Below are 113,448 nucleotides of genomic sequence, written 5' to 3'. Positions count from 1 at the left end.
AAGATGATGTGCGTGCATCCGGCAAAGATGGGCGACTATCCAGACGCGAAACGGGCGCATACGGACTTCTTTACCCTGTGGTTTCTGGGGACACGAATGTCTTGGATGGCGTTGGAGCCGGTCACAGGCCGGACGCACCAGTTGCGGGCGCATATGGCCGAGCTGGGGCATCCGATTCTGGGTGACGGGAAATACGGCGGCGGGGCGCAGGAGAATCAGGGTGATGGCTGGGGCGCGGGTTCCGGCGGCGACATCAGCCGCAAACTGCATCTGCATGCGCGGAGCCTGTCGGTGGAGCATCCGATCACAAAGAAGATGATGACCTTTACCGCGCCCTTGCCGGAACACATGGCCAAGACGTGGAAGACGCTGGACTGGAAGGAAAACGACGTGCCTGCCGATCCTTTCATCCATCGGAAGGATTGAGCGATGGCGGCAGGTTGGACGGCCAAGCGTTTCTGGAAGGAAACCGGGGTTGCGGTTGTTGATGACGGTTATGCTGTGGTGCTGGACGGACGGGGGGTAAAGACCCCGGCTAAGCGGGCACTGGTGCTACCGACAGGCGCGCTTGCGCAAGCAGTGGCCGAAGAATGGGAGGCGCAGCAGGGCCAGATCCGGCCCGATACGATGCCGCTGACCCGCACCGCCAATTCGGCGCTGGATAAGGTGGCCCCGCAATTCGCCGAGGTCGCGAATCTGCTGGCGGCCTATGGCGGGCATGATCTGCTGTGCTATCGGGCGACCGGCCCTGCCGCGCTGGCCGCACGGCAGGCAGAGTTGTGGAATCCGATGCTGGAATGGGCTGCGGCGCAGTTCGCCGCGCCATTGCTGGTAACGCAGGGCGTCGTGCCGGTGGATCAGCCCCCGGCCAGCGTGCAGGCCTTGGCCGATCAGGTGCATCGGCTGAATGCCTTTGAACTGGCGGCCTTTCACGATCTGGTGGCGATCACCGGATCGCTGGTTCTGGCCTTGGCCTTTACCCACGACCGGCTGACGCTGGAGCAGCTTTGGGCTATCGCACGTGTGGATGAGGATTGGCAGGCCACGCAGTGGGGACAGGACGACGAAGCCGTCGAGGTGGCTCGGTTGAAGCAAAGCGCTTTGGAAAGTGCGGGGCGATTCTGGGCATTGTGTCGGTCACAATCGGCCTGAATTTTCGCCACTTTGCTGCGAAATGCGCACTAAAATCGTGCAAATCACTGGCATAAAAGAGAAAATTTAATCACTGGCTTTCCCTTGACCTTTGAAACCGCGATGTCAGAAACTGCGTGGACTGAGAGGGTGAACCCCTCCGTCAGTTTTCCGCGCCGACAAGGCGCATCACTTGTCCGTCCGAACCGTGGCGGACACACAGGAAGAGGGTAGCATGAAAAAGACCGTATTGCTGGCAACCGCCGCCGTACTGGCCGCAGGCGTGGCGCAAGCCGGCACGCTGGATGACGTGAAAGCGCGTGGCGAGCTGATCTGCGGGTCGAACACCGGTCTGACCGGCTTTGGCGCACCGGGGGCTGACGGCACTTGGACCGGCTTTGACGTCGATCTGTGCAAAGCCTTGGCTGCGGCCGTTCTGGGCGACGCATCAAAGGTGAAATTCGTGCCGACCACCGGCGAGACCCGTTTCACGGCGCTGGCCTCGGGCGAAGTCGATGTTCTGATCCGCAACTCGACTTGGACCTTCTCGCGCGATACCGAGCTGGCCTTGGATTTCGTGGCGGTGAACTACTATGATGGCCAAGGCTTCATGGTGAAGAAAGATCTGGGCGTTACCTCGGCGAAAGAGCTGAACGGCGCGACGGTCTGCATCCAGACCGGCACCACAACGGAACTGAACTTGGCCGACTTCTTCAAGGCTAACAACATGACCTACACCGCCGTCAACGTGGCTGACGACAGCGAAGGTCAGCGTCAGTATCTGGCCGGGGCTTGCGACACCTACACGACCGACGCTTCGGGGTTGGCCGCTAGCCGCGCGACGATGGCGGATGCGGAAAACCACATCATCCTGCCGGAAATCATCTCGAAAGAACCGCTGGGCCCGGTCGTGCGTCATGGCGACAACCAGTGGGGTGACATCGTCCGCTGGACCTATTTCGCGCTGCTGATCGCCGAAGAAAAAGGTATCACCAAAGCGAACTTTGAAGAAATCGCCGCTTCGACGACCGACCCGGAAGTGAAGCGTCTGGCCGGTCTGGAAGGCGACATGGGCGCCAAGATTGGTTTGGACAATGAATTCGCCAAGCGCGCCGTTCTGGCGGTGGGCAACTATGGCGAAGTGTTCGATGCCAACATCGGCGAAAGCACCCCGATCGGTCTGGCCCGTGGCCTGAACGCGCTGTGGACGCAAGGCGGCCTGCAATACGCCGCACCGTTCCGGTGATCTGAACAACCTCGGGCGGTCTGGCAACGGGCCGCCCGAGGGCTTTTGACCAAGACGGACAAGAATGACCGACCCGGCGGCATGACCGCAGAAAATACGGCATCAAGCCGGACAGGGCGGGCACAGGGGAACAAATATGGCCTATGCCACGGAAACGCCGAAGGAAAACTTTCGGCTGAGTATGCTTATCTATGACACGCGGTTCCGGTCGATGACCATTCAGATCGTCGTGCTGATCTTGTTCGGGCTGGCCCTGTCTTGGCTGGTCAACAACACGATCGATAACCTTGCCGCCAAGGGCAAGACGTTCAACTATAACTTTCTATGGGTGCGGGCCGGGTATGATATTGAACAGACCCTGATCCCCTATACGAATGATTCCAGCCACGGGCGCGCCCTTTTCGTGGGGCTGGCGAACACGCTGCTGGTGGCCTTTGTGGGCTGCATTCTGGCGACCATCGTCGGGGTTCTGGTGGGCGTCCTGCGCCTGTCGAAGAACTGGTTGGTGGCGCGGATCATGACGGTCTATGTGGAAATTTTCCGCAATATTCCGGTGCTTCTCTGGATCCTGTTCATCTATGTGCCGTTGACCGAAATCGGACCGGAGCCGAAGGATTTCAAGGTCACGCAGCCGATGATCGATGCGCTGGCGATTGAGGCCCAGGGGGGCACGTTGCCGCCCGATGCCGTGACAACCCCAGCGGCGTCCAAGGTGCTGTTCGACACGGTGGCGATCACCAAGCGGGGCATGTTCATGCCCAAGCCCCTGCTGGAACGGCCCTTGGGTTCGTTCAGCATCGGCGATTTCACCATCAGCTTTTCGGTTCTGGCCGCGCTGGCGGTTGTGGCCGCATCGATCTGGGTGAATGCGCAACTGCGGCGCAAGGCGCGTGTGGTGCAGGAAACGACGGGCGTGCGACCCACGACCTGGTGGAAGTCTCTGCTGATCCTGTTTGCGCCGCTGGTGCTTTTGCTGATTGCGATGGGCTTCCATCTGGAGGTTCCGGCCTTTCCTGTGACTGAGGCGGGCGTAAGCCAAGGTTTCAACTTCCAGGGCGGTTTCACCATTTCCGCCTCGCTTTTGGCGCTGACGGTGGCTTTGGCGCTGTATACGGGCGCGTTCATTGCCGAAATCGTGCGGGCGGGGATCATGGCGATCAGCAAGGGGCAGTCCGAGGCTTCGTTCGCCTTGGGCCTACGCCCCGGCCGGACGATGAGCCTTGTGGTGCTGCCGCAGGCGCTGCGGGTGATCATCCCGCCGCTGATCAGCCAGTATCTGAACCTTACCAAAAACACCTCTTTGGGCATTGCCGTGTCTTATCTTGACCTGCGCGGCACATTGGGGGGAATCACCCTGAACCAGACGGGGCGCGAGTTGGAATGTATGCTGCTGATGATGCTGATCTATCTGACGATCAGTCTGATCATCTCGGTCGGCATGAACATCTACAACCAATCCGTTCAGTTGAAGGCGCGCTAACATGACCCAGACCTTCATCCGAACCGAAATGCTGCCGCCCGAAGCGCCCCCGGCGCGCGACAGCGGTGCAATCAAATGGCTGCGGGAGAACTTGTTTTCCGGGCCACTGAACACGATCCTGACACTGCTGGGGCTGTTCATCGTTTACTGGGGTCTGTCGGGCCTGCTGCCTTGGATTTTTGGCGGCGTGTGGAACGCCGGTTCCTTGGGCGAATGCCGTGAGATCATTGCCGCCCGCACCGGTGGCGATGGGACCGAGGCCGCCTGCTGGGCGATGGTCCGCGAACGTTGGCACCAGTATTTGTTCGGTTTTTACCCGTCAGACCTGTACTGGCGACCGACACTGGCCTTTGGTCTGCTGTTCGTGGCGCTGGCCCCGGTGCTGTTCAGCCAGTTCCCCCGCAAGATGTTCCTGCTCACATTGGCCTATCCGGCAGTGGCGTATCTGCTGTTGTGGGGTGGCTCGGTCTGGGTTCCGGTGATGTTGATCCTGTTGGTGGGGGCGGTGTTCTTCATTGCGACCCGGATCGGCGGCGGCTGGGGTGTCACCACCTTTGTCGTGTTGCTTCTGCTGTGCTTTGGTAATCCACTGGGGAACATCCTGTGGTTCCTGTTCAGACTGGTCGATGCCCTGCCTTTTGTGGCCGTGCCGGTCGCCTTTGAACAATCGGTTCTGGGTTTCTTGGCCAAGATCTTTCCGCTGTTTAGCCATGTTCACCCTTGGATCCATTCGATCCTGCCCTGGGGCCTGACCCCGGTGAACTCGGATAAGTTTGGCGGGTTCCTTCTGGCCATCGTCATCGGCGTCACCGCGATCAGCTTTTCGCTGCCATTGGGCATCATCCTAGCCCTGGGTCGTCAGTCGGACATGTTCATCGTGAAATCCCTGTCGGTGGGGTTCATCGAGTTCATCCGCGGCGTGCCCTTGATCACCCTTCTGTTCACGGCGTCCCTTCTGCTGCAATACTTCCTGCCGCCGGGAACGAACTTTGACCTGATCCTGCGGGTGATCATCCTTGTCACCTTCTTTGCCGCCGCCTATCTGGCCGAGGTGATCCGGGGCGGTCTTGCCGCCCTGCCCCGTGGGCAGTATGAGGCCGCCGATGCCTTGGGCCTGAACTATTGGCAGGCACAGCGGTTGATCATCATGCCGCAGGCGCTGAAAATCTCGATCCCCGGCATCGTTTCGACCTTCATTGGCCTGTTCAAAGATACGACCCTTGTCAGCTTTGTCGGCCTTTTGGACCCGCTACGCGGCGTCACGATGGCCGTGCGCGCCGACATCAACTGGAAGGGCATCTACTGGGAGCCCTATGTCTTTGTCGGGGCCATCTTCTTTATCCTCTGCTTCAGCATGTCGCGTTACTCCATGTATCTGGAACGCAAGCTGAAGACCGATCATCGCTAAGGAACCTGTCATGAACGAACAAGCCGCACAAAAGATGCAGGTCAGCGACGAGGTCGCGATCCAGATTGCCGCCATGAACAAATGGTATGGCACCTTTCACGTCCTGCGGGACATCAACATGACGGTCCAGCGGGGCGAACGGATCGTGATCTGCGGGCCTTCCGGGTCTGGCAAATCGACGCTGATCCGCTGCATCAACCGGTTGGAGGAACATCAGGCGGGGCAGATTGTCGTCGATGGGACGGAACTGACATCCGACATCAAGAACATTGATAAGGTGCGGTCGGAGGTGGGGATGGTGTTCCAACACTTTAACCTGTTCCCGCATCTGACGATTCTGGAAAACTGCACGCTGGCGCCGATCTGGGTGCGGAAGGTTCCAAAGCGCGAGGCCGAAGAAACGGCGATGCATTTCCTGCGCAAGGTCAAAATCCCGGAACAGGCACATAAATATCCCGGCCAGTTGTCGGGCGGTCAGCAACAGCGGGTGGCGATTGCGCGGTCGCTGTGCATGAAACCGCGGATCATGCTATTCGACGAGCCGACCTCGGCCCTTGATCCGGAAATGATCAAGGAAGTGCTGGATACGATGATCGAACTGGCGCAAGAGGGCATGACGATGCTCTGCGTGACCCACGAAATGGGCTTTGCGCAGGCGGTGGCGAACCGGGTGATCTTTATGGATCAGGGCCAGATCGTGGAACAGAACGAACCGAAAGAGTTCTTCACGAACCCGAAGAGCGAGCGGACAAAACTGTTCCTGAGCCAGATTTTGGGGCATTGAGCCCTCCAAGCCCTGCCCCTCCCCACAAAAGGGAGGGGCGAGCGTATTAGAATTGACCTAGGCCTGCCGAGAGTTGACGAAACGCCACAACCCATTTCCCCCTTGAAATCCCCGCCAAACGGGCGCATAGGGCGGCGCGTGCCCGTGCAAGTCACGGGCCTTATCCGTTTGGGAGACAACATGGCCAAGGAAGACATTCTCGAATTCCCCGGTGTCGTGAAGGAACTCCTGCCGAATGCGACATTCAAGGTTGAACTCGACAATGGCCATGAATTGATCGCTGTGATGGCAGGCAAGATGCGCAAGAACCGCATCCGTGTTCTGGCTGGCGACAAGGTGCAGGTCGAAATGACCCCCTATGATCTGAGCAAGGGCCGGATCAACTATCGCTTTAAATAATGCGGCTGATCCTGGGATCGGCCAGCCCCCGGCGCAAGGAATTGCTGGCGGGCCTTGGGATCGTGCCCGATGCGATCCTTCCACCCGATATTGACGAAACGCCCCACAAGGGCGAATTGCCGCGCCCCTATGCGGCCCGTCTGGCACGGGAGAAGGCGCTGGCGGTGACGGCGGGCGATGATGACATCGTGCTTTGTGCCGATACGACAGTGGCCTTGGGGCGGCGCATCTTGGGCAAGCCCGACAATGCAGGCCAAGCAGCGGAATTTCTGACCATGCTGGGCGGGCGGCGGCATCAGGTTTTCACCGCCATTGCCGTGCGGCGGGGCGCGCAGATCTGGGAGCGGGTCAGTGAAAGTGACGTCAAGATGAAGCGGCTGTCTGATCTGGAACTGAACGCCTATCTGGCGGGCGGCGACTGGCAAGGCAAAGCGGGGGCTTACGGCATCCAAGGGGCGGCTGGAGCCTTTATCCCTTGGATTTCCGGGTCATTTACGGGAATCATGGGTCTGCCCGTGGCCGAAACGGCGGCGCTTTTGGCCGCAGCGGGTTATCCGGTCTGGAGGCAGTCATGAAGGGTCGCGTCGTCGTCTTGGACGAATTTCAGGGGCGGGCTGCGGCGGCTTTGGTCGTGGATGGCGTCTTGATGGATGTGCTGATCGACCCGGAAGGTGATGATCTTTTGCCGGGGGCGATTTGCCGCGCGCTGGCGGATCGGCCGATGAAGGGCATGGGGGGGATGTTTGTAAAGCTCCCCGCAGGCCAGTCGGGGTTTCTGCGCCAGACCGATGGCGTGGCACCGGGGCGGACGCTTCTGGTGCAGGTGACGGGGCCAGCGGAACCGGGCAAGGCGCTGCCGGTGACGACGCGGTTGCTGTTCAAAAGCCGCTTTGCGATTGTGACGCCCGGCGCGCCGGGGCTGAACATCTCGCGCAAGATCCATGACGAAGGCTTGCGTGGGGAACTGGCCGAGATGGCGGCGGCAGGCATGGAAGGCGCGGATGAAACGCTGGGTCTGATCCTGCGGTCGGCCTGTGCCGATGCCGAACCAGAAGCCGTGGCAGAAGACATCGCCGCAATGCGGGGGCTGGCGGAACAGGTGCTGGCCGATGTGACGGGCCAGCCGGAATTGCTGGTCGAAGGGGCCTCGGCCCAAGACGTTGCCTGGCGCGATTGGCTGGACCCTGTGCCGGATGAGGTGATTACGGAGGAGGGCGGGTTTGAAACGCGTGGCGTGCTGGACCTGCTGGGCGAACTGCTGCAACCGCGTGTCGATCTGACGGGCGGGGCGTCGATGTTCATCGAATCAACCCGCGCCTTGGTGGCGATCGACGTGAACACCGGGGCGGATACCAGCCCTGCGACGGGGCTGAAGGCGAACATCGCCTGCGCGCGCGATCTGCCGCGCCAGTTGCGGCTGCGGGGCTTGGGCGGGCAGATAGTCATCGACTTTGCGCCGATCCCGAAGCGGGACCGGGCGGTGCTGGATCAGGTGATCAAGGCGGCGTTCAAGGGCGAGGCGGCGGAAACCCATCTGGTGGGTTGGACGGCCTTGGGCCTGTATGAACTGGTGCGCAAGCGCGACCGCCTGCCGTTGATGGGCGATGCTTGATGGCCTGCCCGATCTGCGACAAGGAAAGCGATCCGAAATACCGCCCCTTCTGTTCGCGGCGCTGTGCGGATGTCGATCTGGGGCGCTGGTTAAAGGGGGGCTATGCGATCCCGGCCGATGAGGATGCGCGACCCTATTCCGAAGAACCGCCGAAACACTGAAAAAGCCTCTGGACAGCCCCCGCGCCCTGCAATAAACCGCCCCCACTGATGGTTTCGCCCTCAGGCCCGGATAGCTCAGTTGGTAGAGCAGCGGATTGAAAATCCGCGTGTCGGCGGTTCAAATCCGTCTCCGGGCACCACTTCAATCCCACAGAATGCTGAAATTTTGGCCTTTCGACTGGGCGTTCGGATTTTTGGGTCTGGTCTAAAGCAAGGCCATAGGTCGCGCCGGGGTGGGCCGGGCCTTTCACGCGTGAAATGAGGGCTATGATGTTGGTAATGTTACAATTTCTTAGAGGCGTTATTGGTTTGTTAAGGAAAACTTGACTGCCGCGTTGGCAGAATTTTCTTGGTTTGGGCTGGATGATGTGACGCAGGCCGGTTGGGCTGGGGTTTGATGGCCGGCTGCTGGTCAATTTGGATTGTCTTTGCGATCTGACTTCAAGGCAACGATGCGTGAGATCACCTGCCTTACATTTGCGGCGTCCATGGCGGTTCGGGCGGCGAAGGGGTGCGGACGGCACTTTCGACCTTGCGCACCAATTCAGAGGCTGGCGCGGCGAACCGGTTGGTCGATTGGGGGGTAGGCGGATGGTTTGGTGCAGGATTTTTTGCGGGGGGTGTTGGCGCAGGAATTGATGTTGAGGCCTTGTGGGGCTTGTGGTGGGGTGTGGGGTCTGCGGTGGGAGCGAAGACGTTGCCGGCGGAGTTGTGGGAGGAGTGAGGGGGGGTGCACCTTATTAAGGTTAAATTAGCGATCAATATGATTGATTTTTTAATTTGCACATTTGTCAAGCGTCATCCCGGGCATATTGGATGATGCGCTGGCACATTTCTGCGCTGGTTGGCCGGTTCGTTTGTGAAGCCAGCCAATCTTCAACGAAATCTCTGGCAATTGCGATTTCCAGAAAGTAGCTAGCCTCCAAATCAACTGCTTCTTTTGGAAGCCCTCCAGTTTGTGGTTCGTTGCAAACCGTAGTTTTCGAAACGGGGGTCCATGGCTGACAAGAGTAGATGGTTGCTTCGACGTCGAATTCCTCAAGTTTTTCTATCACGTCGAGCAAAGTCATTACTTCCCCCATATTGCGAACCCTCCCTTGCCATCCGGATGCAGGACTCGTTGGAACGCACTTCCAGGTGCGTGCTGCTCTCTCGGAACAAGTTGCATTGTACCAGGACTTTCATCATGATGCCAAGTCCATCCAGTTGGAGATTGGCGAGGTGCTAAACCAGTCGGAGTTCTTTCTATGATAACGCCAGCGTCAGCCATAGTGTCAGCAAACTTGGGATCAGACTCCATGTCTTTCAGCAGTTTTTCGTTCGCTTCTTGGAAATGACCCGCGCGTGATGTGCCTGGATAAGAGCTGGCGTCAAGTTTTGTTTCGTAGCCAACACTATAGTAGTTCCCATCCGGGGCAACTTTAGCTACTTTCGTAGCCTCATCTGCGTGAGAGGCAGCTTTTCCAAGCTTCGTTACTTTGGTTACTTTTCCTATCGGGAAAACTGAAGCGACCGCTACACCAACGCCAATTGCTGATCCAGCGTTCCATGCATCAACTCCATCATAATATGCCGAGACTGGGGACGCTTCATATGCAACAGTAACACTGATATTGTATGTTGCATCTCCAACGTTCGACATTTGTTCAGAGTAACTCAGTCCGGAATCCGATGGAGGATTCGTCTCTGGGTCCCAGTCATCCGGGTCAACCGCCGGTCCCTCCTGATTCCCCCCCGGATCCATCTTATTCACCGGATCACCTGCCGAATACCCGTACCGGTTCGTCCCAACCCCCGGTTCCATCACCTCGAACCAATCCGGTTGCAGGAACATCCCCAGCACGGGGTCGTAGTAGCGGGCGTTCAGGTATTGCAGGCCGGCGTCGGCGTCATAGCGCTCGCCGATCCAGCCTTTGCTGTCGTCCGGGTCGGTGCCCGGTACAACGATCTGGCTCTGCTCGCCGTAGGGCTGATAGCTGGCCCCTTCGCTGACAGTACCGCTGGCATCGCTGATGGCGCGGACCGAGCCGAGATAGTCAGTGTGCAGGAAAGACGTCGCCCAAGCGCCATTCTTGCGCACTAGGCGAACCAGCGGATGCGGATAGGCCAACCATTCCTCGGCCACCGTTCCGAAATTTCGCAGTTCCAGCGGCCCGACATAGGCCGTGACCTCGGTCTGCGGGCCGGGGGCGGTGCAGGTTCCGAAAGCCTTTAGCTCGATCTTTTTCAGGCGAACGCCCGAGGCACCATAGACATAGCAGGTGGTCTGGCCGTTAAAGGTGACCGACAGCGGGCGGTTTTCGCCATCATAGGTCATGGCCTTGTTCAAGCCGGCGGTCATGTTGCCATTGGGGTCATAGGTAAAGGCTTGGGTGATCCCGTTGACCTCGACCGACGTTGGGGCATGATCGGGCGCAGCAGGGCCATAGCTGTATGTCTGCGGCAAGCTGCCCGAAAGGGCGGCCCCCTTATAGGTCAGACGCCCGCCCCTGTCGTAGCCAAAGGATTGGGATTGGCCGGGATTGAGGCTGTTCTGCGAGCCGACAAGCCGGCCGACAAAGTCATAGGCATAGGCATAGCGGTCTTGGATTGGGCCGGCCTGACCGGGAACATGGGCCGTGGTTTCCTGCTGCAAAAGGCGGCCGGCGGGACTGCGCAAGTAAGAGGCCGAAAAGGCGGGAAGACCTGTCTTGGCGACCTGGATCGAATCCAGCCAGCCACGGGCGTCGTCCCATTGCAGGATTTCGACCATGCCATTGGCAAAGCGGGTCTCGATCGGGTTGCTGTCTGCATTGTAGGTGATCTGGGGGATAAAGGGGCCATATGCGATGACCCTTCCCGCATTGTCATAGCGATAGTTGCCGAGGCTGTTCGGCGTGTCGCCCATGGCCAGTGGCAAATCGGCGGCCAGTGGGGCGCCCGTTGTGGTGTAGCTGTTGGCAAAGGAATAGGTCTTGTTGCCCTCTAACCAATGCTGTTCGTGCTGGACACCGCCCGAGATCGCATAGGCGCGATCAACCTGGTGGATCAGGCGATCAAGGGATGCGGAGGCGCCTGGGGCAAAGACCTGTTCGCGGGTCAATTGGCCCTTGTTATAGCCGATACCCCCAAAGGCCAGTGTGGTGTCGTAGGCAAAAACCGTCCTTGCCTCGGGCGACAAGATTCCATCGACGTTGCGGCTGACGGTTTTTGTCTGGACGCGACCCAGACGATCATAGGCAAAGACGATGGTATTGCCGGAAGCATCGGTCTGATTGAGGAGATTGCCGTTGAAATCATAGGTCAGGGTCCAAAGGCCAAGGCCTGGGTCGTCCGATAGGGTACGGTTGCCAAAATGGTCATAGGTATAGGCCCAGAGAGCATTGACCGGATCCTTAATGCCCACGAGGCGACCAAGCTTGTCGTAGGAATAGTCGGTGACAAGCGAGGCTGTGCCGCCGTCGATGTCGGCATGAGACTTGCGGGTGGTGAGACCGCGCCCGTCCGTGTAAACCCGCTGCTCGGCGCAAAGCGTTGCGGGCCGGGCATCATAGCAATCGGGCCCTTTGGTAAAGACGGCGGCATAGTAAAAGCTGATGTCAGTGGGGGCGCCATAGCCGCGGCCATAGGTGGTGGTGGTTTTGGCACCGTCGGCGGCGCGGGCTTCGACAAGGCGGCCCAGCGTGTCATAGGTATAGGTCTTGCGGGGGATGGATGCGACCCAGTCGATGGCGCTGAGATAGCCCGAGTCGGCGATAAAGTCAGCACTGTCGAAGGCAAGGCTTTCGTCGCGCAGATTGCCGCGGTTGTCGAACCTTTTGAGATAGACAATCGCTTTTGCCATGCCGCCACCGGTGGCGCTGTGGGCGGTGCGATAGGCCTGACCGAAGCCGTCGAAATATTCCCAAGTGATGGTTGTGGGGGAGTCCAGGCTTTGATCGATGGTTCCGGGAGGAGGGGTTTCCGCCCGCTGGCTGGTTGTTTTGATGTGCTGAAAGGCGACCTGGCCGAGATTCATATATTGTTTCAGAATTTCCCGTCCATTTGGAAGGGATTGACGAATCTCGCGGCAGAAGGCGTCAAAGACCGTGGTCGTGACCAGCCCATTGATATCGGTGACACTGTTGGGGGCCTGGCAGCGTGTGCTCCACGACAGGGTGGTTTCTTGCGAAAGCGCATTGGTCGTCTTGAGGCGGAACAGTTTTTTCGCTGTATCATAGACATGGGTCAACGACACATAATTGCCCTGTATCGCCAGTGCGTCCTGCTGGGCGGTGATATTGCCAGAGGCATCGAATTCGAAACGTTCGACAGGGCGATAGGCGCTGGCGCTACCACTCCAGACATCGCGTCCGGTCATATTCCCAGCAAATCCGCCATTGCCGAAAGCCGGCGGTGGCGCGGATAAGCCATCAAAGAAGAAGCGCTCGGCCGAGAGCCACCATTGGGTCGGGGCCAAAGAATCCGGGTTGTTGCGGTTGTCGTAGGGGATACTGCTTCCATCCAGCACGACACGCTTTTTGGGAAGGTTCATGATATATTTATCAAGTACCGAATTGTAGTCAGTCCAGACCCAGATATCATCGGATTTCGTGACATCAGAGAGGGCTCTGATCCCCGATCCAGATTGCAGGCCAAAATCGATTTCAATGGTGTTTTGCCCAAAAGCGTCCCAGTTAAAACCTTTGCGCGTATAGACAAGGCTGCCCGCGCCAAAACGTGTTCCGGCGACCTCGCCCGATTTCCAAGTTTTAAAAGGCAGGCCTTCGCCGACGGGAGAGCGTTCATAGCTGATCGCCGTTTCGGACATAAGCACACCATTGCCATCCCGCAATTGGGTGGCGATGGGTAGCCCGGCCGTCCAGATTTTCGGCGAATATTCGATCGTCTGGGTGGGGGCTGCATCTTCTCCGGCAACGATTGGCAGCGTCTTGATGATCTTGAGATAGCCCATCGGGCGACTAAAAGTATAATTGTAGCGTGCACCGAAATAGTCGAACCGAGTGACCCGCGCGATATCGGTTTCCAGGCCGAATTCACGCAATACTTTCACAACACGCTGCACACGCGGCAACTGGTTGTCATCGACTCGTTCAGCGATACCATAGGAAATTTCCGTGGTCCGACCAATCGGCTCCTTGACAGACTGCATGGCAAAGGAGGTGCCCGTGCGGTTGAAATAGATGCGTGCGGCCGGGTCGGCACCAGGCACACCCACACCACTGACAACATCAGTTAACCCGTCGCCATCCATGTCACCGGTGCCGATCAAGCTTTCGATGCAGAACTTATTGTCGCGCGCGCCATCGCAGTAATTTCCAAAGCCGGGATCTGTTCGGGTGAACATCGAAAACTTACGCCCGTCAGAAAAATAGATCCTTGCGCTACCGGAAAGGCCATCGACAGGTGGCCCGCTGGTGCCGCCATAATTCGACCCACCGGGCGATCCGGCATGCCAGATGAGGTCAGCCAACCCGTCGCCATTCATATCGGCCAGCTGATCTTTTAACTGCTGAAGCTCATTGTAAGAATCCAGCGCTGGATCATTATAGATCCAGTTGACTGGGTTTTTGAAGCCATAGCCCGTCGAAATGGCCACTTGAACCCAATCAAATTCACCGGCCTTCCGCCGAATGATGACCCCATCCGACATGCCATCCCCATTGACATCGCCGAACAGAACCGAATTGCTCCAGCCATTCTGATCGACAACATTCTGGCAAGGGGCACCATTCCCTTCACGCTGTGCGCAGGGCAGCGGAAAATTGGGCATTGCGTATTTCTTAAAGCGACCGTTTTCCCGCACAAAAATACGGTCGTTGTTGATGATTTCATCAACCCCGTCACCGTTAATGTCTGCGGCCCATTCATTGCCAACAAACGTCCGGCCGTCGCAATATTGGGCAAGATCGCCGTAAATGCCACTGATAACGCTGAGGCCGCTTGTCGTAATGTTATAGAAGGCTTCAGCATAATAGATTTCAAGGCCGGGATCATCCTCGAAGTTCCCGAGCAGCGGCGTGTATCCGCCGCGCAAGTGGCATCCCACATTGGTATTGATGACGAGTTGGGTAGTTTGGGAAGCGCCTTCGAAAGTGAGTGGACTGAACACTACGGCTGGCGGCGAAGGGACTGAGCTCGCGGACGTGGAGACCAAAGTCAGGGCCGATTTTTCGGTCGGAACATAGACGCCGCTGCCTTGGTTTTCCCAATGCGTTACGATACCGAAATTCGTGCGGCGGACAATCTTGGGCCAAGCCGCGCCTGGCGGTCTTGACACCGTCGTTCCAACAAGTGGAAGCGAAGCCCATGGTTCGCGGGCCGCTAATGAGGCAAGATCAATTCCGCTATCTTCGATCTTTGTTTCATAGGCGCCCCGCGGGGCGCTGAAAACAATTTGTCCGTGGACATTGGCGTTCGGGTTGTCAGGAGCATAGACCGAGCTCTCGATTCTGTTAAAAATCGCTTCGTCTTTGCCATCATTGTCAAGGTCGGCGATGGTTCCGCTTGGTGCAAACCGCGCGCCTTCAAACACCTTGCCGTTCGGCCACGCAAATTTCAGCGCGTCGCTGTTGTACTGGAATTTCCAGCCGGGCAGTTCGATTCCATCAAGGTCAGGCTCGGCGGCAGCGGCAATCCGGGTGCCATCGGCATTGAGGCTAAGCTCACTTCCGAATTGGCGAATTTCATCGACCAACAGCCGGTCCATCTCGGGGCTGCGGGTATAGCGCACAGCGTAGCCGCGGATGTTGTTCCCGGTCGTGACACTTGATCCACCATCTTTGACAACGATGTCATAAAGCGAGTAGTATTGCGCCCCCATGGCCGACAAACCGTTGCCCAAGGCATAGGTCGCCAAAGGCGCGTTGCGTTCCACGTAAAGGAAATACACATTGTAATTGCTGGTTGAGGCCACACCATCGGCATTGAATTTGCCGTAGGAGACGCGGGTCAGCCGATGGGCCCAACCATTTGATCGATCAAAGGCATAATAGTAGCGGACCGAATTCGCTTCGTCCTGCGTGTCTTGTACCGTCGTTAGCAGCCAAGTGCGGTTGAACATGATCTGGTAGGCGTCACTGCCCGCCTCGGGAGCCATATCCGAAATTTCGCCCGGCGAAAGATAGGTATAGATTTTCCCGGATGTATCCCGAATGACAAAGCGTCGTGCGCGCAACCCATTGACATCGGTGATCATCGTGCGAATGCGACGATAATCCTCTTTCAAAAGGGTCATGTTTCCGGCGCTATTAGACCCGTCCGGGTTGTTGCCATAGCTGCAACTGGCGTTTTTCCGATCAGCCCGCCGTTCGGACGGATAAGCCCAGCCGTAAGGCCAGTCAAAGCCGCTTTTGGTGCAAGCCAGCAAATCCATACCATCAAGACGGAAGATATCGACATCGGCGTCAAAAGTGGGGGCACCGCCGCCCAGCGAGTTTCGGGTGATCATGGAAAGGCCGGATAGTTGCCATCCGACACCCAAAATAGCATCCGGTGAGCCATTCGAGCGACGGGCCGAATCATACGACAAAGACAGTCGCGGCTCGAGCCCCCGATAGGTCGGAACCTCTATTGGAACATTATACTGAAAGGAGCCGCCATTATCCATATCAAACGGCGGACCGATCTGAACCTCTTTCAGGCCGGTTCCGGTGGACACGGTCGAATCAGGTTCTTCGGCAGCGGCAGACATACCAAGAAATGCCATCGAAATGACGGCAAAAATTGCTTTATAAATCATGTTGTCGGTCTGCCCTGCTGACGGGATTTCGAATTTTGCCGACATTCGAATGTTGCGCTATCCTTGTCAAGGCGCAACGATTTACAGCCTAACGTTGTTGCAGTGCCAAGTTGTAAATTCAGCAATGTGATGGGCATTCTGCGCCGAGGATCTGACGGCGGTTTTCAGATTCTTTCATTATGCCGGGCCGATTTTTTCATCGGCACAGTGATCGCCCATAAAATCCCAGCGGTCAGCGCAGCGGGACGTCATCCCGGCGGAAGGCGTGGCCGGGTATGGCCGCATGAAATGCGCGCCCTGCGTCACAAAATCCATACACGGTCCCGCTATCCGGGCGCCGGGAGGGGTTTTGACAACAACAGGATACCGGCTATGCGACCCTGCCCATCAATATTCCCCTCACTCGGCGTGGTACTTTGCCTCGCCGGGCTTGCGCTGCCGTTGGCTGCACAGGACATCACACTCACGTCGCTGGACGGTTCTGTGCGGTTGACCGGCGAATTGATCTCGGTGTCGGAGGACAATTATGTGCTGCGGGGCGAGTTTGGGGAAGTTCAGGTGCCCACCGCCAAGATGCGCTGCGAAGGTGCCGCTTGCCCACCGATGACTGCGGCGGCCAAGACGCTGGCCATCGCCGGATCAGACACAATCGGCGAAGAGCTGATGCCGCTTTTGCTGTCGGGATTGGCCGAGGCCCAAGGCGCGGCCGCCCGGAAAACCATGCTGGATGAGACGACCGCCGGGTTCAGCATTCTGGCGGACGGCGGTAAGGGTGATGAAATCTATGCCGCAACCGTGCAATTCAAGGGATCCAGCACCGGCTTTGCCGGTTTGTTGGAGGAGACCGCCGAGATCGGTATGTCGTCGCGCCCGGTCAAGCCCGAGGAAGTTGAACTGTTCGCCTTTGCCGATCTGGGCGATCCAACCGATCTGGCGCAGGAACATGCCTTTGCCGTCGATGGCCTGCTGGTGATTGTTCACCCGGATCTGCCGCTGGTGGCCCTGAATTCCGAAGAAATTTCAGGCCTTTTGTCGGGCCGGATTTCGAACTGGAAAGAGCTGGGTGGGCCGGATTTGGCGGTGAAAGTGTTCTCGCGCAGTGAAAAGTCGGGGACGTTTTCGACCGTGACCGATGCCATTCTAAAGCCGCACGGCGAGGTGATGTCGGCGGGGGCCACAATCCTGGATCGGAGCGACGCATTAAGCGCCGCGGTGGCGCAGGAGCCGGGGGCGATTGGCTATGTGGGCTTCGCCTTCAAGGGTGACAGCAAGCCGGTGAAGCTGGTTTCCAGCTGCGATTTGATCAACGACCCCAGCGCCTTTGCCGCAAAAACCGGCGAATACCCCCTGAGCCGCCGGTTGTATCTGTACACGACCAACAAGGAGTTGTCGCGCCCCGCACAAGATTTGCTGGCTTTTGCGACAGCGGCGGCCGCCTATCCTTTTGTCGAGAAGGCGGGCTTTTTGTCCTATTTGCCAGAGCGGCGGGATCAAAACGGCACGGCGGAAACGATCCGCGCCGCCATCAAAGCCAGCACCAGCCGGACCGAAGTGAATGCCTTGCGCGAACTGTTTGTCGATTTGACCGAATGGGACAGGCTTTCAACGACCTTTCGTTTTCGCACCGGCTCGGCCGATTTGGACAATGAATCGCAGCGCGATCTGATCCGCTTGGTGGACTATCTGCGGAGCAGTCCCGAGGGCACCGAAGTGGCCTTTGTCGGCTTTACCGATTCCGAAGGACCGTTCGAGGCGAACCGGGCCTTGGGCGAGAGCCGGGCGCAGACCATCGCCAGTCTGGTGGCCGATGCCTTGCAGGAGACTGGCTTGGCACCTTCGCCCTTTGTGGTCAAAAGCTATGGGGAATTGAACCCGGTGGCCTGCAATGATGACATCGCCGGGCAACGGAACAATCGGCGGGTGGAGGTGTGGATTCACCACTAAGGGGGTGGTCTGAACCGAACGGGGGCCAGAGTCCTGGCCCCCTATCCCAAAAGTGTCGCCTGAGCATCGGCAGAGACCGATCCGCCGTGCTGGGCGGCATATTGGGCGGGCGGGCAGCCAACCCGCCGGGAAAAGGCGGTGCTGAAGGCACTGGCCGAGCCATAGCCGACGCGGGTGGCAATTTCGGCAATACCCAAGCGACCGTGGCGCAAGAGGTCTTTGGCCAAGGTCATGCGCCAGTTCATCAGATAATCCATCGGGGGAAGGCCGACTTCGCGCTGGAAGCGGGTGAAAAAGGCCGAACGGGACAGGCCCGCCGCACGGGCCAGTTCGGCCACCGTCCACCCCCGAGCCGGAGCTGCATGGATTTGGCGCAGAACGCTGGACAGACGGGGATCATGCAGCCCGCGCAGCAAGCCGGGCGACGCTTGGGTTTCGGCGCGTGCACGCAGGGCCTCGATCAACAGCACCTCAAGCAAGCGTTGCAGCACGATGTCGCGGGCGGGGCGTTCAGCGAGGGCCTCATCCGCGACGAGGCCCGCCAGAACGCCCAAGCGATCCGCACCCCGGACGACGACGACATCGGGCAGCAGCGGAACCAAGAGGGCCGCGTCGGGCGAGGCAAAGACGCAATGGCCCAGCAATTGCTGCACCTGAGGCGGCGCGTCAGGGGGGCCAAGGCGATAGGTGCCATCGTCCAAGCGAAGCGGCAGGTTGAGCAGGCCGGGCGGTGGCGGGGGATCGACGCTGGACATGGTAAAGGCCTGCGCGGCAGGAACCAACGCGAAATCTCCAGTCTGCAAAAGGATGGGAGGGCGGTTGTCGAGTTCCAGGTTGGCGCGGCCAGCGATGGTCAAGACGTAAAGGGCCTGCGCCAGATCTGTGCGGCGGACGCGCCAAGGGCCCGAGGCACTGGCGCGTTTTGTGAAAGGCGCGCTGGGTTGCAGCAGGGTGACGATTTCGGCCAAAGGGTCGGGCATTTTGGACTTTTGAAAATAATATGCGGATTTTCAATTATAGAAAGTCCAAACCCGCCTGTCCATATGGGGATCAGTTCACATGGATAGGGATTTTTCGGATGAACACGGTGATGATCACGGGATGCTCTTCAGGTTTTGGGCTGGAGACTGCGCGGCTTTTTGTGGATCGGGGGTGGAATGTCATTGCGACGATGCGCCAGCCCGTGGCGGGGCTGTTGCCGGATGCGGTTCGGGTTCTGCCGCTGGATGTGCGGGATGAGGCCAGCCTTTCCGCAGCGGTCAAGGCGGCGGGGGCGGTGGATGTTCTGGTCAACAATGCGGGGATCGGCTGGTTGAATGCCTTCGAGGGGACGCCGATGGGGGTGGTGCGGGATATTTTTGAAACCAACACCTTTGGTACGATGGCCCTGACGCAGGCGTTTCTGCCGCAGTTTCGGGAAAAGGGGGCGGGGGTCATCGTCAATGTGACATCCAGCGTGACCTTGCTGCCGCTGAACCTTTTGGCGGTCTATACGGCCAGCAAGGCGGCAGTGAATGCGTTTACGGAATGTCTGGCTTTGGAAATCGCGGGCTTTGGGCTGCGAACGCATGTGGTTTTGCCAGGCCGTGCGCCGGATACGCGTTTTGGCGAGAATGCGCGGGGGCTGATCATGGGCGCGGGTGGCTTTCATGGGGCCTATGGGGATCAGGTGGAAAAAGTGATGGCGAGTTTTGCCGAACCGGGCGCGTTGATCACCGAGGCGAAGGATGTGGCCGAGGCAATTTGGCGGGCTGCGACGGATGCTGGGGCACCGCTGCATCTGCCGGCGGGGGCGGATGCAGTGGCGCTGTCGGTGGGGCGATAGGGGAAGGGGTGGGCCACAGCGGCCCACCCCTATTCTTTTGGCAGATTTTGCTGCCAAAGCAGTTTTTGCGAGCCGCCATATTTGGAATTGCCCAAGGGATCGAAGGTCTTGGCAAGTTCGGCGAGTTCTGGGTTATCGGCAAAGCGCAGATAGGCCGCCGCCCAAGCGACGTCATGTCCCTGAAGCGTTTCGGGCTGCGGGGCGGAAAAACTTTGTTCAACCCCAGCATGTTGGGCGGCGCGTTGGGGTTCGGCGAGGGCGGCGAGCATAAAGTCGACGCCGCGGGAAAGGGCGGCGTCACAGGCGGTGAAAAGACCGGCCTGGCGGTCCTGCTCGAGCAGGGCTGCGGTGATGACAAGGGGGCCAAGGGCGTGGATCTGGTAGTGCAGTGCCAAGGGGCCACGCTCCATTTCGCGGGGCAGGCTGCCATCAGGGTTGGCGTCGCAAAGGACCGTGCGAAACGATTGCTCGCCCCAGGACAGCATGGCGTCATCCTGCAAGAGAAGGCCGATGCGGGTGACGGCAAGCCCAGCCCAAGCGCGGAGGTTGTTGGCGCTGGCGCGGGGGGGCGCCTTTTCGTCGAAATAGGCCATGGTGGCGAGAGCCTGCGCCTTGAACCAAGCCTCGATCAGCGCTTTGCGTTGGGCATCCTGGCTGGCGAGGGGCAAGGCGTTGCCATAGGCAAAGGCGAGGCCCGAAAGGCGGCTGGGAATGGAAATCTGCACCGCTTCGGTTTGGAGATCGCCCAAGGCGCCGGCCCCCGCCCATTGCGCCAGATGGTTCAGAACGCAATCGGCGGATTGGGTGGCGCGGTCGGCTTTGCGGGTCAGCGCCCGGTTCGATTCCCGCACCAGATCTGTGATGAAGTCATCCACCGGCCCCAGCGCCTTGTCGACCTCGGCATTGGCCTTTTCGTCAAAATCCGAACGGGTGACGCTGTCATCAGTATAGCGGCTGCCATAGTCCAGCGACACGACTGGCGTGACCGGGGCAAAGCATTCGTCCTTGTCCTTGGCTTCTTCGGCAGCCGCAGGCAGCGACGACAGGGCCAGCATCATTCCCAAGATCTGTGGTTTCACTGCGAGACACTTTCAGAAAGACCCAAGGTGGCCACCAAGGTCAGGGCCCTTTGATTGCCCATCGCGGCGGCCTTGTTCAACCACATCAGCGCCTCATCGCGCGAGGGTTCCACCCCCACGCCAAAGGCCAGCGACACGGCATATTCCACCATCGCCTCGACATCGCCCATTTCAGAGGCCTGCGCCAGCATCGCTGCGGCCTTGGCCACCTGTTCGGCGTCGGGATTGGCTTCGCGCAGGCGGAAGGCATATTCCCGCATCGCGACCGGATCGCCCGCTTCGGCGGCGACCTTGAAGATCTGTTCAGGGTCCACCGCCGACATCACCGCCTGCCGGATCACAGCTTCTTCTTCGTTGATCCGGATCAGCAGTTCGGGCAGGTCGCCGGGACGGGTGGCCATGACCAATGCGATATAGACCTCGGTTGCCTTCAGCGGATCGTACTTTGGATTGTCGGGTTTGGCATAGTTCGACAACAGCCGCAGCATCGCCACCCGGTTGCCCGCCGCATAGCCTGCCAGATAGAGGCCTTCGGCCCCTGCCTTTTCGGCCTCGGTGCCATAGCGCGACAAAAGATCACCCATCCGTGTCAGCCGCCAGCCTTCATCTTCGGCCAGATAGCCTGCCGTCTTGATCCACTGGGCAAAGCCTGCGGCATCGCCGGTCTTGCCCATGAATTCGGCAAAGCGCGCCGCCTGATCAAAGTTGCACGAGGTCAGTGCTTGGGCGCGGGCCAGATGGTCTTGGCGCGCCGCAGGATCGGGTAGGAATTCGGCGGCGATCAGCAGCGCATCGACATCGCCACGGGCGTCGATCACCCCGGCATATTCCGCCAAGGTTGCGGCCATGTCGGGAAAGCGCAGCGGATCGGCCTGCGGCAACAGCCGCATCGCGGCCCCCATGCCCTGCCCTGCCAAAGGCTCTAGCAAGGCCGCCGCTTCGGCCATATCAGCGGGTTTGGCATCGTCATTGTCCAGCAGTGCGCGGGCCAGATAAAGCCCTGCCTCAACCTCTCCCGCCGCCAAAGCCTGCCGGAACAAGTCCAGCGCCGCCGTCCGTTCGGTCTGGGTGCGGGCCAGCGACAGGGCCAGACGGCCCCGCGATTGCAGCACTTCGGGATATTCCTTGGCGTACTCTTCCCAGAAATCCTGTTGGACGACGGTGAAATCGCCCTTTTCGATCAGTGTCAGATATTGCGCCACCGCCGTCGCCCGGCCTGAAAGCGCCTGACTTTGCAGCCGCGCCAAAGTGAGCGGATCGTTCGAGCGGGCGAGTTCCAAGAGTTCTTCAGGACCGAAGGCCATCGTCTCGATCCCCGTCGCCAGCGCCTGTTCGCGCCAGTATTCGGCATCGTCGATCAGCGGCGCGTCGGGCGCACGGCAGGCAAAGGCGGCGCGCAGGTCATTCATCGGTTCGATGGTGCCAAGGGTCTGGACCGAGGCGATGAGGTCATCGACGAGCGGATAAAAGGCCTGATCGGTGGTGATGCCGCGCATCTTCATATTGGCCAGACGGCGCAGGGCCATGCCGTCGCCCTGATCGGATGCCCGTTGCAAGAAGGCCATCGCCGCTGCCTCGCCCGCCCAGCGGCCCTTGTCGGTCAGAACGGCATCGGCGGCGGCCAAGAGGGCCCAACCGGGGGCATCGGACCGCGCGACCAAAGCATCCAGAGCGGCGCGATAGTCGGGCATCGCCGCCGGATCGCGCTGCACCTTGTCTTGCAGGAACAGGGCCAGCCGGATCATACCGCCCCGATCGTCCTGCCCAGCGGCCGCATGGAACAGGGTTTCGGCACGGGTCAGATCCTGCGCGACCAGAGCGCCGGTTTCATAGATGCGTCCCAGATTGACCTGCGCGACGGGACTGCCGCCATCCGCCGCCATCGTCAGATACTTCAGTAGAATGGCATTGTCCTTGACCACGCCTTCAGAGCGCATGTGAAATTCAGCGACCTTCCAAGCGGCTCCGAGATCGCCCAGATCAGCCGCAAACCGATACCAGCGTTCCGACAAGGCCAGATCGGCGGCGACAACATCGCCATTCTTATATTCGCGGGCAATGCGGGTGACGCGGTTGCAGATGTCGGCGTCCAACTGGCCGACCAAGGCCCCAAAGGCCATGGTGACACCCATGTCGGGGGCGACATCCCAGCCTTCGACCTTGGCCCCGGCAATCTGCATCGATACGAGTTCCAGAATGGCATCGGCGTTGCCGCCGTTGGCGGCGGCGATCAGCATTTGCAGCCCCTTATCAGGATCAGCGGTGATCCCATTGCCGCGCAGCAGAAGCCCGGCCAAGGCGCGCTGGCGGCGGGGCGAGGGGGCGCTGTCTTGTTCCAAAAGAGCGGGCACCAGCCGCAGATTGGCGAGTTCCGCCTGTTTTCCGGCCGCGACCATCCATTCGATGCGGGCCAAGGCCTGATCCTGCGCGGTGAAATCCGGATCCGTGGTGGCCAACAGGTCGATGGCCAGCAGCGCCTTGTCATACCATGCGGGCGCATCCAGTTCGGCCAGCCGGTCCAGATCGGTCTGCACCTGTGCCGTATCCTGCCCCTGCAATGAAAGGCCATCCCAATCCTGCCAGCGGGCGATGATCCGGGCATCCGGGGCGCGGCTGGTGCAGATGGCCTGTGGTTCGATCTGCGGCGGTTCAAAGATCAGGGGAATGGGTTGGGCATGGGCCGCCCCAAGGGCCAGCCAGAGGCCAAGGGCGGTCGAGGAAAGCGGGCGGGTGAATGCAAGCGACATGATGAAATCCTTTGCCTCGTGAACAGGCGGGGGCCTAGGGCTGCAAGCTGTTGGGGGTGGCGGTCAGTTGATAGTTCCCGGCGGAGCCGATCAGGACCAAGGTCACGCCTTCGCGTCGCTTCAGATCGACGCTGGCGGCGCTGGCCAGAACGCTGTCGCCCTGCTTTGCCTCAAAATCCAATGTCAGGGGGGCTTTCAAGGCGACGAAACCGGCCTGATCCGCGGCGACCTTAGGAATGGCGACGGCCTTGGCCTGCGGCACGAAAAGATCGACACTGGGCAGGTCAGAGAGGTTGTAAAAGGCCACATCCGCCTTGGCAGCACCCCGGGTGATCTGGTCCTGCACCATGACACCGCTGCCGTCGGCCGCAAGGACATAGGTATAGAACCCCGCCGGGGCGACTTCGATGCTGCCCTGTGCCGAACCTGCGGTCACGGCGACGGCACCGGGCTGGTCAATGACGACATAGGGGGAAACGCCGTCTTGCAGGGCGGCAAAGCTGGTGGCCCCGACCGCGCCCAGCCCCATGGCCGGCACGATGACACGCACGAAACTGGCGTCGGGGCTGGCGACTTGGTCGTAAAGGCCCGCGTCCTGCGCCTGGGCGGGCAGGGTCAGGACAAGGGTCAGGCAAAGGGGCAAAAAGCGCATGATCATGATGGGTCTTCCTTGGGGGTCAGACAAAGGGAAATCCGGCTGTCGGCGGTGAGGGGGCGGTCGAAGGCGACCTGCACCTGTTGCAGGTCGGCGCGGAGATAGGGGCCGAGGCCCAGAAAGAAGCGGCCTGTCGCGCGCAGCCGGTCTTCGCGTTTCATCATCGCCGAACGGGAGACACCATTCGCGCCTTGCAGGGTGAACTGCACGGAACGGGGGCCTTCGGCACCGAAATCGGCCAGAAGGGCGTCGCCGGGGGTGATATCGGTTTGGCGGAGGTCGGCGATCAGCGCGTTACCCTCGCGCCGCAGAGGTAGGGGATGTTCGCAATCGTTGTTCGCCGCGGCGATCAATTCTTCCAGCGGGGCAAAGCCGTAGCGACCCAGATTGTTGTAAACCGGGTTTTCCCAGATCAGGAACCGGGGCCGGTCGGTGGGATAATCGGTAGAGGTGAGGTAAGAGGTGATGGCACCAAACTGGTTGCCGCCGCTGATGGCGTGGTTGACCACCTCGAGCCCGGAGTATTCCGAGAGGAAGCCCGCGAAATTGTCGACATCATTGTCGGAAAACGACGTGCCAACCAGAACGACCGGCAAGGGTGCGGCCCCGTCGGCAAAGATATCCAGCGTTTCGCCCTGATCCCCGGCCCCAAGGCCGATGTCAAGCGTGCCGCCGTCACCCGGCTGATCCACACGCACGGTTTCCCAAGCAAGGGTTTCGACAGGGGGCAGGGCCACGACGCAATAGCCTTGCAGGATACGCCGCATGGTCGAAAAGGCATCGACCTTTTCCAGCGGGGTCGAGGTATAGGTGCCGGGCGTCAGATCGGCATAGGCGGGATGCGCGCGGATGGCCGCACCAATGGCCCGGGCGGCCAAGAGGGCACCGCTGGAGGTCCAATGGAAATCCGCCGCCTGAAACGGGCGCTCCGGGGTGCCGCCCTGTTGCAGGGCAGTTAGCAAATCGGGCGCGAGGATGCCCTTGGCATTCAGGCGGTTGATGATGTCGTGATAGGCCGCCTCGGAGACCGCCGGGTCATAGCCCATGCCGCTGGCCTTTTCCGGCAAGGCGTCGGGCATGCCCTGGCTTTTCGAAGGGATGGTGGCGTAGATCAGGATGGTGCCGTTGCGGGCCAAGGCTTGGGATAGGCGGGCGAGTTGATCGACGACGGCCTCTTTCATCGGATGGGCCATGCGAAGGTCGGATTGGGTGCGGAAGAACACCGCATCGTCGCTTTCGACGGTGGGCAGGATGGGGGAGTTTTCGATTTGCGAGCAGGCAAAGAGCGATTCCGCCCGGAGGGGCAGGGCCATTGCGGTCAGGCCCATCAGGGCAAGGATCAGTGCCAACCTCATTCGCTAACCCCGGCGGTCGAAACCGTGGTGGTGGCCGGGGCCAGACTGCGCAAAAGGTTCTCGGCCATGGCGCGGGCGGCGAGATCATCGCTGTCCAGGGCCAGCGTCAGCGCGGCGCGGGCCTTTTTGGGATCGGCGGGCAGGTCGGGGCGGCCTTTGAGATAAAGCATCCCGAGTTCGACGGCGGCCTTGCCATTGCCTTGGGTCGCCACCTGTTCCAAGAGGGCCAGACCTTCCTCGGTCTTGGGGCCAAAGGGGGCACCGGCCAGATACATTTCGGCCAGACCGGCGACAGCCTTGGCATCGCCCCGCCGTGCCCAAAGCCGTAGGGCATCTTCGGCCCCTTTCAGACGCGTGGCGGAGGTTTCGGATTGATCGCCTTGAAGCACCCGCAACAGATGCGAGACCGCAAAATCCCGCCCGGTATAGGCCGCGATGGAAAAGTAATGCAGGGCATCATCTTGCAGCGCAGGCTTGCCGGTGGAGACCAGATATTCGCCCATCTTGAAGGCGGCCAGACCATCGCCCAGATCGGCGAGTGCCCGCAGCGCGTCAAAGGGAATGCGGCGGCCTGCAACCATGTCCTTGCGCATCTGGCGCAGGTAGGGGTCATAAACCTCGATGCTGTTCTGAATGCCCGCTTCGGACATGGACACCTGCGCATGAGCGGGCAGGGCCAGCCCCATCATCAGCAGGGCGAGGGTCAATTTAGGGGTCATTTGCGGCCACCGTCATTGCACTGGCGACATCCCAAAGGGTCGGGTCGGCCAGATAGCGCACCGGGAATTCCCAAAGCACGATCTGCGGCGGTGCATCGCGCAGATCGGCGGATTCAAGCAGGGCCACCATCGGCTTGACCGGACCCTGCCCCTGTTCGGCATAGTTCAGCACGTCGCGGTGCAGGGCGAGCTTCAGCGCCTCGGCAAAGCTCCAATCCGGGTTGGCGCTGTAAGAGGTGCCGACAAGTGCCACATCGGCCCCGTCGCTGGCGAAAAGATCACCGATGGCGGCACTGTTCACAGCCGTATAGGGTGTAGCACCTTCGGGCGGCAGACCGATCAATTCGGCAAAATTTTCGGTCGTGACATAAGAGACCAGATCGCCGGTAAAGGCCTTGCGCGCCTGATCTTGCACGGTGAAATCGCTGGAACCTTTGGCAACGCGGCCTGAGGCGGCGACCGCTTTTGCCACGGCATCGGCCCCCTCGGCTGTCCAATGGGTGTCGGTGGCAAAGAAGGGCTTGGCATCTGGCCCCATCGCCAGCATCGCGGCGCGGGTGTCCACGACCGCGACGCCAGAGGCCTGCAATTCCTGCAAGAACAGATCATAGCGCTGGCCGATGGTCTGGGCGAGTTCCAAGCTGCGGGCCTGATCGCGGGCGACGTCCAGTTTCGCGGGCACGGGCAAGACCACCAGATCAATCCCCCGCGCGGCCAGTTTGCGCTGGATGGCGGCGATAGGAGCCACGGCCTGATCCATCGGCTGGGTCATGGCGCGGGCCTCTTCCTCGGTGAACAGCCAATTGTCTTGGCCGACGATGACACCGGTGCGCCCATCGCCCATCGCCAGATAGCGCGCGGCCCCCATCAAGCCGATGGACGGATCGCGGTGCGGCAGGCTTTCCTTATACAGACTGTCCAGCCGGGCGGTGGCCGTGCCTTTCAGGATGGTGCCGATTTCACCAAAGGACAGGCCATCGACCTTTTGGAAGAAGACCCAATTGGCAAAGACGGCATAGCTGATGAACAGGGTGGTCAGCAGATAACGTGAGGCGCGATAGAGGTTTTGCATGGCGACCCCTTTCAGAACTGGAAATACAGGAAGGGTGAGAAGCTTTGTTCCGCCAGACGCATGACGCAAAGGACAGCGACAGCGGTGACGAACAGAGACGGCACAAGAGAGGTGGCCCCGGTCAGGTGTGGGCGATGCTGCGGCCCAATGTCGAGCGTTGCGCCCAGGCTTTCGGTGGAGGTTGGGAAATAGTGCAGACGGGCCCAATCGCGCAGGCGCGGTTCGGCCAAGGCGATGGCCCCGGCGACAAGGATCAGGATCAGGCTTTCATGCGAGATGTGGACCGCGATTTCGGGGGCGAGTTGCAGCCCGTTCAGGCCGAAAAGCCCGGCATAGACATCCATCGCTTGGCCGACAGAGGCTGCGCGGAACATGATCCAGCCCAAGAGAACGATCAGCAGGGTGCGCAGATGGGCCGCAAGGCCGCCCTGACGCGCCAAGCCAGTGGCGCGTTCGGCGGCGAGCCAACCGCCATGCCAAGCGCCCCAGAGGACGAAGGTCCAGTTGGCCCCGTGCCAAAGGCCGCCCAGCAGCATGACCAGCACAAGATTGACATAGGTGCGGGCGGGGCCTTTGCGGTTGCCACCCAAGGGCACATACAGATAGTCGCGCAACCAGACCGAAAGGGAAATGTGCCAGCGGCGCCAGAATTCGGTGATGGAACGGGAGATGTAGGGGGCGTCGAAATTCTCCATGAAGCGGAAGCCCATCATCATGCCAAGGCCAATGGCCATGTCGGAATAGCCGGAGAAGTCGAAGTAGAGTTGCAGCATATAGGCCAAGGCCCCGGCCCAGGCCAAAGGGGCGCTGGGGTCGGGTGTGGCAAAGGCGAGATCGGCCAAGGGGGCCAAAGCGTCGGCGATCAGGACTTTCTTGGCCAGACCGATGGTGAAACGGGCGAGGCCGTCGGCGAAAAGCTGAGGCGAATGCTGGCGGTCCTGAAACTGGTCGGCGAGATCCTTGAAGCGGAGGATGGGCCCGGCGACGAGTTGCGGAAAGAGGGCGATGAAGGCGGCAAAGTCAAAGAAGCTGGTGGTGGCTTTGACATCGCCGCGGCGCACGTCGATCAGATAGCTGATCGACTGAAAGACATAGAACGAGACGCCGATGGGCAGAATGAGCCGCCAATGGACGCCCAGACCGGCGGCATCGGTGCCTGCCAAGGCGGCAAGGCTGTCGATGAAGAAGTTGAGGTATTTAAAGACACCGAGCACGCTAAGATTGCCGATGAGGCCGATGGCCGTCACCCAATTCCGCGCCAGTTCGCTGCGGGCGCGTTCGATGGCCAGACCAAAGCCATAGGTCCAAAAGGTGGTCAGGACGAGCAGCCCCAGAAAATCGACGCGCCACCAGCCGTAGAAGACATAGGAACCGGCCAGAATGGTGAGTGACCGGGCACGGGCCGGGGTCAGATAATAGACCGCAAGGAACAGCGGCAGGAATAGGAACAGAAAGGTTTCCGAGGAAAAGACCATGTCACATCCCCCCTTGGCAGTCGGGGGCCGCTTGCGCCGCCCCGCCTGCGGCGGTGATCAGGAAACTTTGCCCCTCACCTTTTTGCGTTTCGGTCAGATAGGCGGGCAGATGGGCCGCGAATTCACCGCCAAACAGGCGGGGAAGCTGGTCCTGCGTGCGGTTGGCCAGCATCAGAACCGAACCGATCCCGGCACCACGCAGCCCCTCGCGGTTGCCTGCGATCAGATTGGCTTCCAGCCGGGTCGTGCCCCCCTCGATGGATTGACCGCTCAGGTCGATGGCTGCCGTGCCGTTGTCCAAGAAGGCATTGCCTGTGACACTGGCCGCGATCTGGTCGTTCAGGCGCAGACCGACCGCCGCATTGCCCTGCACCAGATTGCCTGCGACCTGCGCGCAGGTGCCGCGCGACAGGCGGATGCCGTCGCCCGTATTGCCCAGAACCATATTGCCCGTGATTATAAGACCCACCGCCCCGCGATCCACCAGAATGCCGGTGGCGGCACCCTGAACCAGATTGCCCTGCACCCGCGACGCTGTGGCCCCCCCGGTGATGCGCAGGCCTGTGCCGAAATCGGGCCGGATGTCATTGTCCAGCAGCAGCGCGCCCTGCCCCCCGTCCAGAAGCAATGGGCCTGAAAGCGCATTGCCCTGCACCCGCGCCTTGTCTGTCCCGATCAGGGCCAGCTTGCCCACGGCGTGAAACTGGTTGCCCAGCAAATGGACGGGGGCCTTGGGTGCAGTCAGCCCTTGGGTCATTACGGTCACGCCGCCGAAAAGCCGGGTTCCCGTCAGGCCCAGCGCGGAAAACTCCGCCCCTTCGGCCCAAAGCGTGCCCTGCCCCGCGACCAGCACGAAGGGCGCGAAATCGGGGCTGGCGGTCGGGGCCGCCCCCGCGCCGGACAGGTGGCCGCCTTGCAGCCGCAGATCACCAAAGCTGATCAGAAACGCCCCTGCGGCACGGTCCATCACCAGTTCTTCGCCGGGCAGGATCGACAGGGCCGCATCGGACCAGACGATCAGCGGGCGGGACAGGTGATAGGCCCCATCACGGAAGGTCAGGGCGTCATCACCCTGAAGCTTCAACATCCGCGCCAGTTCGGGCAAGGTCGTCTGTCCGCCCCGCAGATAGAGCGCGGGGCCCTGCTGCGCCTTGATCAGCGCCAGTTGGTCGTTGGCCCCGGACAGGATCGCCACCTGCGTCAACGCGGCCTGTAGATCCGCGAACTCCGCCCGTGCGGGACCGGGCAAAAGCGGCGGGCTTTGGATTGGCGGCGAGGCCAAGGCCATAGGCGCAGCCAGCCCGAGGGCCAGCCGCATCGCCTCGGCCTGTTCCCGGCTGACCGGCTCGGCCCAGACCGCCGCGCTGCTGCAAAGCCAAATGCCGATGGCCGCCTTTCCCCACCCCATGACCATTCCCCCGATCATGCCGCAGGGGCATTGCGCAGGGCGTGGGTCGCCACCACTTGCGCCAGCGTTTCGGTCTTGCTGCCTGCCGGTTCCGACGAAAAGCAAAGCTGGATCAGACGCAGCACCTCGGTCGTGCCGTTCCGCACCGGCAGCGCATGATCCGCCGCAATCGGCAAGGTCAGCCCGCGTTCGATCCGCATCTCGGCCCCCGGCGCGCCGCAATAGCCTGCGCCCGAAATCACCGTCAGCATGCTGGGCGCGACACCCGTCCCGTTCACCCGCAGCGAGGCCCCCGGTTCCACTGTCAGCATCCGCATTTCATAGTTCCGCGCCTTGGCCAGATGCTCCACCTGCCCCCAAGCCGTGTCGCGGACCTTGTGCGACCGGACCTCGGGCCGGTCCTCGGCCATGAGCGTTTCCACCACCTGCTTGACGCTTTGCGCATGGTCGCGGTGCGCCACCAGAACCGCATCGGCGGTTTCGACCACGATCACGTCGCGCATCCCGATCACCGCCACCAGACGGCTGTCGCTTTGCACCAGCGAATTGGCGGTATCGACCGTGATCACATCGCCCCGCGTCACGTTGTTGTCGGCACAGCGTTCCGAAATCTGATGCACGGCATTCCAGGCCCCGACATCATCCCATTCGATGTCCCGCACTGGGGCCAGTGCGATGGCTGCCGAACGTTCAAAGACGATCCTTTCGGTGGGCTGGTTTGTGGCCTGCGCGAAATGGCTTTCCTCAAGCAGCAGTCGGTCTTTCGGCCCGGAAGCCTTGGCAAAGGCCCGCGCCACGGCGGCATAGCCCACCGGATCATAACGCCGAAATTCCTCGACCAGTGTATCGGCACGGAAGAGGCTGATGCCCGAGGCCCAATAGGCGGCACCCGAGGTGATCAGTTCCACCGCCCGGTCGAAATTCGGCTTTTCGGCGAATTGTTCAACCCTGTGCAGGCCGGGATAGCCGACATATTCGCCGCCATCGACGATATAACCAAAGCCGGTTTCCGGATAGCCGGGTTCGATGCCGAAGGTCACGATCCGGCCTTCGTCGGCGGCCCGCGCCATGGCCAGAACCGTCCTGTTCAGATCGCCCTTGATGATGTGATCCGAGGGCAGGACCAGCAACTGTCCATCCGGATCGTCCTGCAAGACGGCCAGCGCCGCCGCCAGAACGGCGGGGCCAGTATTCCGCCCCACGGGTTCGGCAATCACCAGCCCGCGCAGTTGCAATTCGCGCATCTGCCGGTCGACGATGGCCGCATGGCGGGCGTTCGTCACCACGATCGGTTCCTGAAAACCCGTGCTGCGGTGGCGCTGGATGGTGGTCTGGAAATAGGTCAGGCTGCCCTTGGCCCCGACGGGCTGGAACTGCTTGGGCTGTTCGACGCGCGACATGGGCCACAGGCGCGAGCCCATGCCGCCGCAAAGGATGACGGGGTGGATGGAATAGCTCATCTGAAAAGTCCTTCGTTAAAATCCAAAGTCTTCCATGAAATCGACAAGCGGGGTCATCAGCCGGGGGGTGGGCCGGATGATGGTCAGTTGTGCCAGTTGGCCTTGGCGTTCCGCCGCAAGCGGCTGTTCGGGCAACAGCAGAACCGTCACGTCCTGATCGGTCTTGCTGCCCATCGCCTGCGTCAGGCTGGCGGGATCGGCATGAAGTGTCAGCCTGACCCCATCGGGGAAAGTGGCCGTCAGATGGTCTGCCGCGGCCAGTTCAAACAGATGTTCGCGCGGTGTGGTCAGACCCATCACCAGCGGCGCGTCTTTTGCCGCAAGGCTCATCACCGGATCGCCCGCCAGAACGGTATCGCCCACCCCTGCCCCGGCCAGTTGGCCCGCACAATCGCAGGGCATGGCGATAGAGACAGAGGTGCCCGCCACCGTCGCCAGCGAAAATGCCACCTCGCCTTGGGCGGCATTGGGGTTTGCATAGTCGATCTGGCCCGCTGCCACGGCGCGCAGGGTCTGGCCCTGTGCCATGACCTGCCCCGCCACCGGCATGTGCACCGCATAAAGCCGGGCATAGCCGATCCGGGCCACCGACAGCACCAGAACGCCGGTCAGGACCGCCAGGGCCGCGCCGCCCGCCAGACGGCGGATGAGGCTGCGACCTTCACCCGCCGCGGCCTTTGGTTTGGCAGCGGGGCGCTGGGTGGAAATGCCCAAGACCGGCCCCATCGCCACCACGTCGCCCGCCACCCAGGAATTCAGCAGATGCCGCAGTTGGGGCAGATGGTCGCCCGCCGGATCGCGGAAGGCCAGCACGGCACGGCCCGCGCCGCTGGGGGCGTCGATCACGCATTCGACGGCCAATGCGACGGTGAAACCGTCAAAGGCGAATTGCAGTGTGACAAGGCGAGAGGCGGCATCCAGATGCGGGTCGATCAGGCCCACAATCTCGGCCCTTGTCAGCGAGATGCCCTCGCCCCGGTAGTTGCGCCCGTCAATTTCAGCGGCGAAGGGCAGGCCCAGAACCGGATGTTCGGCAGGATCGGTTCCCATCAGGGGCGGGGCGATTGTCATGTGATCTACCTTCTGTTCCAGAACAAGGGGTTGGCGGTCGGCTTCCATGTCGTTTCCTTTACATGCGCTCAGACCAGCCCCGACAGCAGCGAGACCCCAAGGGTCAGCCAGCCAAGGGCAAGGGCGTGAACATAGACAGAGGACCAGGCCTTGGCGCGTTCAGGCCAAGGCAGGATGCGTTTCGGGCCGCTGGCGGATTGGCGGGTCCAGCGCTGACGGTCGAGGCGGAAAAGGATGTAGCTTTTGACCCCGGCCCCGACGATCTGGCCGAAATACAAAAGGAAGGGATAGGTGATGGGAAAGCCGGAGCCGCGGGCAAGGGACAGAACCCAGCAGAACAGATAACGGGTGAGCATGACCCAAGCGGCATAGAGGAGGATAACGCGGGGATCGACGAAGATGGCCCCAAGGAGGACGCTGATCGGGCCGGCAAGGGTGGTCCAGATGCCGAGACGCTGATCAAGGATGGACCACCAGGTGAACCAGCCGATTTTGCTGGGCGAAAGGGCGAGGGCGCGGCCATTGGTGCGCAGCATGTTGCCAAACCAGCGGGTCATGAGGGTGACGGCACTGTCCACAAAACCGGGCTTGGGCTGGGTTTCCATGGAAAGGGAGGCGACATCGGGCAGATAGGCCATGCGCCAGCCGTTTTTCAGCAGCCAGAACCAGGTGGATTTGTCGTCGCCGGTCAGGAAGGAGACGCGGCCCAGACGCCAGTGGTCGATGCTGTCATGCTGGACCATCGAAATGAATTCGGGATGGGTCGCAAGGTCGGCGCGAAACACCGACATACGGCCCGTCAGGGTCAGGACGCGGCCCGAAAGGCCCATGGAGGACATCATGACCTGTCGCTGGGTGAAGCGGAGCGAGAACCAATCGGCGAAGAGGCCCGGTTCGGGGATTTCGACATGCTCGTCGGTGGTCAGCGCGCCGATGCGGGGATCGGTGAAGAAGGGGGCGGTGCGGGCGACGATGTCAAGGGGGACGCAGCTGTCGCCATCGGCAACGATGAGGATGTCGTGGCGGGTGGGGGCCTTGCGGGCGATGAGGCGGAAGCTGCGAGCCAGGGCGTCACGCTTGCCGGTGCCGGGGATTTGGTCGATCAGCAGATCGACGCCGTGCTGGGAGCCGACAACGGTTTCATAGATGCGGCGGATGAGGCGGACATCGGCGGTGTCGACGACGGAGGCGACGATGGTCGCGCCGCCCGCCGATTGCAGGGCGGCCTCAAAGATCGAACGATAGACGCGGGTGGTGGTGTCGACGCCGATCTTGAAGCTGGTGACAAGGAAATAGGCGTGGGCGGGGAAGGGGCGTTCGGCATAGGCGGCCTCGACCCGCGCCTTTTGGCGGGGATAGGCCCATTTCAGATAGATCACCGCACGGGTAAAATTGATCAGCGCCCAAGTGTAGCGCCAAGCCCCGATCAGGCCGATGACGATCAGGGCCTGACCAGCAGGCCCCAGATCATGCAGGGGCACGCTGGCCGAAAGCGCCAGAAAGGCCGCGATATATGCAACATGCCCCAGCATCGGATTACCAGCAGATCCCTTGATACAGGCCCTGGCTGCGCGCCTTGGGATTGATGCGGGTCAGATCGACCATTTTGCGGTTCGACATGGCGGCGGTCAGGGGGGCGACGGTTTCTTCGTATTTGTTGCCCACCAGCACGATTTCGGAATGCGCGATCAGATCTTCGATGCTGGGTTCCAGACGGCTTTTGACATCGATGTTGTAGTCATTGCCCCGGCCGGCCGCGCTCATGTCATTGTCATAGGCTTCTTGGACGAAGGGGTCATAGATCTTGAGCTCCAGCCCCTTGTCGATCAGGCGCGAGGCCAGTTCCGCGAGGGGGCTTTCGCGCAGATCATCGGTGCCGGGTTTGAAGCTGATGCCCACCAGACCCACCTTTTTGACGCCCGAGGCCTCGATCATCCGCTCGGCGCGGGCGATCTGTTCGGCATTGGCGACCAGAACGGCGTCGAGCAGGGGGGTGGCCACCGATTTGTTGCGCGAGAGGGAGCGCAGGGCGCGGACGTCTTTGGGCAGGCAAGACCCGCCAAAGGCAAAGCCCGGACGCATGAAATAGGGCGACATGGAAACCTTGTGGTCGGAACACAGGATTTTCATCACCAACTGGCCATCCAGACCCGAGGCCTTGGCGATGTTGCCGATTTCATTGGCGAAAGTGACTTTGACCGCCCGCCAGGAATTCGAGGTGTATTTCACCATTTCGGCGGTGCGGACATCGACCAGATGGATGGCGCAATCCAAGCCTTCGTTCAGCGCCGTCAGCAAAGCGCCGGTCGGTTCGTCCATCGCGCCAAAGACGATCAGGCCGGGGTTGTAGTAATCTTCGATTGCGGTGCTTTCGCGCAGGAACTCCGGGTAATAGCCCACGCCGAAATCGCGCCCGGCGACCATGCCGCTGGCTTTTTCCAGCAGGGGGATGCAGGTGCCCTCCATCGTGCCGGGCACAATGGTCGAACGCATGATCACCGCATGGCGGCTGCCTTTGGTGGCAATGGCCTTACCAATGCTTTCGCAAACACCCGAGACATAGGTCAGCCCTAGCGACCCATCCGCAGCCGAAGGCGTGCCGACGCAGACGAACGAGGCATCGGTGGCATGAACCGCCGCCGCGAAATCGGTGGTCGCGGTCAGACGACCCGCGGCCACCATTTCGGCGATCAGTTCGGGCAGGCCGTTTTCCACGATGGGCGAAGTGCCCGCATTGATCGAGGCGACCTTGCCCGGATCGACATCCACCGCCACGACCGTATGACCGTCTTTCGCCAGACAAGCCGCCGAGACGACACCTACGTAACCAATGCCGAAAACTGAAATTTTTGCCATCGTGTCCATCCGTCCAAATAGTTGTCATATGCCGCATTGCAGCGTGATTCCTGCCCTCAGGATGGGGCGACAAGTATTTGAATTAAAGTCAGAAAAAATAGAGATGCGGCGAAGGTTGTAGGGAAATCCCTGACAGAAATATACCGAAGCCTCGCAGGAGTCCCCCAATTGCCGCAATGCAGCATTGCAAAAGACCCCGCAGAGGCGGGGCCATGCAAATCTGGATTTCGGCTGTCAGGCGTGGGTTTCGACCCAGCCCTTGCGAATCGCGAAATTCACGATGTCATGCCGGGTTTGCAGGTTTAATTTGCTGCTGGCCCGGGCCTTGTAGGTTTCGATGGTCTTGGCCGACAGCGCCATGGCACTGCCGATTTCCTTCATGCTCATCCCCAAGGCCACGGATTTCAGCACGTCCTTTTCCCGCGCGCTAAGGATGTCTTCGCTTTGCAGGTGCTGATCGATGCGCCCCGGCACCAGCAATCGTGCCGCGCTGGCGTCCAGATAAATGCCGCCGCTGATCACCGCCTCGATGGCGGATTGCAGCACATTCAGCGTCGCGGTTTTTGGCAGAAACCCCCGGAATCCTGCGGCAAGGCAGGTTTTGACCAACGGCCCGTCGAGCGTTGCGACGTAACCAACCACCGCCACCGGATCGCCCGGGCCTGAAAGGCGCGTCATCAGTTCGGTGGCAGAAAGCTGGGCCTGCGCGGGATCAATGAGCACAATGTCGGGCGCGAAGCCGACGGGCAGCGAAATCTGCGTCGGCCCAGTGATGGTCAAAGCACGAGCATCATGCCCCGCGATTTGGGAAAGCAGCGAAGAAATGCCCTGAGCGAGAATCGGGTTGGTATCGAAAATGGCGATGCGTGAAATGGATTGTTCCGTATTCATGAATAATAACCCATACATAAGCGCCGAAGCTGCGGCGCGAACTGCGGTCGAGTTAGACGACTTGTCTTTGCACTACAACCAAAGAGTAACAAATTTCGCCCGATTCCGCCTTGGAAACGCCACAATTCAACATCCGCAATCCGAATTCTGCGCGGAAAACCGGCCAATAATGGAGACAGCACGACACATCGCCCAAAAATTGGGCAACATTGTGTCGCCGCATTGCGGCATTCTGCTGCATTGGCAGCGCGCGCCCGGCGTCGGTTCACCGCACCGATTCGCCACGCCAAACGCCCCCTGGTTGGTTTCTATAATGGAAACAACAACTACAGGTAGAAGTCCACGACTTTCTGGGCACTTAGGCCCAAAAACACCAAGGAATGATCGTAAGGGTCCGTGATCGACAGCGCGGTGGCCCCATCAATATGGATTATTCGGAAGGCGAAACCCTGCGTGGGGCCACCCTCTTGCCAATGCACCAAGGCCTGAACCACATCTTCGGTCGCATAACGTCGGAACTGGAAGTCGTCCCCCTCGGCCAGCGAAAAATCTGTGACGAGATCACGACCAGTACCGGCGATAAATCGGTCGGGCCCCTTGCCCCCCGTAAGACGATCATCACCGCTGCCGCCAGACAGCACATCGTGCCCTGCGCCTCCAAAAAGCCGATCAGCGGCCCCGCCGCCCGACAGGATATCGGCGCCTGCCCCGCCTTGGGCCCAATCGCGCCCGTCCAAAAGCACAACCACATCACCGCCCGCACTGCCCCGAACACGGTTGTCCAACGCATTGGCAATCGCCGTCACGCCCCCCTTGCCCGTCAGATGCAGGCCGTTCAACTGCGTGCCAGCCAGCACATCTTTTTGCGTGCTGATCCATTCAAAGCCGGTTTGGCCCTGCCGCACCTGGACCGCCCCTGCCGCCTTGGCCATGTCGGCGGAACCCAGACGCATGTCGGTCAGTTGCAGGGTTTCGATCCCGTCCAGCCATGTGACCCCCTCGGCCCAGGCGATTCCGATTCGCCCGTCCTGTCGGACAAAGCGCACATCGGCACGAACGGCATCCATCAGCAGCAGGTCCGTTCCCTGCCCGCCCAGAACCGTATCTCTTCCGCCAGAAGCAAGGATCGTGTCATTGCCGCTGCCCGCATCCAAACGGTCATGCCCCCGCCCACCGGCCAGCCAGTCCGGCCCGGCAACAGTGGCGATATCGGCACCGGTCTGCACCGCAAAGACGATGTCCTCACGCGCGGTGCCGATCACTTTGGCAAAGCGGATGATGTTGGCATCGGGATCAGTCGGTGCGCCGTAGTCGGTGCCAGGATTCACAAAGGTGACACCGCCGAGATAGGATTGTTCGGCAACACTGCGGACAGACCAATCGACGATGACAATATTGCCGTGGTCAAGCCCGCCGTGAAAATTGATATCGCGGTTGGTCTTGTCAACCTGAACCGAATTGCCAACCGCCGAAGTATAGGAGGCGAACAGGACAGCATGTCGGGTGTCATAGGCCTGCAACCCCGTCAGTTCGGAATCGTAGACATCGCGGATCCAAAAGGCATAGCCATTGCCCCCGCCGCCCTTGTTGTGGGCCCCTGAAACGCTGATATCGCTGATCTTGGCGTCGATGGTCTTGCCAAGCACCAGCCCGTTCGATCCGGCATCGCGCAGGCTGATATCGCGCAGAACAACGCCATCCGTTGCGTTGATCAACAGCATCATGCCGCCGTTTTCGGCGCTGATCGTGTTGGAAAACTTGGCAGGATCGGGGGTTCCATAGGCCCCTTTCAGCGTGAACCCCTTCAGCACCACATTGCGGGCAAGGTCTATTTCAGAAACTAGGGTGCCGCGGTTGGTGAAATCAAAGGGCAGGTCGCGGTCGAGTGTGATCTTGTCCCCGCTGACCGACTTTACGATCGCCATGGCCGTGCGAAGGGGTTTGTCTTCGCGCCATTGGGTATCGCCAATGGCATTAAACAGGGCATCGTCGTTTTCCCGTTCGATCCAGATTGCGTCGCCGACTTTCAGGTCATGGCTGCTGCTGGCGATGCGGATGACATTGTCGCCCGCTTTGGCATCGGCAAGGGCGAGCGGGTTCTGCATCTCTTCGTCAAAAAGGGCTTGCCCGACCCGAAAGGCGGGATCGCCCTTCAGCGTCTTGGCCAGGGTGATCACGGTCTTGCCCGCGCCCGCCCCGATCAGCGAAAGATCATCACGGTCAATAACGACCGTTCGGTCAAAGCTGTATTGCCCCGCAGCAAGGCGGATAATGGCGCCCTTGGGGGCTGCGTCAATCGCCGCCTGAATTTGCGTCGCACTGCTTCCGGCTGCGATCTTGATCTCGGTCGCCATGCTGCGAGGCCCCTTTTATGCTGCACTGCAACGTCGGTAGGCCAGCAGCCTGCGTTGTTCAAAACGAAACTTTGCAGATCGCGAAGACCGTTGCCGAAAGTCGCTGCGATGGAAGGATTTGCACGGCGGAATGTTGCCCAGATGGGGCGCAAGATGCCGGATGATCGGTTATTGTGCATAATGGAGCACAAAAATAGAGCAAGGGGACCGCTTCAGCAGTGGGTTGCGCCGCCCAATCTTCCCGTGTTCACTGCTAAAAAGGCCGAACTGCGAAAAAGGCCGGGGGATGATGCCAACAATCGACTTGAACGCCGATCTGGGCGAAGGCTATGGCCCCTGGGCGATGGGGGATGATGCGGCAATGTTCGGGCTGATCAGCAGCGCGAGTGTTGCTTGCGGCGGTCACGCCGGCGATGCCGAGACTATGTTCGCAAGCCTTAACTTGGCACAGCAGCATGGTGTGACGGTGGGGGCCCATCCGGGTTACGCGGACAAGGCGGGTTTCGGACGAAGAGTGATCCCGATGACGGCGGGGGAAATCGGGCGGATGGTTGCCGGGCAAATGGGAGCTCTGCTGGCCATCGCGGCGCTGACTGGCAGGCGTGTCCGCTATATCAAACCGCATGGGGCGCTGGCCAATCTGGCGGCGGTGGATGCGGATGTGGCCGAGGCCATTCTGGCGGCAACGCGGGCGGTGGATCCAGATTTGGCGGTTCTGGCCATTTCAGGAACGATGCTGGAGCAGCGTGCCGCAACCAGAGGCTTCGCCGTCTATAGCGAGATTTTTGCCGACCGGGGGTATCTGCCAAACGGGCAATTGGTGCCACGCCAGCATCAAGGGGCGATGATCCACGACCCCGAGACAGCCCTGAGCCGGCTGCTGCGGTTTATGGACAGCGGAAGGATGGCGGTGGTGGATGGGCCGCCTATTGCGCTGCGGGCGCAATCCATCTGTGTGCATGGAGACAATCCCCAAGCGGTGGGCATGGCGCGGAGAATCCGCGAAGGGCTGGCGGCACAGGGCGTCACGATCCGGTGCTTTGTGGGATGAAAGCGGTTTGTCGTCCGGTGGGGGGCCACGCGCTTTTGGTCGATTTTGCCGAACAGGTGACACCTGCGGTGACGGAGGCCATCCGGGCCATGGACCGGGCGCTGACAGCCGATCCGTTTGCAGGATTGCAAGAGGTGGTGCCCGGGCTTGTCGGCCTGATGGTCGTCTTTGACCCGCAACTGTGCGACCATGATCAGGTAAGGGCACAAATCACCAAAAGGCTGGGGCAACTTTCATCAGCTTTCGACAGGCCAAGGCAGCACAAAATTCCCGTTTGCTATGACAGCGCGTTTGGGCCGGATCTGGTGGATGTGGCCCAGCAAACGGGACTTTCGGTGGAAACTGTGATCGCAGCCCACACCAGCAGTCGTTTTGAGGTGACAATTTATGGTTTTGCGCCGGGCTATGCCTATTTGTCGGGGCTGGACCAATCACTGCGGCTGGACCGTAAACCCAGCCCCAAGCGGGGCGTTCCGGCGGGAAGCGTGGTGATCGCGGGCGGGCAATGCCTGATTACAACACTGACAATGCCGACAGGATGGTGGATCCTGGGGCAGTCGCCGCAGCCCATTTTGACCGGCGACGGGGCACGCCCCTTTCTTTTCGATGTGGGGGACAAGGTCAGTTTCCACCGCATCTCGCGCGCTCAATTCGAGAAGGGGCGGCGATGAAGGCTGTGCTGCACATTCTGCGGGTAGGACCGCAGGTGACGGTGCAGGATGCCGGACGCATGGGCCTGATGCGATTTGGCGTGCCCCAGTCCGGCCCGATGGATCGCGCCGCCTTTGCCCTTGCACAGAAAGCCATAGGCGGCGCAGGGGCGGGGGCTGGGATCGAAGTGTCGCGCGGGGGACTTCTGCTGGAGTGCCGCGAGGGGCCGGTGAATTTGGCCTTGGCGGGCGGCGGTTTTGCCGTCACGGCGGCGGGGGTTCCTGGGGATTCGTGGCAGGTGCTGACCCTGCAAACCGGCGACAGGCTTGATATCCGCCCCGGCCCTTGGGGCAGTTGGTGTTATCTGGTGTTTGGTGGGCGTTTGCAGGCCCCAAGCTGGCTGGGCAGCCAAGCGACCCATGCGCTGTCAAATCTGGGTGGCGGCACGCTGTTGGCCGGGCAAGAACTGATCATCGAAGATGTCGCGCCCAAAGTCCCCAGCCGCAGCCTGACCTGCCCGGTCTGGGCCCGCCCACGCCATGTCTTGCGGGCGGTGCCGGGTCCGCAAGAGCGTTTCTTTCCACCGGAGGCGCTGGAAACGCTGTTCACCACCCCGTTCCATCTGACGGATGCTTGGGACCGGATGGGGCTGCGTCTGCGTGGCCCCGCTTTGCGCCCCATCGCTGCCTTGCAAATCCCTTCGGGGCCCGTCTTGCGAGGGTCTTTGCAGCTTTCGGGTGAGGGGACGGCGACATTGCTGCTGGCCGATCATCAGACAACGGGCGGCTATCCGCGTCTGGCCACGGTGGTGGACAGCGATCTGGACGGTCTGGCGCAATGCCGCCCGCACCAGACCTTGCATTTTGAAAGGGTGACGCCCGAAGAGGCCATCAGCCTGATCCGCCACCAAAAGACGCGGTTGGCCCGCTTTCAACAAGGGTTGGCCTAACCACCAACCCGTCGGCGCGCCAGGATCGCCCCACCGCCTGCGCCACTGATCCGCGCCAAGGCCGCTTTCATCGGCTCTGCCGCTACCGCCATATAGGCGGCCGTCGCATGGATGATGAAGTCCGCATTCATCGCTAGCGCGACATGGCCCTTCCAAAAGAGCAAATCGCCGCGCTTTGCGGGCTTTTTGTCCGCGACCGCCTCGCCCAGCTTCATCTGCATATCGCTGTCGCCCGGACATTCGATGCCGCAGGCCCGCAGCGACAGTTGCACAAGGCCGGAACAATCCAGCCCTCCGCGCCCATTGCCGCCCCAAAGATAGGGCACCCCCAGATAGGTCTGCGCCACTGCAACGGGATCCTTGTGCCAATCGCCCAAGGCTTTGACATGCGCACGCGGCACGAAACCCCGCGTCGTTTCCAGCCAGTCGCCGCTTTCGCCTGTCACCCGCAGGCGACTGGTCATGGTCAGAGCCCCCAATTCCCGCACCTTCAGGTTCGGCTCGGGATAAAGATGCGTCGCCGGGGCAGACACCCAATGCGTCGCCTCTTCCGCCACGCCCAGCGCGCTTTCAGGAACCCAGCCGCAATAGCCATCCTTCGCCATCTGCACAAAGGCCCAGCCGTTGCGACGCTCCACCACGATGCCAGCGTCCCCTAGCAAGACCTGCCGGTCACGCGCCCCGCCCGGTTCGCCGCAAAGCTCGGCCAAGGGGGCCACAACCGTCGCCCCCTCCCCCGGAACGAAATCCGCCTCCACCTGCCCTCGCAGGCTTTCCAGGGCGAACCGCCCGCTCGACGGCGTCAAACGCCGGTCCATCACTCCAGCCCCAGCATCGCGGGCAAAGCCCCCAGCAAAGCCCGCGCGCCCTGCCCCACGCCCCCCTTCGGACGGCCCGGCGCATCGTTCGGCTGATGGGCATAGATGTCGAAATGCATGTAACGCGGATGGTCCGCAAAGCGCCGCAGGAACAGCGCCGCCGTGATCGACCCCGCAAAACTGCCCGAAGGCGCGTTGTCCAGATCGGCAATGCCCGGCTCGATCATCGGCTCATAGGGCTCCCAGAAAGGCAGACGCCAGACCGGGTCAAACGCTGGACCGGCGGCTTGTTCCAAAGCCCCGGCCATCACCGCATCATCCGTGTAATAGGGCGCCAGATCCGGCCCCACCGCCACCCGCGCCGAACCGGTCAGCGTCGCCATGCTGATCAGCACCTCAGGGTTTTCCTCGGCGGCCCAGGCCAAGGCATCCCCCAGAATCAACCGCCCCTCGGCATCGGTGTTGTTCACCTCCACCGTCAGGCCCTTGCGGCTGTTCAAGATGTCGCGCGGCCGCATCGCATTGCCGCTGACCGCGTTTTCCACCGCCGGAACGATCACCCGCAACCGGATCGGCAGGTTCAGCGACATGATCATCTGCGCCAGACCCATCACCGTTGCCGCACCGCCCATGTCTTTCTTCATCAAAAGCATGCCCGCCGAAGGCTTGATATCCAGCCCCCCGGTGTCAAAGCAAACGCCTTTGCCCACCAAGGTCAGGCTCGGGCCGCTGTCGCCCCAACGCAGTGACATGATGCGCGGCGCGCGCGGGCTGGCACGGCCCACGGCATGCACCATCGGAAAATTCTGCGCCAAAAGATCATCGCCCCGGATCACCTGTGTTGCCGCCCCAAAGCGTTCGGCCAGCGCCAGAAAGGCCGCCTCCAGTTCCGCCGGGCCAAGATCGCTGGACGGTGTGTTCACCAGATCGCGCGTCAGAAACTCACCCTCAACCATCGCCAAAAGCCGCGCTTCATCACAACCCTCGGGCAAGGCCAGAAGCGCGCCTTCCGCCGACGAGGCTTTCCGATAACGGTCAAAGCGATAGGTCGACAGCAGCCAGCCCAGCGCCGCCTCGTCCCGCTCTGCTTGGCTCAGATTGCCCGCCAACCGCCAGTTTCCTGCCGGCAAAGCACCCAAGGCTTTCGCCAAGCCAAAACGCCCGCGCGCCCGCGTTTTTGCGCTGCCAAATCCGGCCAAAGCAAAAGCCACGCCCGCATCGCCCGGCACCAGCAACAGATCACCAATTCCGGCCTTAAAGCCCGCCCCGGCAACCCAAGCCCTGACCCCATCGCTTTGTCCGGAAAGCCAGCTTTCCAAGGCATCGGCGGCAACCACCTGCACCACGCGGGCGGGGGCTTCGGCATCGGCAAAACGCAGTTCGGTCATCATCGGCTCCTGATCTTTGGCCTGACCCTAGCCTTTTGATCCCCGGACAGGAAGAACCCTAAACCGACTGGTCCATCAGATCGTGATCCGGGGCCAAGGTCCGCTCGGCCACCCGCAAAAGCCGCGCCCAGATTGCGGCAAAGGCCGTGGCATCACCCCGCGCCAGCATTTGCCGCGCATCGCCCGCTACGCTGGCAAAGCTGACAAGGCCCAATTGCTCGGCCATCCGTTCCACGCGGCGCAGCTGGCGGGCCAGATCGCCCAGATCATGCGCCACCACGCGTGCCGCCATATGCGCTGTCGTAAGCGCCAGTTCCCCCAGAACCCGCGCGATCACCTGATCGGCCGCCCCCGTCCCCATATCCTGATACATAGCCTGCACCGGCCCCGCATCCTGACGGACGCGCTCCCACAACCGCAGGACGCAAATTTCGGCTGTCATACCCCAACCCCGAAACGAATGTTCACCCAAGAACCATCCTGCGCCAGCGTGCTGAAGAAATGGTTGCCTTTGCAGCGGAAAAAGGCTCGAATTTTCTGCAAAGGCAAACTACCAAGGCCGGAACGGTAAGGAGAGCCAGATGCAGCACGCCAAACCCCTGCCCGCCTATCTGATCCAGCGCTTTCACGGCTGGCGGGCGACCTCGTATCAAGACAACAAGGCCTGGTTCAAACGGCTGGCCGAACGCGGCCAGCATCCGCGCGCTATGGTTATTTCCTGCTGCGACAGCCGCGTGCATGTCACCAGCATCTTTGGCGCGGATGAGGGCGAGTTCTTCATCCACCGCAACGTGGCCAATCTTGTGCCGCCCTATAACCCCGATGGGGAATACCACGGCACCTCGGCGGCGGTGGAATATGCCGTACGGGCGTTGAAAGTGGCGCATGTCGTGGTTCTGGGCCATTCCAGTTGCGGCGGCGTCAAGGGTTGCCATGACATGTGTGCCGGTCTGGCCCCAGAACTTCTGGAAAAATCCAGCTTTGTCGGCCGTTGGATGGACATCCTGCGCCCCGGTTTTGAACGGACGGCGGATGTGGCCGATGCCGAAGAAAGGGTGAAGGCGATGGAAAAGCAGGCTGTGCTGATCAGTCTGGAAAACCTGATGACCTTCCCCTTCGTCCGTGATGCGGTGGAAAACGACCATCTGACGCTGCACGGTCTGTGGACGAACACGGGCGAAGGCGAATTGCACCAGTTCGACCCGGCGATTGGCAGTTTTGCCGCCGTCTGACGCTTTTCATCTTGCGATCATGTGGAAGGGCGCAAGCTCTTCCACGGGCGCGACAAGGCAACGGTCACGAAAAGCCTGCACAGCAGGCCCACCATTGAATCATCGCTGACCCCACAACATCGGCTGCACCTGATAGCCGATGTAAAGCGGATGTTTCGGCATTCCCAATTGCGTCAGCCCCAGATGGAACAGCGGCAGGCCGGTGTGGCGCAGCAGGGTTTCGACCTCTGCCCCGCGCGAAAGATGTGCGCCGTGGCTGCCCCAGGCGCAGATGATTTGTTGCGCTTGTCCGGTGGCCGCCAAAATCGCCGCGTCGTTGGCGGGGCCGACAGGATCGGTCTGAGCGCGCATATCTTTCGGATCGGTGGCGCGGTAGGCGAAGATGTTGGCAACATGGAACGAGCCGAAACCCAAAGTCCGGGCGCGGCGTTCGCAGCGTTCGACCGTGGGGTCGTTCTGGTACTCTGTCGCCGTCGAAGGGTTCAGCATGACGAACAAGGCGCGAGGGCCTTGGGCATCCCAGATGCGGGTCAGGGCGTAGCGGTAAGATTCGCAGGGGGAATAGGTGGCGACACTGGCGGCGTCGCCTTTTTGAAATTCCCTTGTGATCAGCGCGCCGCTCACAGGTTGAACACCCGTTCGGGGGCCACTTCACCGCCCTGATAGCGGCCCAAGGCCAGCAGGTCGTCGCCACGCCAGACCTGCACGAGTTCCCCCCATTGCAGGCCGGGGGGCGAGATCACCTGACCGGCGTTGCCGTTCTTCAGCCGCACCTGACCGGATTCCGTCGCCTCGACGCGGGGGATGCCTTCCAGCGCGATGCTGACGGGCAAAAGCGCGGCTTCCAGGGTTTCGGTGGTCAGATCGTCCAAGGTTGTGGGAGCGAGGCCATCGGCGGCGTCAAACGGCCCTGACCATTCGCGCCGCAGCCAGACGACATGGCCCAGACAGCCCAAGGCCTGCCCCAGATCGCGGGCGATGGAACGGACATAGCCGCCCTTGCCACAGTCCATCTCGAACAGCGCCGTATCGGCATCGGGGGCTTCGACCAGTACCAGCCGTTCCACCAGCAAATCCCGTGCGGCAAGCTCCATCTCCACACCTTCGCGCGCCAGATCATAGGCGCGTTCGCCATCCACCCGCACGGCGGAGACTTGTGGCGGCACTTGACGGATCAGGCCGCGAAAGGCGGGAAGGGCGGATTCAATCTGTTCGCGCGTGGGCCGCAGATCGCGCGTTTCGACGATTGCCCCTTCAGCATCATCGGTGGTGGTCGAAGCCCCCCAGCGCACCAGAAAGCGATAGCCTTTGCTGGCATCGGTCACATAGGGCACGGTCTTTGTCGCCTCACCCAAAGCAATCGCCAGAACCCCCGTCGCGGCGGGGTCGAGCGTGCCCGCATGGCCTGCCTTTTGCGCCTGCAACAGCCAGCGCACCTTGGCGACCAAGGGCGTGGAACCCACGCCTGCCGGTTTGTCGATCACCAGCCAGCCGTTCACCGGCCTGCCCTTTTTACCGCGCGCCATCCCTTAGCCTTTCGGAACCACGAGGCCCACCATCGGCCCCATCGCCACGCCCCGGTCATCCCGCCCAAGGTCCGGCGCAAACAGGCGAGAGATGGTTCCGTCGAAATACAGCGCATTGGGCAGGCCCAGTTCATCGCGGAAGAATCGCGCGAATGTATGGAAATTCACCGGCGCTTCGGACAAGGCAAAAATCGCCTCGGCCGCATCCGCCGAAACGCCCACCCCATTGCGGATTTTATAGCTGTCGCTGTCGGGCAGGAAACGCGGATGTAAGGCTCCGTCGATCACCAGCATCGGCCCCGATTGGCTGGCGTGGCGGCAGGCAGGTGGATTTTCGGCATAGGCGCGCGATTCGATCACCGCCAGACGGTCCGGCATCACGCAGAAGACGCCATTCGGCAGCATGCCGAAATTGCCGGGGCCTTCGCGCGTCATCACGCCCAGTTTTTCAACGCCATCCTCGATCAGCAGGCCCACCGGCCCCCGGTCGGAATGATACATTCCCGCATTCATCGCCCAGCCGAGTTGCTGCCCCTTGGCGGACAGCATCGCCTGCACCGCGTCAAAGCTGCGATAGGCCTGCCCATCCGCCCCGGAATGGAACACGCGAATATCCTGCCCCGCTTTGGCGCGGCAGATCGTGTAGGTGACTTGTTCAAAGACCATTTCGCTGCAATCGGCCAAGGCGACGCTTGGCACGGCGCTTGCAAAGGCCAGCGCCAGAAACTTAGTCCTGATCCGTCTCAGCATCATCATCCCCAGCCGCCAGATCGCGCTGCACCCGTTCATCGGCGAACATCCGGCGGGTATCGTCCAGACGGTCAAACGTCTCATCCGGCAGAAACCGCAGATCGGGCGAGAATTTCAGGGTCAGTTGCTGCGAAACCTTGTGGCGCAATTCGCCCTTGTTGCGTTTCAGCGCGGCAATGGCGGTCTGCACGTCGCCGCCACCCAAGGGCATCACATAGGCCGTGGCGATTTTCAGATCGTTGGACACGCGCACTTCGCCGACGGTGATCGACATGCGGTTCAGGTCGGGGTCATGCACCTCGGCCCGGTTCAGCACGTCGGACAACGTGCGACGGATGAGTTCGCCCACACGCAGCTGACGCTGCACAGAGCTGGAGGAAGGTTGCTTTGCCATTTCGCGCATGTAGTCGCTTTTACGGCGCGCGGGAAGGGGCTAATGGGGTTGAAACCAAGCGGAGGGCGGGGAATGACCGATTTGCCAGGGATCGTGATCACGGGGGCGGCAGGGCGCATGGGGCAGATGCTGCTGCGCACAGTGCTGGCATCGGACAAGGCCCGTCTGGGGGGGGCACTGGTGCGGCCGGGTCATGCTTTGCTGGGGCAGGATGTGGGGGTCTCGCTGGGCTTGCCCGCCTGCGGTGTGGGTTATTCCGATGATCCGCTGCCCTTGTTTGCGACGGCGCAGGCGGTGATTGATTTTACGACGCCTGAGGCGACATTGCATCATGCGATGCTGGCCGCACAGGGGCGGGTGGTGCATGTGGTGGGCACGACAGGCCTGTCGGATGCCGACATCGCCGCCATCGGACGGGCCGCCCATCATGCGGTGGTGGTGCGGTCGGGGAACATGTCGCTGGGGGTGAACCTGCTGGCGGGGATCACGGAAACCGTGGCGCGGGCCTTGGATGCGGGCTGGGACATTGAGGTGGTCGAGGCGCACCACAACCGCAAGGTCGATGCCCCTTCCGGCACGGCGCTGCTGTTGGGTGAGGCGGCGGCCAAAGGGCGCAATGCGCTGTTGGCCGACTTGCGGACCCCGGCACGTGAAGGCATCACCGGGGCGCGGGTTGAGGGGACCATCGGTTTCAGCGCCATTCGCGGCGGGGATATCGTCGGCGAACATGACGTGATCTTTGCCGGACCGGGCGAACGCATTGTCCTGCGGCATATGGCGACCGACCGGGCGATCTTTGCCAAGGGGGCCTTGGCGGCGGCGCTTTGGGGAATCGGCCAAAAGCCGGGGCACTACGACATGCAGGATGTTCTGGGGATGAAGTGATCCGGCGCGGCGGTTGGGGCGTAAAAGCCTATCATCCAACCGCCGGGGGCCCCAGATGATCCGCCTTGCAATGGTTTTGCTGTTTTGGACGGGCGCTGCCCAAGCGCAGGATTTTCAGCCAGTGCGTGACAAGGCGCAGTTTCTAGACCTGATCGAAGGGCGCAATCTGCGTCATGGGTTTTACGGGATTGACCTGACGATCACGCCGCAGGGCCAGATCAAGGGCAGCGCGCTGGGTTGGCCTGTGACAGGGCAATGGCAGTGGAAGGACGGCTGGTTCTGCCGCGACATGGATTGGAGCGGGACGCCGATCCCCTATAACTGCCAACTGGTCGAGGCGAAGGGTGAGGATGTGCTGCGCTTTACCGTCGATCAGGGGGCAGGCGACAGCGCGCAGTTCCGGCTGCGTTAGGTTTTCAGGTGGTTCAGAATTTTTTCCACCCGCTGCGCACGTGAGCCGCTGATTTCCAGCACATTCGGCCCGTCTTCCAGCAGAACCAAATCATCCTCAACCACGATCTTATGCAGCCGCGCATCCACCTTGCGCCGCAGCGCTGGGTGTTCGATGGTGACTTTGATGTCATCACCCACCGGCACAAAGACGATCAGATCGAGGCTTTGCAAAGCCCTTTCGATCTGCGCCAACAGACGGCCATGCGGTTCCCATTCAAAACCTTCGGCGGGGCTGACCACATCCAGATAGGCCAGATAATCCAAAGGGCAGCGGTCAAAGATCAGGTCGCGCTGCGCCACTGTCGCCAGGATCAGCTTGCAGCTTTGTTCCAACTGCTCTTCAAGATCCGCCGTATTCACCCCATCGGCAAAGACCATGCCTTCCTCGGCCAGCAGCCAATAGGGTTCGGGCACGGATTCATACCCCGCAGCGGCCGCGACGAAATCGTCGATCAGGGTTGTCTTGCCGGTGCCGTGGCTGCCGGTCACGGCGATCCGCATGTGTTAAAGGTCAAACGTTGCAAAGACCGGCACATGGTCGCTGGGCTGGTCCCAACCGCGCACGGGGCGCAGGATGCGGCTGCCGTGCGCCGCACTGGCGATGTCGGGCGTGGCCCAGATATGGTCCAGCCTGCGCCCCTTATCCGCCGTATCCCAATCGGGCGACCGATAGGACCACCACGAATAAAGCCGACCCTCGGGGATATTGGCACGAGTCACGTCGACCCATTTCCCCGCCTCCATCACCTGCCCGAAATGGTCCACCTCGATCGGCGTATGGCTGACGATTTTCAGCAGCGCCTTGTGGTTCCACACGTCATCTTCACGCGGCGCGATGTTCAGGTCACCCACCAGAATGGCCTTTTGCGGCGCATCGGCGCGGAAGGCGTCGCGCATATCCGTCAGGAAATCCAGCTTTTGCCCAAATTTCTCATTCACCGTGCGGTCGGGAATATCCCCCCCGGCGGGCACATAGAAATTGTGAATCACCACGCCATTTTCCAGCCGCGCCGCCACATGCCGCGCATGGCCGAGTTTCGCGTAATCGCTGTCGCCATGATCGGTGATCGGCAGCTTCGACAGGATCGCGACCCCGTTATAGCCCTTTTGCCCCCGCGCCACGATATGCGTGTAACCCAGCGCCGCAAACACATCGCGCGGGATCAGATCGACGGGGCATTTGCATTCTTGCAGGCACAGGATGTCGGGCGTTTCTTCACGCAGCAGACGGCTGACCAGTTCGGCCCGCAAGCGGACCGAGTTGATGTTCCACGTGGCAAGGGTAAAGGGCATCGGCGGTCTCCGGTTTGGCTGGGACCGCCTTTGCAACATATTCGGCGCTTTGGGTAAAGCCGGTTAGTTGATCGTGTAGGAAGGGGCCGAACAGATGTCGGCGCTGTCTTCGATCACGTCGCCGTCCGAAAACACCATCCGCAGGTCAAAGGCGCAATTCTCGCCCGCACCGGTGATCGACACTTCGCCGCTGGCCCCCGAAGGCAGCACTTGTCCGGCAAGGATATTGTCTTCCCAGCTCGCGGCGTCGGCCGACGAAGCATACAGTTCCACCAGATCGACGCCCGACTGGTTTGTCACCGTGAACACCAGATCCTGGGCCACCGCAGGCAGACCGGCAAAAGTGGCGATCAGGGCCACACCGGACAAACGCGCGAAACCAAACATCCGACTACTCCATTGGGGCAGGGCTCTGCCCGGATCGATGCATGATGCACCTGCGGAAAAGGTAGGGATTCACGGCGAATTTACAAGTGGTGAGCCAAGTGCTTGATTCCGAAAACGGAACCGGAAAAGGTGGCTTGGAACAACAGGGAATCACCATGCAGGCGACCACCGGTCTTTGGGCCAACCGCAACTATCGGCTGGTGTTTTCGGCCAGTGCCATCACCAATCTGGGCGACGGGGTGGCGCTGGTCGCGCTGCCGTGGCTGGCCAGCCTGATCACCCGCGATCCGGTGATGATTGCCTTGGTGGCGACGGCGGGCCGCCTGCCTTGGCTGTTGTTTTCGTTGCCTGCCGGGGTGATCACCGACCGGGCCAACCGGCAAAAGCTGGTCATGCGCGCCGATGCCCTGCGTTGCATTCTGATGCTGGGGGTTGTGGCGGTGGCAATGGCCCACGTCCGCAGCCCCGCCCTGATCTGGGTGCTGGCGCTGCTGGCCTTTCTGTTGGGGGCGGCCGAGGTGATCCGCGACAATGTGGCGCAAACCCTGCTGCCCGCCATCGTAGCCCCTGCGCAGTTGGAGAAAGCGAATGGCCAGATGTGGAGCATGGAACAGGTGCTGAACCAGTTCATCGGCCCACCCTTGGCGGGTCTGCTGATCGGGGCCAGCATTGCGCTGCCTTTCGGGCTGGATGCTGTGACCTTTGCGTTGTCGGTCCTGCTGATTTCGCAGATGATCCTGCCTGCGCAGGCTCTGCGCCCCCATCTGGCGTTTTGGCCCGCCCTGCGGGAGGCATGGGATTGGCTGAAGACCCACCCCGAGATTCTGCGGCTGGCGCGGATGCTGGCCTTGGTGAATGCGGCCTATGCCTGCTGCCTGACCATTCTGGTGCTTTATGCGCAAGAGGTGCTGGGGCTTTCCTCGACCGGCTATGGGCTGATGCTGACGCTGGCCGCCTTGGGCGGGGTTCTGGGTGGCCTTGCCGCCCCCCGCATCGCCGCTCGGCTTGGCACCGAGCGCACCATCCTATTTTCGGCTTTCACCGCCTTGCTGGGCTATCTGATCATGGCGCTGACCGCGCATCCCTTGGCGGCGGCTTTGGCGCTGGGGCTGGAAGGGTTCGGCGCGGTGCTGTGGAATGTTGTGACGGTCAGCTATCGACAAAGGGTGATCCCTGCCGAACTGCTGGGCCGGGGCAATGCGATCTATCGGTTCTTTGGCACGGGGGCGATGGCCTTGGGCACCTTGGCCGCCGGTTCCATTGTGGCCGGTCTGGAAAGCCCCTTGGGCCGCGACGTGGCGTTGCATGCGCCCTATGCGCTGGCCGCGCTGATCTATGCCGGGCTGATCGGGGCGCTGATCCGAAAACCTTTGGGATTCAAATAAAAAGGGCCGGGCCAATGGCCCGGCCAAGTCCAACAGGGAGGATGCCGTGCCATAACCCCGACACGACAAGGGGAACCTTTAGGCCCATGCATTTGCGCCATAATGGAAACATAGCCACTGATTCGGGCGAGATTAAGCCTGCATTGCAAAGAAACCGGGGCCGTTGCTGCACAATCACGGCGCGACTGCCCGCAATTCGGGCAAAGGCGGCAAAAAAAGGCCGGGCATAAAGCCCGGCCAAGTCCAACAGGGAGGAGTGGTGCGCCATGACCCCGACGCACCAAGGGGAACTTTAGGCCACCAACCGATAGCCACCGCTTTCGGTCACCAGCAGGCGGGCATTCGAGGGATCGGGTTCGATCTTCTGCCGCAAGCGATAGATATGGGTTTCGAGTGTATGTGTTGTGACACCCGCATTGTATCCCCAGACCTCGTGCAACAGGACATCCCGTGCGACCAAGCCGTGGCTGGCGCGATAGAGGTATTTCAGGATGTTGGTTTCCTTTTCCGTCAGGCGGATCTTTTTGTCCTTTTCATCCACCAGCATCTTTTGCGCCGGTTTGAACGTGTAGGGCCCAAGCTGGAAAACAGCGTCTTCCGACTGTTCATGCGTGCGCAACTGGGCGCGGATGCGGGCCAGCAGGACTGGAAATTTAAAGGGCTTGGTCACATAATCATTTGCCCCGGCATCCAGCCCAAGGATCGTATCGGCATCGGTGTCATGCCCCGTCAGCATCAGGATCGGGCTTTTCACCCCGGCCTTCCGCATCCGGCGGCACAACTCGCGCCCATCGGTGTCGGGCAGGCCGACATCCAGGATCACCAGATCGAAATGGCCTGCCTTGGCCTTTTCCATCCCGTCATGGCCATTCGCGGCCTCGAACACGTCGAAATCCTCGGTCATCACCAACTGTTCGCTCAGCGCCTCGCGCAGGTCGTCGTCGTCGTCCACCAGAAGAATTTTGCGCAAACCGGCCATGATACCCTCCGTTCGTTGAGGAACACTTGGGGCCAATGCACGGTTCCGGCAACGGGTCGGAAAGATTTCTCACGCGGACGTGTCGCCTGCGGGGGATATGTTTCAATTCCTTGCTGGGCGGCGTAGGAATTGCGGGAATGGAGAGCATGATGAGCCTGACGCCCACCCCCGCCGAACGCCTGAACCGCGCCCGCGCCGACCTGCGGGCGGGGCTTCCGGTGATGATGGGCGGGGCTTTGGTCGCGGCGGTTGAGACGTTGACGCCCGCACGTCTGGCCGATTTGCGGGCTTTGGGTGCGCCGGAACTGGCGATCACGCTGCGGCGGGCGGAAACGCTGAAGGCGCGGGCCTATGACGGCGATCTGGCGCGGCTGGCCTTGCCATCCGATGCGGGGCTGGAATGGTTGTGCGCCATGGCCGATCCGGCGGATGATCTGCGGGTGCCGATGAAAGGTCCGTTTCGCCATATCCGCGAGGGGGATGCGACTGTCCACCGCGCAGGCATCGCCTTGGCCAAGTCAGCGCATTTGTTGCCCGCCTGTCTGGTGATCGCCGTGGCGCAAGACTTCGCCGACCTGACCCATCTTTTGCCGGGCGACGTACCGCTTGGCCCGCAGGGTCTGACCGAAGTCGTGTCCGCCCGCTTGCCGATGCAGGCGGCCAAGGCCGGTCGGGTCCACATCTTCCGGCCCGGCGACGGGGGGGAAGAACACTACGCCGTGGAAATCGGCCAGCCAGACCGCGCGCAGCCCGTGCTGGCGCGGCTGCATTCGGCCTGCTTTACGGGCGATGTTCTGGGCAGCCTTAAATGCGACTGCGGCCCGCAACTGCGTGCGGCCTTGGGCCAGATGGGGGTCGAAGGGGCGGGGGTTCTGCTGTATCTGAACCAAGAGGGCCGGGGGATTGGGCTGGCGAACAAGATGCGGGCCTATGCCTTGCAGGATCAGGGCTTTGACACGGTCGAGGCGAACCACCGTCTGGGGTTTGAGGATGACGAAAGGGACTTTCGCCTTGGCGCGCAAATCCTGCGTGAAATGGGCTTTTCCGCCGTCCGCCTGCTGACCAACAACCCGCGCAAGATCACCATGATGCAGGCCCAAGGCATTCAGGTCGCCGAACGGGTGCCCCTGCATGTCGGCGAAACGCAGGAAAACCGCGCCTATCTGGCCACGAAAGCTGCCAAATCGGGGCATCTTTTATGAGGGGTGATTTGATCGTCACGCCGCAGGTGGCCCATTTCCGGGGCCGTTTCCTGCCCTGTTCCATCGGCCGCAGCGGCCTGATTGCCGCCGGGGAAAAGCGTGAAGGTGACGGCGCCACACCCTTGGGCCGCCACCGCATCCTTGGCCTACTTTACCGCCCTGACCGCCTGTCTCGCCCGACCCCCTGGGCCACACCCATCGGCCCCACCGACCTGTGGTCCGATGATCCCGCCGATCCGGCCTACAACAGCCCCGTCCGGCACCCCCACGGCTTTTCGCATGAAAAATTGCGCCGCTGCGACCCCATGTATGACCTGATCCTGCTGACCGACTGGAACTATCCCCATGCCGCCCCCGGCAAGGGTTCGGCCATCTTTGTCCACACCTGGCGCGCGCCCCGCCGCGCCACGGCGGGATGCGTCGCCTTTTCCCGGTCCGATCTTCGTTGGCTGGCCGGGCATTTGATGCCCGGTGCAACACTGATCATCCAGCGCTGATCAGGCGGCCGGGATTTCCGCCAGATCAAACCAGACGGGAATCCCCCTTTCGCGCGCAATCCGCACATCCTGATCCGCCCCGCTCGATGCCCCCGGCAGCCGCAAGACGCCATCGCAATGCGCGAGCAGGCGGTGGGCTGTCGGGTGCATCACCGCCTCATAATTCTCGCTGCCCGGCTCACCGCCGCCTGCCCCTTGCAGAATGGGCAGGGCCGCCCATTCCCCAATCATCGGCACATGGCCTTTCTGAAAGATCGGATAGGCCGCCGCCTCCAGCCGCGCCAGATTGACTGCCATTTTCGCGGGGTCGTCGCCGGTGCCCGAACGATAGGGGCCAGCAATCAGGATCATCATGGGTTTCATCGCATTCTCCTTTTCCAGGTTTCGCCATTGCACGATTTTTCTGATTCGTGCAATATCGTGCAAACAGACGAGAACGCTATGCTGACAACCGAACGCAAATCCCTGCTACTGGCACGCCTCGCCCAAACCGGGCGCTTGGTCGCCCGCGATCTGGCGGCAGAACTGGCCCTGTCCGAAGACACGATCCGCCGCGACCTGCGGGAACTCGCCGCCGAGGGGCACTTGCTGCGCGTGCATGGCGGGGCGTTGCCCCTTTCCCCCACCCACCGCCCCATGGCGCAAAGACAGGGGATGCAGGTTCAGGCCAAGGCGCAATTGGCCCAAAAGGGCGCGGCGCTGATCCGACCGGGGCAGATCGTGATCCTTGACGGCGGCACCACCCATCTGGCGCTGGTCGCCGCCCTTCCCAAAGACCTACCCTGCACCATCATCACCCACGCCCCCGGCATCGCGGCCGCGCTGGAGCCTTTCCCAAAGATCGAGGTGATCCTCATCGGGGGCCGCCTCATGCGGCATTCCATGGTGGCGATGGGGGCCGAGACCACGGCAAGCTTCGCCCGCATCCGCGCCGATCTGTGCTTTCTGGGCGTGACCGGCGTGCATCCTGAAACCGGCCTCACGACCGGCGACGCCGAAGAGGCCGCCTTGAAACGCATCATGCTGGGCCAAGCCGCCGAAGGCGTGGTGCTGGCGACCGAGGATAAGCTGGGCACCAGCAGCCCCTGGGGCATCGCGGGGTTAAACACTGTGCGGGTTGTGACGACAGGCGACAGGCCGGTGTGGTTGGGGGCCTGACGAAAGCCTTTCAAACAAATCGCCCCGGCGCAACGGCCGGGGCGATTTGTTTTCCTGAAAGGGCCTAAGGCTACCCATCCACCCGAATGCGCGCATTCGTCGGGTCATGCGGGCTGTCCTCGACCACCACCGCATCCCATTCTTGCAACAGCATCTTGACCTTCAGCTTGGTCCCCACTTCCGCCAGATCCGGCCGCACATAGCCCATGCCGATCTGCTTGCCGAAAGCCACCGAATAGCCACCCGAGGTCAGACGTCCCACCTTCACCCCGTCCAACAACAGCGCCTCTTTCCCCCAAGGATCGGTGTCCGAAGGCCCGTCAATCAGCAGCGTCACGCATTTGGCACGGATGCCCGTCGCCAGCATTTCCGCCTTGCCTTGGAAATCCTTGTTCAGATCGACGAAGCGATCCAGACCGCCCTCCAAAGGCGTCGCATCACGACCCAGTTCGGTGCCGAACGCCCGGTAAGATTTTTCCTGCCGCAGCCAGTTCTGCGCCCGCGCACCGACCAGTTTCAGCCCATGCTTTTCCCCGGCCTTCAGCAGTTGATCCCAAAGGTTCCGCTGCATCTCGATCGGGTGGTGCAACTCCCAGCCCAATTCCCCGGTATAGGCCACCCGGATCGCCCGCACCGGAACCATGCCCAGTTCAATGTTCCGGCACGACAACCAAGGGAACCGCTTGTTCGACAGCGCGGTTTCCGGCGTCGCGTCCTTGATGATCTCATTCAAAATCTTGCGGCTGTTCGGCCCGGCAATCGCAAAGACCCCCCATTGCGTCGTCACATCTTGAATTTCGACATAGCCGAATTGCGACGCCATATCTTCCGCGCATTTGCGCATGTAGTCGGCGTCGTAATCCGTCCAAGCGCCTGCCGAAACCAAATAATACTCATGCTCCGCCAGCCGGACGATGGTGTATTCCGTCCGCGTGGTGCCCGTGGGTGTCAGCGCATAGGTCAGGTTGATCCGGCCGACCTTGGGCAAGGCATTGGTCGTGAACCAATCGAGGAAAGCCGTCGCCCCCGGCCCCGCCACGCGATGCTTGGTAAAGGCGGTGGCATCCACCAGACCCGCCGTTTCGCGGATGGCTTTCGCCTCTTCCACCGCATATTGCCACCAGCCGCCCCGGCGGAAGCTGCGGGAATTGTGGTCGAAATCTTCGGGCGCGTCCTTCGGCCCGTAATAGATCGGCCGCTCCCAGCCGTTCACTTGCCCAAACTGCGCGCCCAGCGCCTTTTGCCGCTCATAGACGGGCGCAGTCCGCAAAGGACGGCAGGCTTCACGCTCTTCGTCCGGGTGGTGCAGGATAAAGACATGCTCATAGCATTCCTCATTCTTCCGCGCCGCATATTCCGTGGTCATCCACTGCCCGTAACGACGCGGATCAAGGCTGGCCATGTCAATCTCGGCCTCTCCCTGCGTCATCATCTGCGCCAGATAATAACCCGTTCCGCCCGCCGCGGTGATCCCAAAACTAAACCCTTCCGCGATCCACATGTTCCGCAGACCCGGCACCGGGCCAACCAAGGGGTTGCCATCCGGCGTATAGCAAATCGGCCCGTTGAAATCGTCCTTCAGACCCACGGTTTCCGCCGAAGGCAGGCGGTGGATCATCGACATATACTCCGCCTCGATCCGCTCCAGATCCAGCGGGAACAGGTCCGCCCGGAACGAGGCAGGCACGTCATACAGGAACCGCGCCGGGGCGTTCCGCTCATACGGCCCCAAAATCCAGCCGCCGCGTTCTTCGCGCACATACCATTTCGCATCGGCATCGCGCAGAACCGGGTGTTCCGGGTTGTTCTTGCGGTATTCCACCAGCATCGGATCGGGTTCCGTCACGATGAACTGATGTTCCACCGGAATCGCCGGGATTTTCACCCCCAACAACCGCGCCGTGCGCTGCGCATGGTTGCCCGTTGCCGTCACCACATGTTCGGCGGTGATTTCAAATTTGTCCTCGGACGCCACCAGATTGCCGCCCTGATCGACCATCCGCGTGCAGGACACGATCCATTCGCTGCCCGTCCAGCGATAGCCATCGACCTGAATCTTGCGCTCAATCGTCGCACCCAGCTGCCGCGCGCCCTTGGCCATCGCTTGGGTCACATCGGCGGGGTTAATATAACCGTCCTGCGGGTGATACAGCGCCCCCACAAGATCAGAGGTGTTCAGCAGCGGCCAGCGGTCCTTCATCTGGCTCGGCGTCAGGAATTCATGATAGACCCCGGCGGTTTCCGCGACCGACGAATACAGCATGTATTCGTCCATCCGTTCCTGATGCTGCGCCATCCGCAGATTGCCCACCACGGCAAAACCCGCGTTCAGCCCGGTCTCCGCCTCAAGCCCCTTGTAGAAATCGACCGAGTATTTGTGGATATGCGTCGTCGCATAAGACATGTTGAACAGGGGCAAAAGCCCCGCCGCATGCCAGGTCGAACCCGAGGTCAGTTCATCCCGTTCGATCAGCATCGTGTCCCAGCCCGCCTTGGCCAGATGATAGGCAATGCCATTCCCGACCGCACCGCCGCCGACAACAAGGGCTTTCACGTGGGTTTTCACAGGGGCGTTCATCGGCGACTCCTTCGCGTGGCTTTTCCCTTTCATGCCCGATTGGCAAAACCGGGGTCACGATGACCCGACCTTTGCGGGCAAAAAACGACGCCGATGCGCATTTGCGCCACAGGCCATAGTGTTGACAACTTCGTGAATACAATTCTGGGTTGCGCCACTTTTCAGCAAAGGACATTGACCATGACGCCGCACTTCGCCGTTTTGTCCGCCACCGCCCTCGCCCTTTCCTTGGGCACGGCCCTTGCCGAAGATCAGGTTCATTGGGCCTATGAAGGCCCCGGCGGCCCCGATCATTGGGGCGAGCTTTCCAAAGAGGCTGGGGCCTGCGCCATCGGTCTGGAACAATCACCCATCGACCTGACCCACGGCATCGGTGCCAGCGCCCCGCCGGTCGCTTTGGCCTGGAATGCCGAGGCCACTTGGTCGGTGGCCAACAACGGCCATACGATTCAGGCCAATGGCACCAACGCCGGCAAGATGACGGTCGATGGCAAGGACTATGACCTGCTGCAATTCCATTTCCACCACCCTTCCGAACATGCCATCGACGGCCAGCATTCCCCGATGGAGGTGCATTTCGTCCACAAAGCCGCGGACGGGGCCTTGGCGGTTCTGGGCGTCATGTTGGTCGGCGGCGGTGCCGAGGGGCCGATGGACGCCATCATGCAAACCGCCCCGCAGACCGAAGGAGAGGTTCCCTTGGGCACCGCCGACCTATCGGCCTTTCTGCCCGAAAAGCCAGGTTTCTTTCGCTATGCCGGATCGCTGACCACGCCCCCCTGTTCGGAAATCGTGCTTTGGACGGTGATGCGCGATCCCGTCGCCGTCTCGGACGCCTCGCTTGCCGCCTTTGCCACGCTGTTCCCGATGAACGCCCGCCCCCTGCAAGCCGCTCATCGACGGTTCATTCTGGAAAACTAAGGGGCGGGACAGTGCGATTGGTCGGTTCGATAGCCCTTGCCAATTCCCCTGATCGGCGCTTCTACTGTCAAGATTGAACACGCCGGACCCCCATGAACGCTGCCGACTTGCCTTCTTCTGTGCCGCCAAAATTTGGCAGCTTGCGTCAAGTTCTGATCGTGATCAGCCTTTTCTGGCTGATCGAATGGCAGACCCAATCGCTGTATTTTTTGTCGGCTGACCGCTTTTCCATCGCGGGCTTGCAATGGCTTTTGGCCATGACGCTGATGATCGTGGCGGGACTAGCCTTGGGTTGCCAGATCGCTGGCCGCAGTGCCGATCTGGGTCGGCTGATCGTCATCATCTTTCTGTTGGCCTGCCTGACCCGACCCTTGATCTGGCTTTCCCACAACCTTTTTCCAGCGCCGCCGAAAACCCACGTCTTGGCCTTTGCCGAATTGGCGCAGCAGGTCTTGCCGGTCTTGGCAATTTTCTGGCTGATCACCGGCGGTCGGCGGCAAGGGCTTTGGCGTGGTGCCTTGGTCGCGTTGTGCTTTTTGATGGCCCAAGGGGCAAGTCAACGCTTTCTGCTTTTCGAGCCGATGGTCTATAGGCTGCCGCCACCTTCCAAGCCGCCCATCAATGTCGAGGCCCTTTATCTGGCGCAGCCGCAGCTGTTGCAGGATCAATTGGCGGCTCTTCCTGCCCAAGATCCAGCCAAGGCCGAGGTTTTTGGCCTGTTGCTAGGGGGAAGTGCCCACCAATCGGTGTTTTTAAGCGAGGTCGAGCAGGGCGGCGCGATCCTGGAAAAGGCCTATGGGGCGGACGGACATTTCTTGCAGCTGGTCAACAGTGATGACGTCCCGCTGCGCTATCCCTTGGCCAACCGCACCAATCTGGAAATAGCCCTAGGAGCCTTGGCACGTCATGTTGGGCCCGAAGATATCCTGTTTCTGTATATGACCTCGCACGGGCGCGAAGACCTGTTCAAATTGGAATTCGCCGAGGCGGGCACCACCAACCTTGTCGCCCGCGATTTCGCCGCCATGCTGGATCGCGCCAGCATTGGCCCCGCCGTGATCGTGCTTTCGGCCTGCCATTCCGGTTCGTTCATTGACGAACTCGCCGCGCCCGACCGCCTGATCTTGACCGCCGCAGCCGCCGACCGCACCTCTTTCGGTTGTCGTGACGGCGGGGATTGGACCTATTTTGGTCGGGCACTGTTGGCCGAGGCTTTGGTGGTTCAGCCGGACCCACGGCGGGCTTTTGCCAGTGCCTTGACCAGCATCGCGGCGCGGGAGGCGGCCGAGGATCTGCAACACAGCCTGCCCCAGATCAGCGAAGGGGCACGCATCGGCGCTTTGATTGACGCCGTTCTGGCCCAGCAACCCGCCTTGCGCCCCTAGCGGAAAGCCGTTGACCGTCCCACGTTTTCCGCGCATGTCGATCGCATGATCACGCGGCCTTCTATTTCCGGCATCGCCCCCCTGCGCCTTGTGGCGCAGATGCTGATGCTGCTGCCCTTTGTGATCCTTTCGCTCTTCGCGCCGGGCGTCATGCCCACCCGTGGCGCGGACGGCACGATGCAGGTCGTTCTCTGTTCCCCCGAAGGCCCGGTTCACGTCACCATCGGCCCCGATGGCACACCGATCCCCACCCAGGACCAGCCCCGCGACGATCGTTGTGATTGGGCGGTGAACCATGTTGATCTGGCGTTGCTGACCACCCCGGCCCTGCCGACGCCCCTTGAAATCAGCCTTGCCATGCCGCAGGCCGATCTTTGGGCCGACCACCGCCCCGCCCATGATCCACGCGGCCTTTATGCCCGGGGACCGCCCGCCCAGCTTTGATCTTTGTGTTCCAAACCCAAACATCAAAGGCTGATCATGACCGAACTGACCCAACCGGGGGCAAGCGCCCCGGCAGGCGACAACCGCCTGAACAAGCTTTATTTCGCCGTCTGGCGCTGGCATTTCTATGCCGGTCTCTATGTCATCCCCTTTCTCTGCATGCTGGCCGTTACCGGCCTGATCATGCTCTGGATCGCCGTGCTTTCCGGCCTTGGCGATGAAAAGATGACCGTCACGCCGGGGGATGCGCTTCTCCCCCTCGCCCAACTGCAAACTGCGGCCGAGGCCGCCGTTCCCGGCACCACCGCCACGCAATATGTGGGCCCCCTCTCGCCCGAACATGTCGCCGTCTTTGCCGTCGCCAGCGATGCGGGCACCACGGGCGTCACCTTGAACCCCTATACTGGGCAGGTTCTGAACACCTTCCCTTGGCGTGCGGGCTGGTATGATCTGGCCAATGACATCCATGGCAGCCTGCTGATCGGCACGCTGGGCGACCGGTTGATCGAGATCGCCGCCTGCCTGACCCTTTTGCTCATCGCCACCGGCCTCTATCTGCATTGGCCGCGCAACGGCAGCGGCTGGCGGCAAGCGCTGGTCCCCGCGACCAAGGCCAAAGGCCGCGCCATCTGGAAATCCCTGCACGGTGCTGTCGGCCTCTGGGTCTCGCTGGTTCTGGTCGTCTTCCTGATCTCGGGCCTGTCTTGGGCGGGCATCTGGGGTGAGAAATTCGTGCAGGCCTGGTCCACCTTCCCCGCCGAAAAATGGGACAACGTGCCCCTGTCGGATGCCACCCATGCCAGCATGAACCATGACGCCGCGAAAGAGGTACCTTGGGGGCTGGAACAGACCCCTCTGCCCCTGTCCGGTTCGCGCGCCGGAACACAGGCCATCAGCGGTATGGTTGACATCGACAGCGTCGGTGCCTTTGCCGCTTCCCTTGGCTTCAACGGACGCTATCAGCTGAACCTGCCCGGCGGCGAAGGCGCGGTCTGGACCATCAGCCATGACAGCATGTCGAACGATGGCCCCAGCCCCACCGCCGACCGCACGATCCACATCGACCAATACACCGGCAATGTTCTGGCCGATGTCGGCTTTGCCGATTATTCGTTCTATGCCAAGGCGATGGCTGTCGGCATTGCCTTTCACGAAGGCGACATGGGCTGGTGGAACGTGGCACTGAACAGCACGCTTTGCCTGTCGATCCTTTTCCTCAGCGTCTCGGGTTTGGTCCTTTGGTGGAAGCGCCGCCCGGCGGGCGCCTTGCGTCTGTCCGCTCCTCCCCGCCCTGATCTGGTGCCGCTGACCCGTGGTGTTGTCTTGATCACATTGGTTCTTTCGATGGCCTTTCCCATGCTGGGGCTAACCCTGCTGGCCGTCTTGGCGCTGGACCTGTTGGTTCTGACACCGCTGCCCCGGCTGAAGCGGGCGCTGTCCTGAACTGGGGAACCCAAGGGCGGGGGGCCGAGGCCCCCGCCCTTATCGCAGCCAGACCCGCGCCTGTGGCGGCAAGGAAATCACCCCGCCATGCAATGTGACCTGTGCATCCGACAATTCATCGCGCCCCAACCGCACCCCATGCGCCGTCAGCCAGCTTTCCGGCAAATGCGCCCAGTTGTCGCCAAAATTGAACAGGCATAAAATCGTGCCGGTCGGCGCCAATCTCTGAAAGCTGAACACTCCCGGTGCCGGGTTCGCAATCACCCGTGTCGGCACATCGGCATGAAGCCCCGCCGTGGCTGCGCGCCGTGCCAGAATATGCCGCAAGCCCCGGAAAACCTGTCCCGATGGCCCATTGTCGCTTTCCCGACGCGCCGCCACTTCCCAATCCATCCGGGGCCGATGCACCCAGCGGCTGTCATGCGCGTGGTGGGGATCATTGCGATAGGAATAATCGTTCAGCATCGCCAGCTCGTCCCCCATATAGACCAGCGGAATGCCCCCAAAGGCCGCAATCAGCGCATGGCCCATCAGGATGCGCTGCACCGCCACCTGCCTTGCCGCCTCATCCCCCGCCCGCTCCAAACCCGCCAGCGAGGCGAAAGATCCCGAAATCCGCTTGTCGCCCGTCGCCGGATTCTCCTGAAACAATTCACCCGCCGCAAAAGAGCCTGGTGCTGTGCCTTCATAAAAATCCGACAGCCAGGCCCGATGCGCCTGCCCACTGAACCCCAGCGCCGCCGCGTCCTCATCCGTCACCGCCCAGCCGATATCGTCATGGCAGCGGATATAGGTCGCATAGGTCGCATTGTTCAGCCGTTCCGGAAAATGGCTGGACAGGACATGCGTCATCAGCCCCGTATCCCGCGCCGCCAGCGCATTCCAGAACTGCACCATCAGGCTGTTGTGATAGGCAAGGTTGCCTTCCCGCCCGTCATGGCGCCCCCGCCCCAAGTAGGGCAGCATTTCCGACGGTGATACAATCGCCTCTTCCAGATGGATCACTGCCGGACAGGCAATGCGGCAACAGGCGCGCAGGGCTTGCAGCAGCATATGAACCTCGGGCTCTGATTGGCAGCGCGTGCCCATCCGCTTCCACATAAAGGCCACCGCATCCAACCGCAGAACATCGACACCGCTGTTGGCCAGATGCAACATCACCCCGACGATTTCCAGAAAGACCTGCGGATTGGCCCAGTTCAGATCCCATTGATGTTCGTTAAAGGTCGTCCAGACCCATTTGCCCAAATCGGGATAGTGCGTGAAATTCCCTGGCGCATGTTCCGGAAACACTTCTACCAGCGACCGTTCATATTGGTCGGGCAGATCGGGGCTGTCGAACATCAGGTAATAGGCTTGATGCGTCGCGTCCCCTGCCTTGGCCCGTTCCGCCCATTCATGCTCTTTCGCCGTATGGTTCAGCACCAGATCGACACACAGCGCGATGCCCCTTTCGCGGAAAGCCTTCGCCACGGCCTGAAAATCCGCCATCGTGCCATAGGCTGGGTTGATCTGCCGATAATCCATCACCGAATAGCCGCCATCGCTGTCACCGGGGCGCGGCTTCAAGCAGGGCATCAGATGCACATAGGTGATCCCAAGGTCCGCCAGATAATCCAGATGGTCCAGCACCCCCCGCAAATTCCCTGCGAACCGGTCGATGTAGAAGACATAGCCCGCCCGGTCAGGACGCATGAACCAATCGGGTTCCAGATCGCGTTGCAGGTCCAGTGTTTTCAGATCGGCCGACCGGTCCTTCCAACCCTTTTTCAGAAAGGCCAAAAGATCATTCTGAAAACGGGCATATTGCGGCAGATGGCCATAGAGTTCCTCAAGCATCGGCCAAAGGTCCGGCCCCGAACGGCCCAAACGCAAATCGAAAATCTGATCATCGGCCTTGGTCATGTTGTTCCCCATCCCTTTGCCGCAGGATAGGCCGCTGCGCGCAGCAAGAAAAGGGTGGGCCGCAGGCCATAAGCCAGCGACCCCGCCGCTTTACAGGATCAGATCGTCCACCCCGATCCGTTCCATCCCCCGCAGCATCACCCGCATATCCGCCAGCCCATCCCCGTCCAGATCAGCCTCGACCAACACACCCTTCGCCCGGGCTTCGAACCGAACCTCTCCCCTCGCGCCATGAAATTCCTGCCCCCGGATAAAATGCAGCCCCCCATCCGTCAGCCCGGCCAAAGACAGCCTATCCTCTCCGCGCACAAAGTCGCGGATCAGATCGCGCGGACCAGCGGCGTCAAAGACAAAGACATCGGCCCCCTGACCTCCGGTCAGGACATCGGCCCCTGATCCGCCGACCAACCGATCATCGCCCGCCCGGCCCCACAGGCGGTCAGCCCCTTCGCCCCCCGCAAGACGATCATCGCCCCGCCCCCCTGCAAGACGGTCATCGCCGCCAAGGCCAATCAACTGGTTGTTCTGGCCCGCCGCCTTGGCAAAATCGCGCAGAATGTCCTGGTCGTTGGTCAGGGCATCCCAAGCCGCGCCCTTGCGGTTGTCACCGACCACCAGCACCGAACCGTCTGCAAAGCGCAGATTGGCCGTGGTCAAGCCCTCGACCTGACGGTCAAGCGTCAGGCCCGCGCCCGCCAATTCAAAGCGCAATCCGTTTTCAGCCTCCAACAACCGCATCTGCGCCGCCGTGCCGGATTGCACGCGGAGGGGGCTGCCATCGTCTTCGACCGTCTGCCAGACTTTCGCTTTGGTCAGCAGGTCGTGGATCATCAGCGAGGCGGTTTCGATGCTGACGCCAGAACTGGTTGCGGCAAGGGTGACGATGGCCCCGGTCAACATGTTCAGATCGGTGGTGGAAACCGTGCCCGCCGTCTGGCCATTGTGGCCGATGGTTTGCAAACCACCCTCAAGCAGGATGGTGCCCAGCCCCATGCCATAGCCCAAGGTCAGGTCGCCCTCGGTCGTGGCGCTGACCATGTTGGTCATTTCGGCCAGCATTTCTGCCGAAAGCAGGCTTTTGTCGACCAGCAGCGCCTTGATGAAGGCCAGCATGTCTTGTGTGGTCGTGGCCACGCCGGATTCGCCGACGCATTCCCACAGCAGTTCGGTCACGTCCAAGGCACTGCCCCCGGTGGGATTGCCGAAATAGCTGGACAGGCGGTTGGCGTCCGCATCCAGAATCCGCCCGCTGTCGGTCATTCCGGCAATGGCAAAGATGTTTTCGGCCAGAAGCGCGTGGAAATCCTTGCCGGTCACCGCTTGCAGCATCTGCCCCAGCAGCAGGAAATTGGTGTTGGAATAGTGATAGCTTTCGCCGGGTTTACCTGTCGGCGCCATCCCCCGCGCCATTTCCAGCGCCTGTTCTGGGCCGAAAGTCTCGCCCGGATGGGCCAGCAGCCAAGCGGCAAAGGCGGGCAGTCCGCTTTCCGGATCCACCGCCTCGGTATAATTCGCGATGCCCGCCGTCATGTTCAGCAACTGCCGCACCGTCGCCTGATCGGCGTTGGTCAGGCCTTGGGTCAGTTCTTTGGGCAGCAGATCGGCGATCTTGTCGTCCAGCGCGATCTTGCCCTGTTCCACCAGTTGCAGCACCAGAACCGCCGTCATCATCTTGGTCTGCGAGCCGTTTTCAAAGGTATTCGCCATGGTCGCGGGGGCTTTGGTGTCCACATCGACCACGCCCTTGGCCAGCCGCAGGGACAGGTTGCCCTGCGCCACCTGGGCCAGCATGGCAGGCGCACCGCCGTCTTTCATGGCGGCGGCCACAATCTTGTTCACCGACTGGCGCATCGCCAAAGGGTCGAAATCCATTTCTATTCTCCATCCGCCCCTTGATCGGGTGCGATTTCATGATAAACGTGAAAATAGAAACGAAATTCGTGATGCGTCAAGGAATATTTTCATGATTATCGTGAAAATATTCTCGATAAGCGTCAATTGTCCAAGGGTGGAACATGGCCACGGCCCGCACGATGAAGATCTTTCGCCTGCTCGACACAGGCTTTTGGCTGATCTGGATCGCCTTTCCGCTGTTCATCTGGTCGGCGGTTTCGGCGATTCTGGCCGCGCCAGAGGTCGCCCGCGAAATTGTGGGGGATGATCCGGTCTGTCTGGCAGGGGTGCCCATGCTGGAGAATTTCAGCCTGCCCAGCCAGATCGCCTATTGGTCGATCAGCACCATCGAGGTGGCGGTCTATGCGACGATCCTGTTTCTGGTGCATCGGGTCATTCACCGCTGCGCGACGGGGCAGGTGTTTGTGCAGCCGATGATCCGCTTTCTGCGGCGGATTGGCTGGATCATCAGCCTTTGGCCGGTGGTCTCGCAGGTTTTGTACAACCTACTGGCTTGGCTTTACTATGCGCAGGGCGATATGCCTGCCGCCTATTGGATCACCTGGCCCGACCTGCCCGCCGTGGGGGTTGGGCTGTTGCTGGTGACGCTGTCCTATGCGATGGACATGGCTGTGCAGATGCATGACGAAGCGCAACTGACCGTCTGAAAGGGGGGCTTATGATCATCGTCAATCTCGACGTGATGCTGGCCCGCCGCAAGATGCGGTTGGGCGATCTGGCGGATCAGGTGGGTATTTCGATTCAGAATCTGTCGGTGCTGAAGACGGGCAAGGCAAGGGCGGTGCGGTTTTCGACGCTGGATGCTTTGTGCAAGGCGCTGGATTGCCAGCCGGGGGATCTGCTGGCGCATGACGCCAGCCAAGAGGAACCGGAGGGTTAAGTGACCCGGATCAGGCCCGCCAGTCCCGTCTTCTGATGCTCGATCACATGGCAATGAAACACCCAATCGCCGGGGTTGTCGGCGACGACCGCGACCTCGCGTTCCTCATGGGCGCGCAGCAGAAGGGTGTCGGCCCAATGTGGCGGCAGGGCGCGGCGGTCGGGCGAGGAGACGCGCATGGCAAGGCCATGCAGATGGATGGGATGGTCGTTCTGCGTTTCGTTTTTAAGGCGCAGGCGATAGGTCTTGCCCCGCTCCAGCGTGGCCAAGGGGGCGATGGGATCGGCGGGGTCGGGCGGGCCTTCGCCGGGCCAAAGCTTGCGGTCGATCGACCAGAACCGATAGGGCGCATCGCCGCAGATACCTGAGGTGCCTGCATCGCCTTCGGGGCTCCACCCGATGGTGAAGTCGAGCGTTTCGGCTTTGTCCAAGTCCAGTTCTGGCAGCGGGTTCTTGGGCAGGACAGGCATTTGGAACATTTTACGCTGCAAATCCGGGCCGGTGGCGGCGATCCGGGCCAGCACGATTTCCCGGCCCCCCGGCAGGCCCGCGCGCAACTGCACCTCGGCCCCCGGCCCCGGCATCAGAATGCCCAGATCGGCCCGCATGCCGGGGCCAAGCACCAAGGGCCAGGTGTTCGGCCCGACCTCGGGTTCCGACCCATCGGCGCGCGGCAGGGGGGAAATGCCCATCGGGCTGTCGACCGGCTGACCATCCAGCGCCACCACCTTCGCCTCGGCCCCCGCCACGGCCAGACGGAAGACGCGGGTGATATCTGTCACCGCCAGCCGCAGCCGCAGGAACCCCCCGGCAGGAGCCTGCAACCGCGTCTCACTCTGCCAATTCGCCGTGATGATCGTGCCCAAAGTCCCGCCCCGCGCCGCATTGCGGGCGCGGGTGAATTCCAGAAACTGGCCGTCGCTGCCCAGCCGGAAGTCGCGCAGCTCAATCACCGCATCGGCATCAAAGCCGGGATCCTCCGCCTCTTCCACCACCAGAACCCCAGCAGCACCGCGCGCCAATTGTTCCAGCGTGTTGCAATGCGGGTGAAACCAATGGGTGCCCGCATCGGGCGGGGTAAAGTTGTAGGTGTATGTTTCGCCGACCCCTATCGGAAACTGCGAAAGATAGGGCACACCATCCTGCGCATGGGGAATGCGCAGACCATGCCAGTGGACGGTGGTGACCTCCTCCAGCGCGTTGGTCACTTTGATCTGGGCCGCTTCGCCCTGACGCAGGCGCAACACGCGCTGGTCAAAAGCCCAGATGTTTTCTGTGGGCAGGCCCGGCATGATCTCGGCCTGCGCCACCCCCAGCCGCAAGGTCTGGGGACCGCCCGCGACGGCACGGCCCAGACCCAAGCCACCCAAAGCCATGCCCGCAGCGGCGGATTGCAACAGGCGTCGGCGGGTCAGAGGGTTCATGACATTCTCCGGCAGGGGTTCCGGCTGGGCCCGTGGGCCTTGCCGGGCCTGCATAGCAAGACCCGCCAAGCCCCGCCAGTCTGCAAAACCTTACTGTTGGCGCGTGGCCAGCCAATCGGCCCAAGCCCCCTCGCCCCCTGCAAAGACGTTGATATCGACCTCACCTTGGATGCCGGGGATCAGCCCCGTGCCGGTGTATTGCCAAAAGGTCCAATGCTGGCCCTCATACCGTTCGCCCGGATGGGCGGTGACGGCGCGGAGCCAGAATTCCATGCCGGACAGGCGCCACATCTCATTCTCCACATAGAAATCGGGCGTGGTGTAAAGGATGGGGCGTTGGCCGTAATGGGCGGCGATGATGTTCATGAATTCGGCCGCTTCGGCCCGGATTTCGGCGCCGGGTTTGCGGATGGTGCAGGTCGGGGAAAACGGCGTCCATTCCATGTCGAGGACGGGGGGCAGGCCGCCTTTCGGCACATGTTTGATGAACCAGCGCGCCTGTTCGGCGGCGGGTCGGCAGTGATACCAGAAGTGATAGGCGCCACGCTGAACCCCCGCCCGCCCCGCGCCGTTCCAATGGTCGCGGAACATCGGGTCGGCCAGATCGCCGCCTTCGGTGGCTTTGATGAAGGCAAAGTTCACGCCATTGGCACGGGCCGTCTGCCAGTCGATGCTGGTCTGAAAGCGGCTGATATCGATGCCATGGACGGGATAATTTGCGGGTTTGCGGCCAGCCCAAGGGTGCGGATCGGCATCGCTGAAGTTCGGGGCGGTGACTTGGCCCACGGGCACGGGTTCCTTAGACACCGGCGCACCGCCGCCCCCGCCGCAACCGGCCAACATCGCCACCACACCCAGAACCCAGAATACGCGCATCGCCTGCCCCCGCTTTTGGCCCATCATGGCGGGGCGGGCGGGAGCTGTCACCGGGCAAAACGCAAGGGCGACAGGGCGTTGACGGTTTCCGCAGCGACAACCGGCGCTTCCCCGCTGATCAAGGCCGCCGCCAAACCCGCGGCCGCCGGGCAGGTCTGAAAGCCATAGCCGCCTTGGCCCGCCAGCCAGAAGAGGCCTTTCGCCTTTGGATCAAAGCCAATCACCGGCACACGGTCGGGCGCAAAACTGCGCAATCCCGCCCAGGATGACAGCAACCGGGTCACGGGTTCGGTCACCATCGCCTCATAGCGCACCAACCCTTCGGCCAGAACCATGTCCTCGGGAAAGGTGTCATGGGCGATCACGGCGTCTTCCTCGGCGGGCGACACGATCAGCGCCCCGGCGTCGGGTTTGGCATACCAATCCTCGCCCGGCCCAAACATCATCGGCCAATGGCGCACATCCTGCCCGCCGGGGGCGGGGATCCGTGCCATCGAACGACGGTAGGGCACGATCCCCAAGGGGGCGATGCCTGCCATGCTGGCGAGCCCATCCGCCCAAGCGCCGCCTGCATTCACCAAGACCGCGCCACGCGCCTGCCCCCCGGCCCATTCGATGTGCCAATGCCCCTCTTGCCAGATGCGCTGGACGCGGGCCTTGGTCACGATCTGTGTTCCTGCCCCCCGCGCCTTACGCGCAAAGCCTTGCATCAGCGCATCGGTGTCAATGTCCCAAGCATGATCCGCATAACCCGCCAAAGCCACCTGCGCATTCAGGATCGGCACCTTCGCCCGCGCCTCGGCGACCGAGATTGGATCGAATTTCATCGCCTGCAAATCATGCTGAAACGCCTCGGCCTGATCGGCCCGGCCCACCAGCATCAGGCCCCTGGGCGACAGAACCCCCAGTTCGCGGAAGGCGTCACCCGAGGCAAGCGACAAGTCCACCACCGGCCCCGCGCCATAATAGGGCTCATACAGCGCCGCGGATCGGCCCGAGGCGTGGTGGCCCAGCCCCCCCTCCGCTTCAAGCACGATCACAGAAGCGCGCCCGGCCAAGGCCGCCGCCAAAGACAGGCCCGCAACGCCGCCCCCTATGATCAGAACATCCGCTTCCATTGTCTGACCTCATAAAAAAGGGGCATCCCATGCCCCCATCTTTTCTTCAAAAATATCCCACGGGGGGTCCGGGGGGCGTGAAGCCCCCCGGCCTTTTCAGATCAGCTTGGGATATCGCCCACGATGCCTTCGACATAGAAGTTCAGACCCGACAGTTCCTCATCGGTCGCCACAACGCCATCGGCCAGCCAGACCGAGCCGTCCTGCTTGTTGATCGGCCCGGTGAAGGGGTGATAAGTGCCCGCCGTGATGTCGGCGATCATCTTTTCGGCCTCGGCCTTCACTTCGGCGGGAACCGCCTCGGTGATCGGCCCGATCAACACATGGCCATCCTTCATGCCGCCCCAAGTGCCTTCGGATTTCCACGAACCGTCCAGAACCGCCTGCACGCGTTTCGTGTAATAGGGCCCCCAGTTGTCGATGATCGACGCCACGCGGGGCGAGGGCGCAAAGGCAGACATGTCCGAGGCTTGGCCAAAGGTGATCACGCCCGGCGTCTTTTGCGCTTCGGCATGGGGGGCGGTGCTGTCGGTGTGCTGGATGATCACATCGACGCCCTGGTCGATCAGCGCCTTGGCGGCATCGGCCTCTTTCGCCGGATCGAACCAGGTAAAGGCCCAGACCACCGAAAGCTCCACCGCCGGGTTCACCTTTTTGGCGTGCAGGAACGAGGAGTTGATGCCTTGGATGACCTCGGGGATCGGGAAGGAGCCGATATAGCCGATCTTGTTCGACTTGGTCATGCGGCCCGCGATCGTGCCAATGACGGCGCGGCCTTCGTAGAAACGCGAGTCATAGGTCGACACGTTGTCGGCGCGCTTATAGCCCGTCGCATGTTCAAACTTCACATCCGGGAATTTGGCGGCGACGTTGATCGTCGGGTCCATATAGCCGAAGGACGTGGTAAAGATCAGCTTGGCCCCGCCCAGAACCATCTGGGTGATGGCGCGTTCGGCGTCCGGCCCTTCGGGCACGCTTTCCTGGAACACGGTTTCCACCTTGTCCGCGCCAATCGCCTCGACCATCTCCAACCGGCCGACGTCATGCTGATAGGTCCAGCCGCCATCGCCCACGGGGCCGACATAGATAAAGCCGACTTTCAGCGGGCCTTCTTGGGCCAGCACGGCGCGCGCGCCCATCGACAGCGACAGGGTGGCGGCAGCGCCCCCCATCAGAACGGTTCTGCGTTTCATAGATCGTCTCCCCTTTTTTTGTGCCTTCAACGCGAGGCATGGAAATTTTGGCCGAGTGCGGCAGGGGCGTCTAAGGCGCGTCCCTTGCCGGAAGAAATCAGGACCAGCACGATGATGGTTATCAGATAGGGGGCCATCGACAAGTATTCGACGGGAATCCCCGATCCGGCGGCCTGGAGGTTCAGTTGCAAGACGGTGAGGCCGCCGAAAAGCCATGCGCCCGCCAGCACGCGCAGCGGCCGCCAGCTGGCAAAGACGACAATAGCCAGCGCGATCCAGCCCGCACCGGCGGTGATGCCATCGGTCCATTGTGGGACGCGAACAAGGCTGATGTAGGCCCCGCCCAAGCCCGCGAGGGCAGCCCCGAACAGGATGGCGAGCAGGCGGATGCGGCGGACCTTGTAGCCCAGACCATGCGCCGCCTCGGCATTCTCGCCCACGGCGCGCAGGATCAGGCCGGTGCGGGTGCGGTTCAGAACGAACCAGACAAGGCCGACAAGGGCAAGGGACAGATAGGTGATCCAGTCATGGCTGAAGAGGATTTCACCAATGACCGGCAGATCTGCCAAGGGGCCAAAGGGAACGGCGGTGGTGAGGGGCGGTTTGACGCCGACATAGCCCTGGCCAAGCAAGGAGGAGAAGCCAAGGCCGAAAAGGGTGAGGGCAAGGCCCGAGGCGACCTGATTGGCGAGCATGACTTGGGTGAGGAAGGCGAAGATGAGGCTAAGCGCCATGGCCCCCGCCATGGCGGCCAGAAAGCCGAGCAGGGGGGAACCTGTGGCGACAGAAACCATAAAGCCGGTGACGGCCCCCATGATCATCATGCCCTCGACGCCCAAGTTCAGCACCCCGGCACGTTCGACGACAGCCTCGCCCAAGGCGGCGAGCAGAATGGGAACAGAGGCCGCGATGAGCGAGGCGATGAGGATGAAAGGATCAATTCCGCCGAGCATTAGACCGCCCTCCCAGAACCAAACCGCAGCCGGTAATTCCCGAAGACATCCAGCGCCAGCAGGAAGAACAAGAGCATCCCCTGAAAGGCCTGCACGGCGGCCGAAGGCAGGCCCAGATTGGTCGCGGCATACTCCCCGCCGATATAGGTCAGCGCCATCAACAACCCGGCCAGCAGAATGCCCACCGGATGCAGGCGGCCCAGAAAGGCCACGATGATGGCGGTAAAGCCGTAGCCGACGTTGAAATCGGGGCTGATGATGCCTGAAGGGCCTGTCACCTCGAATATCCCCGCAAGCCCCGCCAAAGCGCCGGAAAGGCCCAGACAGATCAGCACCATCCGGTCGGGATTCACGCCTGCAAAGCGGGCGGCGCGGGGGGCTTGTCCGGCGAGCCGGATTTCAAAGCCAAAGCGGTGGCGCGACAGGATCAGCCAGCCCAACAGCACCACGATCAAGGCCGTCACCACGCCCCAATGCAGGCCCGTGCCGCTGATCAACTCAGGGTTCGCCGTCGCGGGGTATTGCGAAAGGTTGCGGCTGCCGGGGAAATTGTTGCCCTCGGGGTTGCGGAGAAAGCCCAAGGCGGCCATCGCGAGAATGGTTTGCGCGACATAGACCAGCATGAGCGAAACGAGGATTTCGTTGGTGCGGAATTTGACGCGCAGGATGGCGGGGATCAGACCCCAAGTCATGCCGCCCAAGGCCCCGGCAAGGATGGCCAGCGGAAAGATGAACCAATGTTCGGCGGGGTAAAAGGCTAGGCCCACAGAGGCTCCGACGACGGCCCCGATGATGTATTGCCCCTCGGCCCCGATGTTCCAGATTCCGGCGCGATAGCCCATGGCCAGACCGATGGCGATCAGCACCAGGGGCCCGGCCTTGAGCAGCAACTGGCCGCGGAAATACCACGCGAGTTCGCCAAAGAGCGGCTCCCAAAAGATTGTCCTTAGCGCCTCGATGGGGTTCTTGCCGAGGGCTGCGAACATCAGGCCCCCGGCGACCATCGTGCAAAGCACGGCCACGATGGGGGCGGCCCAAAGCCAGAAGCGGGAGGGGGCGGGGCGTTTTTCAAGCCGAAGCATGCGCCACCTCCATCCCATGCGCGCCGCCCATCATCAGGCCGATTTCTTCGACGGTCAGGCCCTGCGCCGGACGGGGGGCCGAAAGACGCCCGCCGTTCAGCGCGGCGAAGCTGTCGGAAATTTCGAGCAATTCATCCAAATCCTGACTGATCACCACCACAGCCGCCCCCTGCGCCGCCCGGTCGAGCAGCGCTTGGCGGATGGACGCGGCGGCGGAGGCATCGACGCCCCAGGTGGGTTGGTTCACCACAACGACCGAAGGGGATTGCAAGAGTTCGCGGCCCACCACGAATTTTTGCAGGTTTCCGCCCGACAAGGACCGGGCCGCAGCGCCCGGCCCCGGTGTGCGCACATCGAATGAGGCGATGATTTCGCTGGCAAAATCCTTGGCCTGCCCCCAGCGCAGAAAACCGCCCCGGCCCAGAAGGCCGCGCCGCAAAGCGCCAGACAGCAGCGCGTTTTCGGTCAGCGTCATGTCGGGGGCTGCGGCATGGCCCAAGCGTTCCTCGGGTGCGGCCACCAGCCCCAAAGCGCGGCGTTGGGTGGGGCGCAGGGCCCCGGCGTCCTTGCCGCCGATCCGCACCATGCCGGGTGCCGTGCGCAATTCGCCTGACAGGGCCAGCAACAATTCGTCCTGTCCGTTGCCCGCGACCCCGGCGATGCCCAGCACCTCGCCCTTGCGGACCGCAAAGCGGATGTCTTTCAGGGCGGTGCCAAAGGCGATGGGCGAAGCGAGCGAGAGGCCCGCCACCTCAAGCGCCACATCGCCCTTTGCCCCCGGCTGGCGGGCGGGGGCGGAAAGGGCGGAGCCGACCATCATTTCGGCCAGTTCCCCGGCGGTCTTGTCGCGCGGGGTGCAGGAGGCCACCACCCGGCCCCGACGCAGGATCGTGGCCCCATCGCAGAGGCTGCGAATTTCTTCCAGCTTGTGGCTGATATAGAGGATCGAAACGCCCTCGGCGGCCAGTTTTCGCAGGGTGGCGAACAGGATGGCCACCTCTTGTGGCGTCAGCACGCTGGTCGGTTCGTCCATGATCAAGAGGCGGGGCGATTGCAGCAGGCAGCGGATGATTTCGACGCGCTGGCGTTCGCCTGCGGACAGATCGCCCACGCGGCGCGCCGGATCCAGCGGCAGGCCGTAGTCGCCCGAAACCTGGGCGATGCGGGCGGAAAGCGTTTTCATCGGCGGTGGGTTTTCCATGCCAAGGGCGACGTTTTCAGCGACGGTCAGCGCCTCGAACAGGTTGAAATGCTGGAACACCATGGCGACGCCAGAGGCACGGGCAGCGCGGGGTTCGGTCGGGGCATAGGCTTGGGCGTGCAGGGTCATGCGGCCGGTGTCGGGGCGGACAAGGCCATAGATCATCTTGACGAGGGTGGATTTCCCCGCGCCGTTTTCGCCCAAAAGCGCATGGATTTCGCCGGGGCGGATCGCAAAAGACACATCGGCATTGGCCACGACCCCCGGATAGGTCTTGCCCAAGCCTTCGATGCGCAACAGATCACTCATGCCCGAACCGCCGTTTCCACTGCCCCTTGCCCCCTTAGAAACCCGCCTGCCACGCCAATGGCAATGGCTTGGGGATGCTTTCCAAGAGAGGTATCGCCTATTGGACAGGCAATGCGCGAAATTTGGGCATCTGTATGGCCAAGCGCCCGCAGGCGGCTTTGAAACCGCGCCCATTTGCTGTGGGAGCCGATCAAGCCGCAGGCGGCAAAGCCTTTGCGGAGGGCCGCATCGCAAAGGGCAAGATCAAGGGCGTGCGAGAAGGTGAGGATAAGGTGTTCGTCACCGGGTTGGGCCTGGGCCATCAGGGCGGGAAGGTCTTGGGTGGCTTGGGTGGTGACGTTGCTTGGCGCGTCGGCGGGAAAGCGGTCGGCGGCGACATCGGCCCATTGAATTTCTAGCCCCGGAAGGGGGGCCAGCACCTGCACCAAAGCGCGACCGACATGGCCCGCGCCCCAGATCCAAAGCCGCCTTTGCGGCTGAGAAACGGGTTCGACGAACCAGCCCTGAACAAGGCTGGCTGCGGGGCGGAAGCCTTCGCCCCTTGCCCGGCCAAGGATGCGCTTGACGGCCAAAGGCATGGCGCTGGGGGCTAGCCCCCCCTCCCATCCTCCCCCACGAGGGGGGAGGGGCTTCCCGGCTTCCGTCTGTTGCCACTTGTGACTTGGGTTCATCGCGCCCCCCTCCCCCCCTGTGGGGGAGGGATGGGGTGGGGGGGCCACGGGGCGGGCGATGACATCAACGGGTAAAGCCAAAGCACGGGGCAGATCGTAAACCTCGGTCAACAGCGACACCGCCCCGCCGCAGCACTGGCCCAGGTCCGGCCCCAGGGCGTGATGGATCAACCGCCCTGCCCCTTGTGGGGAGGGCTGGGGTGGCGGACTTGCCAAGGCCAGACGCGCCGCTTCGGCCGCCTGAAACTCCAAAGCGCCGCCGCCAATCGTCCCCGACTGGCCGCCGTTCCAAACCAGCATCGCCGCCCCCACCTCCCGCGGGGCGGAACCCTTGACCCCCGCCACCACCACACGGGCCACCAGCCCCTGTGCCCGACAGGCGGCGATCAGGGCGTCGCGGTCAAACATGTTGCCGCCCGATCGCGGCCAAAACCCGCTCCGGTGTCGCAGGCGCATCCAGATCGGGATAGACCGACCCATCGCCAAAGGCCGCCACCGCATCGGACAAGGCCATCAACGCCGAAATCCCCAGCATGAAGGGCGGCTCGCCCACCGCTTTCGACTTGCCCACTGTCCCCTCGGCGTTGGGTTGCCCCCAAAGCGCCACGTTGAACACCGGCGGCGCATCGCTGGCTGCCGGAATCTTATAGGTCGACGGCGCATGCGTCATCAGCCGCCCCTTGCCGTCCCAAACCAGTTCCTCGGTCGTCAGCCAACCCGCCCCCTGCACATAGGCCCCCTCCACCTGCCCGATGTCCAAGGCCGTGTTCAGCGACGCCCCGGTATCATGCAGGATATCCGCCCGCAGGATCCGGTATTCCCCCGTCAAACCATCCACCACCACCTCGGACACCGCCGCCCCATAGGCGAAATAGAGGAAAGGCCGCCCCTGGCCTTTCACCCGGTCCCAGGTGATTTTCGGCGTTGCGTAATAGCCCGTCGCCGACAGCGAAATCCGCGCCTGATAGGCCCACATCGCCACCCGCGCGAAATCGTATTCCTCGCCCCCCACCCGCACCATCCCATCGCGGAATTTCACGCGCGCCGCCTCGGTCTGGTGCTTTTCCGCCAGAAAATCGGCCAGGCGGTCCCGGATCGCCATCGCCGCATTCCGCGCCGCCATCCCGTTCAGGTCAGACCCGGACGAGGCCGCCGTCGCGCTGGTGTTCGGAACCTTGCCCGTATCGGTCGCCGTGATCTTCACCGCCGCCGCATCCACCCCGAACACATCCGCCACCACCTGCGCCACTTTCTGGAACAGACCCTGCCCCATCTCCGTCCCGCCATGGTTCAGGGCAATCGAGCCATCCTGATAGACATGCACCAAGGCCCCTGCTTGGTTCAGCCAAGTGAGCGTAAAGGAAATCCCGAACTTGACCGGCGTCAGCGCCAGCCCCTTTTTCAGAATCGCGCTTCCCGCATTCCAATCGGCCACCGCCTTGCGCCGCGCCTGATAATCCGCGCTTTCCTCCAGCGCCGCCACAATCTGCCCACCCACGAAATCTGTCACCGGCATGCCAAAAGGCGTTGTCTGCGCCTCTTTCATCTTGCCGGAAATACCTTGGGGGTGCGGGGGCAAAGCCCCCGCTTCTGCATAGAAATTCGCCCGCCGCACCGCCAGCGGGTCCAGCCCAAGGTGATGCGCCACATGGTCCATCACCCGTTCCACCCCCAGCATCCCCTGCGGTCCGCCAAAGCCACGAAAGGCAGTGGCACTTTGGGTATTCGTTTTCAGCCGGTGGCTTTCAATGCGGATGTTCGGCAGGTGATAGCAGTTGTCCGCGTGCAGCATGGCCCGGTCGGCCACCGGAAGCGACAGGTCTTGGCTCCACCCACAGCGGAACAGATGCCGGAATTCCAGCGCCAGCACGCGGCCCTGATCGTCCACCCCTGCCCGGTATTCCACCCGGGCGTCATGCCGTTTCCCAGTGATGACCATGTCATCATCCCGGTCATAGCGCATCTTTGCAGGCCGCCCTGTCCGCGCCGCAACCACCGCGCAGGCGATGGCCAAGGCATTCCCTTGGCTTTCCTTGCCGCCAAAGCCGCCGCCCATCCGCCGCACTTCGACCCGCACCGCGCTCATCGACAGGTGCAGCGCATGGGCCACCTTGTGCTGAATCTCGGTCGGATGCTGGGTCGAAGATTGGATCAGAACGCCATCCTCTTGCGGCACGGCTGCCGCCACCTGCCCCTCCAGATAGAAATGTTCCTGCCCGCCGATGTTCATCCGGCCTTCGACGATCTGCGCCGCGGAACCCATCGCCCCCGCAGGATCGCCACGCTGCCAGACAATCGGCCCCTGTTCAAAGCGGCTGTTGGCCGCCAAAGCCTCATCCACCGTCAGGATCGGGGTTTCCTCGGCATAGCTGATCTTGCCCAGACGTGCCGCCTTGCGGGCGGCCAGATGGGATGTCGCTGCCACAAGGAAAACCGCCTGCCCCATGTAATGCACCGCCCCCATCGCCAGCAGGGGTTCATCATGGGCCGAGGGCGAACAGTCGGGCATATCGCTGAAATCTTCTGCCGACAGCACCGCGACGACACCGGGGGCGGCGCGGACGGCGGTCAGGTCCATCGCCGTGATCTGGCCCCTTGCAATCGTCGAAAGCCCAAACGCCAGATGCAGCGCCCCGGCGGGCAGGGGGATGTCATCGACATAACGCGCCGCGCCCGTGACATGCAGAGGGGCGGCGTCGTGGGGAAGGGGTTTGCCCAGGCTCATGGCGCGACCTCCAGCACCGAGACTTGGGTTCCGGCAAGGTCATGGAAATAGCGGATCAGCAGGTTTTGGGCCACCGTCAGGCGATAGGCGGCGCTGGCGCGCATATCCGATAGCGGGGTGAAATCGCGGGCAAAGGCGGGAATGGCCTGCTGGATGGCGTCCAGCGACCAAGGCTGGCCCAGCAAAGCCGCCTCCACCGCCCGCGCCCGTTTCGGGATACCCGCCATGCCGCCAAAGGCGATGCGGGCCTGGGTGACCTTGCCGCTGTCGATCTGGATGTTGAAACAGCCGCAGACAGCGGAAATGTCCTGATCGAAGCGTTTGGAGATTTTATAGGCACGGAAATCGGGGGCACTGGCGGGGATGGTGACACCCGTCACAAATTCGCCGGGCTGGCGATCTTGCTTTCGATAGTCGAGGAAGAAATCCTCTAGCGCCATGTCGCGGCGGGCGTCGCCCCGACGCAGATGCAGCGTGGCGCCCAGCGCGATCAGCGCGGGCGGGCCGTCGCCGATGGGGGAACCGTTGGCGATATTGCCGCCGATGGTGGCGGCATTGCGGATCTGAACGCTGGCATAGCGGCGCAGCAGTTCGGCAAAATGCGGATGGGGTTCCTTCATCGCCTCGCGCAGGGCGGAAAGGGTGACGCCTGCGCCGATGCGGAAATGGCTGTCGGTTTGGGTGATGGTTTGCAGGTCTTTGACGCCGTTCAGAAAGATGACGGGGGAAAGGTCACGCAGTTGCTTGGTGACCCAAAGCCCGACATCCGTGGCCCCGGCGATGATCGTGGCGTTGGGATTTTGCTGGAAGATTTCGGCTAACTCATCGCTTGTGGTCGGCCGAAAGCCGGGGGGCTGTCCGCCCCCCGGACCCCCGGAAGGTATTTTTGGCAAGATGAATGAGCGGTCGGTTTTCAACCACTCCGGAGCAGGAGCGCTTTCACAAGCTTTGGCGGCGCGGACGATGGGGGCATAGCCCGTGCAACGGCAAAGGTTGCCGGCCAGCGTGTCCAGATGGTCGGTCTGGCCCTGCGCATGGGCGGCGGCGAGGGAGGCGACGATGCCGGGCGTGCAGAAACCGCATTGCGAACCGTGGTGGTCGATCATCGCCTGTTGCACCGGGTGGAACTGGCCTTTCGGGGCCAGACCTTCGACCGTGCGCAGGGCTTTGCCATGCAGTTGCGGCAGGAACAACAGGCAGGCGTTCAGCGCCTTGGGGCCTTCGCCGTCGGTCACGACCACCGTGCAGGCGCCGCAATCGCCTTCGTTACACCCTTCTTTCGTGCCGCTCAGCCCGCGCTTTTCGCGTAGCCAGTCCAGCAGGGTTTCTGTCGGTGTTTCGGGGGAAACCGTGACAGGTTCGCCGTTCAGACGGAACGTGATCTCCATGGGAAAGCCTGCCGCGTTACTCGGGGTTCCGGGGCATCGCGGTCGATGCGGCGTAGAGCGCGCGCCCTTTTGCACGAATGAAAGCGCGGGCGGGCGCGGCTGTCCAGCACAAACTTGCGGCGGGGGCAGTGGCTGCCTATGCTTTGCCCATGTCCAACGCCCCCCGATTCATTCATCTGCGCAGCCATACGGAATATTCCCTTTTGGAAGGGGCGCTTCCGGTCGATGATCTGATCAAGCTGTGCAAAAAGCTGGCGATCCCCGCCGTCGCTGTGACCGACACGAACAACCTGTTCGCCGCACTGGAATTTTCGGTGAAAGCCAAGGGCGAGGGTATCCAGCCCATCATCGGCTGCACCATTTCGGTGGTGACGGACACCCCCCAGCCCGGCGAAAAGCTGCGGGCGGCCGCCCCGATGGTTCTGCTGGCGCAGAACGAGGCGGGCTATATGAACCTGATGGCGCTGAACACCTGTCTTTACGTCGACAAGGGCGGCCAGTTGCCGCAGGTGACCCTGGACGAGTTGGCGGTGCATGGCGAAGGGTTGATTTGCCTGACCGGCGGACCCGAGGGGGCCTTGGGGCGGATGCTTCAGGGCGGGCAGATGCCGAAAGCGCGGGCCTTGGTGGAACGCTTGGCCACAATCTATCCGGGGCGGCTTTACATCGAACTGCAACGCCACCCCGGCGAAGGCGGCCGCCTGACCGAGGCGGAAGAGGCCACCGAACGGGGCCATGTGGAATTGGCCTATGATCTGGGCCTGCCCTTGGTCGCGACGAACGATGTCTATTTCCCCGAGGCGAAAATGTACGAGGCGCATGATGCGCTGATCTGCATTGCCGAAGGGGCCTATGTCGACCAGCAAGCCCCCCGCCGCCGTCTGACACCGCAGCACTATTTCAAGACGGAATCGGAAATGGCGACCTTGTTCGCTGACCTGCCCGAGGCGCTGGAAAACACCGTCGAAATCGCCCGCCGCTGCGCCTTTGCCGCCTATAAACGCAAGCCGATCCTGCCGAAATTCGCCGATGACGAGGTGGAGGAACTGCGCCGTCAGGCCCGCGAAGGGCTGGCCGCCCGTCTGGCGGTCATTCCCCATGCGGTGACGGTCGAGGATTACGAAAAGCGGCTGGAGTTTGAACTGGGCATCATCGAACAGATGGGCTTTCCCGGTTACTTCCTGATCGTGGCCGATTTCATCAAATGGGCGAAATCCCATGGCATTCCGGTGGGACCGGGCCGGGGTTCGGGGGCGGGCTCGCTGGTGGCCTATGCGCTGACCATCACCGACCTTGACCCCTTGCGCTATTCCCTGCTGTTCGAACGCTTCCTGAACCCGGAACGGGTTTCCATGCCCGACTTTGACATCGACTTTTGCATGGACCGCCGCGAAGAGGTGATCCGCTACGTTCAGGAAAAATACGGCCGCGACAAGGTGGCCCAGATCATCACCTTTGGCGCCCTTCTTTCCAAGGCCGCTGTCCGCGATGTGGGCCGTGTCTTGCAAATGTCTTACGGCCATGTCGACAAGCTGTCGAAGATGATCCCGGTCGAAGGCGTCAAGCCCGTCAGCATCACCAAGGCTTTGGCCGACGAACCCCGCCTGCGCGAAGCGGCCAAGGAAGAGGTCGTTCGCCGCCTGCTGGACTATGGCCAGCAGATCGAAGGGCTGCTTCGGAACGCCTCCACCCATGCCGCCGGTGTGGTGATTGGCGACCGCCCGCTGGACCGTCTGGTCCCGCTGTATCAAGATCCGCGTTCCGATATGCCCGCGACCCAGTTCAACATGAAATGGGTCGAAGCGGCGGGATTGGTGAAGTTCGACTTTCTGGGCCTGAAAACCCTGACCGTCATCCAGAACGCGATGGAATTGCTGGCGCTGCGCGACATCCGGTTCGACATCGGCCTGATCCCGCTGGACGATGCGAAAACCTATGAACTTTACGCCACCGCCAAGACAGTGGCCGTGTTTCAGGTGGAAAGCAGCGGCATGATGGATGCGCTGCGGCGCATGAAACCGACCTGCATCGAGGATATCGTGGCCCTTGTGGCCCTGTATCGCCCCGGCCCGATGGAAAACATCCCGACCTATTGCGAGGTCAAGAACGGCCAGCGCGATCTGGAATCGATCCATCCGACGATTGACCATATCCTCGCAGAAACCCAGGGCATCATCGTCTATCAGGAACAGGTGATGCAGATCGCGCAGGTCATGGCGGGCTACTCGCTGGGCGGGGCCGACCTTTTGCGCCGGGCGATGGGGAAAAAGAATCCAGAAGAAATGGCCCGCGAACGGCCGAAATTCATCGAAGGGGCGGCGAAAACCCACAACGTCCCCAAAGAAAAGGCGGGCGAGGTCTTTGACCTGCTAGAGAAATTCGCGAACTACGGCTTCAACAAATCCCACGCGGCGGCCTATGCAGTGGTCAGCTATCAGACCGGCTATCTGAAAGCGAATTACCCGCTCGAATTCATGGCCGCTGTCATGAACTGCGATATCCATCTGACCGACAAGCTGGCGGTCTATAAACGCGAGGTGGACAAGCTGGGCATCGTGACGGTGCCGCCTTGCGTGAACCGTTCGCTGGCGACCTTTACCGTCCGCGACGGCCAGATCGTCTATGCCCTGGGCGCGTTGAAGAACGTGGGGGTGGAGGCGATGCGGATGATTGAGGTGGCGCGGGGCGACAAGCCCTTTGCCAGCCTGTTTGACTTTGCCCGCCGGGTGGATCTGAAACGGGTCGGCAAGCGGCCCCTGGAAATGCTGGCCCGCGCAGGGGCTTTTGACCAATTGGACGCCAACCGCGCCCGGGTGTTCGAAGGCCTGGATGCGCTGGTCGCCTATTCGGCGGCGGTGCATGAACAGGCGGGGTCGTCGCAAGTCTCGCTCTTTGGCGACGCGGGGGCCGATCTGCCCGAACCGCGCATTGCCGGGCGGGATGACTGGCTACCGGTGGAACGGCTGGGCCATGAACATCAGGCGGTGGGCTTTTATCTGTCGGGCCATCCCTTGGACGACTACATGTCGGCGCTGCGGCGCAAGGACGTGAAGACCCTGACCGAAATTACCCGCCTGGCCGAGGGCGGGCCGCTGGTGGCCAAGATCGCGGGTTCCATCTCGGGCCGGCAGGAACGCAAATCGGCCAAGGGCAACCGCTTTGCCTTTGTGCAGGCCTCCGACCCGACGGGGCTCTATGAGGTGACCTTGTTCAGCGAGGTGCTGGAACAGTCGCGCCACCTGCTAGAACCCGGCCAAAACGTGGTGATCAACGTCAAAGCCGAGCTGGAGGGCGATACGCTCAAGCTTTTGGCGAACGCAATTCAGGCGATTGACAACGTCGCCGCCGACGCCGGTGGCGGGGCCCTGCGCGTCCATCTGAACCGGGCTGAAGCGGCAGCATCCATTGCAACGCTGCTGTCCAAGATCGAAGGCCGGGCGCGAACCCAGATCATCCTTTGCGTGCCCGACGGTGAACGCGAGGTCGATCTGGCCCTGCCCGGTGAATTCCCGGTGACGCCGCAAGTGCGCGGCGCGATCAAGGCGATGCAGGGGGTATTGGCGGTGGAGGAGGTTTAAACCCCTACCAGTTGTCAAGGCCCTTGTCGGCCAGACGCCGTGCCAGAAAGTCGATGAACGCCCGCACTTTCGGCTGCGTAAAACGCCCCGGCGGATAGACCGCATAGATGCCCAGCGTTTCGACCGGCAGGCCCGGAATCGCCTCTTCCACCTGCCCCAATTTCATCGAATCGGCATAAAGGAAGGACGGCAGATAGGCGATGCCCAGCCCCGAAATGGCGGCATTCAACAGCGACTGCCCATCGTTCACCGTCAACCAGCCCGCCGACCGCACCTGCCGCTTTTCACCCGACGGCGCCGTCACCTTCCACACATTGCCATTCGCTTGGTTCGAATAATGCAGCAGCTTGTGGTCGTTCAGATCGTCAATCTTCTGCGGCCGTCCGTATTTCTGGAAATACCCCGGCGAGCCGATCATCCGTTTCGTCGTATCCGTCAGCTTCCGCGCCCGAAGCGAGCTGTCTTCCAGCTCCCCCACCCGGATCGCCATGTCAAAACCTTCGCTGATCAGTTCGACATAGCGGTTGTTCAAGACCATGTTCACGGTGATCTCGGGGTATTCCAGCAGGAACTCCCCCAGAATCGGTGACAGCAGGTTCACCCCGAAATCGGTGGCCACCGAAATCCGCAGCAATCCCGAAGGCGCCGATTGCATCGACGTGACCAAGGCATCCGCCTCGCCCGCATCGTTCAGCACCCGCCGCGCCCGGTCATAATAGGCCAGACCAATTTCCGTCGGCGACACCCGGCGCGTGGTGCGGTTCAACAAACGCGCGCCCAGACGCGCCTCAAGCGCCGAAACATGCTTCGACACGGCGGATTTCGAAATCCCCATCTTCTTGGCGGCATCGGTAAAGCCGCCCTGATCCACGACGGTCGCAAACGCCTCCATCTCGGTCAGTCTGTCCATTCCGAACCCCAGCCTTCCTTACATTCCAACCGTGTCTTGGCGGCCAATTCAGGCAGGATCGCGGCACGGGCAAGACGATCCGTGGGAATTGTTGCTGATCGTGCGATTTCGGGAAACAGAATGAACGGCAGGGTTGTGTCAGCGGAAAGCCGCAGAAAACCGCGCCCGCCCCGCGCGACTTCAGGCCCATCCCCCCACCCTCGGCGGAAAGATGTTCCGCGGATCCACCCCTTTCGGCAGGAAAATGGCGCGAAACCGGCCCCTCCCCCAACCCCACTGGAACACGCGTTCTGCCTCGCCTAAGTCACCTCCCGAGGCCAACACGGCTTCGACAAAACTGAAACGAACTGAAAGGAAAGACCATGACCCGGATCGGAATGATCAGCGCGATGATGGGCTCCGTCCTCGGCCTCGCGGCATCCACCGCCTTTGCCCAGGAACTGCCCGCCATTGCCGACGCCGATGGCAACGGCACTTGGTCCCTGGCCGAACTCCAGACGGTCTTCCCCGACCTGACGGAGGAGGCGTTCACCAGTATTGACGCCAATGCCGACGCGGGGGTGGATCAGGCTGAACTGACCGCCGCCGTCTCGGATGGGGCGATCACGGTTCCGGCGCAATAAGCCCGGAAGAACTTGCGCAGCAGACACCCCCAAGTGGCGGCGCAAGGCGGGCGGGCGGCGAAAGCCGTCCGCCTTTATTTATCCGCCCCGGTTTCCACGCAATGCCGCCGGAACGCCCGTTTCAGCATATCCAGCTCGGCCCGCAGCAGATCCACCTCGGCCCGAATATCCGCCTCCAGAGCCTCACCGGCCACCAACGCCAGACTGCCGATCCGCTGGCCTGCCGCATCCTGCAACACCACCGTCTGCACCCCGTCCGACAAAACCTCCACCGGCAGGTTCACCCGAAAGGTCAGCGTCACACCGTCCTCGCCCCGTGCCAGAACCAGCCCCTCCAGCACCCGGTCCAGATGCAGCACCTGCAAATCGGGCAAGGCCCCGCCCGCCACAGGCCCGATCCGCCCCGCCCAGACCCCGCCCCGCAGGCTGCTGCTGATGATCGCCAGATTGTCCATCCTACATCCCCGCCCGCAGCCGCCGCCCCAAGGTCACATCCCGGAACGTCACCTGATTCATCTGCGGCCCTTCCAAAATCAGGTCCAGCCACAGATGCTCCACCCGCTTTTCATCGAATTGCATCTGCGACAGGTCAAAATCCACGAAAACCTCTTCGCCCTTCTTCGGCAATTCCCGCAAAAGCTGCGCCACATTCGGCCCGTGCCGCAGGTTCAGCCGCCCATAAATCTGCAACGGCTTTTCCATCTCCACCCGCGCCTCCAGCCGGATCATGTGCCGACGCGTCAAACCCTTGCCCACGTCCCCCGGCAATTCCAGCGCCAGCGAAAGAAAGCTGCCGTCAAAACCGAAGACATCCAGCCGCAGCCCAAAGGCCGCCAGATCGCTGTCCCGCCCATTGCGCACCTGCCGCAGAGTCAACTCGCTCCGCCGACAGTCGTGATACAGCGTCACCCCTTCGCCCACCTCGGTCCGCACCGGAATGGCCGCCTGCCCCGCCAGATCCAGCGCCGCCCGCCAGGGCATCGGTCGCCAGGCCCAATCCGTGCCCGGCTGACGGCGGATCGCATTCGACCCAATCGCAGGCAGGGCCAGCCGATAATCCGCCTCTTGCAGCACCCGGTCGATGGCCCGGCCCATGCCCCGGCCTTCGTCCCGCAGGGCGCGCAATTCGGGGGCGGTCAGTTCCGGCGCACGCGCGGCCAAAGCTTTCCAGCGCCGCATCATGCGCCGCCGGGCCAGCTTATCCGCCCAATTCATCTGGTTGCCCGCCATCTGCCCGCCTTTCCCCCCCCGCTTGGAAATAGGCCGCGGCTGGCGCTTGGGCAAGGCAGGAAGTGGCTGGACGGGGCCGCGCGATTGCGGGATGGGTGGGGCGAATAGGGGAAGATCATGGCCAAGACCGAACGGATAGCAGCCCTCGACATCGCCCGCACCCTCGCCTTGCTGGGGATGCTGGCGTTCCACCTGACCTTTGACCTCCAGATGTTCGGCTATCTGCCCCCCGACACGATCTATCAGGGCTTCTGGTTCTGGTTCGCGCGGCTGATCGCCGGATCGTTTCTGTTTCTGGCGGGTGTCAGCCTCTGGCTCGCCCACGGCCAAGGCCTTCGCTGGCCCGCCTTTGCCCGCCGTCTGGCCATCATCACCGCTGCGGCGGGCTTGGTCGGCCTTGGCACCTGGGCCTTCATGGGCGAATATTATGTCCGCTTCGGCATCCTGCACAGCATTGCCCTGTGCAGCCTCTTGGGCCTCATCTTCCTGCGCCTGCCCGCCGCCCTGACCCTGATCGCGGCCGCCTTGGCCTTTATCGCCCCCAGCTATCTGCGCGACCCCTTTTTCGACCATCCCGCCCTTGTCTGGCTGGGCCTGCGCACCGAACCCTTCCTCTCGGTCGATTACGTGCCGCTGTTTCCTTGGCTCGCCCCGTTTCTGGCGGGCCTCGCGCTGGCCAAATTGGCCACGCAAATGGGCCTCTGGCAAAGGCTCCAACGCCCCGCCACACCGCTTACGCGCGCCCTATCTTGGCCCGGCCAGCATTCGCTGCCGATCTATCTGATCCATCAGCCGGTTCTCATCGGCCTTTTCAACCTTTGGATCTGGCTCAGATAAGCGGCTGCCAGCTGTCCAGCACCGCCACCGCCTCGGCTGCCGTTTCCACATATTGGAACAGCGACAGGTCACTGTCCGAAATCACCCCCGCCTCGGCTAGGGCTTTCCAGTCGATGATCTTTTCCCAGAACTCCTTGCCGAACAGCAGGAAGGGCAAAGGCTTCATCCGCCGCGTCTGAATTAGCGTCAGGCTTTCAAACATCTCGTCCAGCGTGCCAAAGCCCCCCGGAAACACACAGATCGCCTGCGCCCGCATTAGGAAATGCATCTTGCGGATCGCAAAATAGTGAAAGTTGAACGACAGTTCCGGCGTCACAAATTCATTCGGCGCCTGCTCATGCGGCAGCACGATGTTCAGCCCGATCGACACGCCCCCCGCCTCATCCGCCCCGCGGTTGCCCGCCTCCATCACCCCCGGCCCGCCGCCGGTGACGATCACGCCGTCCGTGCCACCCGAGGCTTTGCTGCGCAGCGTCATGATCCGCGCAAACTCCCGCGCCTCATCATAATAGCGGGTCAGCCCCCGCAGCGTTTCCGTCCGCGCCGTATCGGCCTGCTCCGGGGCCGGAATCCGCGCCCCGCCGAACATGACGATGGTCGAATTGATCCCCCATTCGTCCAGCAACATCTGCGGCTTCAGCAACTCCAACTGCAAACGCACCGGTCGCAATTCCTCGCGCGTCAGGAACTCCTGATCGGCAAAGGCCAGACGATAGGCGGGCGAACGGGTCTGCGGCGTATCCGGGATACGGTCCGCCGCGCGGATGTCTTGGGTGCTGTCACGCAAAGGATGCTTGCGGCTGTCGTCTTGGGTCATGCGTCAGGGCCAATTGCAGGGGCTTTGCCCAAGCCTTATAGGCGATGGCAACCAAGGCCAATCGCAAAAGGAACTGCCCCATGTCCCACGCCGCCCTTGAAGCCGCTATTGAGTCCGCGTGGGAAGCCCGCGACACCATCACCCCCGCCACCAAGGGCGAGACGCGCGATGCCGTCGAGACCACGCTGGAGGCTTTGGGCGCAGGCACCCTGCGCGTCGCCGAAAAGCAGGGCAACAACGATTGGCATGTGAACCAATGGGCGAAAAAGGCCGTCCTGCTGGGTTTCCGTCTAAAGGATATGGAACTGCAATCCGGCGGTCCGCAGGCTGGCAGCTGGTGGGACAAGGTGGACAGCAAATTCCACGGCTGGGGCGAATCCGAGTTCCGCGCCGCTGGCTTCCGCGCCGTGCCCAACGCCATCGTCCGCAAATCGGCCCATATCGCCAAGGGCGTCGTCCTGATGCCCTCCTTCGTCAACCTCGGGGCCTTTGTCGATGAGGGCACAATGGTCGACACCTGGGCCACCGTTGGCTCTTGCGCCCAGATCGGCAAACATGTCCACCTCTCCGGCGGCGTCGGCATCGGTGGCGTGCTGGAACCGATGCAGGCCGGCCCGACCATCATCGAGGACAACTGCTTTATCGGCGCCCGGTCCGAGGTCGTCGAAGGCTGCATCGTCCGCGAAGGCTCGGTCCTTGGCATGGGCGTCTTCATCGGCAAATCGACCAAGATCGTTGACCGCGAAACCGGCAGCGTCACCTATGGTGAGGTTCCCGCCGGTTCGGTCGTCGTCGCTGGCTCCATGCCATCCAAGAACGGCATCAACCTTTACTGCGCTGTCATTGTGAAAAAGGTCGATGCCCAGACCCGCAGCAAGACCAGCATCAACGAACTGCTGCGCGACTGACAGTCAACCTAAAGGTCGGGGGGGCCGCCCCCGACCCCCTTATATCCGGAACACCGGCTGCAAGATCCGCGGGATCAGCGCGTTGAACCGCAAGGGCGCATCCGTCGCCGCCAGACAAATGCAGTCCATCCCCGCCTCGGCCACCGGCTGATGGTTCAGATCCTCATCCGCCACTTCCACATCGCCCGGCCCGAAACGATCCGTCTCGTCCCGGAACGCCCCTTGCAGCACCAGCGTCAGTTCTGTGCCCCGATGCCCGTGGTCTGGCACCGCCGCCCCCGCCGGAATGAACAAAAGCCGCGCCCGCGCCCCCCGCCCCGTCGGCAGGATCGCCTGTTTCACCCCCATACCCAGCGCCTTCCACCGCACCGCCGCCAGATCGCCCCCCACATAGTCCTGCAAGGGCGCCGGAAAGACCCCCTCCCGCCGTGCCACAGGCCCCCGCCGATGCACCGGCGTCGCCTCCAGCCGCGCAAGGCAGGCCTCTAGGCTCCCCTCGCTCATCGCCGACCCCGCCAGATCATCGACCAAAGCCCCGCCCACGGCGTCAAAGCTCGCCGCCTGCACCCGGCAGGTGTCACACAGCGACAGATGCGTCGCCACGACCAGATGAAAGGCTTCGGGCAGATTGCCTGCCGCATAGGCCATCAGCAGATTGTCAGGCAAATGGTGTCGGATCGTCATCGTCTCTAACCTTCAACTCATCGAATGCCGCAGCCGGTCCAAGGCCAGCCTGATGCGCGACTTGATTGTTCCCAGCGGCAAACCCGTCTCTGCCGCAATCTCCGAATGGCTCAGATCGCCGAAATAGGCCCGTTCGATCAGCGCCCTTTGCTTTTCCGGCAAGCCTGCCAAGGCCTTGCCCAGGCGCGACACGTCTTCCTGCAAGGCCATCGCCTCGGCCGCATCCGGCTCCCCTTCCGGTCCCCAAGGCAGGTCTTCCGGCTCGGGCCGCCGCGCCTTGCGCAAAGCGTCGATCCGCCGGTTCCGCGCGATGGTGAAAACCCATGTCGCCACGCTGGCCCGCGTCGGATCAAACAGCGCCGCCTTTTGCCAAAGCGTCGCCATCACATCCTGCGCGCATTCCTCGGCCAAACTGGCCGAAGCCCCCGATTTCATCAGAAAGGCCTTCACCCGCGGCGCGAAATGCTGGAACAGCGCGGCAAAAGCCGCCCTGTCGCCATGATCCCGCACCCGCAGAACAAGCGCCGTCCAGTCTGGTTCGTCGTTCAACCGCTCGTCCCTTTGTCGCCCCGCATACGGCCGACCCCCCGGCGGGGGGCTGGCTTCATCCGGTCTGATCTGCACATCGAGCAACATAGCCCAAATACGCCCGATGTCCCGCACCGGATCACCCGCCAGAAACTTTTTTGCCGAATGATCCGTTTCACCGCTATCCGCGTATTGGTTTGAAACAGAAAGGAAACCACCATGCCCTTTGAAATGCCCGGCCCCGGCCCGCGACGCATCGCCGTGATCGGAGGGGGGATTTCAGGCATGGCAGCCGCCCATCTTTTGTCAGCCGACCACGCCCTCGTGCTTTTTGAAAGCGAAACCCGGCTGGGCGGCCACGCCCGCACCATCATCGCGGGCAAAAGAGGTGATCAGCCCGTCGATACCGGTTTTATCGTCTTCAATCATGTGAACTATCCGCGCCTGACCGCCCTGTTCGAAAGGCTGGATGTCCCCACCGTCCCCACCAAGATGAGCTTTGGCTGTTCCATCGACGGCGGTCGCGTCGAATATGGTCTGGCCGATTTCGGCACGATCTTTGCGCAAAAACAGAACCTCGCCCGCCCCGCCTTTCTGCGGATGCTGCGCGACATCCTGCATTTCAACAAAAACGCCCTCGCCGCCTCACGCGCCAACCCCGACCAGTCGATTGCCGACCTGCTCGACAATCTGGGCACCGGCCCTTGGTTCCGCGACTATTACATCACCCCCTTCTCTGGTGCGATCTGGTCCACCCCCTTGGCGGGCATCCTCGATTTCCCCGCCCATGCCCTTGTGCAGTTCTTTAAAAACCACGGCCTTCTGGGCTATGCCGAACAGCACCAATGGCACACGGTTCAGGGCGGTTCGGTCGAATATGTCCGCCGCTTGCAGGCCCGCATGGTCGCCGATGGCGTCGAATTGCGGCTGGGGGCACAGGTGGCGGGCGTTCAGCGCATTCCGCAGGGCGCGATGGTCCGTGTCACGGGCGGCGAATGGGAAACCTTTGATGATGTCGTCTTTGCCTGCCATTCCGATCAGGCCTTGGCCCTGCTTTCCGATGCCACCCCTGCCGAACGGGCGGCGCTGTCCGCCGTGCGCTATCAGCCCAATCAGGCCGTGTTGCACAGCGATGCCAGCGTCATGCCGAAACGCCGCAAGGTCTGGTCAAGCTGGGCCTATGTCGAACCGGCGCGGCCTTCGCGCGAAAGGATCGACCTGTCCTATTGGATGAACAGCCTGCAACCCATTCCGAAGGACGATCCGCTGTTCGTCACCCTGAACACCAACCGCGCCATTCCCGATCATCTGGTGCATGACGTGGCCAGCTTCCATCACCCGGTCTTTGATCTGGCAGCGCTGAAAGCGCAGGAAACGATCAAGGCGATGAACGGCACGCGCCGCACATGGTTCTGCGGCGCATGGATGGGCCACGGCTTTCACGAAGACGGCTTTGCCAGCGCCGAAGCTGTCGCCCAAGGCATCGCCGCGCGGCAAGCGCAGATCAGCGCCGTGGCGGCGGAATGACCCGCGTCCAGCACATCGCAGGCCAGACCTTTCACGGGCGCAAGGGGGCGGTCGAAAACCGCTTCCGCTATGGCATCGACTATGTGCTGCTGGATGCTGAAACCCCGGTGGAGGCCCCGCGCCTGTTCGGGCGCAACCGGGGGCGGCTCATGTCCCTTTGGGACGTTGATCACGGTGGCCCGCCGAAGCAGGGCGCAGGGGCGGCTTGGGTGCGCCGCGTTCTTTCGGAACAGGGCCTACCCTCCCCCGCCCGCATCGACCTTCTGGCCCAGCCCCGCATTCTCGGCCATGTCTTCAACCCCGTCAGTTTCTGGCTGTGCCATGACGAAAAGGGCGCGCTCCGCGTGGTACTGGCCGAGGTGACGAACACCTATGGCGACCGCCATTCCTATCTGTGCCACCGCCCCGACCACGCCCCCATCACGCGTGAAGACACACTAACCGCCACGAAACTGCTGCATGTCTCGCCCTTCCAGCCCATCGCGGGCGGCTATCAATTCCGCTTCGACATCCGCCCCGACAAGATTCACATCGTGATCGACTTCAACGCCGGCCCCCACGGCGTCATCGCCACCCTCACCGGCCCGCGCCAACCGCTCACCAACCGCAGCATTCTGGCCGCCTGCCTGCGTCGTCCCTTCGGTTCCCGCCGTGTGCTGGCGCTGATCCATTGGCAGGCCCTGCGCCTGTGGTGGAAAGGGGCCGCCTTCCGCAACCGCCCCGAACCGCCGCCGCATGAGGTGTCCAAGTGAGCCAGCGGCTCTGGCCGTGGCCGGCCTATGCCGCCATGATCGCGGCGGCGGGCCTGCCAATCTATCTGCACGCCCCCAAATTCTACATCGACAGCTACGGCGTTTCGCTCGCCAGCATGGGCCTGATCCTGCTGGCCCTCCGCCTGATCGACGTGGTGCAAGACCCCCTTCTGGGCCTGCTGGCCCAAGCCACCCGCGCCCATCGCGGCGCGATGACAACCGGCGCGGTGGCGATCATGACCGGGGCGATGATCGCCCTGTTCGTCATCCCACCCCCCTTTGCCCCCACCCTCTGGTTCGCCCTGACCCTCACCTTCCTGTTCAGCAGCTGGTCCTTCCTCACCATCGCCTTCTACGCCCAAGGCGTCGCCCGCGCCGAAAGCCTTGGCCCCTCGGGCCATATCCGCCTTGCCGGTTGGCGCGAAACCGGCAGCCTTCTGGGTGTCTGCCTTGCTGCCGTCGCCCCCGTGGCGCTGGCCTCCGTCCATCCCCAACCCTTCGCCCTTTTCGCCCTCGGCTTCGCCGCCCTCGCCCTTATGGCCACCATCGCCATGCGCCGCGAATGGACCGCCACACCCGGCCCCCGCCTGAACCTGCGCGCCGCCTTGGCCGACCCCACCACCCGCCGCCTGCTCTTCCTCGCCTTCGTCAACGGCGCCCCCGTCGCCGTCACCTCCACCCTTTTCCTCTTCTTCGTCGAAAGCGCCCTGAACGCCCCCGGCTATGAAGGCCCCTTCCTCCTCATCTTCTTCCTTTCCGCCGCCCTTTCCGCCCCCCTCTGGGTCCGCCTCGCCAACCGACTTGGCCCCCGTCAGGCCCTGCTTGGCGGCATGATCCTTGCCACCCTCACCTTTGCCTTCGCCCTCACCCTCGGCCCCGGCGACCTTTGGCCCTTTGCCCTCATCTGCCTCGCCTCTGGCGCAGGCCTTGGCGCTGACCTTACCCTTCTTCCCGCCCTCTTTGCCCGCCACCTTGCCCGTCGGGGTTTGGGTGAGGCGACAGGCTTCGGCCTCTGGTCCTTTGCCGGCAAGCTCTCCCTCGCCGCCGCTGCCGGGGGCCTCCTCCCCCTCCTCCAGTCCCTCGGCTTTCAATCCGGCGGCCAGACCGCCCTTACCGCCCTCACCCTCCTCTATGCCGCCCTCCCCTGCGCCCTCAAACTCCTCGCCATCGCCCTCCTCCTCCGCCTGAACCTGCCCGACGAAAGGATCACCCCATGACCCGCGATTACAAAGGCAAACGCTATTGGCTCGTCGGCGCCAGCGACGGCCTTGGCCTCGCCTTGGCCCAAGCCCTTGCCGCAAGGGGCGCAGACCTCATCCTTTCCGCCCGCGACCCCGACCGCCTCAAGGCCGCCGCCACTCCCTTGCGCGCCACCGCCCTCCCCATGGATGTCGCCGACCCCGCCTCGGTCCAAGCCGCCGCCCAGCAGATCGGTCCAATTGACGGCCTCGTCTTCCTCGCCGGCGTCTATTGGCCCGTCAAAGCCCAAAGCTGGAACGCGGATCAGGTCGAGGCGATGTGCAACGTCAACTTCACCGGCTGCGCCCGCGTCATCGGCACCGTCCTCCCCCAAATGACCGCCCGCAACCAAGGCCATATCGTCATCACCGGCTCCCTCTCCGGCTTTCGCGGCCTGCCGGGGGCCATCGGCTATGCCGCCAGTAAAGCCGGCACTATGGTTCTCGCCGAAAGCCTTTACGCCGATCTCCGCCACACCGGCGTTCAGGTCCAACTGGCCAATCCCGGCTTCATCCGCACAAGGCTCACCGACAAGAACAATTTCAAAATGCCTTTCCTCATGGAACCCGATCAGGCCGCCGCCGAAATGCTGGCGCTCATGGACAGCCCCCGCGCCTTCAAACGCTCTTTCCCCCGCGTCTTTTCCTGGCTCTTTCGCGGCGGTCAGTTCCTGCCCGACGCCCTTTGGTATCCTTTATTCGGCAAGGGCTGACTTTGCCTGCCGGGTGGTGTAGGGCTGAGGAAATCCCAAGGATGCCCGATGCTTGTCGAACAGACCACCCTGCCCGATGTCCTGATCCTCACCCCCCGCCGCTTTGGCGATGCCCGTGGCTGGTTCGTCGAAAGCCATTCCGATCAGGCCTTTGACCGCGCCGGAATCCCCACCCGTTTCGTGCAGGACAACCATTCCCTTTCCGCCCAAGCAGGCACCCTACGCGGCCTGCATTACCAACGCCCCCCAATGGCACAGGCCAAACTCGTCCGCTGCACCAAAGGGGCCATGCGCGATATCGCCGTCGATTTTCGCCGCGGCTCCCCCCATTTCGGCCAATGGGTCGCCGTCGAACTTTCCGCCGAAAACGGCCAACAACTGCTGGTGCCAGAAGGCTTCCTTCATGGTTTCGTCACCCTCACCGACGATTGCGAAGTGCAATACAAATGCTCCGCCCCCTATGCCCCCGACTGTGACGCGGGCATCCGCTGGGATGATCCCACCCTCGCCATTGACTGGGGCGTGACAGACCCCATCCTGTCTGACAAAGACCGCATCCAACCCCTTTGGGCCGACACAATCAGCCCCTTCACGGTGACGCCATGAAACTGCTGATCACCGGCGGCGCGGGTTTCATCGGCTCGGCGGTCGTGCGCCAAGCCGTCGCCAAGGGTCATCAGGTCGTCAACCTCGACGCCCTCACCTATGCCGCCAATCTGGAAAACCTTGCCCCCATCGCCGGCAGCAATCTTTACGCCTTTGAACAGGCCGATATCCGCGACCGCGCCGCCCTTGACCGCATCTTTGCGCAACATCAGCCCGATGCCGTCATGCACTTGGCCGCCGAAAGCCATGTTGACCGTTCCATCGACGGCCCCGCCGCCTTTATCGAAACCAATGTCACCGGCACCTTCAACCTGCTGGAATGCGCCCGCGCCTATTGGACGACCAAAGGCAAGCCAGCCGCCTTCCGCTTTCACCACATTTCGACGGATGAAGTCTTTGGCACCTTGGGCAGCGAAGGCCAGTTTGACGAAACCACCCCCTACGCCCCCAACTCCCCCTATTCCGCCAGCAAAGCCGCCAGCGACCATCTGGTCCGCGCTTGGGGCGAAACCTATGGCCTGCCCGTCCTGATCAGCAATTGTTCCAACAATTACGGCCCCTATCACTTCCCGGAAAAGCTGATCCCCGTGGTGATCCTGAACGCTTTGCAAGGCAAACCCATCCCCATCTATGGTCAGGGCCTGAACATCCGCGACTGGCTTTATGTCGAAGATCACGCCGATGCGCTGCTGACGGTGGTGACACAAGGAAAACCCGGCCGCACCTATGCGATAGGGGGTGAGAATGAGGTGACGAACCTTGATCTTGTCCACCGCCTTTGTGCCCTGATGGACGAACTCCACCCTGAAACCGCCCCCCATGCCCGGCTGATCACCCATGTCACCGACCGCCCCGGCCATGATGCGCGTTATGCGATCAACCCCGCGCGGATGCGGAATGAACTCGGCTGGCGGCCTTCGGTCACGCTGGATCAGGGACTTCGCGCGACCGTCGCATGGTATCTGGCCAACCGTGATTGGTGGCAACCGCTGCTGGTGCGTCAGGGCGTCGGCCAAAGATTGGGGACAAAGGGTTGAGGATTCTCGTCATTGGCAAAACCGGGCAAGTCGCGCAGGAATTGCAGCGCGCCTCCGCGGATGTCTTGACCCTTGGCCGCGATCAGGCCGACCTGTCCCGCCCCTCGACCTGCGCCGCCGCGATCAAGGCCACCGATGCCCAGGTGGTGATCAACGCCGCCGCCTATACCGCCGTGGACCGTGCCGAAACCGAACCGGAATTGGCCCATATGATCAACGCCACCGCCCCCGGCACCATGGCCCAAGTCGCCACCGAACGGGGCCTTCCCTTCATCCATCTCTCCACCGATTATGTCTTTGACGGCTCTGGCGATCAGCCGTGGCAGCCCGATGACAGCCCCGCCCCCCTCTCGGCCTATGGCCGCAGCAAATGGGCCGGGGAACAGGCGGTTCTGGCGCATGGCGGCACCGTCATCCGCACCTCTTGGGTGTTTTCGGCCCATGGCACGAACTTCGTGAAAACCATGCTGCGGCTGGGGGCCGAACGCGAAACCCTCAACGTCGTCGCCGACCAATGGGGCGGACCGACGCCTGCCGATGCTCTGGCCCAAGCCCTGCTGACGGTCGCCAAAGCCCCGGCATCGGGCCTTTTCCATTTCGCAGGCCAACCCGACACCAACTGGTCAGGCTTTGCCCGCAACGTCATGGCCCGCGCGGGCCTTGCCTGCCAGATCCACGACATTCCCAGCACCGATTACCCCACACCCGCCCAGCGCCCCCTGAACTCCCGATTGGATTGCAGCGGCTTTACCGCGCAATTCGGCGTGCAGCGGCCCAACTGGGAAACGGGGCTCGACCGCGTGATCCATGAATTGAGGGCGCAATGACCACTCGCAAAGGCATTCTTCTGGCTGGCGGTTCTGGCACACGGCTTTGGCCGATCACCATGGGCGTCTCGAAACAGCTTTTGCCCGTCTATGACAAACCGATGATCTATTATCCGCTCTCCGTCCTCATGCTGGGCGGCATCCGCGAGATTGCCATCATCACCACCCCCGAAGATCAGCCCCAATTCCAGCGCCTGCTGGGTGACGGCGCACAATGGGGCCTGTCGCTGACATGGATCGTGCAGCCCAGCCCCGATGGGCTGGCGCAGGCCTATACCCTCGCCAAGACCTTCCTGAACGGCGCACCTTCCGCCATGTGTCTGGGTGACAACATCTTTTTCGGCCACGGCCTGCCCGAAATGCTGGCCGCCGCCGACCAACGCCCCGGCGGCACCGTCTTTGGCTATCACGTCGCCGATCCCGAGCGGTATGGCGTCGTCGATTTTGACGATCAAGGCCGTGTCCGTTCCATCATCGAAAAGCCCGCCAAGCCCGCCTCGAACTACGCCGTCACCGGGCTTTACTACCTCGACGGCACCGCCCCCGACCGCGCCGCCGCCATCCAACCCTCCCCCCGCGGTGAACTCGAAATCGCCGATCTGTTGGACCTCTATCTCCGCGACGGCCAGCTCACCGTCGAACGCTTGGGCCGCGGCTTTGCATGGCTGGATACCGGCACACACGGCAGCCTGCTCGACGCCGGAAACTTCGTGCGCACCCTTCAGGATCGTCAGGGCCTACAAGTCGGCTGCCCCGACGAAATCGCCTGGCGCAACGGCTGGATCAGCGATGACGATCTTTCCCGCCGCGCCGCCACTTTTTCCAAAAACGCCTATGGTCGCTATCTCTTGGGCCTACTGTCCGACAAGCTGTAAACAGTCCGTAAACGATTTAGGCGACGCACCCCCGAAATGCCCAAAGAGGGGTCATTTCCTGCCCAGATTTGGTCCCAATCGAATCCTAGCTTTTTAGTCAGAAGGGCCAAACCCCCGAAGCTGAGCAGGATGGATCAAAAGATGCGGATGTCTTTCATGATGCGCCCCAACCGGATGATGATCGGCACCTTGGCCCTGATCGCGGGCCTCTTGCTGGCCAGCACCACCGAAATCGGTGTCCCGCTAATCCTTATCGGTGGGGTCATGACGCTCGCCATGCCGCCGCGCCAAACCCCTTCTTCCACCGCCGTCTTCGTCTAGCTTTCCACCGGACGGCGCACCGAACCCGCCGCCTTTAGAACCAACGGCCGGAACCCCTCCGCCCCCGCATCCAGCAGCGCAAAGAACTGCGCCCGCATCCGCGGCTCCCAGAAATCGTTCACATGCGCCGCGAACCCCGCCAACCCTTCGGATTCCGGCTTTGATTCCATGAATTTGGCGATCTGGTTCGCCATATAGATCAGCTTGTCAGGCGACATGGGTCTTATCCTTGATCCGTTCCGCGTGGGTATAAACATCAAATCCGTCAGGCCGCGCCCCCGCCACCAGCGTCAAGCCCGCGCGTGCCGCCATATCCACCGCCGCCGCTGTCGGCGCCGACACCGCCACCAACACCGGCGCCCCCAGCGCCGCGCATTTCTGCACCATGTCAATCGACACCCGGCTGGTGATCAACACCGCCCCCGGCCCAAGGCTCGCCCGCGCCACCGCGCCGATCAGCTTGTCCAAAGCGTTGTGCCGCCCCACATCCTCGCGCGCCAGGACGATCCCCTTACCCGGTTGCCAGAACGCCGCCCCATGCACCGCCCGCGTCGCGTCGTGCAGCGGCTGATGTCCCGGCAGATCGACCATCGCTTGCCGCACCTCCTCCGCCGTCATCACCAACCGCCCCGTCACCGCCATCGGTTCCCGCATCGCCTGTTCCAGCGAATCGATCCCGCACAGCCCACAACCCACCGGCCCCAGCATCGACCGCCGCCGCGCCGCCAGCCGTTCCGCCGCCGCATCCGTGGTCCAGACCTGCAAATCCACCCCCAAGGGCGTTTCCACCACCGTCACGCTTTCAATGTCATGCGGCCGCGCCGTCCCTTCGGTCAGCGCAAAGCCATAGGCGAAATCCTCCAGATCCGCCGGCGTCGCCATCATCACCGCCTGTGTCGTCCCGTTAAAGGTCAGCGCCACCGCCACCTCATCCGGGCAGGTCCGGGGCTTCGCCCCGACACGGGCCATGGCGCGAAAGCTTTTCATTCCGCTGCCGAAAGGATCCGCCGCGACAGCGCCGCCTGTTCGTTGTAATCGACCTGCCAATCCGACGGCCCGTTCGACGGCATCACCTGCACCGCCGTCACCTTGTATTCCGGGCAGTTCGTCGCCCAATCCGAATAATCGGTCGTAATGACATTGGCCTGCGTATCCGGATGGTGGAAGGTCGTGTAGACCACCCCCGGCGACACCCGATCCGACACTTTCGCCCGCAGCGTGGTTTCCCCCGACCGCGACGCCAGCCGCACCCAGTCGCCGTCCTTCAGCCCCCGATTTTCGGCGTCATGCGGGTGAATTTCCAGCACATCCTGATCATGCCAAACGACATTCTCGGTCCGCCGCGTCTGCGCCCCCACATTATACTGCGACAGGATCCGCCCGGTCGTCAGCAACAGCGGGAAACGCGGCCCCGTCCGTTCATCCGTCGCCACATATTCCGTCCGAATGAACCGCCCCTTGCCGCGCACAAAACCGTCAATGTGCATCAAGGGCGTGCCTTCCGGGTGCTTTTCATTGCACGGCCATTGCACCGAGCCCAGTTCCTCCAGCCGCTCATAGCTCACCCCCGCAAAGCTGGGCGTCAGCATCGCAATCTCGTCCATGATCTGCGACGGATGGGTATAGGTCCAACCCGCCCCCATCGCATTGGCGAACAACTGCGTCACTTCCCAATCTTCATAGCCCTGTTTCGGCGCCATCACCTTGCGCACCCGGTTGATCCGCCGTTCCGCGTTCGTAAACGTTCCGTCCTTTTCCAGGAAGGACGACCCCGGAAAGAACACATGCGCGTAATTCGCCGTTTCGTTCAGGAACAGGTCATGCACGATCACGCATTCCATCGCGGCCAAGCCCGCCGCCACATGTTTCGTGTCCGGGTCCGATTGCAGAATGTCCTCGCCTTGGCAGTAAAGCCCTTTGAACGACCCTTCCACCGCCGCGTCGAGCATGTTCGGAATCCGCAGGCCCGGCTCATTGTCGATGGTCACATTCCACATCGATTCAAACACCGCCCGCACATCGTCATTCTTCACATGCCGATAGCCGGGCAGTTCATGCGGGAAAGACCCCATGTCGCAGGAACCCTGCACATTGTTCTGCCCCCGCAGCGGGTTCACCCCCACGCCGGGGCGGCCGATGTTCCCCGTCAGCATCGCAAGGTTCGCAATGCCGATCACCGTGGTTGACCCCTGCGAATGTTCGGTCACACCCAGCCCGTAATAGATCGCGCCATTGCCGCCCTTGGCAAAGGCCCGCGCTGCCGCGCGCAAGGTGGCCGCAGGCACGCCGGTCAACAATTCAGTGGCCTCGGGCGAATGTTTCGGGTCGGCGATGAATTCGGCGTAGTCTTGGAATTCATCCCAATCACAACGGTCCTGAATGAACGCCTCATCCGCCAGCCCCTCGGTCACAATCACATGCGAGAGCGCGCTGATCACGGCGACATTGGTGCCGGGGCGCAACTGCAAATGATGCGCTGCCTTGATATGCGGGCTGTCCACCAGATCAATCCGGCGCGGATCAATCACGATCAACTGCGCACCTTGGCGCAGACGCTTTTTCAGACGCGACGCAAAGACCGGGTGCCCATCGGTCGGGTTCGCGCCCATCACGATCACCACATCGGTCTGTTCCACAGAATCGAAATCCTGCGTCCCGGCCGACGTGCCAAAGGTCTGCCCCAGACCATAGCCCGTGGGCGAATGACAGACGCGGGCGCAGGTATCCGTATTGTTGTTCATAAATACGGCGCGGGTCAGTTTCTGAACAAGGAAAGTCTCCTCATTCGTGCAGCGGCTGGAGGTGATCACCCCCACCGAACGCCGCCCGTATTTCGCCTGAATGGCCTGCATCCGGTTCGCGGCAAACTCCATCGCCTCGGCCCAGGACACTTCTTTCCACGGGTCATTGATGCTGTCGCGGATCATCGGGTTCAGAATGCGATCCTTGTGCGACGCATAGCCATAGGCAAAGCGGCCCTTCACACAAGAATGCCCCCTGTTCGCCTTGCCATGCTTATAGGGCACCATGCGGACCAATTCGTCGCCGCGCAGTTCCGCCTTGAAACTGCAACCGACACCGCAATAGGCGCAGGTGGTGATCACAGAACGGTCGGGCGTGCCGATCTCGATCATCGACTTTTCTTGCAGCGTGCCCGTAGGGCAGGCCTGCACACAAGCGCCGCAAGACACGCAGTCCGATTCAAGGAAATTGTCGCTGGCCATGCCGGGCGAAACCCGGCTGTCAAAGCCCCGGCCTTCGATGGTCAGGGCAAAGGTGCCCTGCACTTCCTCGCAGGCGCGGACGCAGCGGGAACAGACGATGCATTTCGCCGGATCATAGGTGAAATAGGGGTTGGATTCGTCTTTCGGCAGCCATTGCGGATTGGCCTCACCGCTGGTGTTTTTCGCTTTGAAATGCGTGGCCTGCGCCTCATAGCGCACATCGCGCAGGCCCACCGCCCCCGCCATATCCTGCAATTCGCAATCGCCATTGGCGGCGCAGGTCAGGCAGTCCAGTGGGTGGTCGCTGATATACAGCTCCATCACCCCGCGCCGCAGATCTTTCAGCTTTTTGGTCTGGGTATGGACTTTCAGGCCGGGGGCAACAGGCGTCGTGCAACTTGCTGGCGTGCCATTCCGCCCCTCGATTTCGACAAGGCACAGACGGCAGGAACCAAAGGCATCAACGCTGTCTGTCGCGCACAATTTCGGAACCGCAATGCCCGCCTCAAACGCCGCGCGCATGATGCTGGTGCCTTCGGGAACGGTCACATCGAAACCGTCGATGTTCAATGTGACCATTTGTTTGTTTTTCGCAGCAGGCGTGCCGAAATCACGGTCGGGGATGATGAAATCTTTCATGGCCTATCCCTTTTTCTTCTGCGCCAGCACATGGGCGACAATCGCATTGGCATGGCCGTGGCCCAGCCCATGGGTTTCTTTCAGCACGGCGACAATCTGCATATGCGTCATGTCCGACTGCGCCGCTGCCAGATCCAGCCAATGCTGGATCGGCTGGCCGTATTTCTTTTCGATCGACGGGAAATAGGAGGCCGGGCCTTGAACCTTCTCGGTCATTCCGCGGCCTCCCGCATCGGCACAAAATCATCCGGGAAATGGGTCAAAGCCGACAAAACCGGATAGGGCGTAAAGCCCCCCAAGGCGCACAAAGACCCCGATTTCATCGTGGCGCACAAATCCGTCAGCAAGGGCACCGCCGCCGCGTCGCCCTTGGCGATCCGATCAATCGTTTCCACCCCCCGCACCGCGCCAATCCGGCAGGGCGTGCATTTCCCGCAGGATTCCACCGCGCAGAACTCCATCGCAAAGCGCGCCTGTTTCAGCATATCGGCGCTGTCGTCAAAGACCACCAACCCCGCATGGCCGATCAAGCCTTCCTTCGCGCCGAACTCTTCATAGCCAAACAGCGTGTCGAACAAGTCGCGCGGGAAATAGGCCCCCAAAGGCCCCCCCACCTGCACCGCTTTCACCGGGCGGCCCGTCAAAGTGCCCCCGCTAATCCCCTCAACAATCTCGCCCAAGGTCAAACCGAACGCACATTCATAAAGCCCGCCAAACCGCACGTTCCCGGCGATCTGCAACGGGATCGTCCCCCGCGAACGGCCCAGCCCAAAGTCCTTATAGAACGCCGCCCCCTTCGCCAGGATCACCGGGACCGAGGCCAAGGAAATCACGTTGTTCACCACCGTCGGCTGGCCCATGAACCCTTGCAACGCGGGCAAGGGCGGCTTCGCCCGCACCACGCCGCGCTTGCCCTCCAGCGAGTTCAGCAGCGAGGTTTCTTCCCCACAAACATAGGCCCCCGCCCCAACCCGCACTTCAACGTCAAACCCGTCCAGTTCCGGCGCGGCCAGAACCACCGCTTTCTGCATCACCACAATCGCATCGGGGTATTCCGAACGAATGTACACAAATCCCTTCCGCGCGCCCACCGCCAGCCCGGCAATCGCCATGCCTTCGATCAGCGTAAAGGGGTCGCCCTCCATCAGCATCCGGTCGGCGAAGGTTCCACTATCCCCCTCATCCGCGTTGCAGACGATATACTTCCGCTCCGACACGGCCCCCGCCACGGTCTTCCACTTGATCCCCGTCGGAAACCCCGCCCCGCCGCGCCCGCGCAGGCCAGACTCGGTCACTTCCGCCACCACGGCCTCGGCCCCCAAGGCCCGCGCCCGCGCCAAGCCTTCAAAGCCCCCATGCGCCCGGTAATCCGCCAGCGACAGCGGATCCACGATCCCACAGCGCGCAAAGGTCAGCCGCGTCTGCCCTTTCATCCAGGGCAGTTCTTCCGTCGGTCCCAGCCCCAAAGGCGCATCAAACAGCGCCCCCACGCCCGAAACCGTCAAAGCCCCATGCGCATGGCGCACCCCATCCACCAGCACCTCGGCCAAGGGTTCCAGCCAGACCATCCCGCGCGAACCCGTCCGCACCAGCTCCAAGGCCACCCCACGCCGCGCCGCCTCGGCCACAATTGCCGCCGCCACGGCCTCAGACCCCAAAGCCTTCGCTGCCGCATCCTGTGAAAGCCAGACCTTCATGCCCCACACTCCGCCAGGAGCCGGTCCAGCACCGCCGCATCCACCCGGCCCACCAGCCGACCGTCCACCATCGCCGCAGGCCCGCAGGCACAAAGCCCCAGACAGAACACCGGCTCCAGCGTCACATTCCCTGCCGTTTCATGCCAATCGCAACCCAACCGCGCCTTGGCCCGATCCGCCAGATCATCCCCACCCATCGCCTGACAGGCCTCGGCCCGGCACAGCTTGACCACATGCCGCCCCGCCGGTTCATCCCGGAAATCGTGATAGAAACTTTTCACCCCATGCACTTCGGCCCGGGAAAGGTTCAGCGCCTGCGCAATGCGCGGCAGAAACGCATCCGGCACATGCCCCCATTCCGCCTGCACCGCATGAAGGATGGGCAGCAAAGGCCCCTCAATCCCGGCATGATCCGCCAGAATCTGCGAAAGCCGGTCCTCCGGCAAATCCGTCACGTCTTTCATCGCTGCCTTTCGGGTGGCCCGTGGGGTTTCCTCAAGCATCCCCCGAATTGATAGACCAATCAAGATTGATCTATCGTTGATTGATAGACATCATCTATCAAACCGCCGCGCCACCTCCAGCAGCGCCTCGACCAGCGGCGTGTGCGGCGAACGAAAGGCCGTGACCAAGCCCACCTGATGCTCCGCCTCGGGCGAAACCAGCGGTATCGCCCGCAAACGATGCCCATCGGCGAACAGATCGGCCAGCCGCTTCGGCAAGATCGACACCCATTGCCCCGTCATCACATAGGTCATCAGCGTGATCGTCGAATTCGATTCGATCTGCGGCGTGATCCGCACCCCTGCATCCGCCAGATGCTGATCAATGATCCGCCGGTTCTGCATATCCGCCGTCAAAAGGCACAAAGGCAGGTCGGTCAGTTCCGCCCAAGCCACCTGATCACGCCCCGCCACGGGCAGCGTCGGTGCACATAAAAGCCGATAGAACTCAGTATACAAAGGCACCGTAGAGACCCGCCCCAGCGGTTCGTTGTCCAGATAGGTCACCCCCGCATCCAGCTCCAACCGCTCAATCCCCGACAGGATCTCACCACTCGTCCGGCTTAGGATCGAAATCCGCACATTCGGATGCCGCCGTGTGTAACTTTCCGTCAGCCCCGCCACCATCGGCAGGGCCGTCGGAATCACCCCGATCCGCAGGTTGCCCGTCAAACCCGAACGCACCGCCCGCATTTCATCGCGCAAGGCCCGCCCGTCCGCCACGATCCGCCGCGCCCAGTCCAGCACCCTTTCGCCCTCGGGTGTCAGCCCCTGAAACCGACTGCCCCGGTAAACAAGCTGCACGCCCAACTGATCTTCCAATTGCTTGATCGCGCTCGACAGGCTCGGCTGCGTGACATGGCACACCTCGGCCGCTCGGCCAAAATGCCGTTCGTTCGCCAGCGCCAAGAACATTTCCAACTTGTCGATCATGCCCCTGCTTGGCCGAAAATCCCCCACCGGGCAAGCGCACCATTGCCCGACCCCGGCCCAAGCCCTACATCTGACCCATGAAACGCTTTATCCCCTTTCTGAAATCGCCCCCCCGCGTTGCCGTCATCCGCCTGCAAGGGGCCATCGGCACTGGGCGCAATGGGCTGACCGACGCGGGCCTTGGGCCGCTGATCGAAAAGGCCTTTGCCAAGGGCAAGCCCAAGGCGGTGGCGCTGATCGTCAATTCTCCCGGCGGTTCCGCCGCGCAATCCAGCCTGATCGCCGCCCGCATCCGCCGTCTGGCGGACGAAAAGAAAATCCCCGTTCATGCGTTCGTGGAGGATGTCGCCGCCTCGGGCGGTTACTGGCTCGCCTGCGCGGCGGATGAGATTTGGGTGGATCCTTCGTCGATCGTCGGCTCCATTGGCGTGATCTTTGCCAGCTTCGGCTTTCCCGAACTGATGAAACGCCAAGGCATTGAACGCCGGGTGGTGACGGCAGGCCGTTCCAAATCCTTGGCCGACCCCTTTCTGCCGGAAAGGCCCGAGGATGTGGAGCGTCTGAAAACCCTGCAAGCACCAATCCATCAGGCCTTTATCGACCATGTGAAAGCCCGGCGGGGGGCAAGGCTGGCCGAGGCCGATCTGTTCAACGCCGATGTCTGGGTCGGCCCGCAGGCGGTGGAGCTGGGGCTGGTGGATGGCGTGGCCCATCTGGTGCCCAAGATGCAGGCGCTTTACGGGGCCAAGGTGCGCCTGACCGAATACACCCAGAAACGTTCCTTCTTTCAACGTTTTGGCCTGCAACTGACCCATGACCTGATGGCCGGGGTCGAGGAACGCGCCCTCTGGGCACGCTACGGTCTGTAAATGTGGAAGGCGGTCGTTCTTTTCCTGATCGTCATGGCCGTTCTGGCGATGTTCGGCAAACTGGGCTGGCTGGGCCGCACAGTCATGCCCAAAACAAAAATACCGCGCAGCCGCCCTTGCCCAGATTGCGGGCGCATTATCTCTGACAAGCAGCGCTGTGGCTGCCAGACGGGGAAAAAATGACACGCGCATTGGTGACAGGGGCGGGGCAAAGGCTGGGCCGGGCGATGGCGCTTTATCTGGCGGGGCGGGGCTATGACGTGGCCGTGCATTACGCCGGGTCGGCGGATGGTGCCGCCGAAGCCGTCGCCGAAATCCGCAGCCTAGGGCGCAAGGCAGTGGCCTTGCAGGCCGACCTGCTCGACGATGCCGAAAGCGAAACCCTCGTCGCCCGCGCCGCCGAAGGTTTGGGTGGGCCGCTGACGGTTCTGATCAACAACGCCTCGATCTTTGAATATGACAACATCCAGACCGCCACCCGCCGCAGTTGGGATCGCCATATGCAATCCAACCTCCGCGCCCCCTTTATCTTGACCCAGACCTTCGCCGCCCAATGCCCTGCCCCCTTGGACGATCACGGCGAACCGATTGCCCAAGGCCTCATCCTCAACATGATCGACCAGCGCGTCCGCAAGCTGACGCCCGAATTCATGACCTATACCCTCGCCAAGATGGGCCTCTGGGCGCTGACCCAAACCGCCGCCCAGGCCCTCGCCCCCCAGATTCGCGTCAACGCCATCGGCCCCGGCCCCACCCTTCGCGGCGCCCGCCAGACCGAATCCCACTTCGCCCGCCAACGCGCCGCCACCATCCTTCAACGCGGCTCCAACCCCGCCGACATCTGCGCCGCCCTTGGCTATTTCCTCGACGCCCCCGCCGTCACCGGCCAGCTTCTCTGCGTCGATGGCGGCCAGCATCTGGCCTGGCAAACCCCCGATATACTCGGCGTTGAGTGACCCACCCCCGCAACTTGTCCACTTTGCGCAATCCCATGACACATTCGTAACAAATTCGTTTTGTTTTCATATATTTGCCCGATGTCTGAAAATTTTCACCACAATATCAACCCCTTACAAAATCGCCCAAAAAACAGGCAAGTCACGGAAACAGGCCCGAAACAAGGGAAATTTGCCCCTCCCAAAGCCTTCTCCTCAAACTTATCCACAGAAACCGTGGACAGCTTTCCTCTTGCCCCCGGTCCTGTATCATTGCAGCCCCAGCCCAGAATCGCCGCCCAAGGAAACGCCCGTTGTCAGACGCCCCCGCCCTCACCGGCCATGACCTGATCCAGGACTACCTCCGCACCCTTGACGCCTCCCCCGGCGTCTACCGCATGCTCAATGCCAAGGGCGAAGTCCTTTACGTCGGCAAGGCCCGCAACCTGCGCGCCCGCGTCACCAATTATGCCCGCCCCTCCGGCCATTCCGGCCGCATCGCCCGCATGATCTTTGAAACCGCTTCCATGATGTTCCTCACCACCCGCACGGAACTGGAGGCGCTCCTTCTCGAACAGAACCTCATCAAGCAACTCAAACCCCGCTACAACGTCCTCCTCCGCGACGACAAATCCTTCCCCAACATCCTCATCTCCTCGGAACACCCCTTTCCCCAGCTGAAAAAACACCGCGGCAAGAAGACCGAAAAGGGTTCCTACTTCGGCCCCTTCGCCAGTGCCGGGGCTGTCAACCGCACCCTCAACCAGCTGCAAAAGGTCTTCCTCCTCCGCAACTGTTCCGACTCCATGTTCGACAGCCGCACCCGCCCCTGCCTTCAGTTCCAGATCAAGCGCTGTTCCGCCCCCTGCGTGGCCCGCATCGACGCCCCCGCCTATGCCGCCCTTGTCGCCGATGCCTCCCTCTTCCTTCAGGGCAAGACCACCCATGTCCAACAGGAACTCGCCGCCCAGATGCAGGCCGCCAGCGCCGACCTGCAATTTGAACGCGCCGCCGCCCTGCGCGACCGCATCAAGGCCCTCACCCAAGTACAATCCACCCAAGGCATCAACCCGGCAGGAGTCCCCGAGGCGGATGTCATCGCCCTCCACCTCGACTCCGGCCAGGCCTGCGTTCAGGTCTTTTTCATCCGCGCCAATCAAAGCTGGGGCAACCGCGACTTCTACCCCAAGACCGGCGCAGGGGCCGAGGCCCCCGAAATCATGCAGGCCTTCCTCACCCAATTCTACGACGACAAGGAGCCCCCTCGCCTTGTCCTCCTCTCCCACCCCCCCGAAGACCTTGACCTCGTCACCGCCGCCCTTTCCGAACGCGCGGGCCGTAAGGTCGAACTCGCCATCCCCCAGCGCGGCGAAAAGGCCGAGCTTCTGGAAAACGCCGCCCGCAACGCCCGCGAAAGCCTTGCCCGCCGCATGGCCGAAAGCTCCACCCAGAACCGCCTCCTCCAGGGTCTCGCCGAGGCTTTCGACCTCGACGCCCCCCCGAAAAGGATCGAGGTTTACGACAACTCCCACATCCAAGGCACCAACGCCGTCGGCGGCATGATCGTCGCCGGGGCCGAAGGCTTCCTCAAAAGCCAGTATCGCAAGTTCAACATCAAATCCGACGCCGGGGCCAATTCCGACGATTTCGGCATGATGAAAGAGGTTCTCACCCGCCGCTTTGAACGCCTTCTGAAAGAAGATCCCGACCGCAAGGGCGACACTTGGCCCGACCTTCTGCTGATCGACGGCGGCGCGGGGCAGGTCTCCGCCGTCGCCTCCATCATGGCCGAACTGGGGGTCGAGGATATCGCCATGGTCGGCGTCGCCAAAGGCGTGGACCGCGACCACGGCAAGGAAGAATTTTATCGGGTCGGCGAACGCCCCTTCGCCCTGCAAAGAAACGACCCTGTGCTGTATTTCATCCAGCGCCTAAGGGATGAGGCCCACCGCTGGGCCATCGGCGCCCACCGGGCGAAACGCGCCAAGGCCATCGGGGCCACCCCCCTGGACGACGTGCCGGGGGTCGGCGCGGCGCGAAAGCGGGCGCTGCTGGCGCATTTTGGGTCCGCGAAGGCCGTGGCGCGGGCGGGGCTAGAGGATTTGCAGGCGGTAGAGGGGATTTCGGCGAAGGTGGCGGAAACGGTCTATGGGTTCTTTCATGAGCGGGGGTGAGGGGGGTACAATTACTATTGCGGAAGATTATAACCGGGCCATGAAATCAAAACCTCTGGCCGATGCTGGCGATTAATTTCGCAGTATCAGCTTTTTTTGTGTTATCCCCTTCACGCCAATAAACTTCATCGTTGTAATATGATAACTCGGCCTGCGCAGGCACACTTATGATAATCAACCCAAGCCCATAGTAGGCATTGAAATCAATAGACGAGAGCACTTGACTTTTCAAGGGCTCGGACAAATTGGATGCAGCAATATGCTTTCTAATAATTCCGTGATAATCTTCGAGCGATATGCCCAAAGCTTTTGCCTCGCGAGCAACCCCAACCACATCGCGCCCTCCGACATTGCGAGGCTGCACACCATCTAGCTCTACGATCTTTGCAGTATGCTCAGGTTTGTCGGCCACACCAATCAAAACACGACCGACCCGGTCAGGGCCGTTATTGGCGATAGCGCATATTGTCGCGACGACTCGATTAAGTAAATCAACATTAATTTCGCGGTTTGCGTCCAGCGCAAGCACTCCCTGCTTTAACTCATAATTCGCAAGCTCCATATTCGATCGACGGATGTAATCATCGACGTCTAGCGCCTTGTGATCAGAGTAAATTTTACTTGACTGGTCTGATTTTACGAAACAGGGCGATATTATACCCTTTATCGTATTGATATTCTTCTGCCGTTCATCTGCCGCCGTAGCCCTTCTGGATGTATCAATTCTTCTAGTAAGATTTGTAAGGTTTTCCTTAATCTTTTTGAAATCTGCAATTTCAGATTTTTCCTTAATAAACATCTCATGAAACGCTATGATGATTACAGTGAAAACAGCAGGAAATGCGTTTGTGTTTCGTTCTTCGAAAATTATATTTCTAAGCTTCTCATCTTGACCGCCCGCAGAACACACTTTCTCAATTTGCTCAATGCAATAAAAAAACTCATCTGCAAATTTTTCCGCCCCGTAGACTTTTAGCGCCCCCAGCAATTGCTCCGCAGGCTCGCTATCGCGTACATAAAGGTCATCTAGAGCATCTTTTGATCTCTCTAAGACAGCGCCGGACACAATAGACGCCGCGATATCAGCGATGCACTGTTCATCCATGCTGTCTCGAAGGTCTGTTGCTCGCAATATGCCCTGCTTACACCAAAACACGCTATCGGCTTTCACATCATACCCATGCTTCATCATTGGCAAATCGATGGAAACCTCTGGCATCATACGAAGCGGCATAATCGTTGGAGATCCATCCCCCCTCAATTTAGAAGCTACCTTCCTGACAAGTTCAGAGAAATCATTCTGAATACCGGACTGACGGCGCTCTTGGTCACTTAGCCTATGACCGTAGGAGTTAATTCTGTCGAAAACATCATCGACCTCCCCGTCTGTTGCCTTGCGCATAACGGAGAATGCAAGTGAATAATCTAGTATTGCGGTCACTTCGGCCGTGGTAATGGTTGATTTAACATCTAAACTTTTGAAGTTTCCCGCCTCCAATCGAGCTTTCGCTGTTGGAAATGAAGAAATATCAAATATTCGACCATCGGTCAGCGCGAACGCCCCTTCTATAAAGGAAATGATTGCATTCAAGCGCTGCAGGCCATCAATAATCTCTAGATGTCCGGAACCGTCATCTTTCTCAGCCAGAAGAATGGCCGGAATCGGATACTTCCTGAGAATTGACTCGACGAGTTTTTGTTTTTCTTCCAGTGTCCACACAAGCTTACGCTGATATCTGCGGTTCACAAATAGACGCTCAGCTGCATGCCAGCCATATACGGATTGGATTGAGGTAGGTTGGGATGCTAGTTCAGCCAAAATTTTCATCCATTTCGTAGTTTCAAAGCCGCTACAAGACGCCGATAGCTTTATACTCGCTTAACGGGAACTTCTCCGCAATAGCATTTGACCGTTGAATCCTCAACTTTCTTGAGGAGTTTGTGTTCGGTGCTGTCTTATCACAAGCACAAGGCATGCGTAGCCGACAATCTCGTCGATAAGGTTTGTTGTAGTGAGCGTAGAAGTGTGGTGGTGCTCGCATGCACCATCCTCCCCACCCAACTCCACATGAATCCCCGCCTCCCACCGCGCAGCGTGATGTTACACCTGCGACTTACCGCCGTTTGGGGGAACCTTTTCCACCCAAGAATTCACATTCAAATTCCTGCATAACTAATCCCAATCAATCCCTTACCTCCCATTTCACGTGTGAAAACCCCTCGCCAAACCTTCCCCCTTCCCCCACCTCCCATGATCCGCTACCAATGGGGCATGACTTGGAACATACCCAACATTCTCACCACCCTGCGTCTGATCGCCGCCCCCGGTGTGGCCGTCATGTTCCTCTATTTCCACCGCCCCTGGGCCGACTGGTTCGCCCTGACCCTCTTCGTGGGGGCCGCCCTGACCGACTGGTTCGACGGCTACCTCGCCCGGCTGTGGAAACAGGAATCCAAATTCGGAACCATGCTCGACCCCATCGCCGACAAAGCGATGGTCGTGATCGCGATCATGGTCCTGACAGGCTACAACGGGATGAACCCCTGGCTGATCCTGCCCGCGACGATCATCCTCTTCCGCGAGGTTTTCGTGTCGGGCCTGCGCGAATATCTGGGCGCCTCGGCGGGGACGTTAAAGGTGACCAAGCTGGCGAAATGGAAGACCACCCTGCAAATGGTGGCCATCGGGATCCTGTTTCTGGGAACGGGTCTGGAATACCAGGCCGGCGTCGCCATGCAAGGCATGACCCCCGAACAGTATGTAGAGGCGGTGAAACAAGGCCTCGCCGACCCGATCCGCGCCTGCGGCCAACGAGACTGCGCTTCCTTCGCGAATTATATCGGGCTGATCCTGATCTGGATCGCCGCCTTGCTGACCGCCTGGACGGGGTTCGAGTATTTCGTGAAAGCCCTGCCCTTCCTGCGCGACAAACATGATTGAACTGCGCTATTTCGCCTGGGTCCGCGAACGGATCGGGCTTTCCAGCGAACATCTGGAAACCCATGCAGCGACGGTGGCGGAACTGGTGGCGGAACTGGTCAGCCGAGAGGAACGCTACGCCGCCGCCTTCGCCGACCTGAAAAGCCTGCGCGTGGCGCTGGATCAGGAATTGTCGGATTTCGACGCGCCCTTGGCAGGCGTCCGCGAAGTGGCCTTCTTCCCCCCCATGACCGGAGGCTAAGATGCGCCTTTCCGTGCAAGAGGCGGCTTTCGACGCGGGGGCAGAACTGAACAAGTTCAGCGCCGGGGCCACGGGGGCGGGGGCCGTGGTCAGCTTCACCGGCCTCGTGCGCGGCGACGCGGGGCTGACCGCGATGGAAATCGAACATTACCCCGGCATGACCGAAAAAGCGATTGCCGCGATCATGGATCAAACCCTGTCCCGCTGGTCGCTGACCGACGCGCTGGTGATCCACCGCTTCGGTCGGCTGACGGTGGGCGAGACGATCATGATGGTGGCCACCGCCAGCCCACACCGGGCCGATGCCTTTGCGGCGGCGGAATTCCTGATGGACTACCTGAAATCCCGCGCGCCTTTCTGGAAACGCGAAGAACGGTCCGGCGGAACCGCTTGGGTTGCTGCAAAAGACACTGATGAGGCCGCACTGGGGCGGTGGTCTTCTGACGGCTCGATGGAATGAGAGATCGCTTGAGCGGTCAGAAGCATTCCGTTTGAGAGGAGGGCATATGTTCACGATCATCGCAAACGGCACGGAAATTGGTTATTCCTTCTTTGAGAATGGTGATCCCCCCATGGGCGTCGCCTTTGGACAATTCATACCAAGTGCCAACTTTACGGCCTTCCTTGGAAGTACGCTTCCTAGGAAGGCGGCGGAAAATGGCATTCATGAATATGCGGAAGGAATTTCGATAGAAAGTGGACCCAACAAGCGTTTGGAATGCGCCGCGATTTCAATTGCAGAATGCAATACCGCTGGCTCTGTTGAATATGAGGTTACAGTGCTGGGCATACCGTCCTCGCTCTATGAAGAGTTTTTCCCCAAGCACTACGCAGACTATTTCGATCCGGGTTCTTAAGCGAAAATTGCCCTTCTAATCCCCCGCCAGCAGCATCACCTCGACCCGGCGGTTGCGGGTGCGGCCTTCGGGGGTTTCGTTGCTGTCCCTTGGGGCCAGATAACCCACACCCTCCGCCGCGATCCGCCCGCCTTCGGCCCCTAAAGCCATCAACGCGGCCCGCA

The 113,448-nt window shown here is 61.8% G+C and carries 106 protein-coding genes and 1 tRNA gene (2 of these 107 running past the window's edge); 50 read left to right on the top strand and 57 right to left on the bottom strand.

Features of this window, described 5'->3' with window-relative positions; all coding sequences use genetic code 11:
- The 11 genes from IE095_RS10175 to IE095_RS10125 form a co-directional block, all read left to right on the top strand.
- Nucleotides 1-426, top strand: the 3' portion of a protein-coding gene (locus tag IE095_RS10175; protein WP_189411536.1) for an RluA family pseudouridine synthase. Its footprint begins 627 nt before the window's first position; 426 of the gene's 1,053 nt are visible here — the last part of the coding sequence; the start codon falls outside the window, past its left edge; it ends in the stop codon at nt 424-426.
- Nucleotides 427-429: 3 nt separating this feature from the next.
- Nucleotides 430-1,152, top strand: coding sequence for an ATP12 family chaperone protein (locus IE095_RS10170; RefSeq protein WP_189411535.1), 723 nt, complete (start codon nt 430-432; stop codon nt 1,150-1,152).
- 214 nt (nt 1,153-1,366) lie between these two features.
- Nucleotides 1,367-2,377 carry an amino acid ABC transporter substrate-binding protein gene (locus IE095_RS10165; RefSeq protein ID WP_189411534.1) on the top strand — a complete coding sequence of 337 codons (1,011 nt, stop codon included), beginning with the start codon at nt 1,367-1,369 and terminating at the stop codon, nt 2,375-2,377.
- Between the two features lie 136 nt (nt 2,378-2,513).
- A complete protein-coding gene (locus IE095_RS10160; protein WP_189411533.1) occupies nt 2,514-3,857 on the top strand; it encodes an amino acid ABC transporter permease in 1,344 nt (447 codons plus the stop codon).
- A gap of 1 nt (nt 3,858) precedes the next feature.
- On the top strand, nt 3,859-5,265 hold the full coding sequence (locus IE095_RS10155; RefSeq protein ID WP_189411532.1) for an amino acid ABC transporter permease: 1,407 nt from the start codon (nt 3,859-3,861) through the stop codon (nt 5,263-5,265).
- A gap of 10 nt (nt 5,266-5,275) precedes the next feature.
- Nucleotides 5,276-6,049 (top strand): amino acid ABC transporter ATP-binding protein, encoded by a 774-nt coding sequence (locus IE095_RS10150; RefSeq protein WP_189411531.1) that lies wholly within the window; start codon nt 5,276-5,278, stop codon nt 6,047-6,049.
- Nucleotides 6,050-6,229: 180 nt separating this feature from the next.
- Complete coding sequence (infA, locus tag IE095_RS10145; protein WP_054005112.1) at nt 6,230-6,448, top strand: translation initiation factor IF-1; 219 nt, start codon at nt 6,230-6,232, stop codon at nt 6,446-6,448.
- Nucleotides 6,448-7,023, top strand: a complete 576-nt coding sequence (locus IE095_RS10140) for a Maf family protein (protein ID WP_189411530.1) — start codon at nt 6,448-6,450, stop codon at nt 7,021-7,023. Before infA ends, IE095_RS10140 begins: the two co-directional genes overlap by 1 nt.
- A complete protein-coding gene (locus tag IE095_RS10135) occupies nt 7,020-8,060 on the top strand; it encodes a ribonuclease E/G (protein ID WP_189411529.1) in 1,041 nt (346 codons plus the stop codon). Before IE095_RS10140 ends, IE095_RS10135 begins: the two co-directional genes overlap by 4 nt.
- The gene (locus tag IE095_RS10130) at nt 8,060-8,221 is read left to right on the top strand and encodes a DNA gyrase inhibitor YacG (RefSeq protein ID WP_189411528.1); all 162 of its coding nucleotides are present in this window, start codon (nt 8,060-8,062) and stop codon (nt 8,219-8,221) included. Before IE095_RS10135 ends, IE095_RS10130 begins: the two co-directional genes overlap by 1 nt.
- 64 nt (nt 8,222-8,285) lie before the next feature.
- Nucleotides 8,286-8,361 (top strand) — tRNA-Phe (locus tag IE095_RS10125).
- 651 nt (nt 8,362-9,012) lie between these two features.
- Here the strand turns inward: IE095_RS10125 and IE095_RS10120 are convergent.
- Together IE095_RS10120 and IE095_RS10115 are read right to left on the bottom strand one after the other, a co-directional pair.
- Nucleotides 9,013-9,291 (bottom strand): hypothetical protein, encoded by a 279-nt coding sequence (locus IE095_RS10120; protein WP_189411527.1) that lies wholly within the window; start codon nt 9,289-9,291, stop codon nt 9,013-9,015.
- Entirely contained in the window at nt 9,291-15,986 is a 6,696-nt protein-coding gene (locus IE095_RS10115; RefSeq protein ID WP_189411526.1) for an RHS repeat-associated core domain-containing protein, read from the bottom strand. The genes IE095_RS10120 and IE095_RS10115 overlap by 1 nt, the downstream gene beginning before the upstream one ends.
- Nucleotides 15,987-16,382: 396 nt before the next feature.
- Between IE095_RS10115 and IE095_RS10110 the strand changes: the two genes are divergently transcribed.
- The gene (locus IE095_RS10110; protein WP_189411525.1) at nt 16,383-17,885 is read left to right on the top strand and encodes a phosphate ABC transporter substrate-binding/OmpA family protein; all 1,503 of its coding nucleotides are present in this window, start codon (nt 16,383-16,385) and stop codon (nt 17,883-17,885) included.
- A 41-nt stretch (nt 17,886-17,926) separates the two neighbouring features.
- Here IE095_RS10110 and IE095_RS10105 read toward each other — a convergent pair whose 3' ends face one another.
- Nucleotides 17,927-18,865, bottom strand: coding sequence for an AraC family transcriptional regulator (locus IE095_RS10105; protein ID WP_189411524.1), 939 nt, complete (start codon nt 18,863-18,865; stop codon nt 17,927-17,929).
- A gap of 98 nt (nt 18,866-18,963) precedes the next feature.
- Between IE095_RS10105 and IE095_RS10100 the strand changes: the two genes are divergently transcribed.
- Complete coding sequence (locus IE095_RS10100) at nt 18,964-19,710, top strand: SDR family oxidoreductase (protein ID WP_189411523.1); 747 nt, start codon at nt 18,964-18,966, stop codon at nt 19,708-19,710.
- 29 nt (nt 19,711-19,739) lie between these two features.
- Here the strand turns inward: IE095_RS10100 and IE095_RS10095 are convergent, their stop codons facing one another.
- The 14 genes from IE095_RS10095 to IE095_RS10030 form a co-directional block, all read right to left on the bottom strand.
- Nucleotides 19,740-20,789, bottom strand: a complete 1,050-nt coding sequence (locus tag IE095_RS10095; protein ID WP_189411522.1) for an alginate lyase family protein — start codon at nt 20,787-20,789, stop codon at nt 19,740-19,742.
- Nucleotides 20,786-23,536: a tetratricopeptide repeat protein gene (locus IE095_RS10090; protein ID WP_189411521.1), complete on the bottom strand. Its 2,751-nt coding sequence runs from the start codon at nt 23,534-23,536 to the stop codon at nt 20,786-20,788. Before IE095_RS10090 ends, IE095_RS10095 begins: the two co-directional genes overlap by 4 nt.
- 34 nt (nt 23,537-23,570) lie before the next feature.
- Complete coding sequence (locus IE095_RS10085; protein WP_189411520.1) at nt 23,571-24,194, bottom strand: alginate O-acetyltransferase AlgF; 624 nt, start codon at nt 24,192-24,194, stop codon at nt 23,571-23,573.
- A complete protein-coding gene (locus tag IE095_RS10080) occupies nt 24,191-25,546 on the bottom strand; it encodes an alginate O-acetyltransferase AlgX-related protein (protein WP_189411519.1) in 1,356 nt (451 codons plus the stop codon). Before IE095_RS10080 ends, IE095_RS10085 begins: the two co-directional genes overlap by 4 nt.
- Entirely contained in the window at nt 25,543-26,265 is a 723-nt protein-coding gene (locus tag IE095_RS10075) for an SEL1-like repeat protein (protein ID WP_189411518.1), read from the bottom strand. The genes IE095_RS10080 and IE095_RS10075 overlap by 4 nt, the downstream gene beginning before the upstream one ends.
- Nucleotides 26,255-27,337 carry an alginate O-acetyltransferase AlgX-related protein gene (locus IE095_RS10070; protein ID WP_189411517.1) on the bottom strand — a complete coding sequence of 361 codons (1,083 nt, stop codon included), beginning with the start codon at nt 27,335-27,337 and terminating at the stop codon, nt 26,255-26,257. The genes IE095_RS10075 and IE095_RS10070 overlap by 11 nt, the downstream gene beginning before the upstream one ends.
- Before the next feature lie 11 nt (nt 27,338-27,348).
- Nucleotides 27,349-28,812 (bottom strand): MBOAT family O-acyltransferase, encoded by a 1,464-nt coding sequence (locus tag IE095_RS10065; protein ID WP_189411516.1) that lies wholly within the window; start codon nt 28,810-28,812, stop codon nt 27,349-27,351.
- A 1-nt stretch (nt 28,813) separates the two neighbouring features.
- Complete coding sequence (locus tag IE095_RS10060; RefSeq protein ID WP_189411515.1) at nt 28,814-30,220, bottom strand: NosD domain-containing protein; 1,407 nt, start codon at nt 30,218-30,220, stop codon at nt 28,814-28,816.
- A gap of 14 nt (nt 30,221-30,234) precedes the next feature.
- Nucleotides 30,235-31,680 carry a mannose-1-phosphate guanylyltransferase/mannose-6-phosphate isomerase gene (locus IE095_RS10055; RefSeq protein ID WP_189411514.1) on the bottom strand — a complete coding sequence of 482 codons (1,446 nt, stop codon included), beginning with the start codon at nt 31,678-31,680 and terminating at the stop codon, nt 30,235-30,237.
- Between the two features lie 15 nt (nt 31,681-31,695).
- A complete protein-coding gene (locus IE095_RS10050; protein WP_189411513.1) occupies nt 31,696-32,799 on the bottom strand; it encodes a hypothetical protein in 1,104 nt (367 codons plus the stop codon).
- A 20-nt stretch (nt 32,800-32,819) separates the two neighbouring features.
- On the bottom strand, nt 32,820-34,283 hold the full coding sequence (locus tag IE095_RS10045) for a glycosyltransferase (RefSeq protein ID WP_189411512.1): 1,464 nt from the start codon (nt 34,281-34,283) through the stop codon (nt 32,820-32,822).
- A gap of 4 nt (nt 34,284-34,287) precedes the next feature.
- Complete coding sequence (locus IE095_RS10040; RefSeq protein ID WP_189411511.1) at nt 34,288-35,607, bottom strand: nucleotide sugar dehydrogenase; 1,320 nt, start codon at nt 35,605-35,607, stop codon at nt 34,288-34,290.
- A gap of 234 nt (nt 35,608-35,841) precedes the next feature.
- The gene (locus IE095_RS10035; RefSeq protein WP_189411510.1) at nt 35,842-36,498 is read right to left on the bottom strand and encodes a response regulator transcription factor; all 657 of its coding nucleotides are present in this window, start codon (nt 36,496-36,498) and stop codon (nt 35,842-35,844) included.
- Nucleotides 36,499-36,824: 326 nt separating this feature from the next.
- Entirely contained in the window at nt 36,825-38,852 is a 2,028-nt protein-coding gene (locus tag IE095_RS10030; protein ID WP_189411509.1) for a calcium-binding protein, read from the bottom strand.
- A 289-nt stretch (nt 38,853-39,141) separates the two neighbouring features.
- Here IE095_RS10030 and IE095_RS10025 point away from each other — a divergent pair, with 289 nt between their 5' ends.
- Genes IE095_RS10025 through IE095_RS10015 form a run of 3 tightly spaced genes read left to right on the top strand, consistent with a single transcriptional unit; the run spans nt 39,142 to nt 41,503 of the window.
- The gene (locus IE095_RS10025) at nt 39,142-39,903 is read left to right on the top strand and encodes a LamB/YcsF family protein (protein ID WP_189411508.1); all 762 of its coding nucleotides are present in this window, start codon (nt 39,142-39,144) and stop codon (nt 39,901-39,903) included.
- Nucleotides 39,900-40,574 carry a 5-oxoprolinase subunit B family protein gene (locus IE095_RS10020; RefSeq protein ID WP_189411507.1) on the top strand — a complete coding sequence of 225 codons (675 nt, stop codon included), beginning with the start codon at nt 39,900-39,902 and terminating at the stop codon, nt 40,572-40,574. Before IE095_RS10025 ends, IE095_RS10020 begins: the two co-directional genes overlap by 4 nt.
- Nucleotides 40,571-41,503 (top strand): 5-oxoprolinase subunit C family protein, encoded by a 933-nt coding sequence (locus IE095_RS10015; RefSeq protein WP_189411506.1) that lies wholly within the window; start codon nt 40,571-40,573, stop codon nt 41,501-41,503. Before IE095_RS10020 ends, IE095_RS10015 begins: the two co-directional genes overlap by 4 nt.
- On the opposite strand, the gene IE095_RS10010 is transcribed toward IE095_RS10015, so the two are convergent.
- The 3 genes from IE095_RS10010 to IE095_RS10000 are packed head-to-tail and all read right to left on the bottom strand — an operon-like array spanning nt 41,500 to nt 44,151.
- Nucleotides 41,500-42,321 carry a C40 family peptidase gene (locus IE095_RS10010; protein WP_189411505.1) on the bottom strand — a complete coding sequence of 274 codons (822 nt, stop codon included), beginning with the start codon at nt 42,319-42,321 and terminating at the stop codon, nt 41,500-41,502. The two genes, IE095_RS10015 and IE095_RS10010, sit on opposite strands and share 4 nt — an antisense overlap.
- A complete protein-coding gene (locus IE095_RS10005) occupies nt 42,321-43,709 on the bottom strand; it encodes a leucyl aminopeptidase family protein (protein ID WP_189411504.1) in 1,389 nt (462 codons plus the stop codon). Before IE095_RS10005 ends, IE095_RS10010 begins: the two co-directional genes overlap by 1 nt.
- Before the next feature lie 58 nt (nt 43,710-43,767).
- On the bottom strand, nt 43,768-44,151 hold the full coding sequence (locus IE095_RS10000; RefSeq protein ID WP_189411503.1) for a hypothetical protein: 384 nt from the start codon (nt 44,149-44,151) through the stop codon (nt 43,768-43,770).
- Between the two features lie 139 nt (nt 44,152-44,290).
- Between IE095_RS10000 and IE095_RS09995 the strand changes: the two genes are divergently transcribed.
- Nucleotides 44,291-44,941, top strand: a complete 651-nt coding sequence (locus IE095_RS09995; RefSeq protein ID WP_189411502.1) for a carbonic anhydrase — start codon at nt 44,291-44,293, stop codon at nt 44,939-44,941.
- Between the two features lie 99 nt (nt 44,942-45,040).
- On the opposite strand, the gene IE095_RS09990 is transcribed toward IE095_RS09995, so the two are convergent.
- The 4 genes from IE095_RS09990 to rbfA are packed head-to-tail and all read right to left on the bottom strand — an operon-like array spanning nt 45,041 to nt 47,611.
- Nucleotides 45,041-45,553: a DUF1643 domain-containing protein gene (locus IE095_RS09990; RefSeq protein WP_189411600.1), complete on the bottom strand. Its 513-nt coding sequence runs from the start codon at nt 45,551-45,553 to the stop codon at nt 45,041-45,043.
- A gap of 8 nt (nt 45,554-45,561) precedes the next feature.
- Complete coding sequence (gene truB, locus IE095_RS09985; protein WP_189411501.1) at nt 45,562-46,467, bottom strand: tRNA pseudouridine(55) synthase TruB; 906 nt, start codon at nt 46,465-46,467, stop codon at nt 45,562-45,564.
- Nucleotides 46,468-46,470: 3 nt separating this feature from the next.
- Complete coding sequence (locus tag IE095_RS09980) at nt 46,471-47,217, bottom strand: phosphodiester glycosidase family protein (RefSeq protein ID WP_373295407.1); 747 nt, start codon at nt 47,215-47,217, stop codon at nt 46,471-46,473.
- Nucleotides 47,195-47,611, bottom strand: a complete 417-nt coding sequence (gene rbfA / locus IE095_RS09975) for a 30S ribosome-binding factor RbfA (RefSeq protein ID WP_189411500.1) — start codon at nt 47,609-47,611, stop codon at nt 47,195-47,197. The genes IE095_RS09980 and rbfA overlap by 23 nt, the downstream gene beginning before the upstream one ends.
- 72 nt (nt 47,612-47,683) lie before the next feature.
- Between rbfA and dapB the strand changes: the two genes are divergently transcribed.
- Together dapB and IE095_RS09965 are read left to right on the top strand one after the other, a co-directional pair.
- Nucleotides 47,684-48,496: a 4-hydroxy-tetrahydrodipicolinate reductase gene (gene dapB, locus IE095_RS09970; protein ID WP_189411499.1), complete on the top strand. Its 813-nt coding sequence runs from the start codon at nt 47,684-47,686 to the stop codon at nt 48,494-48,496.
- Nucleotides 48,497-48,551: 55 nt separating this feature from the next.
- On the top strand, nt 48,552-48,908 hold the full coding sequence (locus IE095_RS09965; protein WP_189411498.1) for a dihydrodipicolinate reductase: 357 nt from the start codon (nt 48,552-48,554) through the stop codon (nt 48,906-48,908).
- Here the strand turns inward: IE095_RS09965 and IE095_RS09960 are convergent.
- The 3 genes from IE095_RS09960 to IE095_RS09950 all read right to left on the bottom strand — a co-directional run bounded on the left by IE095_RS09960 (nt 48,905) and on the right by IE095_RS09950 (nt 50,629).
- Nucleotides 48,905-49,450, bottom strand: a complete 546-nt coding sequence (locus IE095_RS09960) for an ATP/GTP-binding protein (protein ID WP_189411497.1) — start codon at nt 49,448-49,450, stop codon at nt 48,905-48,907. The genes IE095_RS09965 and IE095_RS09960 overlap by 4 nt on opposite strands.
- A 3-nt stretch (nt 49,451-49,453) precedes the next feature.
- Nucleotides 49,454-50,242, bottom strand: a complete 789-nt coding sequence (locus IE095_RS09955) for an exodeoxyribonuclease III (protein WP_189411496.1) — start codon at nt 50,240-50,242, stop codon at nt 49,454-49,456.
- Nucleotides 50,243-50,305: 63 nt separating this feature from the next.
- On the bottom strand, nt 50,306-50,629 hold the full coding sequence (locus tag IE095_RS09950; RefSeq protein ID WP_189411495.1) for a hypothetical protein: 324 nt from the start codon (nt 50,627-50,629) through the stop codon (nt 50,306-50,308).
- 155 nt (nt 50,630-50,784) lie between these two features.
- Between IE095_RS09950 and IE095_RS09945 the strand changes: the two genes are divergently transcribed.
- On the top strand, nt 50,785-52,014 hold the full coding sequence (locus IE095_RS09945; protein WP_189411494.1) for an MFS transporter: 1,230 nt from the start codon (nt 50,785-50,787) through the stop codon (nt 52,012-52,014).
- A gap of 292 nt (nt 52,015-52,306) precedes the next feature.
- Here the strand turns inward: IE095_RS09945 and IE095_RS09940 are convergent, their stop codons facing one another.
- The gene (locus IE095_RS09940; protein WP_189411493.1) at nt 52,307-52,993 is read right to left on the bottom strand and encodes a response regulator transcription factor; all 687 of its coding nucleotides are present in this window, start codon (nt 52,991-52,993) and stop codon (nt 52,307-52,309) included.
- A 149-nt stretch (nt 52,994-53,142) separates the two neighbouring features.
- Between IE095_RS09940 and ribA the strand changes: the two genes are divergently transcribed.
- Together ribA and IE095_RS09930 are read left to right on the top strand one after the other, a co-directional pair.
- Nucleotides 53,143-54,195, top strand: coding sequence for a GTP cyclohydrolase II (ribA, locus tag IE095_RS09935; RefSeq protein ID WP_189411492.1), 1,053 nt, complete (start codon nt 53,143-53,145; stop codon nt 54,193-54,195).
- The gene (locus IE095_RS09930; RefSeq protein WP_189411491.1) at nt 54,192-54,692 is read left to right on the top strand and encodes a L,D-transpeptidase family protein; all 501 of its coding nucleotides are present in this window, start codon (nt 54,192-54,194) and stop codon (nt 54,690-54,692) included. The genes ribA and IE095_RS09930 overlap by 4 nt, the downstream gene beginning before the upstream one ends.
- Here IE095_RS09930 and IE095_RS09925 read toward each other — a convergent pair whose 3' ends face one another.
- Nucleotides 54,693-55,055 (bottom strand): hypothetical protein, encoded by a 363-nt coding sequence (locus IE095_RS09925; RefSeq protein ID WP_229804687.1) that lies wholly within the window; start codon nt 55,053-55,055, stop codon nt 54,693-54,695.
- Between the two features lie 78 nt (nt 55,056-55,133).
- Here IE095_RS09925 and IE095_RS09920 point away from each other — a divergent pair, with 78 nt between their 5' ends.
- The gene (locus IE095_RS09920) at nt 55,134-55,850 is read left to right on the top strand and encodes a DeoR/GlpR family DNA-binding transcription regulator (protein WP_189411490.1); all 717 of its coding nucleotides are present in this window, start codon (nt 55,134-55,136) and stop codon (nt 55,848-55,850) included.
- A gap of 70 nt (nt 55,851-55,920) precedes the next feature.
- On the opposite strand, the gene IE095_RS09915 is transcribed toward IE095_RS09920, so the two are convergent.
- Complete coding sequence (locus tag IE095_RS09915; RefSeq protein WP_189411597.1) at nt 55,921-58,416, bottom strand: GcvT family protein; 2,496 nt, start codon at nt 58,414-58,416, stop codon at nt 55,921-55,923.
- Nucleotides 58,417-58,608: 192 nt separating this feature from the next.
- On the opposite strand from IE095_RS09915, the gene IE095_RS09910 reads away from it, so the two are divergent.
- The 4 genes from IE095_RS09910 (at nt 58,609) to IE095_RS09895 (ending at nt 62,621) form a co-directional block, all read left to right on the top strand.
- On the top strand, nt 58,609-59,349 hold the full coding sequence (locus IE095_RS09910) for a carbonic anhydrase (RefSeq protein WP_189411489.1): 741 nt from the start codon (nt 58,609-58,611) through the stop codon (nt 59,347-59,349).
- Between the two features lie 140 nt (nt 59,350-59,489).
- On the top strand, nt 59,490-60,734 hold the full coding sequence (locus tag IE095_RS09905) for a C13 family peptidase (protein WP_229804685.1): 1,245 nt from the start codon (nt 59,490-59,492) through the stop codon (nt 60,732-60,734).
- 45 nt (nt 60,735-60,779) lie between these two features.
- Nucleotides 60,780-61,178, top strand: coding sequence for a DUF2946 family protein (locus IE095_RS09900; protein ID WP_189411487.1), 399 nt, complete (start codon nt 60,780-60,782; stop codon nt 61,176-61,178).
- Between the two features lie 36 nt (nt 61,179-61,214).
- The gene (locus tag IE095_RS09895) at nt 61,215-62,621 is read left to right on the top strand and encodes a PepSY-associated TM helix domain-containing protein (RefSeq protein ID WP_189411486.1); all 1,407 of its coding nucleotides are present in this window, start codon (nt 61,215-61,217) and stop codon (nt 62,619-62,621) included.
- A 39-nt stretch (nt 62,622-62,660) separates the two neighbouring features.
- Here IE095_RS09895 and IE095_RS09890 read toward each other — a convergent pair whose 3' ends face one another.
- Together IE095_RS09890 and IE095_RS09885 are read right to left on the bottom strand one after the other, a co-directional pair.
- Nucleotides 62,661-64,526 (bottom strand): alpha-amylase family protein, encoded by a 1,866-nt coding sequence (locus tag IE095_RS09890; RefSeq protein ID WP_189411485.1) that lies wholly within the window; start codon nt 64,524-64,526, stop codon nt 62,661-62,663.
- Nucleotides 64,527-64,616: 90 nt separating this feature from the next.
- Complete coding sequence (locus tag IE095_RS09885) at nt 64,617-66,398, bottom strand: serine hydrolase (protein WP_189411484.1); 1,782 nt, start codon at nt 66,396-66,398, stop codon at nt 64,617-64,619.
- 143 nt (nt 66,399-66,541) lie between these two features.
- On the opposite strand from IE095_RS09885, the gene IE095_RS09880 reads away from it, so the two are divergent.
- On the top strand, nt 66,542-67,087 hold the full coding sequence (locus IE095_RS09880) for a DUF2975 domain-containing protein (protein WP_189411483.1): 546 nt from the start codon (nt 66,542-66,544) through the stop codon (nt 67,085-67,087).
- Nucleotides 67,088-67,098: 11 nt separating this feature from the next.
- Complete coding sequence (locus IE095_RS09875) at nt 67,099-67,320, top strand: helix-turn-helix domain-containing protein (protein ID WP_189411482.1); 222 nt, start codon at nt 67,099-67,101, stop codon at nt 67,318-67,320.
- Here IE095_RS09875 and IE095_RS09870 read toward each other — a convergent pair.
- From IE095_RS09870 to xdhA, 10 genes are all read right to left on the bottom strand, one after another.
- Complete coding sequence (locus tag IE095_RS09870) at nt 67,317-68,744, bottom strand: multicopper oxidase family protein (RefSeq protein WP_189411481.1); 1,428 nt, start codon at nt 68,742-68,744, stop codon at nt 67,317-67,319. The genes IE095_RS09875 and IE095_RS09870 overlap by 4 nt on opposite strands.
- A 90-nt stretch (nt 68,745-68,834) precedes the next feature.
- Complete coding sequence (locus IE095_RS09865) at nt 68,835-69,647, bottom strand: glycoside hydrolase family 25 protein (protein ID WP_229804683.1); 813 nt, start codon at nt 69,645-69,647, stop codon at nt 68,835-68,837.
- Between the two features lie 20 nt (nt 69,648-69,667).
- Complete coding sequence (locus IE095_RS09860; protein ID WP_189411480.1) at nt 69,668-70,738, bottom strand: NAD(P)/FAD-dependent oxidoreductase; 1,071 nt, start codon at nt 70,736-70,738, stop codon at nt 69,668-69,670.
- Between the two features lie 101 nt (nt 70,739-70,839).
- On the bottom strand, nt 70,840-71,931 hold the full coding sequence (locus tag IE095_RS09855; protein WP_189411479.1) for a BMP family ABC transporter substrate-binding protein: 1,092 nt from the start codon (nt 71,929-71,931) through the stop codon (nt 70,840-70,842).
- A gap of 26 nt (nt 71,932-71,957) precedes the next feature.
- Nucleotides 71,958-72,884 (bottom strand): ABC transporter permease, encoded by a 927-nt coding sequence (locus IE095_RS09850; RefSeq protein WP_189411478.1) that lies wholly within the window; start codon nt 72,882-72,884, stop codon nt 71,958-71,960.
- Nucleotides 72,884-73,966 carry an ABC transporter permease gene (locus tag IE095_RS09845; RefSeq protein WP_189411477.1) on the bottom strand — a complete coding sequence of 361 codons (1,083 nt, stop codon included), beginning with the start codon at nt 73,964-73,966 and terminating at the stop codon, nt 72,884-72,886. The genes IE095_RS09850 and IE095_RS09845 overlap by 1 nt, the downstream gene beginning before the upstream one ends.
- Nucleotides 73,953-75,476, bottom strand: a complete 1,524-nt coding sequence (locus IE095_RS09840; RefSeq protein WP_189411476.1) for an ABC transporter ATP-binding protein — start codon at nt 75,474-75,476, stop codon at nt 73,953-73,955. Before IE095_RS09840 ends, IE095_RS09845 begins: the two co-directional genes overlap by 14 nt.
- Nucleotides 75,473-76,555 carry a xanthine dehydrogenase accessory protein XdhC gene (gene xdhC, locus IE095_RS09835; RefSeq protein WP_189411475.1) on the bottom strand — a complete coding sequence of 361 codons (1,083 nt, stop codon included), beginning with the start codon at nt 76,553-76,555 and terminating at the stop codon, nt 75,473-75,475. Before xdhC ends, IE095_RS09840 begins: the two co-directional genes overlap by 4 nt.
- Nucleotides 76,548-78,872: a xanthine dehydrogenase molybdopterin binding subunit gene (xdhB, locus tag IE095_RS09830; RefSeq protein WP_189411474.1), complete on the bottom strand. Its 2,325-nt coding sequence runs from the start codon at nt 78,870-78,872 to the stop codon at nt 76,548-76,550. The genes xdhC and xdhB overlap by 8 nt, the downstream gene beginning before the upstream one ends.
- On the bottom strand, nt 78,869-80,260 hold the full coding sequence (gene xdhA, locus IE095_RS09825; RefSeq protein WP_189411473.1) for a xanthine dehydrogenase small subunit: 1,392 nt from the start codon (nt 80,258-80,260) through the stop codon (nt 78,869-78,871). Before xdhA ends, xdhB begins: the two co-directional genes overlap by 4 nt.
- Nucleotides 80,261-80,409: 149 nt before the next feature.
- Between xdhA and dnaE the strand changes: the two genes are divergently transcribed.
- On the top strand, nt 80,410-83,838 hold the full coding sequence (dnaE, locus tag IE095_RS09820) for a DNA polymerase III subunit alpha (protein ID WP_189411595.1): 3,429 nt from the start codon (nt 80,410-80,412) through the stop codon (nt 83,836-83,838).
- 4 nt (nt 83,839-83,842) lie between these two features.
- Here the strand turns inward: dnaE and IE095_RS09815 are convergent, their stop codons facing one another.
- The gene (locus IE095_RS09815) at nt 83,843-84,748 is read right to left on the bottom strand and encodes a LysR family transcriptional regulator (protein WP_189411472.1); all 906 of its coding nucleotides are present in this window, start codon (nt 84,746-84,748) and stop codon (nt 83,843-83,845) included.
- A gap of 362 nt (nt 84,749-85,110) precedes the next feature.
- On the opposite strand from IE095_RS09815, the gene IE095_RS09810 reads away from it, so the two are divergent.
- Complete coding sequence (locus tag IE095_RS09810; RefSeq protein ID WP_189411471.1) at nt 85,111-85,371, top strand: EF-hand domain-containing protein; 261 nt, start codon at nt 85,111-85,113, stop codon at nt 85,369-85,371.
- A gap of 74 nt (nt 85,372-85,445) precedes the next feature.
- On the opposite strand, the gene IE095_RS09805 is transcribed toward IE095_RS09810, so the two are convergent.
- The gene (locus IE095_RS09805) at nt 85,446-85,826 is read right to left on the bottom strand and encodes a hypothetical protein (RefSeq protein WP_189411470.1); all 381 of its coding nucleotides are present in this window, start codon (nt 85,824-85,826) and stop codon (nt 85,446-85,448) included.
- Between the two features lies 1 nt (nt 85,827).
- Nucleotides 85,828-86,601 carry a DUF6478 family protein gene (locus IE095_RS09800; RefSeq protein ID WP_189411469.1) on the bottom strand — a complete coding sequence of 258 codons (774 nt, stop codon included), beginning with the start codon at nt 86,599-86,601 and terminating at the stop codon, nt 85,828-85,830.
- Nucleotides 86,602-86,718: 117 nt separating this feature from the next.
- Between IE095_RS09800 and IE095_RS09795 the strand changes: the two genes are divergently transcribed.
- The gene (locus IE095_RS09795; protein ID WP_189411468.1) at nt 86,719-87,438 is read left to right on the top strand and encodes a heparan-alpha-glucosaminide N-acetyltransferase; all 720 of its coding nucleotides are present in this window, start codon (nt 86,719-86,721) and stop codon (nt 87,436-87,438) included.
- On the opposite strand, the gene IE095_RS09790 is transcribed toward IE095_RS09795, so the two are convergent.
- On the bottom strand, nt 87,431-88,255 hold the full coding sequence (locus IE095_RS09790) for an LOG family protein (RefSeq protein ID WP_189411467.1): 825 nt from the start codon (nt 88,253-88,255) through the stop codon (nt 87,431-87,433). The two genes, IE095_RS09795 and IE095_RS09790, sit on opposite strands and share 8 nt — an antisense overlap.
- An 80-nt stretch (nt 88,256-88,335) precedes the next feature.
- Here IE095_RS09790 and dapD point away from each other — a divergent pair, with 80 nt between their 5' ends.
- Complete coding sequence (gene dapD / locus IE095_RS09785) at nt 88,336-89,163, top strand: 2,3,4,5-tetrahydropyridine-2,6-dicarboxylate N-succinyltransferase (RefSeq protein ID WP_189411466.1); 828 nt, start codon at nt 88,336-88,338, stop codon at nt 89,161-89,163.
- A 39-nt stretch (nt 89,164-89,202) separates the two neighbouring features.
- On the opposite strand, the gene IE095_RS09780 is transcribed toward dapD, so the two are convergent.
- Nucleotides 89,203-89,847, bottom strand: coding sequence for a ChrR family anti-sigma-E factor (locus IE095_RS09780; protein ID WP_189411465.1), 645 nt, complete (start codon nt 89,845-89,847; stop codon nt 89,203-89,205).
- Nucleotides 89,848-89,859: 12 nt separating this feature from the next.
- Complete coding sequence (locus IE095_RS09775; RefSeq protein ID WP_229804681.1) at nt 89,860-90,396, bottom strand: sigma-70 family RNA polymerase sigma factor; 537 nt, start codon at nt 90,394-90,396, stop codon at nt 89,860-89,862.
- A 198-nt stretch (nt 90,397-90,594) separates the two neighbouring features.
- On the opposite strand from IE095_RS09775, the gene IE095_RS09770 reads away from it, so the two are divergent.
- The 9 genes from IE095_RS09770 to IE095_RS09730 all read left to right on the top strand — a co-directional run bounded on the left by IE095_RS09770 (nt 90,595) and on the right by IE095_RS09730 (nt 98,271).
- A complete protein-coding gene (locus IE095_RS09770) occupies nt 90,595-91,902 on the top strand; it encodes an NAD(P)/FAD-dependent oxidoreductase (RefSeq protein WP_189411464.1) in 1,308 nt (435 codons plus the stop codon).
- Complete coding sequence (locus IE095_RS09765) at nt 91,899-92,654, top strand: DUF1365 domain-containing protein (RefSeq protein WP_189411463.1); 756 nt, start codon at nt 91,899-91,901, stop codon at nt 92,652-92,654. Before IE095_RS09770 ends, IE095_RS09765 begins: the two co-directional genes overlap by 4 nt.
- Nucleotides 92,651-93,871 carry an MFS transporter gene (locus IE095_RS09760; protein ID WP_189411462.1) on the top strand — a complete coding sequence of 407 codons (1,221 nt, stop codon included), beginning with the start codon at nt 92,651-92,653 and terminating at the stop codon, nt 93,869-93,871. The genes IE095_RS09765 and IE095_RS09760 overlap by 4 nt, the downstream gene beginning before the upstream one ends.
- Nucleotides 93,868-94,605, top strand: coding sequence for an SDR family NAD(P)-dependent oxidoreductase (locus IE095_RS09755; RefSeq protein WP_189411461.1), 738 nt, complete (start codon nt 93,868-93,870; stop codon nt 94,603-94,605). The genes IE095_RS09760 and IE095_RS09755 overlap by 4 nt, the downstream gene beginning before the upstream one ends.
- A 48-nt stretch (nt 94,606-94,653) precedes the next feature.
- On the top strand, nt 94,654-95,211 hold the full coding sequence (rfbC, locus tag IE095_RS09750; protein ID WP_189411460.1) for a dTDP-4-dehydrorhamnose 3,5-epimerase: 558 nt from the start codon (nt 94,654-94,656) through the stop codon (nt 95,209-95,211).
- A complete protein-coding gene (rfbB, locus tag IE095_RS09745; RefSeq protein ID WP_189411459.1) occupies nt 95,208-96,248 on the top strand; it encodes a dTDP-glucose 4,6-dehydratase in 1,041 nt (346 codons plus the stop codon). Before rfbC ends, rfbB begins: the two co-directional genes overlap by 4 nt.
- Nucleotides 96,245-97,075, top strand: a complete 831-nt coding sequence (gene rfbD, locus IE095_RS09740; RefSeq protein ID WP_189411458.1) for a dTDP-4-dehydrorhamnose reductase — start codon at nt 96,245-96,247, stop codon at nt 97,073-97,075. The genes rfbB and rfbD overlap by 4 nt, the downstream gene beginning before the upstream one ends.
- The gene (gene rfbA / locus IE095_RS09735) at nt 97,072-97,950 is read left to right on the top strand and encodes a glucose-1-phosphate thymidylyltransferase RfbA (RefSeq protein ID WP_189411457.1); all 879 of its coding nucleotides are present in this window, start codon (nt 97,072-97,074) and stop codon (nt 97,948-97,950) included. Before rfbD ends, rfbA begins: the two co-directional genes overlap by 4 nt.
- Nucleotides 97,951-98,091: 141 nt before the next feature.
- Entirely contained in the window at nt 98,092-98,271 is a 180-nt protein-coding gene (locus tag IE095_RS09730) for a hypothetical protein (protein ID WP_189411456.1), read from the top strand.
- On the opposite strand, the gene IE095_RS09725 is transcribed toward IE095_RS09730, so the two are convergent.
- From IE095_RS09725 to IE095_RS09695, 7 genes are all read right to left on the bottom strand, one after another.
- A complete protein-coding gene (locus IE095_RS09725; protein WP_189411455.1) occupies nt 98,268-98,489 on the bottom strand; it encodes a formate dehydrogenase subunit delta in 222 nt (73 codons plus the stop codon). The two genes, IE095_RS09730 and IE095_RS09725, sit on opposite strands and share 4 nt — an antisense overlap.
- Nucleotides 98,479-99,258: a formate dehydrogenase accessory sulfurtransferase FdhD gene (fdhD, locus tag IE095_RS09720; protein WP_189411454.1), complete on the bottom strand. Its 780-nt coding sequence runs from the start codon at nt 99,256-99,258 to the stop codon at nt 98,479-98,481. Before fdhD ends, IE095_RS09725 begins: the two co-directional genes overlap by 11 nt.
- Nucleotides 99,255-102,134: a formate dehydrogenase subunit alpha gene (gene fdhF, locus IE095_RS09715; RefSeq protein WP_189411453.1), complete on the bottom strand. Its 2,880-nt coding sequence runs from the start codon at nt 102,132-102,134 to the stop codon at nt 99,255-99,257. The genes fdhD and fdhF overlap by 4 nt, the downstream gene beginning before the upstream one ends.
- Before the next feature lie 3 nt (nt 102,135-102,137).
- Nucleotides 102,138-102,350: a DUF4287 domain-containing protein gene (locus tag IE095_RS09710; protein ID WP_189411452.1), complete on the bottom strand. Its 213-nt coding sequence runs from the start codon at nt 102,348-102,350 to the stop codon at nt 102,138-102,140.
- Complete coding sequence (locus IE095_RS09705) at nt 102,347-103,831, bottom strand: NADH-ubiquinone oxidoreductase-F iron-sulfur binding region domain-containing protein (RefSeq protein WP_189411451.1); 1,485 nt, start codon at nt 103,829-103,831, stop codon at nt 102,347-102,349. The genes IE095_RS09710 and IE095_RS09705 overlap by 4 nt, the downstream gene beginning before the upstream one ends.
- A complete protein-coding gene (locus tag IE095_RS09700) occupies nt 103,828-104,295 on the bottom strand; it encodes a formate dehydrogenase subunit gamma (protein WP_189411450.1) in 468 nt (155 codons plus the stop codon). The genes IE095_RS09705 and IE095_RS09700 overlap by 4 nt, the downstream gene beginning before the upstream one ends.
- 90 nt (nt 104,296-104,385) lie before the next feature.
- A complete protein-coding gene (locus IE095_RS09695) occupies nt 104,386-105,267 on the bottom strand; it encodes a LysR family transcriptional regulator (RefSeq protein ID WP_189411449.1) in 882 nt (293 codons plus the stop codon).
- A 77-nt stretch (nt 105,268-105,344) separates the two neighbouring features.
- On the opposite strand from IE095_RS09695, the gene IE095_RS09690 reads away from it, so the two are divergent.
- The 4 genes from IE095_RS09690 to uvrC all read left to right on the top strand — a co-directional run bounded on the left by IE095_RS09690 (nt 105,345) and on the right by uvrC (nt 109,245).
- Nucleotides 105,345-106,136 (top strand): S49 family peptidase, encoded by a 792-nt coding sequence (locus IE095_RS09690; protein ID WP_189411448.1) that lies wholly within the window; start codon nt 105,345-105,347, stop codon nt 106,134-106,136.
- Nucleotides 106,137-106,319, top strand: a complete 183-nt coding sequence (locus tag IE095_RS09685; protein WP_189411447.1) for a hypothetical protein — start codon at nt 106,137-106,139, stop codon at nt 106,317-106,319.
- The gene (locus IE095_RS09680; protein WP_189411446.1) at nt 106,316-107,092 is read left to right on the top strand and encodes an SDR family oxidoreductase; all 777 of its coding nucleotides are present in this window, start codon (nt 106,316-106,318) and stop codon (nt 107,090-107,092) included. The genes IE095_RS09685 and IE095_RS09680 overlap by 4 nt, the downstream gene beginning before the upstream one ends.
- A 293-nt stretch (nt 107,093-107,385) precedes the next feature.
- Complete coding sequence (gene uvrC / locus IE095_RS09675; protein WP_189411445.1) at nt 107,386-109,245, top strand: excinuclease ABC subunit UvrC; 1,860 nt, start codon at nt 107,386-107,388, stop codon at nt 109,243-109,245.
- A 46-nt stretch (nt 109,246-109,291) separates the two neighbouring features.
- Here uvrC and IE095_RS09670 read toward each other — a convergent pair whose 3' ends face one another.
- Nucleotides 109,292-111,073: a DUF262 domain-containing protein gene (locus tag IE095_RS09670; RefSeq protein WP_229804679.1), complete on the bottom strand. Its 1,782-nt coding sequence runs from the start codon at nt 111,071-111,073 to the stop codon at nt 109,292-109,294.
- A gap of 444 nt (nt 111,074-111,517) precedes the next feature.
- On the opposite strand from IE095_RS09670, the gene pgsA reads away from it, so the two are divergent.
- The 4 genes from pgsA to IE095_RS09650 are packed head-to-tail and all read left to right on the top strand — an operon-like array spanning nt 111,518 to nt 113,284.
- The gene (pgsA, locus tag IE095_RS09665) at nt 111,518-112,186 is read left to right on the top strand and encodes a CDP-diacylglycerol--glycerol-3-phosphate 3-phosphatidyltransferase (RefSeq protein ID WP_189411592.1); all 669 of its coding nucleotides are present in this window, start codon (nt 111,518-111,520) and stop codon (nt 112,184-112,186) included.
- Nucleotides 112,179-112,427 carry a molybdopterin converting factor subunit 1 gene (moaD, locus tag IE095_RS09660; RefSeq protein ID WP_189411444.1) on the top strand — a complete coding sequence of 83 codons (249 nt, stop codon included), beginning with the start codon at nt 112,179-112,181 and terminating at the stop codon, nt 112,425-112,427. Before pgsA ends, moaD begins: the two co-directional genes overlap by 8 nt.
- Nucleotide 112,428: 1 nt before the next feature.
- Nucleotides 112,429-112,887, top strand: a complete 459-nt coding sequence (locus tag IE095_RS09655; RefSeq protein ID WP_189411443.1) for a molybdenum cofactor biosynthesis protein MoaE — start codon at nt 112,429-112,431, stop codon at nt 112,885-112,887.
- Nucleotides 112,888-112,933: 46 nt separating this feature from the next.
- Nucleotides 112,934-113,284, top strand: a complete 351-nt coding sequence (locus tag IE095_RS09650) for a hypothetical protein (RefSeq protein ID WP_189411442.1) — start codon at nt 112,934-112,936, stop codon at nt 113,282-113,284.
- 15 nt (nt 113,285-113,299) lie between these two features.
- Here IE095_RS09650 and IE095_RS09645 read toward each other — a convergent pair whose 3' ends face one another.
- Nucleotides 113,300-113,448 carry the 3' end of an OmpA family protein gene (locus tag IE095_RS09645; RefSeq protein ID WP_189411441.1) on the bottom strand. The gene runs 799 nt beyond the window's last position, so the window shows 149 of its 948 coding nt (coding positions 800-948); its start codon lies beyond the right edge, outside the window — the gene reads right to left on this strand; the stop codon is at nt 113,300-113,302.

Source organism: Neogemmobacter tilapiae, from assembly GCF_014652215.1.
Classification (GTDB): Bacteria; Pseudomonadota; Alphaproteobacteria; order Rhodobacterales; family Rhodobacteraceae; genus Neogemmobacter; species Neogemmobacter tilapiae.
This window is presented reverse-complemented; position numbering and strand designations above follow the sequence as displayed.

Bases quoted from the DNA above. Each gene is read 5' to 3' on its own strand.
- IE095_RS10170 (WP_189411535.1), top strand. From the start codon at position 430: ATGGCGGCAGGTTGGACGGCCAAGCGTTTCTGGAAGGAAACCGGGGTT.
- IE095_RS10165 (WP_189411534.1), top strand. From the start codon at position 1,367: ATGAAAAAGACCGTATTGCTGGCAACCGCCGCCGTACTGGCCGCAGGC.
- IE095_RS10160 (WP_189411533.1), top strand. From the start codon at position 2,514: ATGGCCTATGCCACGGAAACGCCGAAGGAAAACTTTCGGCTGAGTATG.
- IE095_RS10155 (WP_189411532.1), top strand. From the start codon at position 3,859: ATGACCCAGACCTTCATCCGAACCGAAATGCTGCCGCCCGAAGCGCCC.
- IE095_RS10150 (WP_189411531.1), top strand. From the start codon at position 5,276: ATGAACGAACAAGCCGCACAAAAGATGCAGGTCAGCGACGAGGTCGCG.
- infA (WP_054005112.1), top strand. From the start codon at position 6,230: ATGGCCAAGGAAGACATTCTCGAATTCCCCGGTGTCGTGAAGGAACTC.
- IE095_RS10140 (WP_189411530.1), top strand. From the start codon at position 6,448: ATGCGGCTGATCCTGGGATCGGCCAGCCCCCGGCGCAAGGAATTGCTG.
- IE095_RS10135 (WP_189411529.1), top strand. From the start codon at position 7,020: ATGAAGGGTCGCGTCGTCGTCTTGGACGAATTTCAGGGGCGGGCTGCG.
- IE095_RS10130 (WP_189411528.1), top strand. From the start codon at position 8,060: ATGGCCTGCCCGATCTGCGACAAGGAAAGCGATCCGAAATACCGCCCC.
- IE095_RS10120 (WP_189411527.1), bottom strand. From the start codon at position 9,291: ATGACTTTGCTCGACGTGATAGAAAAACTTGAGGAATTCGACGTCGAA.
- IE095_RS10115 (WP_189411526.1), bottom strand. From the start codon at position 15,986: ATGTCGGCAAAATTCGAAATCCCGTCAGCAGGGCAGACCGACAACATG.
- IE095_RS10105 (WP_189411524.1), bottom strand. From the start codon at position 18,865: ATGCCCGACCCTTTGGCCGAAATCGTCACCCTGCTGCAACCCAGCGCG.
- IE095_RS10100 (WP_189411523.1), top strand. From the start codon at position 18,964: ATGAACACGGTGATGATCACGGGATGCTCTTCAGGTTTTGGGCTGGAG.
- IE095_RS10090 (WP_189411521.1), bottom strand. From the start codon at position 23,536: ATGTCGCTTGCATTCACCCGCCCGCTTTCCTCGACCGCCCTTGGCCTC.
- IE095_RS10085 (WP_189411520.1), bottom strand. From the start codon at position 24,194: ATGATCATGCGCTTTTTGCCCCTTTGCCTGACCCTTGTCCTGACCCTG.
- IE095_RS10080 (WP_189411519.1), bottom strand. From the start codon at position 25,546: ATGAGGTTGGCACTGATCCTTGCCCTGATGGGCCTGACCGCAATGGCC.
- IE095_RS10075 (WP_189411518.1), bottom strand. From the start codon at position 26,265: ATGACCCCTAAATTGACCCTCGCCCTGCTGATGATGGGGCTGGCCCTG.
- IE095_RS10070 (WP_189411517.1), bottom strand. From the start codon at position 27,337: ATGCAAAACCTCTATCGCGCCTCACGTTATCTGCTGACCACCCTGTTC.
- IE095_RS10065 (WP_189411516.1), bottom strand. From the start codon at position 28,812: ATGGTCTTTTCCTCGGAAACCTTTCTGTTCCTATTCCTGCCGCTGTTC.
- IE095_RS10060 (WP_189411515.1), bottom strand. From the start codon at position 30,220: ATGGGGTGGGGAAAGGCGGCCATCGGCATTTGGCTTTGCAGCAGCGCG.
- IE095_RS10055 (WP_189411514.1), bottom strand. From the start codon at position 31,680: ATGAGCTATTCCATCCACCCCGTCATCCTTTGCGGCGGCATGGGCTCG.
- IE095_RS10050 (WP_189411513.1), bottom strand. From the start codon at position 32,799: ATGGAAGCCGACCGCCAACCCCTTGTTCTGGAACAGAAGGTAGATCAC.
- IE095_RS10045 (WP_189411512.1), bottom strand. From the start codon at position 34,283: ATGCTGGGGCATGTTGCATATATCGCGGCCTTTCTGGCGCTTTCGGCC.
- IE095_RS10040 (WP_189411511.1), bottom strand. From the start codon at position 35,607: ATGGCAAAAATTTCAGTTTTCGGCATTGGTTACGTAGGTGTCGTCTCG.
- IE095_RS10035 (WP_189411510.1), bottom strand. From the start codon at position 36,498: ATGAATACGGAACAATCCATTTCACGCATCGCCATTTTCGATACCAAC.
- IE095_RS10030 (WP_189411509.1), bottom strand. From the start codon at position 38,852: ATGGCGACCGAGATCAAGATCGCAGCCGGAAGCAGTGCGACGCAAATT.
- IE095_RS10025 (WP_189411508.1), top strand. From the start codon at position 39,142: ATGCCAACAATCGACTTGAACGCCGATCTGGGCGAAGGCTATGGCCCC.
- IE095_RS10020 (WP_189411507.1), top strand. From the start codon at position 39,900: ATGAAAGCGGTTTGTCGTCCGGTGGGGGGCCACGCGCTTTTGGTCGAT.
- IE095_RS10015 (WP_189411506.1), top strand. From the start codon at position 40,571: ATGAAGGCTGTGCTGCACATTCTGCGGGTAGGACCGCAGGTGACGGTG.
- IE095_RS10010 (WP_189411505.1), bottom strand. From the start codon at position 42,321: ATGGACCGGCGTTTGACGCCGTCGAGCGGGCGGTTCGCCCTGGAAAGC.
- IE095_RS10005 (WP_189411504.1), bottom strand. From the start codon at position 43,709: ATGACCGAACTGCGTTTTGCCGATGCCGAAGCCCCCGCCCGCGTGGTG.
- IE095_RS10000 (WP_189411503.1), bottom strand. From the start codon at position 44,151: ATGACAGCCGAAATTTGCGTCCTGCGGTTGTGGGAGCGCGTCCGTCAG.
- IE095_RS09995 (WP_189411502.1), top strand. From the start codon at position 44,291: ATGCAGCACGCCAAACCCCTGCCCGCCTATCTGATCCAGCGCTTTCAC.
- truB (WP_189411501.1), bottom strand. From the start codon at position 46,467: ATGGCGCGCGGTAAAAAGGGCAGGCCGGTGAACGGCTGGCTGGTGATC.
- IE095_RS09980 (WP_373295407.1), bottom strand. From the start codon at position 47,217: ATGCTGAGACGGATCAGGACTAAGTTTCTGGCGCTGGCCTTTGCAAGC.
- rbfA (WP_189411500.1), bottom strand. From the start codon at position 47,611: ATGGCAAAGCAACCTTCCTCCAGCTCTGTGCAGCGTCAGCTGCGTGTG.
- dapB (WP_189411499.1), top strand. From the start codon at position 47,684: ATGACCGATTTGCCAGGGATCGTGATCACGGGGGCGGCAGGGCGCATG.
- IE095_RS09965 (WP_189411498.1), top strand. From the start codon at position 48,552: ATGATCCGCCTTGCAATGGTTTTGCTGTTTTGGACGGGCGCTGCCCAA.
- IE095_RS09960 (WP_189411497.1), bottom strand. From the start codon at position 49,450: ATGCGGATCGCCGTGACCGGCAGCCACGGCACCGGCAAGACAACCCTG.
- IE095_RS09955 (WP_189411496.1), bottom strand. From the start codon at position 50,242: ATGCCCTTTACCCTTGCCACGTGGAACATCAACTCGGTCCGCTTGCGG.
- IE095_RS09950 (WP_189411495.1), bottom strand. From the start codon at position 50,629: ATGTTTGGTTTCGCGCGTTTGTCCGGTGTGGCCCTGATCGCCACTTTT.
- IE095_RS09945 (WP_189411494.1), top strand. From the start codon at position 50,785: ATGCAGGCGACCACCGGTCTTTGGGCCAACCGCAACTATCGGCTGGTG.
- IE095_RS09940 (WP_189411493.1), bottom strand. From the start codon at position 52,993: ATGGCCGGTTTGCGCAAAATTCTTCTGGTGGACGACGACGACGACCTG.
- ribA (WP_189411492.1), top strand. From the start codon at position 53,143: ATGAGCCTGACGCCCACCCCCGCCGAACGCCTGAACCGCGCCCGCGCC.
- IE095_RS09930 (WP_189411491.1), top strand. From the start codon at position 54,192: ATGAGGGGTGATTTGATCGTCACGCCGCAGGTGGCCCATTTCCGGGGC.
- IE095_RS09925 (WP_229804687.1), bottom strand. From the start codon at position 55,055: ATGAAACCCATGATGATCCTGATTGCTGGCCCCTATCGTTCGGGCACC.
- IE095_RS09920 (WP_189411490.1), top strand. From the start codon at position 55,134: ATGCTGACAACCGAACGCAAATCCCTGCTACTGGCACGCCTCGCCCAA.
- IE095_RS09910 (WP_189411489.1), top strand. From the start codon at position 58,609: ATGACGCCGCACTTCGCCGTTTTGTCCGCCACCGCCCTCGCCCTTTCC.
- IE095_RS09900 (WP_189411487.1), top strand. From the start codon at position 60,780: ATGATCACGCGGCCTTCTATTTCCGGCATCGCCCCCCTGCGCCTTGTG.
- IE095_RS09895 (WP_189411486.1), top strand. From the start codon at position 61,215: ATGACCGAACTGACCCAACCGGGGGCAAGCGCCCCGGCAGGCGACAAC.
- IE095_RS09890 (WP_189411485.1), bottom strand. From the start codon at position 64,526: ATGACCAAGGCCGATGATCAGATTTTCGATTTGCGTTTGGGCCGTTCG.
- IE095_RS09885 (WP_189411484.1), bottom strand. From the start codon at position 66,398: ATGGATTTCGACCCTTTGGCGATGCGCCAGTCGGTGAACAAGATTGTG.
- IE095_RS09880 (WP_189411483.1), top strand. From the start codon at position 66,542: ATGGCCACGGCCCGCACGATGAAGATCTTTCGCCTGCTCGACACAGGC.
- IE095_RS09875 (WP_189411482.1), top strand. From the start codon at position 67,099: ATGATCATCGTCAATCTCGACGTGATGCTGGCCCGCCGCAAGATGCGG.
- IE095_RS09870 (WP_189411481.1), bottom strand. From the start codon at position 68,744: ATGAACCCTCTGACCCGCCGACGCCTGTTGCAATCCGCCGCTGCGGGC.
- IE095_RS09865 (WP_229804683.1), bottom strand. From the start codon at position 69,647: ATGATGGGCCAAAAGCGGGGGCAGGCGATGCGCGTATTCTGGGTTCTG.
- IE095_RS09860 (WP_189411480.1), bottom strand. From the start codon at position 70,738: ATGGAAGCGGATGTTCTGATCATAGGGGGCGGCGTTGCGGGCCTGTCT.
- IE095_RS09855 (WP_189411479.1), bottom strand. From the start codon at position 71,931: ATGAAACGCAGAACCGTTCTGATGGGGGGCGCTGCCGCCACCCTGTCG.
- IE095_RS09850 (WP_189411478.1), bottom strand. From the start codon at position 72,884: ATGCTCGGCGGAATTGATCCTTTCATCCTCATCGCCTCGCTCATCGCG.
- IE095_RS09845 (WP_189411477.1), bottom strand. From the start codon at position 73,966: ATGCTTCGGCTTGAAAAACGCCCCGCCCCCTCCCGCTTCTGGCTTTGG.
- IE095_RS09840 (WP_189411476.1), bottom strand. From the start codon at position 75,476: ATGAGTGATCTGTTGCGCATCGAAGGCTTGGGCAAGACCTATCCGGGG.
- xdhC (WP_189411475.1), bottom strand. From the start codon at position 76,555: ATGTTTGACCGCGACGCCCTGATCGCCGCCTGTCGGGCACAGGGGCTG.
- xdhB (WP_189411474.1), bottom strand. From the start codon at position 78,872: ATGAGCCTGGGCAAACCCCTTCCCCACGACGCCGCCCCTCTGCATGTC.
- xdhA (WP_189411473.1), bottom strand. From the start codon at position 80,260: ATGGAGATCACGTTCCGTCTGAACGGCGAACCTGTCACGGTTTCCCCC.
- dnaE (WP_189411595.1), top strand. From the start codon at position 80,410: ATGTCCAACGCCCCCCGATTCATTCATCTGCGCAGCCATACGGAATAT.
- IE095_RS09815 (WP_189411472.1), bottom strand. From the start codon at position 84,748: ATGGACAGACTGACCGAGATGGAGGCGTTTGCGACCGTCGTGGATCAG.
- IE095_RS09810 (WP_189411471.1), top strand. From the start codon at position 85,111: ATGACCCGGATCGGAATGATCAGCGCGATGATGGGCTCCGTCCTCGGC.
- IE095_RS09805 (WP_189411470.1), bottom strand. From the start codon at position 85,826: ATGGACAATCTGGCGATCATCAGCAGCAGCCTGCGGGGCGGGGTCTGG.
- IE095_RS09800 (WP_189411469.1), bottom strand. From the start codon at position 86,601: ATGGCGGGCAACCAGATGAATTGGGCGGATAAGCTGGCCCGGCGGCGC.
- IE095_RS09795 (WP_189411468.1), top strand. From the start codon at position 86,719: ATGGCCAAGACCGAACGGATAGCAGCCCTCGACATCGCCCGCACCCTC.
- IE095_RS09790 (WP_189411467.1), bottom strand. From the start codon at position 88,255: ATGACCCAAGACGACAGCCGCAAGCATCCTTTGCGTGACAGCACCCAA.
- dapD (WP_189411466.1), top strand. From the start codon at position 88,336: ATGTCCCACGCCGCCCTTGAAGCCGCTATTGAGTCCGCGTGGGAAGCC.
- IE095_RS09780 (WP_189411465.1), bottom strand. From the start codon at position 89,847: ATGACGATCCGACACCATTTGCCTGACAATCTGCTGATGGCCTATGCG.
- IE095_RS09770 (WP_189411464.1), top strand. From the start codon at position 90,595: ATGCCCTTTGAAATGCCCGGCCCCGGCCCGCGACGCATCGCCGTGATC.
- IE095_RS09765 (WP_189411463.1), top strand. From the start codon at position 91,899: ATGACCCGCGTCCAGCACATCGCAGGCCAGACCTTTCACGGGCGCAAG.
- IE095_RS09755 (WP_189411461.1), top strand. From the start codon at position 93,868: ATGACCCGCGATTACAAAGGCAAACGCTATTGGCTCGTCGGCGCCAGC.
- rfbC (WP_189411460.1), top strand. From the start codon at position 94,654: ATGCTTGTCGAACAGACCACCCTGCCCGATGTCCTGATCCTCACCCCC.
- rfbB (WP_189411459.1), top strand. From the start codon at position 95,208: ATGAAACTGCTGATCACCGGCGGCGCGGGTTTCATCGGCTCGGCGGTC.
- rfbA (WP_189411457.1), top strand. From the start codon at position 97,072: ATGACCACTCGCAAAGGCATTCTTCTGGCTGGCGGTTCTGGCACACGG.
- IE095_RS09730 (WP_189411456.1), top strand. From the start codon at position 98,092: ATGCGGATGTCTTTCATGATGCGCCCCAACCGGATGATGATCGGCACC.
- IE095_RS09725 (WP_189411455.1), bottom strand. From the start codon at position 98,489: ATGTCGCCTGACAAGCTGATCTATATGGCGAACCAGATCGCCAAATTC.
- fdhD (WP_189411454.1), bottom strand. From the start codon at position 99,258: ATGAAAAGCTTTCGCGCCATGGCCCGTGTCGGGGCGAAGCCCCGGACC.
- fdhF (WP_189411453.1), bottom strand. From the start codon at position 102,134: ATGAAAGATTTCATCATCCCCGACCGTGATTTCGGCACGCCTGCTGCG.
- IE095_RS09710 (WP_189411452.1), bottom strand. From the start codon at position 102,350: ATGACCGAGAAGGTTCAAGGCCCGGCCTCCTATTTCCCGTCGATCGAA.
- IE095_RS09705 (WP_189411451.1), bottom strand. From the start codon at position 103,831: ATGAAGGTCTGGCTTTCACAGGATGCGGCAGCGAAGGCTTTGGGGTCT.
- IE095_RS09700 (WP_189411450.1), bottom strand. From the start codon at position 104,295: ATGAAAGACGTGACGGATTTGCCGGAGGACCGGCTTTCGCAGATTCTG.
- IE095_RS09695 (WP_189411449.1), bottom strand. From the start codon at position 105,267: ATGATCGACAAGTTGGAAATGTTCTTGGCGCTGGCGAACGAACGGCAT.
- IE095_RS09690 (WP_189411448.1), top strand. From the start codon at position 105,345: ATGAAACGCTTTATCCCCTTTCTGAAATCGCCCCCCCGCGTTGCCGTC.
- IE095_RS09685 (WP_189411447.1), top strand. From the start codon at position 106,137: ATGTGGAAGGCGGTCGTTCTTTTCCTGATCGTCATGGCCGTTCTGGCG.
- IE095_RS09680 (WP_189411446.1), top strand. From the start codon at position 106,316: ATGACACGCGCATTGGTGACAGGGGCGGGGCAAAGGCTGGGCCGGGCG.
- IE095_RS09670 (WP_229804679.1), bottom strand. From the start codon at position 111,073: ATGAAAATTTTGGCTGAACTAGCATCCCAACCTACCTCAATCCAATCC.
- pgsA (WP_189411592.1), top strand. From the start codon at position 111,518: ATGACTTGGAACATACCCAACATTCTCACCACCCTGCGTCTGATCGCC.
- moaD (WP_189411444.1), top strand. From the start codon at position 112,179: ATGATTGAACTGCGCTATTTCGCCTGGGTCCGCGAACGGATCGGGCTT.
- IE095_RS09655 (WP_189411443.1), top strand. From the start codon at position 112,429: ATGCGCCTTTCCGTGCAAGAGGCGGCTTTCGACGCGGGGGCAGAACTG.
- IE095_RS09650 (WP_189411442.1), top strand. From the start codon at position 112,934: ATGTTCACGATCATCGCAAACGGCACGGAAATTGGTTATTCCTTCTTT.